Source organism: Providencia vermicola, from assembly GCF_020381325.1.
GTDB classification, from domain to species: Bacteria; Pseudomonadota; Gammaproteobacteria; order Enterobacterales; family Enterobacteriaceae; genus Providencia; species Providencia vermicola.
The window spans coordinates 57,672-173,014 of sequence record NZ_JAGSPI010000011.1 but is presented as its reverse complement, the minus strand read 5'-3'; the positions used below and the strand labels follow the sequence as shown (position 1 = coordinate 173,014).

Sequence of the window (115,343 nt, the reverse complement as noted above, 5' to 3'; positions counted from 1 at the left end):
ATGCTGGAAGATTTTGTCCCGCGTATTGACAGAGATGAGGATAACAACCCTGTTCGTGTTTGGGTTTCGGCGCAAACAGGTGAAGGTATCCCATTGCTGTTACAAGCATTGACGGAACGCCTTTCTGGTGAAATCGCACATTATGAATTGCGTTTACCACCAAACGAAGGTCGTTTGCGTAGCCGTTTTTATCAACTCCAGTCAATCGAACGTGAATGGTTGGAAGATGACGGTTCAATCGGCCTTGAGGTGCGTATGCCAATGGTGGATTGGCGACGTTTGTGTAAACAAGAGCAGCAATTACCTGACTACGTGGTTTAACAACGTCGTCGGGCAATGGAATTGATATTAAGAGACACACAAACTCAGCATACTTCCAGTGTATTGAGTGGAGCTCTTAGCCCTGAAAATCAATCATAAAGAATGGAGCTAAAACATGGCGTGGAATCAGCCCGGTAATGACGGACAAGACCGCGATCCGTGGGGAAGCGGCAATAAAGGCGGCAACTCTGGCGGGAACAAAGGTGGTCGAAAACGTGGGGCTTATGATCTCGACGATCTCTTTCGTAAAATAGGCAGCAAGCTAGGTGGGAACAAAGGCGGCAACGGTGGTGATGGCGATAACAAACAGCCTTCACAAATCAGTGGTCGTTTAGGGATGTTAGCACTTGCTGCTATTGTAGTTGTCTGGGCAGGTTCTGGCTTCTACACCATCAAAGAAAGTGACCGTGGCGTAGTGTTACGTTTTGGTGAATACAGTGGTGTTGTTGGGCCAGGTCTGAACTGGAAGCCAACATTCATTGATAGAGTCGTGCCTGTCAACGTAGAAACTGTACGTGAGCAAGCGACTAACGGCATGATGTTGACGTCAGATGAAAACGTGATCCGCGTTGAAATGAACGTTCAATACCGTGTGACTGACCCTGCGCAATATTTATTTAGCGTGACTAACCCAGACAACAGTCTGCGTCAGGCGTTAGACAGTGCTGTGCGTGGTGTTATTGGTCAATCTGCCATGGAGCAAGTATTGACTACGAATCGAGCCTTTATCCGTGATGTGACACAAAAAGAGCTTGAAGCGACAATTGCACCATACAAAATGGGTATCACACTGCTGGATGTCAACTTCCAGGCAGCGCGTCCACCTGAAGATGTTAAAGCAGCATTTGATGACGTAATCTCAGCAAGGGAAGAAGAACAAAAAACTATTCGTGAAGCGCACGCTTATCGAAATGAAGTTCTTCCACTGGCAAAAGGTAACGCACAACGCCTGATTGAAGAAGCCGAAGCGTATAAAGCGAGTGTGGTCTTCAAAGCAGAGGGTGAGGTCGCAAGCTTTGCTAAAATGTTACCTGAATACCGTGCAGCACCAGAAATCACTCGCGAGCGTCTTTACATCGATACGATGGAGCGTGTGTTAAGTAATACACGTAAAGTTATTGCGAATGATAAGAGCAACAGCATGTTAGTGCTGCCGCTTGACCAAATCATGCGTGGTACAAATTCAGATGCAGCTTCAACATCAAAAGTTAATCCGTCAGCAAGAATGGCGACGCCAAGCATTAATTCGTCATCATCTGCTGCAACGCCTGCACAGCCAAACAGTGCTGTTCGTGGTGATGCTGTTAGAGTAGGGAGACAATAATCATGCGTAAATCGCTAATTGTTATCGTTATTGCCATCTTGGCAGTTGCATACGCATCTATCTTTATTGTTCCTCAAACTGACCGCGGCATTGTATTGCGTTTTGGTAAGGTTCTGCGTGATTCTGAAAACAAACCGATCATTTATGAGCCGGGTCTGCATTTCAAAGTACCATTTATTGAAACTGTGAAAATGTTAGATGCACGTATTCAGACATTGGAAATCCAAGCTGACCGTTATTTGACAAGCGAAAACAAAGATTTAATGGTGGACTCCTACCTGAAATGGCGTGTTACTGATTTTAGTCGCTACTATGTAGCAACTGGCGGTGGTAACCCATATCAAGCAGAAACCCTGTTAAAACGTAAATTTAGTGACCGTTTACGTTCTGAGTTTGGTCGTTTAAGCGTTAAAGATATCATTACTGATTCACGTGGTCGTTTAACCGTTGATGTACGCGATGCCTTGAACAAAGGTACTGCAATTGATGATGCGACAAAAGAAGCAGATGCAGCGATTGCGGATGCCGCAGCACGTGTTGAAAAAGAAACTAACTTGAAGCCACTGGTTGTGAATGCAAACAGTATGGCGGCGTTAGGTATCGAAGTTGTCGACGTGCGTATTAAACGTATCGAACTGCCAAACGAAGTTTCTGAGGCTATCTATGCACGTATGCGTGCAGAGCGTGAAGCGGTTGCACGTCAGCACCGTTCACAAGGTCAAGAAGAAGCCACTAAGATTCGTGCGGTTGCAGATAAAACCGTAACTGAAACACTGGCAGAAGCAGAGCGTACTGCGCTGACCTACCGAGGTGAAGGCGATGCAATGGCAACAAAACTGTTTGCTGATGCATTCAACCAAGATCCAGAGTTCTATGCGTTTATTCGTAGCTTGCGTGCTTACGAGCAAAGCTTCAAGAGTGGTGAAGACGTGATGGTATTAAGTCCAGACACAGACTTCTTCCGCTTCATGAAAGCACCAACTAAGCTTCGTGCAACAGATTAATAAATAATCAGACTAAGTTGCGTGCAACCTAGCAAAATAACTGTTAATCTATTAAAGAAAAGCCCGCTTCGGTGGGCTTTTTTTCGCCTGTCGTTTTAAGTATAGGATTTTTCAGGGAAAATTTAAGCTGCTCAACTGGTTTCATTCATTTTGGGTTTACGGCAGAAATAAAAATACCATTTAACTTGCTTTCCAGAAAAAAATTTTAGTAATGCCAAAATATCACTGGAACAGTTCATTTTTGATGGTAGAATTCATTTTTAAGCAACCGAGTGTATTTCGAAATGGGTAAGAACGTTGTCGTACTGGGCACCCAATGGGGTGACGAAGGGAAGGGCAAGATCGTCGACTTGCTGACAGAGCGCGCTAAATATGTAGTTCGCTATCAGGGCGGCCATAATGCTGGCCATACGCTTGTTGTAAACGGTGAAAAAACCGTTCTCCACTTAATTCCATCCGGTATTCTTCGTGAAAATGTCATCAGTATTATTGCTAATGGCGTTGTTCTTGCGCCTGACGCATTAATGAAAGAGATGAAAGAATTGGAAGACCGCGGTGTTCCAGTTCGCGAACGTTTACGTCTTTCAGAAGCATGCCCACTGATCCTGCCTTATCATGTTGCATTAGATAACGCCCGTGAAAAAGCGCGTGGTTCCAAAGCGATTGGAACAACGGGTCGTGGTATTGGTCCTGCTTACGAAGATAAAGTTGCTCGTCGTGGTTTACGTGTTGGTGACTTATTCGATAAAGCAACTTTCGCAGAAAAATTAAAAGAAATCGTCGAATACCATAACTTCCAACTCGTTAATTACTATAAAGAACCAGCTGTTGATTACCAAAAAACACTGGACGATATCATGGCAGTAGCCGATATCCTGACAGGCATGGTAATCGATGTGTCTGATTTGCTGTACAAAGCGAGCCAGAACAACGAATTTGTGATGTTTGAAGGTGCACAAGGCACATTATTGGACATTGACCACGGTACTTATCCGTATGTAACCTCTTCAAATACCACCGCGGGTGGTGTTGCAACAGGTTCTGGTTTAGGTCCTCGTTATGTTAATTACGTACTGGGTATTATCAAAGCTTACTCAACACGTGTTGGTGCGGGTCCATTCCCAACCGAATTGTTTGACGAAGTGGGCGAATTCCTGCGTGAAAAAGGCCAAGAATTTGGCGCAACGACGGGTCGTAAACGTCGTACTGGTTGGTTAGATATCGTTGCAATCAACCGCGCGGTACAAATCAACTCACTGTCAGGTTTCTGCATGACTAAACTGGATGTTTTAGACGGTTTAGAAGAAGTAAAAATCTGCGTAGGCTACCGTCGTCCAGATGGCAAAGTGCTTGAAACAACGCCTTTAGCTGCGGATGAGTGGGATGGTTTAGAGCCAGTTTACGAATCCATGCCAGGCTGGAAAGAAACCACTTTTGGTGTGAAGCAAAGAGAATTACTGCCACAAGCAGCGCTGAACTACATCAAACGTGTTGAAGAATTAACCGGTATTCCAGTTGATATTATTTCAACCGGTCCAGATCGTTCTGAAACAATGATTTTGCGTGACCCGTTTGACGTTGAGTAATAACACTGACTGCGCCTAATTACAGGCGCAGTTTTTTTACTGCTTTACCTCCCTCCGCGATGCAACTTCTTTGATAAAACAGTCAAAATTCCCCATAATGATTGAACTAAGTCACTTTTGTGTGCAGATTCTGTGCAATTAGATGCATATTTGCGATACGTAATACGCTAAACTGTATTTATGAACACATAATTTATTTGCATGCTATATTTTGTGCATAACCGAGTGGGATTTAGGTTCAAATTAGGTTATTTGCAATTAAAATACGTGAGAAAATTTTCGACCAACCCATTTTGGTCGTATGAGTAAAAGCCAAAATTTTGAGGTGATTGTGCAACTGACGAGTTTTACCGACTATGGATTACGAGCGCTTATTTATCTGGCTTCTCTGGGGGAAGGGAAGATGACCAGTATTACAGAGGTGACGGACGTTTATGGCGTTTCGCGTAATCATATGGTTAAAATTATCAATCAGCTCAGTCATTTAGGTTATATAAAAGCCACTCGTGGCAAAAATGGCGGGATTACACTAGGGCAACCAGCAGAATCAATTCGTATAGGGGATGTTGTTAGAGCATTAGAACCCCTAACCCTTGTTAATTGTAGTGGCGAGTTTTGCCACATAACACCTGCGTGTCGTTTAAAAGGTGTGCTACACCAAGCAATACAGCAGTTTTTACAAGAACTTGATCAATATACGCTGGCGGACATGGTGAAAGATAACACCCCGCTCTATCAATTACTGCTTGATTAATATTCGCAGTAGTTATGAATTCTGATGACAACGGAGGTAACGATGTCACAAGATCCTTTTCAGGAAAGAGAAGCAGAAAAATACGAATCCCCAATTCCAAGCCGAGAATTCATCCTCGACTTAATCTCGAAGCGTACTGCCCCAGCCAATCGCGAAGAAATCGCTCAGTTACTCAATCTTTCTACAGAAGATGAATTAGAAGCTTTACGCCGCCGTTTAAGAGCAATGGAACGTGATGGTCAACTCGTGTTTACACGCCGCCAATGTTATGCATTGCCAGAGCGTTTAGATTTATTAAAAGGAAAGGTTATTGGCCATCGCGATGGCTACGGTTTCCTGCGTGTTGAGGGTAAAAAAGAAGATTATTATTTATCTCAAGATGAGATGAAACGTGCGCTGCACGGTGATGTGATTTTAGCACAGCCATATGGACAAGACCGTAAAGGCCGTACTGAAGTGCGCGTGGTTCGCGTATTAGAGCCAAGAAACAACCAAATTGTAGGCCGCTATTTTATTGAGTCGGGCATGGGGTTTGTAGTGCCAGATGATAGTCGTCTCAGTTTTGATATCTTGATCCCGAAAGACCGTATTTGTGGTGCTCGCATGGGTAACGTGGTGGTGGTTGAGTTAGTGACTCGTCCACAACGCCGTTCTCAAGCAGTTGGGAATATTATCGAAGTGCTTGGGGAAACCATGGGAACGGGTATGGCGGTTGAAATCGCGCTGCGTACCCACGAAATTCCCCATTCATGGCCACCACAAGTTGAAAAACAAGTCGCTGATTTAAGTGAACATGTGCCTGAGTCTGCAAAAAAAGGGCGCATGGATTTGCGTGATTTACCATTGGTCACTATCGATGGTGAAGATGCTCGCGATTTTGATGATGCTGTTCACTGTGCGCCGAAAAAAGGCGGTGGTTGGCGTTTATGGGTCGCCATTGCGGATGTTAGCTATTATGTGCGCCCGCAAACATCGTTAGATACTGAGGCACGTAGCCGTGGTAACTCAGTATATTTCCCATCTCAAGTCGTGCCGATGTTACCTGAAGTTCTTTCTAATGGCCTTTGCTCATTGAATCCAGGAGTCGATCGCCTGTGTATGGTATGCGAAATGACGGTATCGGCCTCAGGGAAGCTGTCTTCCTATAAATTCTATGAAGCAGTAATGAATTCCCACGCAAGGTTAACCTATACAAAAGTATGGAAAATCTTGGAAGGTGATGAAGAACTGCGTGAACATTACAAAGCATTGGTTCCACACATTGAACATTTACATCAGTTATACAAAGCATTAGATGCGGCACGAATTGAGCGTGGGGCGATATCTTTTGAATCGGAAGAGGCGAAATTTATTTTTAACGCAGAGCGCCGTATTGAAAGTATTGAACCTGTCGAGCGAAATGATGCACACAAATTAATTGAAGAATGCATGATTTTAGCTAACATTGCAGCGGCTAGATTTGTAGAGAAAAACGAAGAGCCTGCGTTATACCGTGTGCATGATCGTCCAAAAGAAGAGAGCGTAATGAATTTACGTTCAGTATTCAGCGAGTTAGGGCTCACATTGCCTGGTGGTATGAAGCCAGAGCCAAAAGATTATGCACAAGTGATGAATGAAGTGGCTGAGCGCCCTGATCACGAATTGCTGCAAACCATGATCTTGCGTTCAATGAAACAAGCGATTTATGACCCTGAAAACCGTGGTCATTTTGGTCTAGGGCTGAAATCTTATGCGCACTTCACCTCGCCAATTCGTCGTTATCCTGACTTAACGTTGCACCGTGGTATCAAATATTTGTTGGCAAAAGAATATGGCCATTCAGATAAGCGCTGGACAGAAACAGGCGGCTGGCACTCCGATATGGACAGCATGTTGCAACTGGGTGAACACTGTTCGATGACAGAGCGTCGTGCCGATGAAGCAACGCGCGATGTGGCTGACTGGTTGAAGTGTGACTTTATGCAAGACCAAGTGGGCCAAGTTTTCACGGGGTTAATTACCAGTGTGACAGGCTTTGGCTTCTTTGTTCGCCTCAATGACTTGTTTATTGACGGTTTAGTACATATTTCTACCCTTGATAACGATTACTACCGTTATGATGCTGTCGGCCAGCGCTTAATTGGTGAATCATCAGGCACGACCTATCGGCTTGGTGATGAAGTGGAAATTCGTGTTGAAGCGGTGCATATGGATGAACGCACCATTGATTTCGCATTAATTTCAACAACTCGTAAAGCGAAAGCCCCAGGCAAAACTGCACGGGATAAAATGAAGCAAGAAGTAAAAAATGCTACGCGTCCAGCTCGCCGTAAAGCGCAAGGGAGCAAAGATAAAAACTTCGAGCCTGATTCTGCATTTCGCCGTTCTGAGAAAAAAGGGAAGAAAAGCGAAGCACAAGCTGATGCAAAAGGGAAAGGAAAGGGAAAAAAACCTTCCGATAAAACTAAGAAAATTACAGCAAAACTAAAAGCAAAACGCGTTGCGAAGAAATCCTCAAAACAAGAGGGGTAATATTTTTGCTAGCGTAGTGCTTTGTTAATTAACGAAAGTGGCGTGTTTGCGCCACTTTCCTCATTTAGATTAAAACATAAGACTGTTATGAGCGAAATTATTTACGGCATTCACGCAGTGAAAGCCTTGCTTGAGCGTTCTCCGCAACGCATTAAAGAAGTGTATATCCTAAAAGGGCGTGAAGATCGCCGATTGATGCCTATCGTGCATGAAATTGAGGCACTAGGCGTTGTTGTCCAAGTTGCGAATCGCCAGTGGATGGATAGCCAAACTGAAGGGGCGGTTCACCAAGGGATCATTGCGAAAGTATTACCGGGTAAGCAATACCAAGAAGGTGATTTGCCCGATTTATTAGAAAGCACCCCGTCACCATTTTTACTGGTACTGGATGGCGTGACGGATCCGCACAATTTAGGCGCTTGTTTGCGTAGTGCAGATGCGGCAGGTGTGCATGCAGTGATTGTCCCGAAAGACAAATCGGCGCAATTGAATGCAACTGCAAAAAAAGTAGCTTGCGGTGCAGCAGAAAATGTTCCTCTTATTCGAGTGACGAATCTAGCAAGGACACTGCGCCTATTGCAAGAATACAACGTATGGATTGTGGGTACAGCGGGTGAAGCAGACCATAATTTATACCAAAGCAAACTGACAGGCTCTATAGCATTAGTAATGGGCGCGGAAGGTGAGGGCATGCGCCGTTTAACCCGTGAACATTGTGATGAATTAATCAGCATCCCGATGGCAGGTTCAGTCTCTTCCCTGAATGTGTCAGTGGCGACAGGGGTTTGCTTGTTTGAAGCCGTACGCCAGCGCTTGCCTGTTTCAGGCGAAAAATAATATTTGTGTAAAACTGCATCCATCTCTTGAGTTTTATCTCAGGGATGGGTATAGTTACGCGTCAATTTTTTAGCCGCACTCAACAAGTTCCTTGCCTCCGCGGGCCGCGGTTAACCCAGACAGGAGGCTAATAATCCGTAAGGAGCAACTACTAATGCGTCATTACGAAATCGTTTTTATGGTCCATCCTGACCAAAGCGAACAGGTTCCGGGCATGATCGAGCGTTACAGTGCAGTAATCACTAACGCACAAGGTCAGATTCACCGTCTGGAAGACTGGGGCCGCCGTCAACTGGCTTACCCAATCAACAAACTGCACAAAGCTCACTATGTTCTGCTGAACGTAGAAGCACCGCAGGAAGCGATTGATGAGCTGGAAACTAACTTCCGCTTCAACGATGCCGTTATCCGCAGCATGGTTATGCGCTTAAAACACGCAGTAACAGAAGCTTCTCCAATGGTTAAAGCTAAAGACGAACGTCGTGGCCGTGACCTTTCTGATGAATATCAGGATGAAGAAGTAGAAGAAACTGGGGATTCTGAAGAGTAATTGCGCAGGTGTCCACTAATCGTTTGGTGCTAACAGGCACAGTCTGTAAAGCATTGATTCGAAAAGTGAGTCCGTCAGGCATTCCACATTGTCAGTTTGTTTTAGAACATCGTTCACAACAACTGGAAGCGGGACTGTCAAGGCAAGCATGGTGCAGAATGCCCATTATTGTTAGCGGACAAACCTTACAAGCTCATACTCACAGTTTAACGGTCGGCAGTTGGATTACAGTTAGCGGTTTCATTAGTACCCATCAAGGGCGTAATGGAATTAGCAAGATAGTCCTCCATGCCGAGCAGATTGATTTGATAGATTCTGGAGACTAGCCATATGGCACGTTATTTCCGTCGTCGCAAGTTCTGCCGTTTCACAGCGGAAGGCGTTCAAGAGATCGACTATAAAGATATCGCAACGCTGAAAAACTATATCACTGAAAGTGGTAAAATTGTACCAAGCCGTATCACCGGTACTCGTGCAAAATATCAGCGTCAGCTCGCTCGTGCTATCAAGCGCGCTCGCTACCTGTCTCTGTTACCATATACTGATCGTCATCAGTAATTGGTACAGTCCATTAACGACTTAAGAGGATAAGGTAATGCAAGTTATTCTGCTTGATAAAGTAGCTAACCTAGGTAGCCTGGGTGATCAGGTTAACGTTAAATCGGGCTATGCTCGTAACTTCTTAGTTCCACAGGGCAAAGCTGTTCCTGCAACTAAGAAAAACATCGAATTCTTCGAAGCTCGCCGCGCTGAACTGGAAGCTAAATTAGCTGACGTTCTGGCAGCAGCACAGGCTCGTGCAGCAGCTGTTACTGCACTGGGTTCTGTTACTTTAGCTTCTAAAGCTGGTGACGAAGGTAAACTGTTCGGTTCAATCGGTACTCGTGACATCGCTGATGCAGTGACTGCAGCTGGCGTTAAAATCGCGAAAAGCGAAGTTCGCCTGCCAAACGGCGTTCTGCGTACTACTGGTGACCACGAAGTTCACTTCCAGTTACACAGCGATGTTTTCGCAGAGCTGAACGTTATCATCGTTGCTGAGTAATCAATAATGATGATAGGTATTGTCGGCTTATCGGCAATACCAATAAAAAAACACCGGCTAAGTCCGGTGTTTTTTGCTTTCTAGTATTTCATTTTAGCGATGATTAGCGCCTAAGGTGTACGGTAGTAGCTTCCATCACTAAGCCTTGCAAAACTATAGGTTTTTCCATCAGAAGCTGTAGTTTCCAGCAACTGAACTTCCCCTTTCTCATTTGCTTTTAAGCGAATTTTTTGCCCCTGACGTAAATTACTCAGCGGTTTTTCAGCCCCTTCAACGCGAGCCATGATAAAGGCATCGTTAGCCTGCAAATTATTATCACGGAATAATTGCGCCAGTGTTTTCCCTTTTTGAACGCGGTAATTTTGCCATTTACTTGCCGATGGGCTTGTGACCTGGGGCTCTTGTGTCTTTGTTGTTGTTGGTGGTGGCTCTGTTGGCTCAGGTTCTATGGGCTCAGGCACAATTTCAGGTTCTGTTGGTATTTCCTCTATATTACCTTCAGGTTCTTGACCAGATGGTGTCTGAATAGGATCAGGAACTATCTCAGGTGTTGTTGGTGGGGGAATGACAATAGGCTGATTTTGCGGCGTATTATTCAAAGGTTTATCGCCTGTTGGCCAAAACAGGGCAACCACAACAATCAGTGCTAATATGGCGATACCATAGCGATGAAATTTAGACAGTTTAACCATCACTCCTCCTTGATGAGGCAATGCATTAACTTGGGCGTATTTATACGCATACTAACACTGTTTTTGGGTAATTTAAGCGCTTGATACGATTTTTCGGAGAACACTGAGCAAATTTATACGCTATCGAGGGATTTTATTATTTAGATTGACGGTTTGGGTTTACCCATAGCAGGGGGGCTGCTATTCTTGGTTTTTATCAAAAACCATATGGGTATTTTAATGGCAAACCAAAATTTTGATTCAGTAGAAGCTCAAGCGAGTTATGGTATTGGTCTACAAGTTGGCCAACAATTATTAGAGTCAGGGCTAGAAGGCTTAGTACCAAACGCAATTTTAGCGGGTCTGGTTGATGCTTTAGAAGGCAACATGCCATCAGTGCCTGTTGAAACCCTGCACAAAGCATTACGTGAAGTTCATGAGCGTGCAGATGCCGTTCGTGTTGAGCGTCAAGCAGCAATGGCGGAAGAAGGCCAAAAATTCCTCGATGAAAACCAAAAACGTGATGGCGTTTCAACGACTGAATCTGGTTTGCAATTTTCTGTGATCAACCAAGGCGAAGGTGCAATCCCATCTCGCTCTGACCGTGTTCGCGTTCATTACACTGGCCGTTTAATTGATGGTTCTGTGTTTGATAGCTCGGTTCAACGTGGTCAGCCTGCTGAATTTCCAGTTAGCGGCGTGATCCCGGGTTGGATTGAAGCATTAACGCTGATGCCTGTTGGTTCGAAATGGGAGCTGTATATCCCTCATGAATTAGCTTATGGTGAGCGCGGTGCAGGTGCATCAATTCCACCATTTAGCACACTCGTTTTTGAAGTTGAGCTGTTAGAAATCTTATAAGAATAGCGGTTTTAATCACTATTTGAATTGATGCCTTAGTGTTTTTACTTACTAAGGCATTTTTTATGGCGTAAATTTTACACACTTGCTACTCTTGCTGTAAAGGTCAACGGGAGAGAGGTGAATAACATGCTACAACAAATTTGCGAGCTTGCTCAAGAAGCGGGTTATGCGATTATGGAAACCTACAATGCGCAAGAGCCGTTGCGGGTTGATCATAAAAGTGACAACTCCCCTGTCACGGAGGCGGATATTGCCGCACACCATATTATTGCTGCTGGTCTCACTCGCATTGCCCCTGATATTCCGCAACTTTCTGAAGAAGATCCTCCTGAGTGGTCAGTAAGACAGCACTGGCAACGCTATTGGTTGATTGATCCTCTTGATGGCACCAAAGAATTTATTAACCGCAATGGGGATTTTACCGTTAACATTGCGTTAATTGAAAATGGCGTACCCGTTATGGGGGTAGTGTATGCTCCTGCAAAAGGGTTGCTTTATTATGCAGAGGGAAACCAAGCGTGGAAAGAAGAAGGCGGTCATAAGCAGCAAATCCATGTGTATGATGGGAAACCTCCTGTCATTGTGATAAGCCGTTCTCACCAAGATAGCGAGTTAATGGATTACTTGGCGCAAATGGGGGAGCATACGACCGTAGAGATTGGCTCATCACTGAAATTCTGTCTTGTCGCGGACGGAAAAGCGCAGCTTTACCCACGTTTTGGACCGACGAATATTTGGGATACTGCTGCGGGTCATGCGATTGCGATTGGGGCAGGTGCGAAAGTAGTTGATTGGAAAGGAAAAACTTTAGACTACACACCGAGAGAGTCATTTTTGAACCCTGGCTTTCGAGTGATTTTATTCTAATAATCAATAAAGGTTGGGAAGTCATTTCCCAACCTTATCTGTAGCTAATTATCTAATTGCAGCACTTTAGCGGTTGCAGTACGAATATCTAAACACGCTTTTGCGTCCTGTTTTAAATCAATACCATAAGTTGGAATAATATCTTTTAGCTTAGCTTCCCAGCCATCCGCTTTAAGTTGATTGGCGAAACAATCTTTTAGGACATTTAGCGCAATGAAGGCGGCGGTTGATGCCCCTGGCGAGGCTCCCATCAATACAGTAAATGACTTATCTGCACTGGTAATCAGCTCGGTACCAAATTCCAAAATACCTTTTTTATCATGATCAGGTTTGATAATTTGTACACGCTGGCCAGCAACGACTTCTTTCCAATCCTCATGTTGTGCATCTGGGTAGAATTTTTGCAGTGTAGCAAATTGGTGTGCAGAGGTTTGCAGCACTTGCCCGACAAGGTATTCAGCTAACGACCAGTTATCTTTTGCGATAGCCAGCATCGGCTCAATATTATTGAGGCGAATGGATTCAAACAGGTCTAAATAAGAGCCGTGTTTTAAAAATTTACTGGAAAAGCCTGCATATGGGCCAAACAGTAAGGAGCGTTTACCGCCAATAATACGAGTATCTAAATGTGGAACTGACATCGGTGGAGAACCTTTGTCTGCTTTTCCATACACTTTTGCATGGTGCCTTGCAGCCACTTTTTCATCGTCACAACGTAGCCAAATCCCACTGACAGGGAAGCCACCATAGCCTTTTCCTTCAGGAATACCTGATTTTTGCAGTAATTCAATAGCACGCCCCCCTGCACCGACAAACACAAATTTTGCGGATGTGACGTGTTTTTCATGGGTCAATAAATTTTTGACTTCCACATTCCAGCGCCCATCGGGGGTTTGAGTGACATCAACAACTTCATGTTTATAGTGAAGAGTAAAACCAGATTGTTCGCTGAGTTGTGCCATTAATAAATGGGTCAATGCCCCATAATCGACGTCTGCCCCTGTAACTACGCGGGTGACAGCAATATTTTTGTCGTCTTCACGACCTTCCATCAACAACGGCGCCCAATCATTAATTTGTTTTGGATCATCACTGTATTCCATGTTGTGATAGCAGTGGTGAGCTGACATTTGCTTAAAGCGTTGTTGTAAGAATTTGACATTGTCAGCTCCCCAAACAAAGCTCATATGAGGGCAAGGGTGAATAAAATCGCGCGGATTTTTAATTTTTCCTTTCGTGACAAGGTATGACCATAACTGGCGAGATAAATCGAATTCTGTATTAACTTCAAGGGCTTTGCTGATATCGACCGTGCCATCAGGATTCGGCGGGGTGTAGTTCATTTCACAGTTTGCAGCGTGGCCTGTTCCTGCGTTATTCCACGGGTGTGAACTTTCTTGTGCACAATCATTTAAGCGTTCAAAAACCGTCACCGTCAGTGATGGGTCGAGTTCTTTTAATAAAGTACCGAGTGTCGCACTCATAATCCCTGCACCGATCAGTGCAATATCAACATTTTCTGCTATAGGTTTAGTCATAAAAAAGCCTCTATTTTTTGGTCGGTGTGAAGCACAGCTCAGTGCCTTCTTGATAGACAACATAAGCACGCCGCCATGGGTCGTCGCCGATCAACCGCCACTTATGGCCTGTTCCAGTATTATCCTGTGCGAGTAAAATATCACCTGGATTAATGATAAATTTTGAACCATCTTTGGTTTCAAATTCTAAGGTGCCAGTGAGGGTGATCACATAACGAGGGACAGGATCTTTATGCCAATCCCAAGACCCACCTGAGACCGTTTCACGGAAAGTCAGTTCGCTGACTGAAATGGCTGGGGTTTGACTATCTCCACGGGCAACACTATCCAGTTCCAGTGTGCCTTCTTCAAACAGGGAATTTCCATCTTCACCTGTCCACATACGAACACAACGTATCATCTTATTTAGCTCCTTAATGAAAATGGTATGACTTGAAATTAATTTAAATTCATTAGTGATAAAATTAGGGTTCGTAAAATGACAATATTAAAACGGCGAAAATATATAATGTTTTTAATCTAAGGTTTTTTAAGTGGCAGGTCAAAGCGAAAGTGTCTTTATTTACAGTAAAGACGATGCGTTTGTATTTGATTGAATTATAAGGTTTATTTTTATCTTGTTTTGACTGTCGTTTGTTGATTGGTGTAAGCCAAATACCTCTTTTAAAGAAGGAAATAAATAATTAGGTTATTAAAATAGAGAATATAAAATAAAACTCACTGTAATTTAGTTCAATTACAGCGAGTCGATAAAATAATTAGCTTTTAAGAATTGAATTTAAGGCGAGGTGCTGTATTAACATAATTGTCTTACCATCGACGATTTCTCCTGTTTTGATAGCTTCGAGTGCTTTAGGGAATGGCCACTCTAATACTTCAATATCTTCGCCTTCTTCTACCAGCCCACCGCCTGCATTACTACGGTTATTATCGTTATACTCGGCGATATAAAAATGCAGTTTTTCTGTGACAGAGCCTGGGCTCATAAAGGCTTCAAAGACTTTTTCCAGTTTATCAACTTTAAAGCCCGTTTCTTCTTCTGCTTCGGCAATAATACGAGCATCTGGAGAGGCATTTTCGAGTAAGCCTGCGGCAGCTTCGATTAAAAATTGTGGGTAGCCACTGACATACATCGGCATACGGAATTGGCGGATGAGAATAATGCTATTTTTAATTTTGTTGTATAACAAAATAACGGCGCCATTTCCTCTGTCATATACTTCGCGTTCTTGTTGTTGCCAACTTCCATCGCGTCTTTGTAATTCATAGGTGTATTTTTTTAAAATATACCAATTATCTGAAAGGAGCCTTTCTTGAATATTACGCAGTTTCGGTTGTTTAACAGTCATTGTATAGCCTTAGCGACAATTGTATTTAAGGCTAATTTAGCACTGTTAAAAATAGCAAGAAATAAGATTTTGAGGAAAGCCAGCTTTTGCTAAGGGCTGAAAGCTGGCGATATTACTGGTGAACTCAATTATTTGATTAACTGAATTTGTTTAACTTCAACTTCTCTTGAGTTCCAATCCTTATCTATTTTACCGCGAATTTCGATTTTATCTTTTGGCGTGACATTAATGCCATTCCAGCGTTTTTCACTAATCTCAAGATTAATGGTACCTGTACCGTCAGTGAATTCATAATGTTTATGATCAAGCTGTTTAACAATATTACCGCGTAGGATAACCCAGCTATCATCTGACATATCAAGTGCTTTTGCGACAGTCATTTCCCCGCTATTTGGGCCAATAAAGCCACCTGCTTGGGTATTTTGTGTAGTTGTATTGGCAACAGCACCTGGGCCATCAAAACCGCCATTAGCAGCAAAAACAGGTGCAGAAGCAAGAGCGGCAACTAAAGCAATTAAAGGTAATTTTTTCATCGTTGTTATCTCCAAATAAAGCATCAACTGGTTCGTATGGAGGGTATTAAAGCAGGTAAATCTTAACAGGATCTTAAGAAACTCGCATAATGCATTATATTTTTAATTTACTTAATAATAGCTAGTCATCTTATTGCGTATGGGATAAATATAATAATATTCCGATATGGGGGAATTATGCGTATTTTATTAATTGAAGATGACAGACTCATTGGTGACGGTCTAAAAGTCGGTTTAACGCAGCTTGGGTTTACGGTTGACTGGTTTATGGACGGTAAACAGGGGCAACTTGCGTTATTTGATGCGCCTTATGATGCAGTCGTTCTGGATTTATCCCTACCAAACATTGATGGTATGGATATTTTAAAGTACTGGCGTACAGAAGGGCGGGATGAACCCGTGTTAATTCTGACCGCGCGAGATGCCCTTGATCAACGAATTCAAGGCTTGCAACAAGGTGCAGATGATTACCTATGCAAACCTTTCGCATTGATGGAGGTGATGGCGCGTTTACAAGCATTGATCCGCCGTAGAAGTGGACAACTCACCCCCAAACTTAGTCATGGTGTGGTTGAAATGGACCCTGTTGCGATGACAGTGACGGTAAATGGCGAATCCGTTCAACTCAAAGGCAAGGAACTGGCGTTATTATCTCTCTTTTTACACAACCCAAACAAAGTGTTGTCCCGCGCGTTGATTGAAGAAAAGCTTTATAACTGGGATGAGGAAGTATCGAGTAATTCCGTCGAGGTACATATTCATCATTTAAGGCGCAAATTGGGGAATAAGTTTATTCGAACAATTCACGGTGTCGGTTATCGATTAGGTGATAATGAACAATGAAAACGTTTAGTTTGCGGCTAAAACTCACCTTAACATTATTATTTCTTGCGTTGCTGACGTGGGGGGTTGCCAGCTCGTTAGCATGGTACCAAACCTATAAAACAATCAATGAGTTATTTGATACGCAGCAGATGGCTTTTGCCAAGCGGTTATCGGTATTGCCTTCAGACCTTGAGTTAACGAAACCCTCACTAACCAAAACAAAAAAATTATTACGGAAGAACCGCGGGTCTCAAGACGATGATGCGCTGGCGTTTGCTGTGTTTACTCCTGAAGGGGAACAGGTGCTCAATGATGGTGATAATGGTCGTGACATTAGTTTTGAGTTTACACGAGAAGGTTTTTCAGATGGCATGATAAAGGGGAGTGATGACCCTTGGCGGTTTGTCTGGTTAAAATCTCAGGATGGACAATATGTGATTGCAGTAGGGCAAGAGTGGGAATATCGCCAAGAGATGGCGACAGACATTATGGTTGCCCAATTTATGCCATGGTTAGTGGCATTACCTGCGATGTTATTGATATTTTTATGGTTATTAACTCGTGCTTTGCGCCCGCTTAAAGATGTTGCCAACCAGTTGTATCGTCGAAAGCCCAATGAGCTAACACCAATACAAGTGACGCGGATCCCCAGTGAAGCGAGGCCTATTATCGACTCAGTAAATGGGTTGTTTGGTCGGATTAACCAAATGTTTATGCGCGAACGGCAATTTACGTCTGATGCTGCCCATGAGTTACGTAGCCCTCTTGCTGCGTTAAAAGTGCAGGCAGAAGTAGTTCAAATTGCAGGAGATAACCGTGAAATACGTCGTCATGCTGTTGAAAATTTAACGGAAGGTATTGATAGGGCCACTCGGCTTGTCGACCAATTGCTGACCTTATCTCGATTAGAATCTTCTGCGCAGCTAGAAGATTTCAGTGAACTTACGTGGGAAGCGTTAATTAACGCGGCAGTGAAAGAGATTGAGCCAGATGCAATGCGCCACGAAGCTCACATTATTCAAACAGTTGTTTCAACGCCAAAGCCTTTTCAAGGGCAAGCACTGCTCCTGAGCGTGTTATTACGCAATTTACTTCATAATGCTATTCGTTATGGTAAAGAAAAAGGCGAAGTTAAACTTTCATTATATGCGGATCGCCTTGAAATCCAAGATGATGGTGAGGGTGTAACTCCAGATGTGTTACAACGTTTAGGGGAGCGTTTTTATCGACCGCCAGGGCAAGAAAAAACAGGAAGCGGGCTGGGATTGTCTATTGTTAAACGCATTGCTGAGCTGCATAACCTGCACGTTATTTTTACCCATAATGAACAGGGCGGTTTCTGCGTCAAAATTCGTTGGGCACACTAAAATACCCTTAGTTAGAGTGATTGATTATTAGAAAAATAGAAATAATTATGCATATTTACTATAAGGGCATTTTAGAATAACTCACTATTTTTTAAAAATACCATGATAAGTTAATCCCTTCATTTATCTGCGCCAAGTGAAGGGATTCATTGCACGACTATTTTAAAGCGGAAATGAGTAAGCCAATGACTTTCTCAATTTCTTGCGAATTTAACTCACCATCTTTGAAAAATAGTACTTTTCCTTGGTTATCCAATAGGATAATCGCAGAACTTTCAGGTTTTAATCCCCATGCTGTTTTGACTACACCATCACTATCGACAATAAATTGAGAATAGGGGAACTCTTTTTTGCTGTCTTCAACACTATTTTTAACGAAAACGCCCGTTCCAAAAATTGCATCATCTGTATTAATAATCGTGGTGGTTTGATAGGTATCGTGCGGAAATCTCGCATTTTTAATGGCTTCGATGAGAGGTGCGTTGAGTTCTTTTGCGGATGAACGCCCCGCAATATGTTGAATAGTGCGCACTTTACCCACTAATTGAAGGCTTTTCCACGGCTGGTAATCGAGTTTGTTTTCTTTATTAAGAATCAGTTCGCCTTTATCTGTGACTGAAACGGCAGGAACAGATTGATTTATTTGAATATTAGCAGCTGCCGCTAGCGTGGATAAGCTGAGTAAGCAAATGGAAATGAAGATGTTTTTAAACATAAAAGCCCCTTGAATTGTAATGTGGTTTGAGCCCGAAGATTATTTTTCTTCGTGTATTTATAGCATAGCTCATCGGATGAGTTTCAAGGTGAAATTTAACAATTTTTTAAAATTCAGAATAAATACACCGTTTAAAGGGGATTTAACAGTTATTTGACAGTGTCATGTTATGTCAGCAAATTGAATAAAACTGCAATTTTAGAACCAAAGTCGAAATTTCTGGTCTATGATTATTGTACGGTATGCATTATGAGATACCGTACGTAAGAACAAAGGGGAGGAAAAGTTCTAATGAAAATTTTTAACCGTTATAACCCATCTAAAATTGCTCTTTATGTTAAAACACTTTTCAGTGGTCGGCTCTATATAAAGGATTTTGGGGCATTTGAGTTTAATTATGGGAAGATTTTACCACCAAAAGTTAGTGATAAACGCCATTACAGTGTGATGAGCGAGGTTAACAAACACGTTTTATTACTACAGGCTGAATTAGGATAGGTTAATCAATATTGTTTATTGATTAACAAAGCGCCACAGAAAGTGGCGCATTGAAAGAAACGGCTTCGCGAGTAAGCTCTAATGGTCAGTATTTTTTGTTTGTTGTTTTGCGTCAGCCGTTTCAATGGCACTTTTTCCTGGCTGTACAACGACGGGGGAAGGGGCAGAAGTAATCCGTGTGACAAGCAACTGGTCAATTTTGTAGTTGTCGATATCCACCACTTCAAACTTATAGCCTGCGTATTTCACGTAATCCGTACGTTTTGGCATTCTTCTCAAACGGTACATCATAAAACCAGCGATAGTCTCATAATTACTAAAGTCTGGAAAATCATCAATATCTAAAATACGTTGCACATCTTCGATAGGGGTTCCCCCATCGACTAGCCACGAGTTTTCATCACGAACGACGATTTGCTCTTCCTGCCCTGATCCGACTAAATCCCCCATTAGGGTAATCATAACGTCATTGATGGTAATGACCCCCATCACTAAGGCATATTCGTTGAGAATAACAGCAAAATCGACACCGTTATTTTTAAACGCTTCTAGTGTATCTGATAGTGAGAGTGTATCTGGCACCATCAGAGTGCTACGGATATGTACGCCATCATTTAAGTTTAAACTTTGCCCATTCAGTACACGATTAAGTAACTCTTTGGAATCGACATAACCAATAACATGGTCAATATCCCCTTCACAAACGAGGAACTTTGAATGTGGCTGAGTGGAAATTTTATGTTTAATACTGTCTTCAGTTTCGTTTTTATCGAAGTAAATAATGCTTTCACGTGGTGTCATTGCCGATGGTACGGTGCGCGATTCTAATTCGAACACATTTTCAATTAATTCATGCTCTTGTTTACGCAAAACACCTGCAACGGCACCCGCTTCTACCACCGCAAAAATATCATCAGAAGTAATATCTTCATTGCGTGCGATAGGTAGTTTGAATAGTTTAAAAAATAGGTTAGCTAGGCCATTAAAGAACCAAACAAGGGGGCTTAATACCACTAAACAAAAGCGCATTGGATTAACAATGCGGATTGCGATGGCTTCTGGTTTCACCATACCAACGCGTTTTGGGGTTAAATCAGCCACTAAGATAAATAGGCTAGTCACGATAGTAAATGAGAGGACAAAGGCAATTTTTTGTGCCCACTCAGGGGATAAAAACTGAATGAAAACATCATATAAAGCAGGGGAAAATGCAGACTCGCCAACAATACCTGCAAGGATGGCAACCGCATTTAAGCCGATTTGCACCACGGTAAAAAACATACCAGGCATTTCTTGTAATTTCAGAACACGAGCCGCATTAATGTTACCTTCATCAGCCATTAGCTTGAGTTTGATACGGCGGGAAGCAGCCAGTGAAATTTCTGACAAAGAGAAAAATGCGCTAATAGCACATAATAAAAGGACGATCAGTAAACTGTTGAGCATAAGTTATCCAGCCTTTCAAAGGGTGAATTTATAAAATTCAGAAATCTTTAAAGGCATAGTCTCGAATATTAAAATATATTGAGTAAGCAAATATACGGTGCGCGACATGCGCAAATTGTTGATATGTGTCGTTAGTATAGATGGGTGGCGAGATATTCGTCAATATTCTTCATTATTCTTCATTCTTCGCGCTGTAGGGGTGTTGGCTTCATAAAACTCCCCAAATCACATACTTATGTATGCTCATTGGGATAGTTTTCTTTGCCGCCTACCTACAACACGAATAATTTTGAATATGGAACCCTGTCATTAAATCGAGTTATTGGGGTGTTGGCTTCACTCAGCTACTCGGGTCACATACTTGTGTATGCTCCCCAAGATATCTTCGTTTGCCGCCTACCTATAGCACGAATAATTTTGAATATATTTATAACTAAAATAGTAATTAAAGAATAAATAAAAAATGAATTGGTTATGTACTAAATATTTAAAGACGGTGGCATACAAACACCAATACCGCCTAAACCACAATACCCATTTGGATTTTTATACAGATATTGCTGGTGGTAATCTTCAGCGAAATAAAACGTTTCCAATGGCGTGATTTCTGTGGTGATTGGGCGAATATCATTTTGTGCTTTCATGGCTTCTTGGTAGGCCTGCAATGTTTTCATTGCTTGTTGGTCTTGCTCATCTGTTAATGTATAAATTCCAGAACGATACTGGCTGCCGATATCACCGCCTTGGCGCATGCCTTGGGCAGGATCGTGATTTTCCCAAAATAGCGTCAATAGTTGAGCGTAACTAATAACTTTTGGGTCAAAAACAATCCGTACGGCTTCTGCGTGACCTGTTCGTCCAGAGCAGACTTCTTCATAGGTTGGGTTGGGAGTCACACCACCACAATATCCCGCAGAGGTAGTATAAACCCCTAACTGTTGCCAAAATAATCGTTCAACACCCCAAAAACAACCCATTGCAAAATAAGCCACTTCCATATTCTTAGGAATAATCTCAATCGAATGATGGCTAACAGCGTGATATGGTGAACAAGAAATTGCACTGGTTCTGCCAAAAAGAGGCTGTGAAATATTTGCAGAGTGAAATTTATTAAAAGGCATAATGATTCCTATTGGTCTTGACCACACAAATAATCTAAAAATTAGGATAAAAACTTGTGTCTCTTGTTAATTTTACCCAAAATAAATTGATATGAAGCCTTTAGTCAATCTTTCTACCACCTTAGGAGCAGGCGTGTCGAAATACCCTCTAATCTGTTTTCTCTGCTTAACTGCGGCTGTGCCAGTGGTGCATGCGGCTAATCTTCGTCTTAATATAGAAGGACTTGAAGGACAACTTAATCAAAACGTTCGAGTACAGCTTTCTAATATATCTCAAGATGAAGTCGTACCAAATGGCCGTTTTCGAGCCCGTGTGGAGAAAGCAATTCAAGAAGGTTTAAAACCGCTAGGTTATTACGAACCGACTGTTGAATTTAGCTACGAAGAAAAAACGCCACCCGCTCGTTCTATCTTAACTGCGAAGGTCAACCCTGGTGAACCCATCTTACTTAAAGGTGTGAAGGTTGAATTGCAAGGTGGAGCAAAAACGGACCCTGATTATAAAGAGATGGTGTGGAAATTTACGCCAAGACTCGATATCGTGCAAAACGATGGTCACTATGAAGATTTTAAAGGCCGCTTTAGTAGTTTAGCTATTCGTAAAGGCTATTTCGACGCAGTGATGGAAAAGAGCCAGCTAGGAATTTCCCTTGATCACCACGCTGCATATTGGGATTTTGATTTCAATAGTGGCGAACGTTATCGGTTTGGTTCTATTTCTTATCAAGGTTCGCAAATCCGCTCAGATTACCTCAATAACCTTGCCCCTTTTAAAGAAGGGGAATATTACACGTCAGAGCAACTTGCTGAGTTTAACCGTCGCTTAGCGGAAACAGGTTGGTTTTCTTCGGCGATTGTGACGCCAAATATTGCTAAAGCACGCGATGATGGTTCAGATGTATTGCCAATGGAAGGGGTCATGGTGCCTCGGGCGAGGAACTTTATCGAGCTTGGTGGCGGCTATGCAACGGATGTGGGGCCTCGCGTGAAAGCGACATGGAATAAACCGTGGGTTAATTCACGAGGCCAAAGTTTAACGTCAAGTATCAGCTTGTCCCAGCCTGAGCAATTGATTGATGCTAGCTATAAAATTCCCTTAAAAGCCAATCCACTTGAGCAATATTATGCAGTGCAGGGTGGCTTTAAACGTACGGATTTGAATGATACCCAAGCGAATACGACGACGCTGAATGTGTCTCGTAACTGGGAGTATTCATCAGGTTGGCAGTATGGCGTGAATATGCGCTGGATGCTGAGTAACTTTACCCAAGCTAACGTCACTAATACCACCATGCTGTTATATCCAGGCGCTTATGTTAGTCGTATTCGTCAGCGGGGTGGTGTTATGCCGACGTGGGGCGATAGCCAGCGTTATTCCATTGATTACTCAAATAAAATTTGGGGTTCTGATATCGACTTTGCGGTTTTACAAGCCAAAAATGTGTGGATCAGAACGCCGTGGGAGGGCCATCGTTTCGTTGTACGTGGCAATGTAGGTTGGATTGAAACCAATGACTTTGACAAAGTGCCACCTGACTTACGTTTCTTCGCAGGGGGGGATGGTAGTGTTCGTGGTTATGGTTACCAAAAAATCTCACCAGAGGATAGCCGCGGTAAGCTCACAGGGGCATCAAAGCTGGCCGTTGGGTCAATTGAATACCAATATAATTTTACGGGAAACTGGTGGGGGGCAACCTTCGTAGATAGCGGAGAAGCCGTTAATGACATTAAAACCAGTGACTTCAAAACGGGGGCTGGTGTTGGTGTGCGTTGGGTTTCTCCTGTTGGGCCGATTAAATTTGACCTCGCGACACCGATTGGCGATTCCAATAATGACAAAATACAGTTTTACATCGGCTTGGGGACAGAATTATGAGGTGGTTGAAGTGGTTAAAATGGGTCAGTCTTGCCATTTTATTCATTCTGGTGCTGGTGATTGGTGCGCTTAGCTGGGTAATTGGCACAAAATCAGGTTTTCACTTTGCCTTAAATTCGGTAACACGTTTTGTCCCTGAATTAACCATTGATGGCATTGATGGCGATATTCGTGACCTCACCTTAACGGGTGTGAAATACCAAATGCCGGGTATAGATGTGAATGCAGGGAAACTGCATTTGGCGCTGAAACTAGGGTGTTTAACCAGTCGTGAGTTGTGCATTAATGCATTAGGTACGGAAAATGTCACGGTTAACGTGGATACCTCACAGCTTCCGCCATCGGAAGAGACTCCGCCTTCTGAGCCGCTAACAGAGCTAAAAGCGCCTTTAACTATTCGTTTAAGTCAACTGTCATTTGTTGAAACACATGTCATTGTGGATGGCATGGCTATCGATTTAGCAAAATTTACCACTGGGGCAACATGGGAAGGGAAGGCGGTTACCCTCGCTCCAACGGATATTATTAATCTGGCAATTAATATTCCTGAAAGCTCGGATGTGAAGCCTGAAGAAGAAAAACAGCCAGACTTGCCACCAATCAATGAGCAAAAATCCCTTGCGGATGAGCTTAAGGCGTTATTTTCGAAGCCATTGCTAGCCGAATTACCCGAAGTCATTCTCCCTGTTGATTTAAATGTGGAAGGGATTAATGCCTCGAATTTCCAATTAACGGGCGGTACTGACGTTAAAATCAACCAATTGCACCTCAGTTTATCCAATCAAGGGCAGCAAGTATTGGTTAAACAGCTCAAAGTGGATGCGCCGCAAGGCAATGTGTCGTTATCGGGTACTGCAACGCTGCAAGATAAATGGCCTGTTTCATTGTCGGTGATTGGGGAAAGCCGTTTAGATGATTTGGATGGGCAGAAAGTTGATTTATCCCTTAAAGGTGGGTTGATTGATGAATTGAAATTGGCACTTAATTTACAAGGGCCAATTAATGCCACGCTTGATGCAGAAACTGACTTATCCCAAGCAGATTTGCCAATTTTACTCACCCTTGAAAGCGATAAACTTGCGTGGCCGTTAGTTGGGGATGCGCAATATCAATTAGATGGCACGCGCCTGCGTTTAAATGGTCGTCCATCAGCTTATGATTTGTCGCTGCGTTCGGCAATCACGGGGCAAGATTTACCTCCATCGACCTTGATGCTAGATGCAAAAGGTAACGAAGCGCAAATCAATTTAACGCGCTTACGCCTTGCCGCGTTACAAGGAAATGCGGATATCACGGGTGTTGCTGATTGGAGCAAAGCTATTAGCTGGAATGCGGTACTGACGTTGTCAGGGATCAATACAGCAAAACAGTATCCAGAATGGCCTGCAAAAGTGGACGGTAAGATTGCTACCCGTGGTAGTTTATACGGCGGTAGTTGGCAGTTAGATATCCCTGAAATTATGCTCGATGGTAACGTTAAAAATAACTTACTCAAAGCCCGTGGGCAGGCGAAAGGTAATGCTGCAGGCCAATGGGATATCCCACATTTTAATTTAGCTTTAGGCAAGAATAATGTGGATGTTAAGGGCTCTCTTGCGGAGAAATGGAACCTTGATGCCAAAATTAGTGCGCCCGCACTAAACGGGTTATTGCCAGGGCTTGGTGGTGTGATTGCCGGGGATGTGAAATTACGCGGCAATTTACAAACCCCAGAAGCGTTGGTTGACCTGACTGCTCGAGGCGTGAAATGGCAAAATGACCTTGCTATAGAAAATGTTGCTATCAAAGGCAATGTCGCGACAGGGGAACAAATCAAAGGGGATTTATCTGTTGTTTTACGTCAATTAAGACAAGGGGATTTAGTTGTTAGCAACCTGACATTAGATGCCAAAGGTAGTGAAAAACAGCATACTCTGAAATTAAATATGAAAGGCGAGCCTGTTTCTGGTCAATTGGCATTAGCGGGTGGGTTTGATCGCCAAACTGAGGTGTGGAAAGGCACGTTATCAAATACGTTATTTGATACGGTGGTTGGCGAATGGCGCTTAAACCAAGCTATGTCACTCAATTATGCAAACCAAACGCAAGAAGTGACGATTGGCAGCCATTGCTGGGTAAATCCAAATGCGCGTTTGTGTGTGCCAAAACCGATTAAAGCAGGAAAAAGTGGCAGTGCGGACATTGTGTTAGAACGCTTCGACTTAGCAATGATAAAACCGTTTATGCCGAAAGATACCCGTGTTAGCGGTGTGTTCAGTGGTAAAGCGAACGCGAGCTGGAAAGCGGATGGTAGCATGCCGCAAGTGCAGGTCGATCTACGTGGCAATGATGTTAAAGCGACCCAGTTTGTTGAAGGGACGCGTTTACCCATCGCATTCGATACGTTAACTCTCAGCGCTGCCTTGAAAAATGGTAAAGCAGACCTTAATTGGTTATTTGGCCTCGCCAATAACGGGCAGATGCGTGGAAACTTGCAAGTTTCAGATATTGAAAAACGTCGTTTGTTATCGGGAAATGTTGAAATCAACTCGATTACCTTGGATTTAATCAAGCCGTTACTTGGTCAAAAAGAAGTGGCGAATGGCCGTTTAAATGCAAACTTACGTTTAGGTGGTTCAGCGAATAACCCGCAGTTAAATGGGAACTTATCACTTTCTAGCTTAGAAATTAAATCTGCTATGATCCCGTTTGATATTAAAAGCGGTCATTTAGGCATTAATTTCAATGGCACGAGTTCGGTAATGAATGGGCAGATCAATACCCCTGAAGGGTATCTGAACATTGATGGTGATGCGGATTGGCGAAATATTAATGCGTGGCGTGCGAAAGTTATGGCGCGTGGGAACAACCTGCGTGTGTCCATGCCACCGATGATTAAAATTGATGTACAACCCGATATTGTGTTTGATGCTTCGCCATCACTCTTAACGTTAAGTGGTTCTGTGACTATTCCATGGGCAAGAATTACGGTTCAAGAGCTACCTGAGTCAGCCGTTAGTGCGTCTTCTGATGTGGTGATGTTGGATAACAACTTGCAGCCGATAGAAGAAAAAGCGCCTTCTATTCCGATTCAAACCAATTTAGATATTAAAATTGGTAATGATGTACAGCTAGATGCATTTGGTCTAAAAGCGCGGTTAACGGGCTTACTGAAGGTATTGCAGAATAAGCAAGGGCTCAGCTTGAATGGGCAGATTGACATTCCTGCGGGGCGTTTCCGTGCTTATGGTCAGGACTTAATTGTCCGTAAAGGGCTAATTCAGTTCTCGGGACCTGTGGATCAACCGTTCTTAAATTTAGAGGCGATTCGTAATCCAGAGAACACGGCAGATGATGTTATTGCGGGTGTTAAGGTCACAGGGCTTGCAGACAAACCGAAAGTCGAGATATTCTCTGAGCCAGCCAAGACACAACAAGAAGCGCTTTCCTATCTGCTAAGAGGGGAAGGCTTAGAAAGTGATGACGCAAATGGCTCCCAAATGACATCGATGATTATCGGCCTAGGTGTGGCTCAAAGCGGGCAACTGGTGGGTAAGATCGGTGAAACATTCGGGGTTTCTGATCTGGCACTCGATACTCAAGGTGTGGGCGATGGTTCCCAAGTTGTGGTGAGCGGTAAGATAACCAATGATTTACAAGTGAAGTATGGAGTTGGTATCTTTGACTCATTGGCAACCTTGACCTTACGTTATCGGTTAATGCCAAAATTGTATTTAGAAGCTGTGTCTGGTGTGAACCAGGCCTTGGATCTCCTTTACCAATTTGAGTTTTAGATTATGCGTGTAATTGTTTATGGCAGCTTAAGACAAAAGCAAGGAAATCATCACTGGATGACTTATGCTCAATTGTTAGGCGAGCACAAGCTAGAAGGCTATGAACTGTATGATCTTGGATTTTATCCCGCTGTGGTGAAAGGCGATGGAGCCATTGAGTGCGAAGTATACCGCATCAACCCATCGATTTTGACCGAGCTAGATGAGCTAAAGAAAAACTCCCTCGATTATGTAAGAGAGTTGATCCCAACGCCATATGGCAACGCTTGGATTTATCTGTATAAGCATTCGGTTGATGGCCTACGCCAAATTAAAAGCGGCGATTGGCTCAAACGTGATGAAGAAAAATAACCACACACTATTTTGTTGAGTGGACAATGTGCAAGTACGCCGGCAATATTGCCGGCGTTTTTATATTGAAAGGCATAAAAAAAGCTCTGGGGTTAGCCAGAGCCTTCAATAATATTTCCTGAAGGGGAAAATTATTTTTTCGCAGCGCGTTCGAAAGAGGCGATAATTTCCGCTTTAGCAGCTTCTGCGTTATCCCAACCATCAACTTTAACCCACTTACCTTTTTCTAAATCTTTGTAATGTTCAAAGAAGTGAGTGATTTGTGCTTTCAGTAACTCAGGGATATCGTTCACATCTTTAATGTGGTCGTATTCTTTGCTCAGTTTAGTGTGTGGAACAGCCACTAATTTCGCATCTTCACCTGATTCATCGGTCATTTTCAGGACGCCAACTGGGCGACAACGAATAACAGAACCTGGTTGTAATGGGTATGGTGTTGGGACTAACACGTCAACTGGGTCGCCATCTAAAGACAGTGTGTTGTTGATGTAACCGTAGTTGCACGGATAGAACATTGCTGTTGACATGAAACGGTCTACGAACAGCGCGCCAGATTCTTTATCAACTTCGTATTTGATAGGATCTGCGTTAGCTGGAATTTCGATGATAACGTAGATATCTTCTGGCAGATCTTTACCTGCCGGTACATTGTTCAGGCCCATTTAAATGTATCCTTTGTGTGAATAATGAATTTACCCGTTTACTATTAACGTACTGATTAAATAGTGTTAGTTATCGATTTTCAAGTCGTTCACATTTTCGGGTAGATAGCGTGGGGGACATTATAGCCGCAAAAAGGGGCAAAACTCACTAGTTGGCGAAAAAAAGGGACAAAAAAGGCGGGGGATCCCGCCTGAGCATTAGTGAATTAGATTATTCAGCGTCTGGGAATTCACGCATGAATGATTCAGCTTTTTCTACCATGGATTCAGTTCCGACGAAGAACGGAGCACGTTGGTGTAATTCACTTGGGATAATATCTAAAATACGGTTCGCACCATCGCTTGCTTTACCGCCAGCTTGTTCAGCCAAGAACGCAATTGGATTGCACTCATACAGTAGGCGCAGTTTTCCATTTGGGTGACTTGCTGTGCTTGGGTAGATATAGATACCCCCTTTGAGCAAATTACGGTGGAAGTCTGCCACTAAAGAGCCAATATAGCGTGTGGTATAAGGGCGGTTAGTTGCTTTATCTTCTTCTTGGCAGTATTTAATGTACTTTTTAACACCCATAGGGAACTTGATATAGTTACCTTCGTTAATGGAGTACATTTTGCCTTCCGATGGGAACATGACTTTCTCATGAGATAAGCAGAACACGCCTAATGATGGGTCGTAAGTAAACGCATGCACACCAACTCCCGTGGTATAAACCAACATGGTTGATGAACCGTAAACAACGTAACCCGCAGCAACTTGGCGGTTACCTGGTTGCAGGAAGTCTGCTTCAGTTACAGGTTGCCCAATTGGTGTAATACGGTGGTAAATTGAGAAAATTGTCCCGACGGAAACGTTTACATCGATATTCGAAGAACCATCAAGTGGGTCCATTAATACGACATATTTTGCGTTTTCTGCACGGTCTCCTTCGAAAATGACAATTTCGTCTTCTTCTTCAGAGGCGATACCAGCGACTTCTCCGCGTGCTTTTAGGGCCGCTTTCAGTTTTTCGTTTGCATACAGGTCAAGCTTCATCTGGACTTCACCTTGAATATTCGAAACACCATTAGTGCCAAGAATATCGACGAGTCCAGCTTTGTTAATATCACGGTGGATAATTTTAGCGCCCAGTTTAATTGCTGACAGCAGTGACGTCAGCTCACCTGTTGCATGAGGAAAATCTTGTTGCTTTTCGACGATGAATTCGCCTAATGTTTTCATGACGAAGGTCCTGAATAAAATTGACAAAGGTTTTGCGGGACGATTATACCCCGCGCGGGGGAGAGTTTAACTAAATAAAAAAAAGATTAATAGGTTAATGCATTTATAAACCTGTTATTGATGGGTAGAATAGTGACAAACCTCATGCTAATTGGATGAAAAAGAATGCACATACATATTTTAGGTATATGCGGTACCTTTATGGGAAGTTTAGCAATATTGGCGCGATCTTTAGGCCATAAAGTGACGGGATCAGATGCAAATGTTTATCCACCAATGAGCACATTGCTTGAAAATCAAGGCATTGAGCTTATTCAAGGTTATGATCCAGCTCAGCTCGAACCGATCCCAGATATGGTGGTGATTGGCAATGCCATGACGCGTGGTAACCCGTGTGTTGAAGCCGTATTAGAACGAGGTTTACCTTATACTTCAGGCCCTCAATGGTTACATGACCATGTATTACCTGAGCGTTGGGTACTTGCTGTGGCGGGAACTCATGGTAAAACCACGACAGCAGGAATGTTAGCGTGGATCTTAGAAGACTGCGGTTATAAGCCAGGTTTCTTAATTGGTGGTGTGCCAGGTAATTTTGATGTGTCCGCTAAACTTGGCGAAAGCCCATTTTTTGTGATTGAAGCCGATGAATATGATTGTGCTTTCTTCGATAAACGCTCAAAATTTGTGCATTACAGCCCAAAAACCTTGGTTTTGAATAACCTTGAGTTTGACCATGCGGATATTTTCGACAATCTCGAAGCGATCCAAAAACAATTTCATCACCTTGTTCGTATCGTCCCTGCCAGTGGAAAAATCTTTACTCCAGACAATGACAATCATTTAAAACAAGTGATTGGCATGGGGTGTTGGAGTGAGCAAGAGCTGGTGGGCGGTGAACATGGCGAATGGCAAGCGGTGAAGCTAAACCACGATGGTAGCCACTTTGAAGTGTATTTTCAGCAAGAAAAAGTGGGCGAAGTCTCTTGGTCACAAGTGGGTAACCACAATATCCAAAATGGTTTGATGGCAATTGCTGCGGCTCACCATGTTGGTGTACCTGCTAAAGAAGCTTGTATTGCATTGGGTAAATTTATCAATGCACGTCGCCGCCTTGAGTTGCGAGGTGTGGAAAATGGCGTAAGTGTTTATGACGACTTTGCGCATCATCCAACTGCGATTTTGGCAACACTCGAAGCGTTGCGTAGCAAGGTGGGGGGGACTTCACGCATTATTGCCGTGTTAGAACCACGCTCGAATACCATGAAAATGGGTGTGAATAAAAATGATATCGCTCCCGCTTTAGGTCGTGCTGATGAAGTCTTTTTATTTCAACCGACTAATATCCCGTGGATGGTGACGGACATTGCCGAAAAATGCGTACAACCTGCTCGTTGGAGTGCGGATATTGATGCACTGACAAATATGGTGATTGAGACAGCGCAGCCAGGTGACCATGTTCTCGTGATGAGCAACGGTGGCTTTGAAGGCATCCATGGAAAATTGCTAGCAGGTTTAAAAGCCAAAGCAGAAACTGAAGTCGATGAGTAATCAAGCCTACTGATAATGGGTTAGATAGACCCCAGTATTCATTATGATCGCTGGGGTTTTTTTATCTCTAATGTATCGATTGGACATTGGTTTATCACCGAGCTTAATGTTGCAGGGTTATTCATTTCTTTTTTTAGGTTGCCCATATAGCAATCGAGTGAATCGGTAAAAAGGTGGAACAAACACCCGACAGCCACGGCTTTCAGTTTCCATGATGGCATAAACAGTAAAACAATATAGGCAATAGCGGCCCAGAGGGAATGAAGAGGGTGAAAGCCAATACCACAGCGGTCAGGATCAAAAATAGGGTCTGCAAGTAGGTGGTCTAAGTCGATAGCCATTGTCGCAATCATAATTAATGCGGCTAACTTCCAATTTTTTCGCCAAAATAGGTAGGCGAACAAAATTGGCATCAAAAAATGAAAGCCGTAATGTACAATATTGCGAAAAATTTCGAATAGCACGGTAAAGCCCCTAATCTTTGGCTTAAATAAAAAAGGGAAAGTCGATACTTTCCCCCTTAGTTTGACATCAAACGATTGATGCCAATTAGAGCTCTTGCTCGAATAACGCTAAAATCGCTTCATATAGCTCTTTCGTCGTAAAGTTATTAGCAGGTGTAGAGAAAATCGTATCATCCCCTGCAATGCTACCTAAAATACCTTCGGCTTTACCTAATGAGTCTAGTAAGCGAGCAATTAATTGAGCGGCGCCTGGGCTAGTTCTAATTACCACAACTGATGGGTTGTAATCGATATCCAAAACGAGGTTTTTCAATGGACTGGTGGCGGTTGGCACACCAGGCTCACTTGGCAGGCAATACACCATTTCCATTTTCGCATTACGGGTGCGAACAGCGCCAAACTTGGTGAGCATTCTGGAAATTTTAGATTGATTAATGTTTTCGTAGCCTTCTTCCTGCAAAGCCGTGACAATTTCAGCCTGAGAGCTAAATTTTTCTTCTTTGAGTAGGGCTTTAAAAGCCTTAACTAAGTCTTCTTGTTTAGACGGAGTGCGCATAATTAACCCATTCATCGGCATTAAACTAAGTTGTATTATCCGTAAAAGTGCATTTTTATGCAACAAAATTGCGTTATGATGATTTAATAATCAATGATAATAGAACTCTTTGGGTTTTATGCTATTCCGTTTTCAGCGTGAATGGTTTATTTATCTTAAATAGTCAGTATTAAACATTAGCATAATAGAGCAATGAATTTAGCTTATAAAAGTTGTAATTTTATTGTTAATAAAATGGTTTTTGTTTGAATAGTGAGCAGTAAATACAACTTATTGTGCGAAAAGCAATAGTGAGAAAAACTATTTGTTAAAAAAGTGCCCGTTATCTCATTAACAGATAAGGAATTTGTTTAGAATGATGGCAATTAGTCAACAAATTCTCTAGCGTTAAACTCTCTCTCTATCTGTTAAGAAATTGTTTTTTATACGTAATGTGTTGAGTGTATAAACAAATAAAGTGATATCTTTTTAAAGTACAAATTAAGGAGTTTCAGAATGAAAGTTGCAGTCCTAGGTGCAGCAGGTGGTATCGGTCAGGCTCTCGCCCTTCTTCTCAAAAACCAGCTTCCAGCCGGTTCAGAACTCTCCCTCTACGACATCGCACCGGTCACTCCAGGTGTTGCTGCTGACTTAAGCCACATCCCAACAGACGTTAAAGTGTCTGGTTTTGCTGGTGAAGATGCGAAACCTGCACTGAAAGGTGCGGATATTGTTCTTATCTCTGCGGGTGTTGCACGTAAACCAGGCATGGACCGTTCAGACCTGTTTAACATCAACGCAGGCATCGTTCGTAACCTTGTTCAACAAATCGCAGAAACTTGCCCGAAAGCATTAATTGGTATTATCACTAACCCAGTGAATACCACCGTTGCAATCGCTGCCGAAGTTCTGAAAAAAGCAGGTGTATACGATAAAAACCGTTTATTCGGTGTGACAACATTAGATATCATCCGTTCTAATACTTTTGTTGCGGAATTAAAAGGTAAAAACGTCAACGATATCGAAGTTCCAGTTATCGGTGGTCACTCTGGTGTGACTATTTTGCCTCTGTTATCACAAATTGAAGGCGTAAGCTTCTCTGATGACGAAATCGCAGCATTAACTAAACGTATCCAAAATGCAGGTACTGAAGTAGTTGAAGCGAAAGCGGGTGGCGGATCAGCGACACTGTCTATGGGCCAAGCAGCAGCACGTTTAGGTTTATCTTTAATTCGTGGTCTGCAAGGTGAAAGCAACGTGGTTGAGTGTGTTTACACTGAAGGCGAAGGCCAACATGCACGTTTCTTCGCACAGCCTGTTGTTTTAGGTAAAAACGGTATCGAAAAACACCTGCCAATTGGCAAATTAAGCGCATTTGAAGAAAAAGCGCTGAAAGACATGTTAGATGTCCTGAAAGCGGATATCGAGTTAGGTGAAAAATTCATTAATGGCTAATGCTAATTAATTTTTCCTAATCGAAAAGGTTGAGTCTCTTTTTATAGAACTCAACCTTTTTAGTTTCTACGCGACGACTACGAGGCATGCTGTCGCATCCAATGATCCCAATGTGGATCGGACGGTATTTTTTCCACTAAAAAATCAATGAATGTTCTGATTTTCGGTGAGTGTGTATGAGCAGGGTGATATAACGCATACAGTGCAAATGGTGTCGATTTTGGGTCGTAATCCAGCAAGACAGGGATCAACTCGCCATTTTCAATATAATTGCCTAACATATATGTGGGTAAGCAAACAATGCCCTGGTGGCAACGTGCAGCTTCTAATAAACCTAAGCTGCTATTCACCTCAATCATATTATTAATTTCCAAAGGATAAGCGCTACCATCTTTATCCGTCATTCGCCATGTGTCAGGAATATTTGGATTAATTAAGCAATTATGTGATGCAATATCGGCGGGAGACTGAGGAATACCATAACGCTCAAAATACGTCCGACTACCACAATATACCCAATTAATGTTGCAAATTTTCCGTAGCGCAAAATTCTCAGGTGGGTGGCTAGTAATACGTAACGCAATATCAAAATCCACTTCATTTAAATTAATTAGCTCATCATTAAGGTCAACGGATAAACTGACTTTGGGATTCGTTTCGCGGTATTCACTGTAGATTTGCATTAAATGGCAGACACCAAATGCAATGGAACAAGTGATCTTTAATTGCCCTTGAGCATGTTGGTAGAAGCTTGCGGTGTTGATCAGTGAATCATCAAGATCAGCCAATAAGTTTTGCGATCGTTGCAATAAATAGCGCCCTGCATCGGTCAAAATAAAATTTCGGGTTGTTCGTTTTAGCAAGACTACACCCAATTGATCTTCTAACTGTTGTAGCCCTCGGCTGACGGATGATGGCGTTACATTCAGCTTCTTCGCCGCTAGGCTAAAGCTATTACATTCGACAATTTTGATAAATAATTCCAAATGTCGAAAAATCGCGTAGCTGTCAATTTTTGCTTTGAACGCAAAAGTGTTTTTATTTATTAGCATTGTCCCGCCCTATCAAACTCATTTATTCCAGCATACTATAATTGTGAATTTATCGCAGTTTGCTCGAGCCACACCAGTATTAAAAAGCGGCGATAGTGAAAAATTAACGCCTACAAATAATGTTGTTCCTAACTTTTTTAATAATTAAATCTATAACGTTGAGGAATAGACTATGTCTAATAGTATTCAGGCAAGTGCAGGTAATCCGATTGATACCAAAAAGATCCCTTTTACAAAATATGATGTAGGTTGGGTAATTTTATGCATCGGGATGGCGATTGGCTCAGGAATTGTATTTATGCCTGTGCAAATTGGTATTAAAGGCATTTGGGTGTTTATTGCGGCAACCATGCTTTCTTATCCAGCCATTTATTGGTTACAAAATTTATATCTTAGAACGCTATCTGAATCTGAAGAATGTAATGATTATGCAAGTGTTATTACGCAATATTTGGGTAAAAACTGGGGGATAGCATTAGGGATAGCTTACTTCTTAATGTTATTGCACGGCATGTTTTCTTATTCATTAGCTGTGACCTTCGACAGCGCCTCGTATATTAAAACCTTTGGATTAACCGAAGGGTTATTATCTGACTCTATCTGGTATGGGTTGATTATTATTTCCGTATTAGTCGCGATAGCGGCGCAAGGAGAGAGGCTACTGTTTAAAGTATCAGGCCCAATGGTTATTGTGAAATTTGGGATTATTGTACTGCTTGGTGTTGTCATGGTGCCATATTGGAACTTTGCGAATATCACGGCCTTTCCTGATTTTCTGCCATTTATGCGAGATGTTTTCTTAACATTGCCATTCACATTGTTTTCTATTTTATTTGTGCAAATTTTGAGCCCAATGAATATTGCTTATCGTAAGTTAGAAAGCGATAAACGCATTGCGACTTACCGTGCAATACGGGCTAACCGCGTTGCTTATATTATTTTAGCTGTCGCCGTATTATTCTTTGCATTTTCGTTTACCTTTTCAATTAGCCATGAACAAGCGGTATCCGCTTTCGAGCAAAATATTTCTGCATTAGCGATTGCCGCGCAGGTGATACCAGGTGCTGTGGTGAAAGTGATGACGGCATTATTGAATATTTTTGCAATCTTAACAGCATTCTTAGGGATTTACTTGGGCTTCCAAGAAGCGATAAAAGGCATAGTGGTGAATATTCTCACTCGATTTATGCCTGAAGAGCGCATTAACCAAACAGTATTGCACTATGGCGTATGCTTAGGCGTGATTATCGCACTGTGGTTCTGGGTTTCAACACGATTCTCAATCCTGTTTTTTATGCAGTTAGGTGGTCCATTGTTTGGTATCGTTTCTTGTTTGATCCCATGTTATCTGGTTTACAAAGTCCCAGCACTGCACAAATTTAAAGGCCCAACAGTATGGTTTATCATTTTCTTTGGTGTGCTGTTGTGTCTGTCACCATTCTTTAAGTTTTTCGAATAAATAATGATGTTGATGAGAGGATCTCATGAAGAAAAAAGCAGTTTCTGAGTTTCATGTTGATACACAAGTGACCCAGCTTGGAAGAGACCCAGCGAAGCAATCAGGGTTCGTGAATGCCCCTGTTTATCGTGGTTCGACGGTGGTATTCCCAACGGTTGATGCCTTAATCAACGATAGAGCCGAATTTAACTACGGTACAGCGGGCACGCCAACCATTAAGCAACTTGAACAGGCGTGGTCTGTTCTCGCAGGGGCTGAGGGGACGGTGTTGTCACCATCAGGGTTAGGAGCGATAGTCCTAGCCTTGTTAACGACACTGAAATCGGGCGATCACCTATTGATGCCAGACAGTGTTTATCGGCCAACTCGTAAGTTTTGCCACGGGTTATTGGATAAAATGGGAATTGAGACCACTTATTACGATCCGATGATCGGCGCAGAGATTGAAACACTTGTGCGGCCAAATACCAGCACCATTTTTTTAGAGTCTCCAGGTTCTCAAAGTTTTGAAATTCAAGATGTTCCTGCGATCGTTGATGTTGCGAAAAGGCATAATATTGCCACCATCATCGATAACACATGGGCAACACCTTTGTTTTTTAAAGCGCATGAGCTGGGCTGTGATATTTCACTCGAAGCAGGAACAAAATATTTAGGTGGTCACTCTGATTTGCTGATGGGGATTGTGTCTGCAAATCAAGCATGGTGGCCAAAACTACGTGAAACTTATGACTACATGGCGATGTTGCCTGGAGCGGAAGACTGTTTTCTGGCTTTACGTGGTATGAGAACGTTGCCTATTCGCTTAAAAGAAGCCCAAGAAAGAGCGCTAAATATTGCCCACTGGTTACAGCAACGCCCTGAAGTTATTCGAATTTTACACCCTGCATTTTCTGATTGTCCTGGCCATGAAATATGGAAAAGGGACTTTACAGGGTCATCGGGGTTATTTTCCATCGTGTTAGACCCGAAATACACCCAGACTGATATTGCGAATATGTTAGACGGGTTATCTATTTTTGGCATGGGCTATTCATGGGGTGGCTTTGAAAGCTTAATTATCCCGTTTAATTGCGCTGAATACCGTACAGTCACACATTGGGAGCCAGGTGGCCCAACACTGCGACTTCAGATTGGTTTAGAAAATCTGGATGATTTAAAGCAGGATCTGTCTGACGGTTTTGCGCGTATGAAATAATATTTTCTTTATTGAGTAATGATAAAAAGATAAAGCCGTGGATAAACAAAGTTATTATTCACGGCCTTATAATTATTTTCATTCGATTTTAATCTTCCGTTGGTATTTTTTCTCTTACTTTCCTTTCTAATAAATTACCTGTTATCGGGTCGTAATATCGGCTTGGCCAGATTTCAGATGGGTGAATTCCTAAAAAATTGGCAATAATCCATTCTCCTTTAGGCCATGGACGTGAAAGAGCATTTGCGAGGGTTGAAGAGCTCAGCCCTGCTTCACGTGAAATAGCAGCAAGTGTCGTTCCACGCTTACGTAATGCTGCGATGATGTCTGCTGGGTGCCAGTCTGACTTCCGTAAAATCATTTTTTAGTCCTTTTTTCATTCAGAATCATGTAGAGTTAATGGTACGAGTAACGGGATATTGTGATACATTCAATACAATCTCCCTGTTATTGGAAATAAAATAACAGAAATTTTCCAAAATAATTTCTGGTTTTTTCTAAAAATTCTATTTTATGAAACTATCGTGGTTTTTGTGAAATTAAATGGAAAGTCAGAATTAATAACTGTGAATTAAGATAAAACTTTGAAAATAAAACTAACTCTTTCGAGTTAGTATTGGGAATGGCGTATTTACTGCTACTCGTTACTTGTATCGGTAATATATCTAAATTACTCAACAAAATTACTTAAATTATTAGCGAGTAAATTATTTAATTATCTGTTATTAAAAGAAATTAGAATGCAAATAACATATATGGTTTGTATATTATTATTTCCCGTTATTAATAAAATGAATGAGTTAACTGTTTTTAAGAAAGTATAGATAGTTTTCAGCAACTGAAAGTGCATTGTCATCAGGACTAGGAGGGTCAGTATGTACAAGGAATGGCTAACAGCAAAAGAGTTAGTTGGGTTGCAAGGGCTTCCAATGACGACTCAGGGTATTAATGCCATGGCTAGGCGTGAAAATTGGATTTGTCGCAAGAGGAAAGGTATCCAAGGAAAAGCGTTGGAATACCACATTAGCTCGATATCGATAGATATTTTTGAAGGTCAATTTGTTAGCGAAGCCTTGCCAAGCTATCAGGTAAAACGAAATGACAATTCGTTTATTTGGCAAGAAGCTTATAACCAACTATCTAATGATGAGCGTGAGGTGATCTTGGCATTCATTATACGGGAAGGGGCTTTAGCACTAATTGATTTAATTAATAAAAAGTCGTTTACAAATACTTAAGTTGTAAATAATTAATTATATAAAAATAATATTATATTCAGTCTAAATCTTTTTTAACAGATGACGATTCGGTAAAGCTGCAATAGCAGGTTTCATAATATAAGCGTGAAAGTGAAGATATGAAAAAATTGTGGTTCACTGCGAAAGAGCTCGCAGGGCTAGAAGGACTGCCAACCTCGCCACAGGGTGTTAACCTGATGGCAAGAAGAGAGGGCTGGAAACATCGACGAAAGCGAGGTGTCCAAGGTAAAGCTGTTGAATATTATATTGAAAGCCTACCAGGAGAGATCCAAGGCCAATTAAGCTTATGCGAGCCGTCAGTGCCTTATCAAAGCCAAAGAACAGATGCATTACAGATCTGGTCAGAAGCCTATTATCAACTGACAGAGACAGAACGTAATAAAATCGTAAAATACATTTTGCGTTATGGTCTATCTTCACTACTTGCACAGATAGCTGAAGACGAAAAAGGGGAAAAATAATTTTCCCCTTTTCTTAAACAGCTTATAGCGAGTTTTAGGAATGACGTTGGATAGCGATGTGAGCAAGTCCAATTAAAGCTTCTTTATAAATAGAATCATCAATGACATTTAGCGCATTAATCGCTTTCTGTACTTCCTCTTGTGCACGAATATAAGTGTACTCAAGTGAGCCACAGCGCTTCATCGTTGCTAAAACGGTCTCTAACAAATGGCGGCCGTTACCTTGCTCTATCGCTTGGCGAATCAATGCTGATTCTTCTTCATTCCCATTTTGCATGGCGTGAAGAAGAGGAAGCGTGGGTTTACCTTCATCAAGGTCATCACCTGTATTTTTGCCTAACTGGGCGTTATTAGCATCGTAATCCAGTAAATCATCGATCAGCTGGAAGGCTGTGCCGATATAACGACCATAATCTTGTAATGCTTTTTCTTGCTCAGGTGTTGCATTCGCTAAAATAGCTGATGCATGAGCCGCCGCTTCAAACAAACGAGCAGTTTTACTGTAGATCACTTGCATATAGTTTTCTTCAGTAATATTCGGATCATTGCAGTTCATGAGTTGTAAAACTTCACCTTCTGCGATCACGTTAGTGGCTTCGGACATGAGTTTAAGGACTCGCATCGAGTCAAGATCCGTCATCATTTGGAAGGATCGTGTATAAATAAAGTCACCCACCAATACACTTGCAGCGTTACCAAACACGGCATTTGCGGTTTGTTTTCCACGACGCATGTCTGATTCATCAACAACATCATCATGTAATAATGTTGCAGTATGAATGAACTCGATCAATGCCGCGACTTGGGTATGTTTATGCCCCGCGTAGCCTAAGGATCTTCCTGCCAGTATCGCGATCATTGGGCGGATCCTTTTGCCTCCACCACTGACAATGTAATAACCAAGCTGGTTAATTAGTGCAACATCTGAATTCAATTGACTGAGAATGGCTTCGTTTACTGCTGACATATCCTCAGTTGTTAGTTCAATAATAGATTCTAAATTCATCGTAATTTATTCATATTATTAGTTTTTGGTTCATTCCCTGAATAACAAAATGGGAGACCGAATAGAACATTTATACCATTAGCATAACATTATTAATAATAAGATTATCAGGTGTGATGCAAAAAATGTTTAAATAAGTAACAATTTGAGTAATTAGTACCAAATCAGCACTAAAAAGAGGTTGTTGAGAAAAAAGTCGCATTTTTTGTCATCTAACCGCATTATTGGCTTGTGTTCTGATGCTTTTTTGCGTAGAATTCGCGCCCTATTGTGAATATTTTATAGCGTGCTCTGGAATTGAAATATTTAGCGAGTACGCGGAAAGCGGAGTTAATATGTACGCGGTTTTCCAAAGTGGTGGTAAACAACACCGAGTTAGCGAAGGTCAAACTGTCCGCCTAGAAAAGCTGGACATCGCAACAGGTGAAACTGTTGAATTTGATCAAGTTTTAATGGTTGCTAATGGCGATGAGATCCAAATCGGCGCTCCTGTCGTTGAAGGCGTTAAAGTGAAAGCGGAAGTGGTTGCACACGGTCGTGGCGAGAAAGTAAAAATCGTCAAATTCCGTCGTCGTAAACATAGCCGTAAACAACAGGGTCATCGTCAGTGGTTCACTGATGTTAAGATCACTGTCATCGCTTAAGATTTAGGAGAGCAGATTAATGGCACACAAAAAGGCTGGTGGTTCGACTCGTAACGGTCGTGACTCAGAAGCAAAACGTTTAGGTGTTAAGCGTTTTGGTGGTGAAGCTGTATTAGCAGGTAGCATCATCGTTCGTCAACGTGGTACTAAGTTCCACGCAGGTAACAACGTAGGTTGTGGCCGTGACCACACTCTGTTCGCATTAGCGGATGGTAAAGTGAAATTTGAAGTTAAAGGTCCTAACAATCGTAAATTTATCAGCATCGAAGCTGAATAAGTTTTCTGATCTTTAATTCAGACTTAAAGCCCTGCAAAACTTTTTGCGGGGCTTTTTATATTCAGATATTTGATCTTTAATGAACTACACACATATTAAAGATACACCATCTCTGAGTAGAACAGCCATCCAGCGTTATGCGGCTCAGAAGCGGAGAGAGAATTATGAAATTTGTAGATGAAGCCAAAATATTGGTCGTGGCAGGAGATGGTGGCAATGGTTGTGTCAGCTTCCGCCGTGAAAAATATATCCCGAAAGGGGGACCAGACGGTGGTGACGGTGGCGATGGTGGGGACGTTTACTTACAAGCAGACGAAAACCTCAACACGTTAATCGATTACCGGTTTGAAAAATCATTCCGTGCAGAGCGTGGTCAAAATGGCCAAAGCCGTGAATGTACAGGTAAACGTGGTCAAGATATCACAGTGAAGGTGCCCGTCGGTACGCGTGTACGCGATCTTGGCACTAATGAAATACTTTGTGATATGACGCGCCATGAACAGCGCCACATGGTCGCTAAGGGCGGTTTCCATGGTCTTGGGAATACTCGCTTTAAATCATCAGTAAACCGCGCTCCACGCCAACGTACTATGGGTACAAAAGGTGAGACTCGCGAAATACTGTTAGAATTGATGCTGTTAGCAGATGTTGGAATGTTGGGAATGCCTAATGCAGGTAAATCCACCTTCATTCGTTCTGTCTCCGCGGCAAAACCAAAAGTGGCAGACTATCCGTTTACCACATTAGTACCAAGCCTAGGCGTGGTGCGTATGGACAACGAACAAAGCTTCGTTGTGGCGGATATTCCTGGGTTGATCGAAGGTGCTGCGGAAGGTGCAGGTCTTGGGATCCAATTTCTAAAACATTTAGAACGTTGCCGCGTCTTGCTGCACCTGATCGACATTTGCCCGATCGATGAGTCTGATCCTGTTGAAAATGCGCAGATCATCATCAGCGAATTAGAAAAATATAGTGAAAAATTGGCAGCGAAGCCACGTTGGTTAGTCTTCAATAAGATTGATATCTTAGGCGAAGAAGAATCCGCAACGCGTGCAGCCGAAATTGCCAAAGCAATGGGCTGGGAAGATAAATTCTACATGATTTCAGCGGTTAACCATGAAGGTGTGAAAGCACTGTGCTGGGATATCATGGAGTTTATGAATACTCAGCCACGTGATATGGCAACGACTGAAGACGTACAGCAACCAGAAAAAGTTGAATTTATGTGGGATGATTACCACAAAGAGCAGCTTTCAGGTGCTGAAGACGTTGACGATGACTGGGATGATGATTGGGATGAAGATGACGACGAAGGTGTCGAAATCATTTACCAAAAATAATTTATCTTAGAAATACAAAAAGGCGCAAAAGCGCCTTTTTTAATGAATGAAACTTATCAATTAGTTGTTTTTATACAGGTCTTTATATAACCGACTTTCGAAACGAACTAAGGGTACTCGGCGGCTACGTTGTTGGCTTTGTGGAACCGCATAAGCAGAGATAAACTGTACAAATGCAACGCGTTGCCCGCTCGCGGTGGTAATAAAGCCTGCGAGGTTATACACCCCTTGTAATGCCCCTGTTTTCGCTGAAACTTTTCCATTTACGCCTGCTTCGTCGAAGCCACCGCGGTAGCGCAATGTGCCATCATGACCTGCAAGGGGAAGCATGGAAATGAAATCAAGCTGTTGATCATTTTTGGCTATAAACTGAAGGATCTCCATCATCGTTGCTGGCGTGATCAAGTTGTGGCGAGAAAGCCCGGATCCATCCACCATTACGGTATTACCAAGATCGATCCCCGCTTTTTGTTTCAGCACTTGCCGGACAGCATCGGATCCTGATCGCCATGTACCTGGAACGCCATAATATTCACGACCAATCGTCCGAAAAACAGTATCGGCGATCATATTGTCAGATTTTTTCAGCATCACCTTGAGCAAATCATGAAGTGGCTTAGATTCTGTTTTAACCAGCACTTGTGACTGCGTGGTTGGCTGCGTGCGTTTTTTCACATTACCAGTCAGTTCAATACCCGCAGTTTTTAATTCATTTTTGACAATCGCCCCTGAATAGCTCGCCCCATTTTGTACGGCAAAAGCAAGGGGAAGTGGTTCACTACGTTGAGTCAGGCAGCCTGTTAGTGTGTAGCGGTTTAACTCCCCAGGTACGACGTCCAACTCACAGTAGCGCGCCTCAGGTGAGCCTTTAGCGAGCGTTTTGACCTCACTAAACATATTCACAGGGTAAAAATTGGCCGTTTTGATAAATGCCATATCGCCAGCACGCTCAGCAGGGTAAAGGGAAACAGAAAAACAGTTTCGGTCAATAATTGCGGCTGCAGGAGGAGCACTAAAACACTGAGTCATATCATTCCACACCCAGCCAGGTGCTTTATCGTGGCTAGCGAATGCAGAAATATCGACAATTAAGTCCCCGTCAACGTTGTGGATCCCAATTTGTTTCAATGCATTCGCCATATTGCGAATTTGTTGGCGGGTCAGTGTTGGGTCGCCACTAAAGCGAATGATTAAATCCCCCGACAATGTATTATTATTCAATTTGGCGCTGGTTTCGAAATTGGTGACAAAACGGTAATCAGGCCCTAATTGCAATAAGGCAGCGAGGGCAGTAACCACTTTTTGTGTACTTGCAGGGAGCGCCATTTGTTGTGCATTATAATCAATTAATGGGGTATTACTTCCCACTTTCTGCGCAACCAGAGCGAGGTTAGTGCCGTCTGGCAGGTGTTGCTTGTACTCATCAATGGGGATAGCAAGAACTTGACTACTGGCTAAGGTAATCCCGAAAGTGAGTATCCATTTTCTGGTTAAGTTAAGTAATGACATAGATTTCACGCATTAAAGTGGACATACTGCACATACTAAAGTGTAATGCCTTATAAAGTAAACGATGACCCGTTATTAAGTCTCAGTTAAAATAACGTACATTATGATAAGATAAATGAGTACATGAGTCTGATTGAGTTATTTACTTGGAGCCCCCTGATTTTCAGAGGTGCTCGGTGTACTGTTGTTACAAAATCAGGAAGATACTTGTTTTTAGATAGGATTGAAACCGAGGTATTTATTAATGAAACAGATCCCGATGACGGTATTTGGTGCGGACAAACTAAGAGAGGAACTTGAGTTCCTGAAATCTGTCCGCCGCCCAGAAATCATTGCGTCAATCGCTGAAGCGCGTGAACATGGCGATTTAAAAGAAAATGCGGAATATCATGCAGCTCGTGAGCAGCAAGGCTTTTGTGAAGGCCGTATTCAAGAAATCGAAGGGAAACTTTCACACGCACAAGTCATTGATGTGACCAAAATGGTCAACAATGGTCGTGTAATTTTCGGTGCAACAGTAACGGTATTGAATGTTGATACTGATGAAGAGCTGACGTATCGTATTGTGGGTGATGACGAAGCGGATATCAAAGTGAATTTAATTTCTGTTAACTCACCAATAGCGCGTGGTTTGGTTGGGAAAGAAGTCGATGACGTGGTCTCAATCAAAACTCCAGGCGGAGACGTTGAGTTCGAAATTCTTAAAGTTGAGTATATCTGATTCCTATTTCCCTGAATTAGCTATATTATTTCCCTGATTTAACGAAAAAGGCCGCAGGCGGCCTTTTTCTTCATATAAAACGTGCTTTCAATGGCATTTTTATATAAATGATGGGTTATTATTTAGGTAAAATGATTTTGCGATCTGCCGACGGGCGATAGATGACAAGAATTTTACCGATAATTTGTACATTTACTGCACCAGTTTCGCGAACAATCGCATCAGCGATCAAATTTTTAGTATCACGATCTTCGCCTGCGATTTTGACTTTGATAAGCTCATGATGTGCTAGTGAGATTTCAATCTCAGCCAAGACACCTTCGGTTAATCCGTTGTTGCCAATCATAACAACAGGGTTTAAGTGGTGAGCGAGACTTTTAAGGTGCTGAATTTGTTTTTTATTAAGATTCATCGATTTTTTGCTTGGTTAGTATTGAAAATGGCTTATTCTACCGCCATCTGATATCTATCACCATCAATTATATCTGTTCGATGGTAAAGAAGCAGCAATATCGTTGTAGATCTTTTAGTATAGTTGGAAAGCACAATGGCCAATAAAAAACGTTCGGCAAGCTCAAGTCGCTGGTTGCAAGAGCATTTTAGTGATAAATATGTTCAGCAAGCACAAAAGAAAGGGTTACGCTCACGTGCATGGTTTAAACTGGAGGAAATCCAGCAAGGTGATAAAATTTTTAAACCAGGTATGACCGTTGTTGATTTAGGTGCCGCCCCAGGGGGCTGGTCACAATACGTTGTTAGTCAAATAGGTCATAATGGTCGAGTGATTGCATGTGACTTATTACCGATGGACCCAATCGTTGGCGTGGATTTCCTACAAGGGGATTTTCGTGACGAAGCAGTGCTCGCCGCTTTGCTCGAACGAGTTGGCGACAAAAAAGTACAGGTGGTCATGTCTGACATGGCGCCAAATATGAGTGGGACACCGGCTGTTGATATTCCTCGCTCTATGTATCTGGTTGAATTAGCATTGGATATGTGCCGTGCAGTATTGGCACCTGGGGGAAGTTTCATTGTTAAAGTGTTTCAGGGAGAAGGCTTTGACGACTACCTTAGGGATATCCGTTCCCTGTTTACGAAAGTAAAAGTTCGTAAACCTGAATCTTCGCGGGCTCGATCGCGTGAAGTATACATTGTAGCGACAGGACTAAAACTATAGTACCCTGAGCGTTATTTGTTAACACAGTTGTAATATGAGGTTAATCCCTTGAGTGACATGGCGAAAAACCTGATTCTCTGGTTAGTCATCGCAGTTGTTCTGATGTCCTTGTTCCAGAGTTTTGGCCCAAGCGATTCGAATAGTCGCAGAGTTGATTATTCTACGTTTATCAATGAGTTAGCCCAGGATCAGGTACGTGAAGTTCGTATCACAGGTCGTGAATTGAACGTCAGAAAGGCTGATAATAGCCGCTATACAACTTATCTTCCTATGCAGGACGAGAAGCTGTTAGACACCATGCTGAATAAGCATGTGACTGTCGTTGGTGAACCACCAGAAGAACCTAGCTTACTGACATCTATTTTCATTTCCTGGTTCCCAATGCTTCTGTTGATTGGTGTCTGGATTTTCTTTATGCGCCAAATGCAAGGCGGCGGCGGCAAAGGGGCAATGTCATTCGGCAAAAGTAAAGCCCGTATGCTGACAGAAGATCAGATCAAAACAACATTTGCAGACGTTGCTGGGTGTGACGAAGCCAAAGAAGAAGTGGGTGAGATAGTTGAGTTCCTGCGTGAACCTGCTCGCTTCCAAAAACTGGGTGGTAAAATTCCTAAAGGCGTCCTGATGGTAGGTCCTCCAGGTACAGGTAAAACCTTACTTGCGAAAGCTATCGCAGGCGAAGCAAAAGTGCCATTCTTCACTATTTCGGGGTCCGATTTCGTCGAAATGTTCGTGGGTGTGGGTGCTTCTCGTGTTCGTGATATGTTCGAACAAGCGAAAAAAGCAGCGCCTTGTATCATCTTTATTGATGAAATCGATGCCGTGGGTCGTCAACGTGGTGCCGGTTTAGGTGGTGGTCACGATGAGCGTGAGCAAACCCTGAACCAGATGCTGGTTGAGATGGATGGCTTCGAAGGTAACGAAGGGATCATTGTTATCGCGGCAACTAACCGTGCAGACGTTCTTGACCCTGCGTTATTACGTCCAGGTCGTTTTGACCGTCAAGTTGTGGTTGGTTTACCAGACGTACGTGGCCGTGAACAAATTCTGAAAGTGCATATGCGTCGTGTGCCTATCGACCCAAGCGTAGACACATTCATTCTTGCGCGTGCAACACCCGGTTTCTCTGGTGCTGAATTAGCAAACTTGGTTAACGAAGCAGCCCTGTTTGCGGCTCGTGCAAATATGCGTGTCGTTTCCATGGTTGAATTTGAAAAAGCGCGTGACAAAATTTGGATGGGTGCAGAGCGTCGTTCTCTGATGATGACCGAAGAGCAAAAAGAATCAACGGCTTACCACGAAGGTGGCCATATGATTATCGGTCATTTGATGCCAGAACATGACCCTGTTCATAAAGTGACTATCGTTCCACGTGGTCAAGCGTTAGGTGTGGCATTCTTCTTACCAGAAGGTGATGAAGTTAGCCGTAGCCGCTTGAAACTCGAAGGTATGATTGCAACAGCTTATGCAGGTCGTATTGCAGAAGAACTGATTTACGGTCGTGAAAAAGTCACCACAGGTGCTTCTTCCGATATTCAGTTTGCCACCAATACAGCACGTAACATGGTCACGCAGTGGGGCTTCTCAGACCGTTTAGGCCCAATGCAATACTCGAAAGAAGAAGGTCCTGCATTCTTAGGTCGTTCTTCTGGTAATGGTTCAGGAATTTCTGATGAAACAGCGCGTATTGTCGATGAAGAAATCAAGAAAATTTTAGACCACTGTTACCAATTGGCATACAAAACATTGGAAGACAATATTGATATTCTGCATGCAACGAAAGATGCATTACTGAAATATGAAACTATCGATATGCCAATGATTGATGATTTAATGAATCGTCGTCCAGTACGTGAACCTGCGGGTTGGGATGAGGACAAAAAAGTCAGCAATGTGACGGGAACATTTGGTAAAGGTCCATCAAATGTTGAGAAAACAGCTGAAAAACCTCAATCTGAAGAACCACAGAACAGTGCTGAAGAGCCAAGCAATAGTTCTGGTGAATCAAACCCATCAGATAATAACGATAACAAGCCACAATAAGCTGTCGTTAAAATAAATCATAAAGCCCCAGTTCGCTGGGGTTTTTTTCGTTAAGGAAAAATAAATATGCATATCAAAGCCAGAGGCCGCCTCCTTGACTTATCTACCCCGCAAGTGATGGGGATTTTGAATGTTACTCCTGATTCGTTTTCAGATGGTGGCAATCATAATCTTTATCATGATGCGCTAGAGCATGTTGCTAAAATGGTACAAGAAGGTGCAACGATTATTGATATCGGTGGCGAATCAACACGCCCAGGTGCCGCTGAGGTATCAGTGAATGAAGAATTAGACCGTGTTGTTCCTGTTGTGGAAGCCATCGCTAAGCAGTTTGATGTGTGGATTTCGGTTGATACTTCAAAAGCGCAAGTCATGGCTGAAGCAGCAAAAGCAGGTATGCATATCATTAATGATATTCGTTCACTTCATGAACCAGACGCATTGCGCGTGGCGGCGCAAACGGGGCTGCCCGTGTGCATTATGCATATGCAAGGTCAGCCAAGAACGATGCAAGAAGCACCTAATTATGAAAATGTGGTACATGAAGTGCAAACCTATCTCGAAGGCGAAATTGCCCGTTGTATGGCCGCGGGAATTGAGCGGCAGCAAATAATCCTTGATCCAGGCTTTGGATTTGGGAAGAACTTGTCGCATAATTACCAATTATTGGCAAACTTAGAACAATTTCATAATTTCGGACTACCGCTATTGGCAGGGATGTCACGTAAATCTATGATTGGACAATTATTGAATGTTCCACCGCAAGAACGCCTCGCGGGTAGTCTTTCTTGTGCAGTGATTGCAGCAATGCAAGGCGCTCATATCATTCGTGTTCATGATGTGAAAGAAACCGTACAAGCGATGCAAGTGGTACAGATGACTCTGTCAGAAAAGGAAAAATAAGCGTATGAGCTCTCGTAAATATTTTGGTACTGATGGTATTCGTGGCAAAGTGGGTGACAGCCCAATTACCCCTGATTTTGTTTTAAAATTAGGTTGGGCTGCAGGAAAAGTGTTAGCTCGTCACGGTTCACGTAAGATTATCATCGGTAAAGATACGCGTATTTCTGGCTATATGTTGGAGTCTTCCTTAGAAGCAGGTTTAGCTGCTGCGGGTTTATCGGCCTCTTTTACGGGCCCAATGCCAACCCCTGCTGTTGCTTATTTGACTCGTACTTTCCGCGCTGAAGCGGGGATTGTTATTTCGGCTTCTCATAACCCTTATTATGATAATGGTATTAAATTTTTCTCTATTGATGGGACAAAACTTCCTGATGAAGTAGAGGAAGCTATTGAAGCTGAAATGGAAAAACCGATTACTTGTGTTGAATCCGCCGAATTAGGCCGTGCAAACCGTATTGTGGATGCGGCGGGGCGTTACATCGAATTCTGTAAAGGGACGTTCCCGAACGAACAAAGTCTCTCTAGCTTAAAAATTGTCATCGACTGCGCAAATGGGGCGACTTACCATATTGCACCAAACGTATTTCGCGAATTAGGTGCCGAAGTTATCACGATTGGTTGCGATCCAAACGGTATCAATATCAACGAAGAATGTGGTGCAACGGATGTTCGCCAGTTACAGCAAAAAGTATTAGAAGAAAAAGCCCATGTTGGCTTAGCATTTGATGGTGATGGTGACCGTATCATCATGGTCGATCATCTTGGCGAAAAAGTCGATGGCGACCAAATTCTGTATATTATTGCACGTGAAGCACTGCGCCAAGGTCAATTAAAAGGCGGTGTTGTTGGTACATTGATGAGTAATATGGGGTTAGAAATCGCCCTGAAACAGCTTGGCATTCCATTTGAACGTGCAAAAGTGGGTGACCGCTATGTACTGGAAAAATTACAGGAAAAAGGCTGGCGCATGGGGGCTGAAAACTCAGGCCACGTGATTTTGCTGGATAAAACGACCACCGGTGACGGGATCGTTGCGGGTTTACAGGTGCTGAGCGCCATGGTTCGCAACCATATGAGCCTTCACGATTTGTGCAGCGGTATGAAATTATTGCCACAGGTGTTAGTCAACGTACGCTTTAAAGGTAAGCACGATCCTTTGCAAAGTGATGTCGTGGTTGCTGCTAACGAAGAAGTTGAAAAACAATTGGCAGGCAAAGGCCGTGTATTGCTGAGAAAGTCAGGAACTGAGCCGTTAATTCGCGTCATGGTTGAAGGCGAAAATGAAGCTGATGTCACTGCGATGGCAAATCGTATTGCTGATGCGGTAAAAGCGGCAGGTTAATTGCGGTTAAGTTGGGCTGAGCAATATTTCACTGATTTGTTGTTTTTTTCTGCAAATAAGCAAATGAGCTCAAAATAGACTTGCTTGTCGGCTCAGCTTTGGTTAGTATTCGCACCTGCTCAATCCTGTAAGGGCTTTCCTTTATCGCAGTGAATGAGTAGGTGTGCAGTAATAGAGGTCATAGCAAAGGCTATGCACCGCAACTGAATAGGTAACTCAAATGTACGTAGCTCTTTTAATTATCCTCTTGATAGCAGCTATCAGCCTGATTAGTCTGATTATGTTACAGCAAGGTAAAGGTGCTGACATGGGTGCATCATTCGGTGCGGGCGCTTCTGCAACACTGTTTGGTTCATCGGGTTCAGGTAACTTCATGACCCGTATGACTGGAATCTTGGCTGCTGTGTTTTTCATCATCAGTTTAATACTTGGCAACATGACTGCGAATAAGTATGGAACTGGTAGTGGTAGTAAGTGGGAAAACATTAGTGAACCTACAAAAGTCGAGCAACCAACAGACGTTCCGGCAGCACCAGCTACACCAACGAGCGACATTCCTCGTTAAGTGTTAAAGATTCCGAATGAAGGCGGTTATGCCATCATTAAGCAGTAAACTCAGAAATGAGTAAGAAGTTAAAAATTTGAGGTTATTGATGTCCCATTGGTAACCTCGCCTCAGTGCCGAGGTGGTGAAATTGGTATACACGCTACCTTGAGGTGGTAGTGCCTACAAAACGGGCGTACGGGTTCAAGTCCCGTCCTCGGCACCATTATTTTAGATAGCTTGTGATTTACAGGTTATCTGTGTAGAATATGTCACGTTTTCGAACGCGGGATGGAGCAGCTTGGTAGCTCGTCGGGCTCATAACCCGAAGGTCGTTGGTTCAAATCCAGCTCCCGCAACCATTTCTTATTTAACATACCTTGTTAGTATCATAGTCAATAACAGTTATCCGATGTGGTCATCATGCAGTAATCAGGTTTATTATCAAACCTAGCGCTCAAATTTCTCATCGATTTCTCTAGACTTTAAAGGTATAATAAGAACATGGTGAACCCGTGCACTACAGGGTCCAGTTACAAAAGCCCCGAATTTCGGGGTTTTTTGTTATTTGACAATCGAATTAACTGGGCTATATGCCCTTTTTTTATGTCTGGGGGTGGGCTTGTCCACATTAGAACAGAAATTAACAGAGATGATTTCAGCACCGGTGGAGGCACTAGGCTTTGAATTTGTTGGCTTAGAGTTTGTCCGTGGTCGCACATCGACACTGCGTGTCTTCATCGATAGTGAAGAAGGCATCACTGTTGATGATTGTGCTGATGTCAGCCATCAGGTGAGCGCGGTATTGGACGTCGAAGACCCAATTTCCGTGATTTATAACCTGGAAATATCGTCACCAGGGCTTGAACGCCCATTATTCACCGTTGCTCACTATGAGCGCTTTATCGGTGAAGAGGTTGCTCTGGCTTTACGTATAGCGATGCAGAACCGCCGTAGATGGCAAGGTATTATCAAATCCGTAGACGGTGAAATGATTACGGTTACTGTAGATGGTAAGGATGAGGTGTTCGCCCTCGGCAACATCCAGAAAGCTAACTTGGTACCCCACTTTTAATAAAGTTCAATGAGGCAACTAGGATGAATAAAGAAATTCTGGCTGTTGTAGAAGCGGTTTCTAACGAAAAATCCCTCCCTCGTGAAAAAATCTTCGAGGCTCTGGAAACTGCATTAGCGACGGCGACCAAAAAGAAATACGAGCAAGAAATCGATGTCCGTGTTGAAATTGACCGTAAATCAGGTGATTTCGACACTTTCCGTCGTTGGTTAATTGTTGAAGAAGTGACAATGCCAACGCGCGAAATCACGTTAGAAGCAGCACAATTTGAAGATCCAGAACTGCAATTAGGCGGTTATGTTGAAGATCAAATTGAATCTGTTGTGTTCGACCGTATTACGACGCAAACAGCAAAACAAGTTATCGTACAGAAAGTACGTGAAGCAGAACGTGCGATGGTTGTTGACCAATTCCGTGAGCATCAAGGTGAAATCATTACTGCTCAAGTGAAAAAAGTTAACCGTGAAAACATCACATTAGACTTAGGTAACAATGCTGAAGCGGTTATTTTGCGTGAAGATATGTTGCCACGTGAAAACTTCCGTCCAGGTGACCGCATCCGCGGAGTCCTGTATGATGTACGTCCTGAAGCTCGTGGCGCACAACTTTTCGTTACGCGTTCTCGCCCTGAAATGCTGGTTGAATTATTCCGTATTGAAGTGCCAGAAATTGGCGAAGAAATTATTGAAATTAAAGCTGCCGCGCGTGATCCAGGTTCTCGTGCCAAAATCGCAGTAAAAACCAACGATAAGCGTATTGACCCAGTGGGTGCTTGTGTTGGTATGCGTGGTGCGCGAGTTCAAGCCGTTTCAAGTGAATTAGGCGGCGAGAGAATTGATATTGTGTTATGGGACGATAACCCAGCTCAATTCGTTATTAATGCAATGGCTCCGGCTGATGTTGCATCTATCGTAGTCGATGAAGACAAATGTACGATGGATGTTGCCGTAGAAAGCAGCAACTTAGCTCAAGCAATCGGACGTAACGGACAAAACGTACGTTTAGCCGCTCAGTTACTGAAAAAACACCGTGGTGATGACAAATGGGAACTCAACGTCATGACCGCAGAAGAGCTGCAAGCAAAACATCAGGCAGAAGCACACGCTTCTATTGACACATTCACCAAGCATCTTGATATTGATGAAGAGTTCGCCACTGCACTTGTTGAAGAAGGCTTCTCGACGTTAGAAGAACTGGCTTACGTGCCTATTAATGAACTTCTGGAAATTGACGGTCTTGATGAAGATACCGTTGAAGTTCTACGTGAAAGAGCGAAAGCGGCCCTCACCACCATTGAATTGGCTCAAAAAGAGAGCCTCGGTGATAATCAGCCAGCAGAAGAATTGTTGAATCTTGAAGGTATGGATCGTACTCTGGCCTATAATTTGGCAACTCGTGGTATCTGTACACTGGAAGATCTTGCTGAGCAGGGCATCGACGACCTGATTGATATTGAAGGTCTGGATAATGAGAAAGCAGGTACGCTCATTATGGCCGCACGTAATATTTGCTGGTTCGGTAACGATGCGTAAACACTGTAGCAGGAAGGAACGGCATGACAGAAACTGTAAAATCATTGGCAACGGAAATTCAAACTACTGCTGATCGCCTGGTACAGCAATTTGCTGAAGCAGGGATCACAAAAAGTGAGAATGACTCTGTTAGTCAGTCTGAAAAAGAAGCTTTACTGAACCACTTAAACCGTGAACAAGGCGGAGCAGCGGGTCAGCCAAGCAAATTGACACTACAGCGTAAAACTCGTAGTACGCTGAGCGTCCCCGTCACCGGTGGCAAAAGCAAATCGGTAAATGTTGAAGTCCGCAAAAAACGCACTTATGTGAACCGTGATGCTGAAGAAGCTAAAGCGGAAGAACAGGCGCAGCGTGAAGCGGAAGAGCAGGCACAGCGCGAAGCTGAAGAACTGGCACAACGTGAAGCACAAGCTAAACGTTTAGCAGAAGAAACTGCAAAACGTGAAGCGGATGAATTGGCAAAACGTGACGCCCAAGAGAAAGCAAAACGTGAAGCAGCAGATAAAGCGACGCGCGAAGTAGCGGAAAGAGAAAAAGTGAAACCAAGCGAAAATCAACAAAAAGCAGGCAAAGCACCAGAAAGCAATGCCGACAAACAACGCCGTGAAGCCGAAGCTGCGGAATTAAAACGCAAAGCGGAAGAAGAAACTCAGCGCAAAGTTGAAGCAGAAGCGCGCCGCGTTGCTGAAGAAGCTCGTAAAATGGCTGAAGAAAACGGCGAAAAATGGACGGCTGAAACGAAAACTGAAGAAGACAGCGATTATCACACAACCACTTCTACGCACGCTCGTGCCGCAGAAGATGAAAGTGATGAGAAAGAAGAAGGCCGTCGTTCACGTAACCGTACAGCGAAAGCACCTCGTCAGAAAAAAGGTAACAAACTTTCTGAGAAAGCTGATCGTGAAGAAGAGCGTGCAGCAGGTCGTTCTGGTCGTACGAAAGGTAAACAGCGTAAAGGGAGTTCTTTACAGCAAAGCTTTACTAAACCAGCCGCTGCTGTAAACCGCGATGTCATTATCGGTGAAACCATTACTGTTGGCGAATTGGCTAACAAAATGGCGGTTAAAGGTTCTCAAGTCATCAAAACGATGATGAAGATGGGCGCAATGGCAACCATCAACCAAGTTATTGACCAAGAAACTGCACAATTAGTGGCAGAAGAAATGGGTCATAAAGTTATTCTGCGTCGTGAGAACGAGTTAGAAGAATCGGTAATGAATGACCGTGACACTGGCTCTGCGGCGCAAGAACCACGTGCACCGGTTGTGACCATCATGGGTCACGTTGACCACGGTAAAACCTCTTTACTTGACTACATTCGTTCAACGAAAGTGGCATCAGGTGAAGCGGGTGGTATTACTCAGCACATTGGTGCTTACCACGTTCAAACTGACAAAGGTATGATTACCTTCCTAGACACCCCAGGTCACGCCGCGTTTACATCTATGCGTGCTCGTGGTGCTCAGGCAACAGATATCGTTGTTCTGGTTGTTGCAGCGGACGATGGCGTCATGCCACAAACTATCGAAGCTATCCAACACGCGAAAGCAGCGGGTGTGCCGATCGTTGTTGCTGTGAACAAAATTGATAAGCCAGAAGCTGATATTGACCGTGTAAGAAATGAACTGTCTCAGTACGGTGTTATTTCTGAAGAGTGGGGCGGCGATACCCAATTTATCGGTGTATCTGCGAAAGTGGGTACTGGTATTGACGATTTACTTGATGCGCTGTTACTGCAAGCTGAAGTTTTAGAGCTGAAAGCGGTTTATACAGGCATGGCAAGCGGTGTGGTTGTTGAGTCATACTTAGACAAAGGTCGTGGCCCAGTGGCAACAATCCTTGTTCAAGAAGGGACTCTGAATAAAGGCGACATCGTACTTTGTGGATTTGAATATGGCCGTATTCGTGCAATGCGCAACGAACTCGGTAAAGATGTTCAATCTGCAGGTCCATCAATGCCTGTTGAAATTTTAGGTCTGTCTAGCGTTCCTTCTGCAGGTGACGAAGCGACTGTTGTTCGTGACGAGAAAAAAGCGCGTGAAGTTGCTCTGTATCGTCAAGGTAAATTCCGTGATGTTAAATTAGCGCGTCAGCAGAAATCTAAACTGGAAAACATGTTTGCTAACATGGAAGATGGTAAAGTTTCTGAATTGAATATCGTACTGAAAACGGATGTTCAAGGTACGTGTGAAGCGATCACTGACTCTCTGATGAAACTGTCAACAGATGAAGTTAAAGTGAAAATCATCGGTTCTGGTGTTGGTGGTATCACCGAAACAGATGCAACACTGGCTGCGGCATCTAACGCAATTATTCTTGGCTTTAACGTTCGTGCAGATGCATCAGCTCGTCGCGTCATCGAAAGTGAAAGCGTTGATTTACGTTACTACTCCGTTATCTATAGTCTGATTGATGAAATCAAACAAGCGATGAGCGGTATGCTGGCACCTGAATACAAACAGCAAATTATTGGACTTGCAGAAGTTCGTGATGTGTTTAAATCACCGAAGTTTGGTGCAGTTGCTGGTTGTATGGTTACAGAAGGTACCATTAAACGTAACAACCCGATCCGTGTCCTGCGTGATAACGTGGTTATCTACGAAGGTGAGTTAGAATCTCTGCGTCGCTTTAAAGATGATGTCAGTGAGGTTCGTAACGGTATGGAATGTGGTATCGGCGTTAAGAACTACAACGACGTTCGCGTCGGCGATATGATCGAAGTCTTCGAAGTCATTGAAGTTAAACGTTCTATCGACGGTTAATTTTGTGAGAGCCCACGAAGTATCGTGACTACAAAATAGTGTTAATAAGGGGGCGATTGCCCCCTTTATTGTCAGGAGACATAACGATGGCAAAAGAATTCAGTCGTTCTCAGCGCGTTGCGCAAGAGATGCAAAAAGAAATTGCGATCATTTTACAACGTGAGATTAAAGACCCACGTATTGGCATGGCGACCGTTTCAGGTGTCGAATTATCTCGCGACCTTGCATACGGTAAAGTCTTTGTCACTTTCTTCAATATCGCTAATGATAAGAGCGAAGAGGAAATGGTGGCAGATGGTATTAAAGCATTAAATGAAGCCGCTGGTTTTATTCGTTCGTTAATTGGGAAAGCAATGCGCTTACGTATTATTCCTGAATTAACGTTTGAATATGACAACTCCCTTGTTGATGGCATGCGGATGTCTAATTTAGTGTCAAACGTGATCCGTGATGATGAAAAACGTCGTGCGGATGTTAGTGATAAAGAGGAAAAATAATGGGGCGTCGTCGTAGCGGCCGTAATATTGACGGCGTAGTGCTGCTGGATAAACCCACGGATATTTCTTCAAATGATGCGCTGCAAAAAGTGCGGCGCTTTTTTAATGCTAACAAGGCTGGGCATACGGGGGCACTAGACCCACTTGCGACAGGTATGCTGCCTGTTTGCCTTGGCGAAGCAACGAAATTTTCCCAATTTTTACTCGATTCAGATAAGCGTTATCGTGTGATTGCTCGTCTTGGGCAACGGACTGACACGTCGGATTCACACGGCGAAATTATCAGTGAGCGTAACGTAGAGTTTACACAGCAGCAGCTGGATGATGCCTTAGAATTTTTCCGTGGTGATACATTGCAAGTTCCTTCAATGTATTCAGCGTTGAAACACCAAGGTCGTCCATTATATGAATATGCACGTAAAGGCATTACTGTCGAACGTGAAGCGCGTCCAATCACCGTCTATGAATTACTGTTTATTCGTTTAGAAAATAATGAGTTAGAACTTGAAGTTCATTGCTCGAAAGGCACGTATATTCGCACTATCATTGATGACTTAGGTGAGATGTTAGGTTGTGGTGCGCATGTCACTTATTTGCGTCGATTACAAGTGGCAAACTACCCTTACGAACGCATGGTGACATTAGAACAATTAGCGGCATTGAGAGCGAAAGTGGATGCAGAAGAAGGGTCATTTGAATCCTTGCTGGATGCCTTATTGCTACCGATGGATACCGCAGTTGTTCATTTTCCGGCGGTGAATATTACAGAGGATACAGCGGCTTACTTCAAGCAGGGGCAACCCGTGCGAGCGGCAGTTCAAGGCCTTGAAACGGGTTGCATGGTTCGTGTCACCTTCGGTGAAGAGCAACGGTTTATCGGTATTGCGCTTATCAGCGAAGATGGCCGCCTTGCACCGAAGCGTTTGGTCGTGGAAAATGAACAATCCGCATAGTGGCTCTTATTGCTTTGCGGCGTTAAGCAGCGTAGAATAGCGGCGCTTAATCTTGAGATGCTAAATTAGAGATTGGCTCTCACCACTTACATTAATTTTTTTGGAGTTTATTATGTCTCTAAGTAATGAAGCGAAAGCTAAGATCGTTGCTGAGTTCGGTCGCGGTGAAAATGACACTGGTTCAAGCGAAGTTCAAATCGCTCTTCTGACTGCACAAATCAACCATCTGCAAAGCCACTTTTCAGAGCACAAAAAAGATCACCACAGCCGTCGTGGTCTGCTGCGTATGGTTGCACAACGCCGTCGCTTACAAGCTTACTTGAAAGGTAAAGATATCGCACGCTACACAGCTCTGATCGAGCGTTTAGGCCTGCGTCGCTAGTCTTACTCTAAATAATTCGAGGTGCAGCTAGGCGACAAATGAGTGAGATACTAGGGGCATGCATAAGTATGTGACTAGTGCGAGTGAGTGTAGTCAACAACGCTGCAACTTGAAGTATGACGAGTATAGTCAGTTTCAGTGAAAAGGGGCCCTGGCCCCTTTTCTGCTAAAAGTTATTTTGAAAGTTGAAGTAATACTCGAATTGTACTTAACTTAAATGTTAAGCTATAAGTCGTAATTAACTGTTTTAGTATGCCTCTTCGCTGCATCCGATTCGCGCGGCTAATGAGAACGTTGATGACTGGAATATCAATCTTCTCATTAGTCGCGAGGCTGTAGGAAGAATAAGCCAATGCTACCCGAAATGCTCAGGTAGCCTTACAAAAAGGGTATTATTGTGTTAAATCCTATTGTTCGTAAATTCCAGTACGGTCAACATACCGTCTCGATTGAAACAGGCATGATTGCTCGTCAAGCATCAGCCGCAGTTATGGTTAACATGGATGACACCGCAGTATTTGTGACTGCTGTGGCACAGAAAAAAGTTAAAGAAGGCCAAGATTTCTTCCCTTTAACGGTTAACTATCAAGAGCGTACTTACGCTGCAGGCCGTATCCCAGGAAGTTTCTTCCGCCGTGAAGGTCGTCCTGGTGAAGGTGAAACGTTAATCGCTCGTTTGATTGACCGTCCACTGCGCCCTCTGTTCCCAGAAGGTTTCTTGAACGAAATCCAAATTATTGCAACTGTTGTGTCTGTTAATCCACAAGTTAACCCAGATATCGTTGCGATGATCGGTGCATCTGCAGTATTAGCACTGTCAGGTGTTCCATTCAATGGCCCAATCGGTGCTGCACGTGTTGGTTTTATCGATGACCAATATGTTCTGAACCCAACGGCTGATGAACTGAAAAAAAGCCGCTTAGATTTAGTCGTTGCAGGTACTGACAACGCAGTATTGATGGTTGAATCTGAAGCTGAGCTGTTAAGTGAAGAGCAAATGTTAGGTGCGGTGGTATTTGGCCATGACCAACAGCAAGTTGTTATTCAGAACATCAATGAATTAGTTAAAGAAGCGGGCAAAGAGAAATGGGATTGGCAGCCAGAGCCAGTTAACCAAGCCCTGCATGATCGCGTGGCTGCATTAGCAGAAAGCCGCATGGGTGATGCTTACCGTATCACTGAGAAACAAGAACGTTACGCACAAGTTGATTTAATCAAAGAAGAAGTCACTGCGGTATTAGTTGCGGAAGACGAAAACGTTGATGTATCTGAAGTGTCAGATATTTTAGCTAACTTAGAAAAGCAAGTTGTTCGTACTCGTGTTATCCGTGGTGAGCCGCGTATCGATGGCCGTGAGAAAGACATGGTTCGTGCACTGGACGTTCGTACGGGTGTTTTACCGCGTACTCACGGTTCTGCACTGTTTACGCGTGGTGAAACTCAGGCGCTGGTAACGGCAACTCTGGGTACTGAACGTGATGCGCAAGTTATCGACCAATTAATGGGCGAATACACTGATCGCTTCTTGTTCCATTACAACTTCCCTCCATACTCTGTTGGTGAAACAGGCATGGTAGGTTCACCTAAACGTCGTGAAATCGGTCATGGTCGTTTGGCGAAGCGTGGTGTGTTAGCGGTGATGCCAGATCACGCTGATTTCCCATACACAGTCCGTGTTGTTTCTGAAATTACTGAATCTAATGGTTCATCATCAATGGCGTCTGTTTGTGGTGCATCATTAGCACTGATGGATGCAGGTGTACCAATCAAAGCCGCTGTTGCTGGTATTGCAATGGGGCTGGTGAAAGAAGGTGACGATTTCGTTGTTCTGTCTGATATCTTAGGTGACGAAGACCACTTAGGTGATATGGACTTTAAAGTTGCAGGTAGCCGTGAAGGTATCAGTGCACTGCAAATGGACATCAAAATCGAAGGTATCACACGTGAAATCATGCAAGTTGCTCTGAACCAAGCAAAAGGTGCGCGTCTGCACATTCTTGGTACAATGGAACAAGCGATTAATGGTCCACGTGAAGAAATCTCTGAATTTGCACCACGCATTTATACAATCAAAATTAATGCAGACAAAATCAAAGATGTCATCGGTAAAGGTGGTTCGGTGATCCGTGCATTAACGGAAGAAACTGGCACAACGATTGAAATCGAAGATGATGGTACTGTGAAGATTGCAGCAACTGATGGCCTGAAAGCGAAAGAAGCAATTCGTCGTATTGAAGACATCACGGCTGAAGTTGAAGTCGGTCGCATTTACCCAGGTAAAGTGACGCGTATCGTTGATTTCGGTGCATTTGTTGCAATCGGTGGCGGTAAAGAAGGTTTGGTACACATTTCTCAAATCGCGGATAAACGCGTAGAGAAAGTGACTGATTACCTGCAAATGGGTCAAGAAGTTCCTGTTAAGGTATTAGAAATCGACCGTCAAGGCCGTATTCGCCTGAGCATGAAAGAAGCCGTTGCACCAACTGAAGAATCAGGTGCACAGCCACAGGACTCAGCAGAGTAAGTTGACCTAAAAAACAGCACCCTACATTGTAGGGTGCTATCGGCCAATTGGCTGAAACCATAATTTGTAAAGCGTGGTAATGTAAGGACGGAGTATGCTGAACAGTATCTGTCTTCGGGTGAGAGATTATCGCACGCTCCCGCGTGTGCTCTTGGCGCTTATCTTTTTTGTTATTATTGGATGTAGTAGCAAAGATTGGCGAAAGAACGAGGTATTTGCCGTTCCTCTTCAACCTTCATTACAGCAAGAAGTGATATTGGCTCGTATGGAACAAATCCTTGCGAGCCGATCTTTAACCGATGATGAGTACGCACAGCTTTTATATGAGCGCGGTGTGTTGTATGATAGTCTCGGTTTAAGGGCGCTGGCACGTAACGATTTTTCGACTGCGTTAGCCATACGTCCTGATATTCCTGAAGTTTTTAATTTTTTAGGGATATATTTTACGCAGGCAGGCAATTATGATGCTGCCTATGAAGCGTTTGATTCTGTTTTAGAGCTTGATCCAACTTACAATTTCGCGCGGATGAATCGTGGCATCGCATTATATTACGGTGAACGGTACAAACTAGCGCAGGATGATCTGCTGGCGTATTATCAGATAGATCCAAATGATCCTTTTCGTACTCTGTGGCTTTATCTCGTCGAGAAAAACATAGACCCGCGTATGGCGCAAGATAATCTTGCTGCCCGCTACAACCAAGCGGAGAAAGGGCAATGGGGCTGGAATATCGTAGAATTCTATCTTGGCAATATCAATGAAAATGCATTGATGGAGCGTTTGAAAGAAACATCTACGGATAACACTTCGCTCGCTGAGCATCTCAGTGAAACTAACTTCTATTTAGGTAAACATTACCTAAGTCTGGGGGATAAGGATAGCGCAATTGCGTTATTCAAACTGACGGTAGCTAACAACGCTCACAGCTTTGTTGAACACCGCTATGCATTGTTGGAATTGGCGCTGTTAGGCCAAGAACAAGACGACCTTTTAGAATCGGGCCAGCAATAGCTGACGAACATTTCATTGAAAAAATTTTAAGTCATCATCCCTCGGGGTGAAGGCCTATTTGTTCGTTTAATAAACACAATTTGAGCCAGTTCACATTTTAAATGAAAATGACCGAAATGATTTTCCGATGGTTATGTAAACTGGCTGCCACTATGTATGAGGCACCTTTACATGACTACTGAGACCGATATTTCTTTTGCTGAGTTAGGTTTATCAGCATCTATTTTGACAGCACTGAACGACCTGGGATACGAAAAACCCTCTCCAATCCAGCAACAATGTATTCCATTGTTAATGGATGGCAACGATGTATTAGGTATGGCACAAACAGGTAGCGGTAAAACTGCTGCGTTCAGTTTGCCATTACTGCACAACATCGATGCTGATTTGAAAGCACCACAAATTTTAGTACTTGCGCCAACGCGTGAGTTAGCTGTGCAAGTTGCGGAAGCAATGAGCGATTTCTCTAAACATATGAACCGCGTGAACGTTGTTGCCCTGTACGGTGGTCAACGTTATGACGTGCAATTACGTGCATTACGCCAAGGGCCACAAATTGTTGTGGGTACGCCAGGTCGTCTGCTTGACCACCTGAAACGTGGCACGTTAGATTTATCTAAATTAAAAGGCTTAGTCTTAGACGAAGCTGATGAAATGCTGCGTATGGGCTTCATTGAAGATGTTGAAAACATCATGAGCCAAATTCCAGCAGAACACCAAACTGCGCTGTTCTCTGCAACAATGCCTGAACCAATTCGTCGTATTACACGTCGTTTTATGAAAGACCCGAAAGAAATTCGTATTCAGGCTAGCATTACAACTCGTCCAGATATTGCTCAAAGCTATTGGACTGTGTACGGCATGCGTAAAAATGAAGCGTTAGTACGTTTCTTAGAGGCAGAAGACTTTGACGCAGCGATTATTTTCGTGCGTACCAAAAATGCAACATTAGAAGTGGCTGAAGCGTTAGAACGCAATGGCTACAACAGTGCGGCACTAAACGGTGACATGAACCAAGCACTGCGTGAACAAACGTTAGAACGCTTAAAAGATGGCCGTTTGGATATCTTGATCGCGACTGATGTTGCAGCGCGTGGTCTGGACGTTGAGCGTATTAGCCTAGTGGTTAACTACGACATTCCAATGGATGCAGAGTCTTACGTTCACCGCATCGGTCGTACTGGCCGTGCAGGTCGTGCAGGCCGTGCATTACTGTTCGTTGAGAACCGTGAGCGCCGTTTGCTGCGTAACGTTGAACGCACCATGAAGCTGACTATTCCTGAGGTTGAGCTGCCAGATGCTGATCTGCTGAGCCAACGTCGTCAGGCGAAATTCGCTGAGAAAATTCAACAGCAATTAGAAAGCAGCGATTTAGACCAATACCGTTCACTGTTAGCGAAAATGTCCCCATCTGAAGATGTCGACATGGAAACCTTAGCAGCGGCATTGTTAAAAATGGCACAAGGTGAGCGTGCGTTGATTCTGCCACCAGATGCACCACGTCGTCCGCGTCGTGAATTCAACGACCGTGATGATCGTCGTGGTGACCGTCGTGACCGTAATAGCAACGGCAACGGTTTTGACCGTGCAGAACGTGGTGAGCGTGGCGGCCGTCGTGAGCGTCGTGATGTTGGTGACATGGAAATGTACCGTATCGAAGTTGGTCGTGATGATGGTGTGGAAGTTCGTCACATTGTTGGTGCGATTGCTAACGAAGCAGATATCAGCAGCCGTTATATCGGTAACATCAAATTGTACGGAACTCACTCGACAATTGAATTACCAAAAGGTATGCCAACTGACGTGTTAACTCACTTAAGCCGTGCGCGTATTTTGAATAAACCAACGCAAATGCAACTGATCGGTGATGCACAACCATTTGAACGCCGTGGTGGCGGTGAGCGTCGTGGTGGCCCACGCCGTGAAGGTGGTAGCGAAGGTGGTTTCGGTGCAGGTCGTCGTAATGACCGTGGCGGCGAGCGTCGTGGTGGTGGTGAACGTCGTGGCGGTGGTAACCGTGACCGTGGTAATTCTGCGCCACGCCAAGAAGGCAATAATGCAGCTCCACGTCGTCGTAGCAGCAGTCATAACGCATAATAGTTTGGTTTTATAGGGATTAATTTCTCCCTAAAATCACAAAACCCGCATTTTTATTGAAGTGCGGGTTTTTTTATTTAAGTACGTAATAACGGTATAGCGTTTTTTCTAAATCCTGTTGTGTGCTCACAAAAAGTAGAATAATGGCGCTTTTTGTTTGCTCATCAAATTCATACAAGCATCGATACTGGCTATCTATATCAATGCGCTCTCGAATGAGTACGCCTTTATCTGCTAACATTTGATTCGGACGATAGCGTTCAGGATCTTCGGATATTGCTTTTAGGGATGATAAAAGTAGATTATCAATGAACTTTGCAGCTTGTTTACTATTCATGTAATTGATTTTAAATGATTCTATGTCCTGCAGTGACCATAATGCAGTTTCTGCAAGGGTGATGGTATAACTGTGAGCCATTAAAGATCCCTTTCATTATTTTCTTGCTGCGCGTAGCTTTTCAAGTGCTTCTTCTGGTGTTAGTGTTCTTTGATGCTTAACATCATCTTTTGCAGCCATAACTAATTTTAAAAGTGCGTTTGATTGGCGCTCTCTTTCTCTTTCTTGCAACTCGATTTCACGTTCAGCACTGGTTTGGATAAACAGTTCGGATTGCCCGTTTTTTGTAACAAAAACCCCCCCACGAAAGAGCTCTGGGTTACCAAGCCCTTCACGAGCTGATTTTTGAGACATCGTATTAGACATGTTTTGCTCCTGTATTTATTGTGGGTATTTGGAAATAAACATTAAGAGTTTAGCGTCTATTTACAGAATCCATGATTTTATTATAGAGAAGATGAATTAGGAGTACAAATTTATCATTAATTTATACACCTTGTTAATGAGTTGCTGTTGTTTGATAAATTTAAACCAACCCCAGTGCTTCTTTTAGCGGCTTTAGGTAGCGGCGGCTGACAGGAATATGTTCACCAGAGCTGAGCACCAACTCGGCTTGCCCGCTATCACCAAACAAAATTTCATTCAGTTGGGTCATATTCACCAAATATTGTCGGTGGCAGCGCACCAGCGGGGTACGCATCTCTAATGTGCGTAGTGTTAGTTCAGTAAAACCTTCTTGTCCTTGTGTACTCATTACATAGACACCGCTCATACGCGATGTGACATACAAAACTTCATCGAGCTTCATCAAGTAAATACGGCTATGACCTGTACATGGGATAAATTTCAGAGGCTCATTGTTGCCGAGAAGTTCAAGGTTTTGCTTTTGCTTACCTTGGCGTAAGCGATTTAAGGTTTTTTCGAGTCGTTCAGGTTCAAGGGGTTTTAACAGGTAATCAAACGCATGTTCTTCGAATGCTTGGATGGCAAATTCATTGAAGGCGGTCAGAAATACAATATAAGGGCGGTCTTCGGGATCTAACATGCGCACCATTTCTAAGCCCGTTAGGCGCGGCATTTGGATATCAAGAAAGACCACATCAGGCTTTTTTTTATGAATGATGCCTATTGCCTCGATGGCGTTCGCGCATTCACCAATAATGTCAATATCATCGTGTTCTTCGAGTAAGCAACGGACGTTTTCCCGCGCAAGGGGTTCATCATCAACAATTAATACATTCATAGGGTTACATTATCATTATTAGGGTGCCGCCAAGTACGGCAGACGGATTTTCATTCGGGTAAATTTTTCTGGCTCATGTTCTACGCTAATGCCATATTGTTCGCCATATTTTAAGCGCAGGCGTTTATCGACCAAGCCCATCCCAAGGCCATCACTTTGTTTTGCTGGTTTATATAACCCTGCATTGTCCTCTATTTCGATATACACATGTTCACTGCCGATATAGCTGCGTATTGTAATATATCCTGTCTCTAATAACTGTGAGGTGCCGTGTTTAATTGCATTCTCAACAAGGGGTTGTAAGGTAAATGCGGGTAGTTCGACGTGTTTGGCTTCTTCAGGAATTTCAATATGGATTTGCAAGCTATCTTGAAAACGCGCTTTTTCTATCTGCAAATAAGCATTGATATGTTCGATTTCCTCACCCAAAGTAGCGCTTTGTTCTGGACGTTTGAGGTTATTACGGAAAAAGGTCGAAATATATTGAACCAACTGCCCCGCTTGTTGGCTGTCTTTGCGGATCACGGCCTGCAACGTATTGAGTACATTAAACAAAAAGTGAGGATTTACTTGGGCATGGAGTAGTTTCACTTCCGATTGCAGTAGTGACTGTTTATTGCGTTCGTATTGACCCGCTAAGATTTGCGCAGAAAATAAGCTGGCAATACCTTCACCTAATGTACGGTTAATTGAGCTAAATAAGCTATTTTTGGCCTCATAAAGCTTTATGGTGCCAATGACTCGGTCATTTTCACCTCGTAAGGGGATGACGAGGGCAGAGCCGAGTTTACATGTTGGACACAGAGAACACTTATAGGGCGTCTCATTGCCATCAGCATAAACAACTTCATTATTATCAATTGCTTGCCTAGATTGATTAGATGAGATTGGTGTGCCTGGTCGGTGATGGTCTGCACCGATACCAATAAAGGCGAGTATTTTTTCTCGATCCGTAATCGCAACCGCGCCAATTTCGAGTTCTTGATAAATAATTTTGGCGACCTTCATACTGTTATCTGCATTGAAGCCTTTACGTAAAATCCCTTCAGTGGTTAAGGCGATTTTAAGGGCTTGTGCAGAAAAGGCAGTGGTGTATTTTTCCACAATCGCACGTCTATCGAGCAGAATACGAATAAACATGGCTGCGCCGATGGTATTCGCGACCAGCATCGGTGCAACAATACTTCTCACCAGTTCAACTGCTTCATCGAAGGGGCGAGCCAATAACAGGATAATGAGCATCTGAAGGACTTCAGCCACAAACGTGGCACAACTGGCGGTAACAGGGTTAAAAATTTTATTAATTTCACCGCGTTTCATATAGTAACGATGAACCAATCCACCAATCAGCCCTTCTACAATGGTCGAAACCATACAGGCAAATGCACTCATTCCTCCTAATGAATAGCGGTGGATCCCACCTGTAAAACCGACAGCAAATCCAACAGCAGGGCCACCCAGTAAGCCGCCTAATACCGCACCAATAGCGCGAGTGTTAGCGATAGAGTCATTGATATGCAAACCGAAATACGTCCCGATAATACAAAATACAGAGAAAATCAGGTAACACATCACCTTATGGGGTAAGCGGATGGTGACCTTTAATAATGGAATGACGAGTGGGGTGCGGCTGAGGGCCCAAGCAATAACGAGGTAGACGCACATTTGTTGGAGTAATAGTAAAATTAAATCAAATTCGTACATGCTTGTCATATGCTCGTCATATTTCACATTGTGGGGGTGTTGACTGCGTTCGGCTACTTGGGTCTATCTATTTTTAGTATTTATTTTCTTCGTAATTATACCGTAAGTCATTGGTTAAGTAATCGACATTTGAATTAGGGTATTTCATCATTATTTGACATAAGAAAAAAATCGATTCAATATTAGACAAAGACCTGCCTTTTCGTGATCTTGCGCACGAATTTATTAACGCTATATCTAATTTTCTTGTCATACTCTAGGGAAAATAGTTTCCCCCGTTATTATTTAAGGTTCGCATAAATAATGAAAAAAAGAACAATAGTACTGATTTTGCTGATGCTTATCTTAATTGCAGCAGCGGCGTTGTTTCATTCCCATAATCAATATTTATTGTTACAGGGAGAAGTGGATGCGCCTGAAGTGATTGTGACTTCAAAAGCCAAAGGACGTGTGATGGAACGGCATGTAGAGCGTGGCGATGATGTTAAACAGGGGCAATTATTGTTAACCCTTGAAAGCCCTGAACTGCAAGCACAATATGAAGCTGCGAAAGCAGCAAGAAACCAAGCCAAAGCACAACTTGACCAATCTCTAAATGGGACACGAGCAGAAACTATTCGCGATTTACAAGCATCGTTAGCTCAAGCCAATTCGCAATACCAAAACGCATCCCGGGAATATGCACGTTTAAGTAATTTAAAAAGCAAAGGCTATGTTTCAGCGAATGAGCTAGATAATGCACGTAAAGCCAAAGAGGTTGCTTTCTCACAAGTACAAGGGGCAAAAGCCCGTTTAGATGAAGGGCAACATGGGGATCGTATTGAGCAGCGCCACCAATATGAGGCGGCTTTACAGCAAGCAGAGCAAAAATTGGCTGAGATCCAAGTGCAAATTGATGATTTACAGGTTAAAGCCCCTGTCGATGGTGAAGTTGGCCCCATTCCTGCCGAAATTGGTGAGTTATTCAATGCGGGTAGCCCGCTGGTATCACTGATCCGCTTACCGCAAGCATATTTTATTTATAATCTGCGCGAAGATATTTTAGTGGGTGTGAAAAAAGGCGATAAAGTTCAGCTTGATATCCCCGCTTTAGGTAACAAAATGGTTGAGGCAGAAATTCGTTATATTGCACCAAAAGGGGATTATGCGACGAAACGAGCGACGCGAGCAACTGGGGATTTTGACTTAAAAACCTTTGAAATTCGTTTATATCCTGTTGAGCCTATCGATGGATTAAGACCTGGTATGAGTGTGTTATGGCACTGGGATAAGTAAAGGTGTTGCCATGAAATTAAAGTTCGCTTGGCACGGCTTTGAACATGCTTTTAGCCGCGAAACACAAATGGCTATCCGTAGCCCTGTTTTTCATTGGTTGAGCTGGTTGTTCCCGCTGATGTTGTTTACCTTAGTTAGCGCTAACTTTTCTGAGGGAACGTTGATGGATCTGCCTGTTTCGGTGGTGGATGACAACCATAGCCCAGTGTCTCGGCAAATTATTCGCGATCTGAATGCGGGCCCTCACGCTGATGTGAAAACGGTGGACGATAACCTCAGTACCTCACTTAAAAGACTGGGGAGCTCAAAAGACTACGCATTATTGTATATTCCCCATAATTTCGAAGAGGATGTTCTTCGCGGGCGTCAGCCCGAATTACGGATGTATTACAATGCACTATTTTACGCATCAGGAAGTTACGCCATTCAGGACTTTAGTGGGCTGGTGGCAGAACTTAATGCGAAATACCGTCAAGAAATGGCAAAGTCGATGGGAAAAGCCTTGCCGCCGTTAGCGCAAGTGACACTTTCCTATGACAGCTTGTTCAATCCAAGTGGCAGTTATATTTATTATCAACAGTTTGCCGCGACAATCCATATGCTTCAACTGTTTGTGGTAACGGCGACAATTTACACGATGTCGCGCGGTACGACTTTGCAGAGCGTCAAGCCTTTTGCTACTGCTTTGTTAGGCAAAATGGCACCTTATACGCTATTTTTCAGTACATTATTAGCCATTGAACTGGCAGCATTAGTCACAATTTTTGACGCCAAAGTGATAGGGAACCCACTGTATATGATTGTGGTTGGTTTCTTCTATGTGATAGCGGCGCAAAGTGTCGGTTTATTGCTCTTTAGCTTTACCTCGAGCGCCATCATGGCTTACAGCTTAATCGGGATGCTAGTGAGTATCGCATTAGCTTTCTCAGGGATGGCTGTGCCTGAATTAGCGATGATTTTGCCTGCGCAGATTATTTCGAATATCGAGCCGTTAACTCATACGCTTAATGCAATGTTTGATATTTTCTTACGAGAAATTTCGTTTGGTCGGATAGTCGAAGTCTGTTTATTTTTACTGATTTACCCTGTTGTTACCGCTTTTTTAGTGCGTAAGCGTTTGGTGAAACGATTGGAAACTCAAGGAGGCGCTGCATAATGACTGTGTATTTTGCGACCTTCCGTAAAGTGTTGCTTGGGATGCTAGAAAAACCCATGTGGCTGCTCCTTTTGGTATCACTTTGTGTGATGAGTTTGGTGTATGCGAGACCCGTATTATGGGACTTACCCGTTGCGGTGATTGATATGGATCACAGCACAGCAAGCCGCGAACTGATCCGTGATTTGGATGCGACCCCTAAAGTGCAGTTGCACGGTTATGATAATCTTGCGCAAGCTCGCCAAGATATGATTGCGCGAAAACTATTTGCGATAATTATCATTCCAACAGATTTTCAACAGCATTTATTAAGCGGCAAAAATATTACCGTGCCTGTGTATGGGGATGCAACAAACCGCTTGGCGAGTGGGCAAATTCAGCAGGAGCTTTCTAAGGCGTACCAAACATTACTTAATGCCTATAACACGGAATTATTAACCAAAGCGGGTTATAGCCAAGAACAAGCCAAGGTCATTATTACCCCTGTACGTAGTGAAACAGAGCCCTTGTATAACCCAGGTGTTAGCTTTGCGGCGATTGTTTTCCCAGGCTTGTTGGTTATGCTGTTACAGCACTCCTTGTTGATTGCCTGCGTGCGAGTCAGTATTGCCGTTCGTTCTACACCTAAGGGGAAACCGCCGTTAGCTGTTTATTTAGGGGCATTATCGGCGTTGATCCCGATTTGGCTGTTTTTATCGACAGTATTTTTTGCCCTTTGGCCATGGGTGCTGGGGTTCCGACAAGAAGCGCCACTGTATGTGATTTGGTTGTTTACTTTCCCATTCTTGTTAGCTGTGCTTGGCCTTGGCAAGTTGGTCACGGAATGCTTACGCAGCGTGGAAATGATTTACTTAACATTGGCGTTTATCACTACACCTGTGTTTTATATGTCAGGTACGATTTGGCCGTTACAAGCCATGCCCGATTGGGTGCGAATGATTGCCTCTGCGCTGCCGTCTACATGGGCAACAAATGCCATGGCTGGCCTTAACCAAATGGGCTTACCGTTTAGTGATGTCCTTATGGATATTGTGATGATGCTAACGCTAGGCGTGATTTATACCGTCATCGGGGTCTTTATTGGTATGCTGCGCGATGGGGAACTGCGCCATTTAACCCACGTATTCAATCGCTGGCGTCGGCACCACCGCTAGGTTTTTAAACTACTTTCCTATTATATAATCGACGATAACTTAACCAAGTAATGACTAAGTTATCGTCTAATGCTATACTCATTAAGAATGTAGCCACAATGTAGCTACATTTTGATATTAGGAGAGATAACATGTCTACTTTATTAAAAACGGCAGATGTTCGTAGCCGTATCGATGAACAATTAAAAACAGAAGCAACGAGTGTATTACAAGATTGTGGCTTAACTATCAGTGCTGCAATACGTTTATTTCTAGAGCAAGTGGTGCAGGAACAAAAAGTTCCTTTCGAAATTAAACGTAAACAACCCTCGCGAAAAACAGGGCTAGCATTAGAAGAAGCTAACGTTATTGAACAACAATATGCTTCTGTTGACGAAATGATGGTGGAGTTAAGCAAAGTTGACTCAAAAGTTAAATAATAAGAGAGCGAAGCAACCAAGGCAGGTTGCTTATACACCAACGTTTAAAAAGTCTTGGGAACGTTATAACAAAGCTGGTCGTAGGGATATGAATAGTGCGGTTATTATCATGGAGATTCTTTTTTCTCAAAAAGTGATTCCTAAAGAATACTTAGATCATGAACTTGAAGGCAGTGAATGGCAGGGAGCGAGAGAACTTCATATCGGTGGTGATTTTCTATTGATCTATCGACTATCAGATAAGGGTAATTTAATTACATTTGTTGATATTGGTTCTCACAGTGAGCTCTTTGGTTAAGGTAATGAATTTATGTTTGGATTCATTACCTTATTCATTTTTTAAGACACCATCGACAAGCCCGCAATTTGTCGCCAATAGCCGTTACAGCTCTGGTTTTCAATACATAATGGCATCATGCCATCTTCATTGGCCTTAAACTGCGCAAGTACATCTAAGGAATCAATGCTTTCAGGGGAAATGCGCACAATATCCACTAAACCTTTCATCGATGCCAGCTCATTCCCGAGGTTATAACAGTCACCACTGAGTGTTTGGATACCATTTAATGTAAATACTTGTTGTTGCTCTTGGGAAAGCACCTTACGCCCTTGAGGGTAATTAATGCAGCAGGTTTCGCAATCATCTTTTTGCTTGTTTTCTGAACGTGCAGTAAAGCAGCGTGCTGAATAGGCAAGGGGAAGATGGCCATAACTCATGACCTCCACCTCGAATTTATGGCGAATACCGATTTCCTCACATTGATTGAGCAAGTTAATCAGCCAATCACGGGAGAGCTCAACAGGCATACACCAACGAGTCATTCCTTGGCGCAATAAAATATTCAGCGCTTGGGCGTTGTAGCAATTGAGACCATGGCCTGCCACAAATGGCAGTTTTCTATCCACTAACATGTTAATCACGCCAAAGTCGTGTGCTTCAAGTAAAAACTCGCCGTTATCGACTAATTTGGTGATTTCTTTTAGTTCTGAAGGTGCTTGCAGTAGTGCAAGGGAGCTCAATACAATCTGCTTGCCACTTTTGGTTAATTGCTGGGCAAGCTCTATCCAATCATTGGGTTTCATTTCACGGCGCTTGCTACACACCATTTCACCGAGATAGATAATATCAGCTTCACTTTGCATAGCGAGTTGATAAAAGTCGTTTAATGTCTGTTTTGGCCAGTAATAAAGCACTGATCCTAAAGAGTACTGCATGATAGTTTTACCTTTTAATTATTGCCATTTTCGATGATAAGCACCCAATGTGGTTTGACTTCCTTCAGAAAGCTTTCCAAGTGCTTTCATCCATTTAGGATCGGTGACAAAGTTATCTGGATTGGCTTTATAACGATCAATGGCTTGGCGCCAAATACGTGCCACTTCAGAAACATAAGCGGGGCTACGTTGACGACCTTCAATTTTCACAGAGGCAATGTTCGCCGCCATTAGTTCAGGCAATAATTCGATCGTATTCAAGCTGGTGGGCTCTTCGAGAACATGGTATTTCTGCTCATCCACCAAATAGCGCCCTTTACACAAAGTGGGGTAACCTGCGTTTTCATCGGCTTTATAGCGGTCGATAAGTACATTATTTAGGCGTGATTCCATGCCATCAGCCGTTTGTTGCCAACGCACAAAGCGGGCAGGGGAACAGGCTCCAACGGTATTTGGGGACTCTCCCGTTAGATAAGAGGATAAATAACAGCGCCCTTCAGCCATAATACACAGGCTGCCAAATGCAAACACTTCAAGGGGAACAGGGCTATTTTTTGCCAGCTGTTTAACTTGATGAATCGAAAGTACGCGAGGCAGTACCACACGGTGAACATCAAAGTTGCGTTGGTAAAAGCGGATCGCTTCGGTATTGGTGGCAGAGGCTTGAACAGAAACATGTCTTTCAATGTGTGGATATTTAGTGGCGGCGTACTCTAGCATCGCGATATCGGCGATAATCAGGGCATCAGCACCAAGGTCAGCGGCAAGATCTACCGAATCTTGCCATCTTTGGTAGCCATCTGGGTGAGCAAATGTATTGATGGCGATATGTAGTTTACGATTACGGCTGTGAATATAACGTTCTGCTTCATGCAGTTTTTTTTGCGTAAAATTTAAACCTGCAAAATGGCGTGCGTTAGTATCATTTTTTAGCCCGATATACACCGCATCAGCCCCATTATCCACGGCAGCTTTTAAAGCAGGTAAGTTTCCTGCTGGGCAGAGTAATTCCATTGACCTATCCCTGTATAAATTTTGATAGCGGCTATTTTAGTCAAGGGAACTGTTATAGATTTTGATTTAGAGCAGAGAAATTGTTAATGGATGTTTGTATTCGTTAAGCAAATAGCAAAACAGGTAGATAAAAAATAAATATTGGCGAGATGGGCAAAAATTGATATAGGATCAGACCTATGAGCCTATTTTTTGGCAAGATGCTTATCATAACCCAAATAACGCATCAATAATATCAATGAATGTGATTATTGATTGTTGGATTTTTTTAAATTATGTGTATAGACAACATGTTACCCTAATTACTTCGAGCTGCTACTCTGATTAAGTAGTTACACGAAAACGGGCAAACAATGAATACGGGAGTCAGTATTGTGTTAGGTAAAATTCGTTCTCAACTCATCACAAAAGGCCCTTCACTTTTGAAATTGCCTTTAAAAGTGACCCCATTTGCTGTGCAACGTCAGGTACTTGAACAACTGTTAAGTTGGCAGTTTCGTGAGTCAGTAAAAGAAGGGGAGCTTGATTTTCTAGAAGGTAAATGGCTCAAAGTCGAGATCTACGATTTAGCATTGGTGTGGTTTATCAGCTTGCAAGACGGCCAACTTGTGGTTAAGAAACATGCAGAAGAAGATGTCAGCGTCAGCGGTAATGCCAATGATTTAGTGCTGATAGCAGCTCGCAAAGAAGACCCAGATACATTGTTTTTTCAACGTCGTTTGGTCATTGAAGGGGATACCGAGTTAGGGTTATACGTGAAAAACTTGATGGATGCTTTTGAGCTCGAAAATATGCCAGCGCCATTGCGGTTTGCATTATTGCAACTCGCTGAAGTGATTAAAACGGTACAAGACAACGAGGACGCAGAGCATAAAGTCCCTGCGTTGACCTCATGCTAATTCGGGTAGAGATCCCTGTTGATGCCATGGGTATTGATAGGTTACTGCGGGAAACCTTCCCAACGGAAGCGGAAGCTAACCTTGTTCAGCATCTACGTGAAGATGGTTTGCTGACATTGGGGGTTGTTGCGACCAATGATAATGGCGAAGTGATAGGCTATGTCGGTTTCACCCCTGTTGACCTAAATGGTGAAGACGTGCAATGGGTGGGGTTAGCACCTTTAGCTGTTAATAAAGCCCACCAAGGACAAGGTATTGCTGAGAAACTGGTTTATGAGGGGTTAGATAGCCTGAATGAATTTGGTTATGGTGCAGTGGTTGTGCTGGGTGATGAGCAATATTACTCGCGCTTTGGGTTTGCACAAGCGTCTAAACATAACATTCGTTGCCAGTGGCCAGAACTACAAGCTCACTTTTTAATTTGCGGATTAGAAAATGGTGGGATAGGCGAACAACAAGGTGATGTGGTTTATTCATCACATTTTGACAATTTAGCTTGAGCTAAATAAGCCGCCAAATCGCTAGGCTGGTCGGTGACCAGCCTTTCTTTTGTCTTTTTACTCAGTTGCTTAACTTTATATTCCATTTGGGATGCGGCTGAACGCGAACCGATCAGACATGAAAATGCTAATGTTAATGGCATTTTCCCCCTCAATGCTTTTGCCCCCGTTCCCGCTTTGTGTTGCTCAAACCGGCGCTGTACATCCGTCGTGATCCCACAATAAAGCGCGTTATTTTTCTCTCTAACTAAGTAGATATACCAGCTATTTTCTTTTAACTCGCTTTTTTCTGAGGTGATATTTGTCATTTTGTGCTGCTTTCTTAGTTAAAAACAATGGGTTAAAGACGAATATATTCGTTAAGGGAGTTATTTATAACACATTAATATATAAATAAAAAAGGCAATAAAGTTGTCACAAAGCTGTAACCTCAATATAGGTTATCATTCAATTTATTTGAATGACTATAGCAAAATATGCTAATTTTCATTCCAATTTAAAGCGCATAATATGATCCATATCACAGGGGGACAGTAAAAACCCCGATTAAAAATCAAGTTTACAAAAAGGAACATACGATGAAAAAATCAACATTATTTGCTGCTGCTTTAGCTTTAGGTGCTGCATCATTTGGTTCAATGGCAGCTGATGAAGTTCAACATTCTAGCCAACCTGCTGCAGGTTATGTCTCAGTGACTGGTGCAGTTAGCGTAAATGACCTGACCGCACAATTAGCCAAAAAAGCTGATGAAGCTGGTGCAACTTCTTTCCGTGTGATTTCTGCAAGCGGTGAGAATTCAATGAGCGGAACTGCGGCTATCTATAAATAAACTTATTCATCATATTTACTCGTCATACTTCGAGCCGTAGCGTTGTTGGCCGTGTTAATTCACTTGCCGCCTAGCTACAACTCGAATTATTTAGAGTAAAGACTTAGGTGAGATAGTCTAAAAAGCCAAGTTAATTAGAACCATTTTTAATTAGTTAGGCTATAGTAATAGCGAATTTTACGCCTACGTTCAGAACTGTTTTAACGAGCTCACGGAGTTATCTCCAAGAGCTTGTTCTGAACGGGTTTATATGGAAACCGCTATGACGCCTGAACAAACCTTAAAACACATCCAGCGCTATATTTCCCGCCAACACGTTTTTTCCCTATTCACTCATCATCACAATGATATCTGGCCTGCCAGTTGTTATTATGCATTTGATGCGAAAACGATGAGTCTGATTTTAATGACAGACCCGAATTCAAAGCATGGGCAATTGATAGCGGCTAATCCGCAAGTTGCTGGCACAATATCAGCGCAGACCAAAGCCGTTAATGCAATACAAGGTATTCAATTTATTGGTGAAATTGAAAAGCTTGAAGGGGAATTAGAACAGCAAGCTAGAAATATCTATTGCCGACGATTCCCCGTTGCCCTCTCGGCGAAGCTACCTGTGTGGCAGCTTCATTTAGTGAAGGTCAAAATGGTGGATAATAAATTGGGATTTGGCACCAAATTGCATTGGACCCGAGAAGCTTAGCGCAAATGGTGGATCACTTGATTCGAACTACCGCGCCAAATTAAGCGCGGGTCATGTAAATCTTGCTCAAACTTGCCGTCAACTAAGGTATTGACTAAGCTGACAACCTTTTGTTGTTCAAGCGTCAAATCACTCAATATGTATCCTGTCCATAACCAAATGTCTTTATCTGGGCAGACCGCTTTCACTCGCTTCACTAACTTGAGTACCGCTGGCAAATTAGCTGGGTGCAGAGGGTCTCCGCCAGAGAGGGAGAGCCCTTGTCGGCGGATACGCGTATCTTGCAAATCTTGAATAATTTGGTCTTCCATTTCTTGAGTGAATGGCACGCCTGAATCCACTCGCCACGTACTTTGGTTATAACAACCGCGGCACTGGTGGACACACCCCGCGACAAATAGTGTGCAGCGTGTACCTGGGCCATTAACCACATCAACAGGATAATATTGGTGATAATTCATACCATTAACCTATTTGACCATTACTTAGGTGTTTGATGCGTCGCTTCACTTCTTCTTGTTTACCTGCATTAAACGGGCGCGCATCTGGGCTACCTAAATAACCACATACGCGGCGGATCACTGAAACACGGTTGGTGTCATGGTTACCGCAAGCTGGGCAGGTAAACCCTTTGCTGGTACAAGAAAACTCGCCAGAAAAGCCACATTCATAACATTCGTCTATCGGTGTGTTGGTACCATAATAAGGAACGTGTTGATAGCTATAATCCCACACGTCTTCCAGCGCTCTGACATTATGTTGCAAGTTCGGGTATTCGCCGTAACAGATAAAACCGCCATTCGCGATTGCAGGGTACGGTGCTTCAAAGTCGATTTTGTCGTAAGGATTAACTTGTTTTTCAACATCTAAATGGAAGCTATTGGTGTAGTAGCCTTTATCTGTGACGCCGTTAATGACGCCGAATTCTGCGGTATCGATGCGGCAAAAACGGTCACACAAGTTTTCGCTCGGCGTGCTATATAAGCTGAAGCCGTAGCCTGTTTGTGCTTTCCACTCGTCGGTAGCTTGGCGTAAGCGAGCGACAATAGCGACTGCTTTTTCACGTAATTTTTCGTTGTCATACACGTGGGTTTCTGAACCGAATAGTGCATTGATCGTTTCATGTAGCCCAATGTAGCCTAAGGAAATTGATGCGCGGCCATTTTTGAAAATCTCAGCGACATTATCGTCTGCTTTTAGTCGCACGCCACAGGCACCCTCCATATATAGGATAGGCGCAACGCGGGCTTTTACGGTTTCTAAGCGGGCAATGCGCGTCATTAAGGCTTTTTTCGCGATAGCGAGGCGCTCATCTAAGAGTGCCCAGAATGCATCTTCACTCCCTTGCGCTTCAATAGCGATACGCGGTAAGTTTAGGCTAATGACACCTAAATTGTTGCGGCCATCATGAATTTGTTCGCCATTTTCTTCATAAATCCCTAAAAAGCTACGGCAACCCATTGGTGTTTTAAATGAGCCAGTGACATCAACAACACGATCATAATTGAGAATATCGGGGTACATGCGCTTGCTGGCGCACTCTAATGCTAATTGCTTGATATCGTAATTTGGGTCGCTAAGTTTGTGGTTTAGGCCATCTTTGATAGCGAAAACCAGTTTCGGGAACACAGCGGTTTTGCGGTTTTTGCCCAGGCCCGCAATGCGGTTTTTTAGAATAGATTGCTGAATTAAACGCGCTTCTTTTGATGTACCCAACCCAAAACCAAATGTAACGAATGGCGTTTGGCCATTAGCAGTATGTAGCGTATTCACTTCATACTCTAAAGATTGGAACGCATCATAACATTCTTTATCGGTACGGCTTTGCGCGTAACCTTCTGCATCTGCAATTCCCCACTCTTGTGCAACTTCTAAGTGTTTTTGGTAACTGATCGCCACATAAGGGGCTAAAATTTCATCAATTCGGTTGATGGTTGTACCGCCATAAATATGGCTAGCGACTTGAGCAATAATTTGTGCTGTTACCGCTGTTGCAGTTGAAATAGATTTAGGGGGCTCAATTTCTGCATTTCCCATCTTAAATCCATCAGTTAACATACCTTTTAGATCAATAAGCATACAGTTAAACATGGGGAAAAATGGCGCATAATCGAGGTCATGGTAGTGAATTTCACCTCTTTCATGAGCTAGAACGACATCGCGAGGTAAAATATGCTGTTTGGCGTAATGCTTTGCCACAATCCCTGCGAGTAAGTCTCGTTGAGTTGGGATCACTTTACTGTCTTTATTGGCATTTTCGTTGAGTAAGGAAACATTACTTTGTTCAATCAATCCGCGAATATCATGGGTTAGTTGACTGCGTTTTTCACGCTCACTGTCCCTATCATGGCGATATTCGATATAGGCACGGGCTAAATCTTTGTATGGCCCTGCCATCAGTTGGTTTTCGACAGCGTCTTGGATCTCACCAATATCCACTTGGCTACGGTTGCAAAGTTGCTCAGTGACGATAGAGGCAACTTGAAGACAATAATCGTCATCCTTAACATCCACCGCAGCGGCAGCGCGCTTTACGGCTTCTTGAATCCTCGGAAGGTCAAAATTGACCTGACAACCATCTCTTTTAATGACAACCGTTCCCACTGTCTCTCTCCTTTTTAAGTTATCCACAGTGCTAACGGCGTTATCCGTTATCTTCCTACTGAGCGTCTTTCTGTGGATAAAATGTGAATAAATACTACATATTGTGTCTTTGGTGGTAATTAAAGCACAATATATAGGTTATTGCTTTTTTTTAGCTGACATTAGTTTGATCCAAAACAAAGAAAATAATTAAGTGCCTGAATATCCAAAGCGGGGCGCCGAAAATAAATGTTCTTGCGGGTAATAAAAAAGTTTAACTTAAGTTTCGACTCGGTTAATGGATGTGACGCAGTATTTGAGAGAGGTAATAAGCAGGAACAAGGGGATTGGAGAGAACAACACCCCACCGATATCATGGGGTGTCTATATTGAATTAAGCGTTATTTGCGAACGGCAATGGCTTCAATTTCAATTTTCACGTCTTTTGGCAGACGAGCAACTTCAACACAAGAACGTGCTGGGAATGGTGCGTTGTGTTGTTTGAAGAATTCTTCATAGGTTGCATTGACTGTTCCAAAGTCATTTAAGTCTTTAACGAATACAGTGGTTTTAACGATATCTGCTGCGGTTAAGCCTGCTTTTTCTAAAATTGCTTTGACGTTAGCCAGTGATTGGCGAGTCTGTGCAGCGATATCTTCAGGCACTTCCCCTGTTTTTGGATCAACAGGGATTTGGCCTGAAGTGATAACCATGCTACCCAAATCAACGCCTTGAACGTATGGGCCAATGGCTGCGGGTGCGTTTTCTGTATTGATTTCGTATGACATAATTACTCCGTTTCATCACGTAAGAGAAGCGACTCACCTAATATAACCTAGGCTGAGCCACATTTTTATGGCTATTAGGCGCTATTAAAACACGGATTGCGCCCAGACAACACCGAAGTCTACGCTGAAATAACCTATTGATTATTGATCACGGCGTCTCTATCGAACTCTTTTTCACAGAAACGGCAAGTCAGAGCGACTTCTTTGCCCACTTTTTTCACACGGAAACTGCTTGAAACGGGTTCATTGTGGCTAATGCAGTTGCTATTTGGGCATACCAGTACATTATCGATATGCTCTGGCAAGGTTAATTCTAATTTTTCAACAACTTGGTAATCTTCAATACGGTTTACGGTCGCTTCAGGCGCGTACATCGCCAGTTGGTTGGCTTGTTCAGGGGTTAAAAAGGTATTCTCAATTTTGATAATGTCTTTTTTACCCAGATTACTAGAGGGTAAATTTAGCCCAATAGTTATGCGCTCATCTGTTTTGGTCAATTTAAATAATTTCAGTAGCTTAAAGCCAATTTGAGCAGGAATATGGTCGATAACCGTACCGTGGCTAATGGCTTCAACTTGTAGTTTATGGTCGTGTGTCATGGTGTTGTCCTCCTCAGATAGCCAATTCTTTATTTAAAACCAGTGATAGCAACGCTTGGCGCGCATAGATGCCGTTACCTGCTTGCTGGAAGTAATACGCATAAGGGGTGCTATCAACATCGACTGTGATTTCATCGATACGTGGTAGTGGGTGCAAGACTTTTAGATTCGATTTTGCCGAGTGTAGGTCTTCAGCACGCAAGATAAATTGCGCTTTTACATTGGCATATTCAGATGGGTCGAGGCGCTCTTTTTGGACGCGAGTCATATACAGAATATCCAGCTCAGGCATGACTTCATCAATGTTATTATGTAGGCTGTAAGTCGCCCCTTTTTCTTCCAAAATATGCAAGATATGGTTTGGCATGGATAGCGCTTCTGGTGCGATAAAGTAGAAGTGATTGCCTTCAAACTTAGATAAAGCCTGCGTCAGTGAGTGTACTGTTCTGCCATATTTTAGGTCACCGACCATTGCCACTTGTAAGTTCTCTAAGCGGCCTTGTGTTTCTTGGATGGTAAACAAATCCAGTAGCGTTTGTGTGGGGTGCTGGTTAGAACCATCGCCCGCATTGATAACAGGGATTTTTCCCGCAAACTGGCTGGCTAAACGTGCCGCACCTTCTTGAGGATGACGCATCACGATTGCATCAACATATTGGCTGATAACCGAAATTGTATCTGCTAACGTTTCGCCTTTTTTCCCCAACGATGTATTCGTGCTATCAGAAAACCCTACGACAGAAGCGCCTAAGCGGTGGATCGCCGTTTCGAATGATAAACGGGTTCTAGTTGATGCTTCAAAGAAACAACTCGCAACGACTTTATGTTTTAGAAATTCAGGTTGTGGCTGTTTTTTTAATGACGCAGCCACATTGAGCACAAGCTCAAGGTCTGAGCGGTCTAAATCGTTAATCGAAATAATATCGCGAAGATATAAAGGATTCGGCATGGTTGTTCTCCTTTGTCAGCAAGACATGTTAGGTCTATAGGCCAAAAAAAAGCCCCTCAATGAGGGGCTTTTTTATGAATACGGAGGGGAAAAACAGGCTGTCCAGACCGCTCGAAGGCAGTGCGTTGGAGGTGTTCTGTGTAAAAAATACAGCAGCAGCGTTCATGGTTTCTCCCGACAAATTGTGGCGCATTATACGCATGTCTCCCGCTGACGCAAGCGTTTGCATAAAGAAAAATAAATTTTTTTTATTTTTTGTTTTTAGATTGAAAATTAAGCAAGAAGATAAAAAATTAAAAATCAGCAAGATGGAAAAATTTCCGCCGTCGTTATAGTCAGGGAATTACTTATGGGTAATCTATCGCCAAATTTCCTGCGATGTTAAACGAGTGTTCGCCATAATCTCCAACAGTATTTGGAGCGATTCTCACGAGTGCTGCATCGAGATAATAAATTTTTTGGTTTTGAGTCATCGTAATAGCAACACTTTTATTTGGTAGGATTGCCGCTCCCTGCCAACTCAGTTTGACGGCGTACGCTTTACTCGAAGTTTGGAATAACTGACTAGAATGGACACTTGCAGGGGCTGTAAATGATAACTGGGCATTCACTGTTGTTCTGCAGTCAATCGAAAGCGGAATTTTGTGTGTTCCAGTTTCTTGCCCCATTTTTTTAGAGGAAATAGGCCCATGAGTAAAATTTGAAAAAGAAGAGTTATCGGTGATTTGACATAATAATGGGGCATTTGAAAATGTTCCATTAATACGGATAGGCATATTTTGTGTTGCAGATAAAGAGTAAGGTGTAATACCGAATAATAATATCGATGGAATAAATATTTTTAGGTTAATGACATGCATTATAAATATCTCAAATAAAATAAGCGTTATTACTCATTTATTAGTATCAAACATTTTGAACTGAGTGATAATGCTACTCAGTTCAAAATGTAGGGATGATATATTACTGGTAAGTAATAGCTAAATTACCGATGATATCAAAAGTATGGTTACCAAAATCGTTTGGACTATTGGCGGATAAGCGTTTCATACTTGTTTGGAAAGTAATATGGTTAGTACCTTGAGCAATTTTAATATCATTAGACTGACCAGGTTTTACTTCGGTACTGTTGTATTTTAATTTAACGCCAAAAGCATCACTCGATGTTTTAAATACATCAGGTGCATTTGGTGCATTATTGGCACTGAACGTTAACTTTGCGTTGGCAGGAAATTCGCAGGTAAAGTTTAAATATCCTGAGCTTCTGTAGGATGTTTCATCACCCACTTTTTCTAGCGTGTTAATCGCGCCGAAAGCCGTAGTACTTTCAAGCTTAGCATCAGTACAAGGTTGGGTAACATTAGAGAATGTGCCTTTAATATTAATTGGCATATTTTGAACAGCGGATAGAGCAGGTAAAGAGACACAGACTAGTAATGCTAAACCACTTTTTTTTAGCAAATTCATGAAAAAATTCCTTTTAATTAATATTAAGATTAAATATTTTAGTCAATATATTATTTTTATTGAATAGAGATGGTGTAAATAAAGATATAATTTTTGGTTTAATGAACAATGCAAGGTTAAATTCTATTTTTAAACTGTGGTGGATTAATTGATTTAAATTTTTAGCATAAATACTTAATGATATTTTTTAATTTAATAATTTAATTTTAAATTGCACGTTTAATTACGTAAGTATTATTTTTATCTTTTATGGTTAATTTTGATGAGTTATTTAAAATAAGTTAAATGTGTTAAATTAATAAAACTGAATACAATATTAAAATAAAAGACAAAAACCTTATCGTTTTTTGGGGGGAATTTTTGACTCAATGTCGTTATCCCCTCAATCCAATAGCTGGCATTGAGGGGGGGTGAAGCTTAGAAAATATTATTAGGTAACTTAGGCGCCAATGTTGCTACCATTACGGCTTTAATGGTGTGTAAACGGTTTTCTGCTTGGTCAAAAACAATGCTATAAGGGGATTCAAACACGTCCTCGGTAACTTCTAAACCGCCGTACATATTGAATTCCTTGGCTAATTGCGCACCGAGCTTGGTGTCTTCATTGTGAAATGCAGGTAAGCAATGTAGGAATTTGACATTCGGGTTACCTGTTAACTTAATCACATCCATATTGACCTGATACGGTTTTAACAGGTTAATTCTTTGCGCCCAAACTTCCTTGGCTTCACCCATCGACACCCACACATCTGTATAAATAAAGTCTGCGCCTTTAACCCCTTCGGCAACATCTTCTGTGAGCGTGATTTTTGCCCCTGTGGTTTTGGCAACGTCTAGGCAAGTATCAATCAACGCTTGCTCAGGCCAGCAGCTTTTAGGCGCCACTAAACGTAAATCTAACCCCGTCAGTGCGGCGGCTTCTAACATAGAGTTACCCATGTTATTGCGCGCATCGCCTAAGTATGCAAATTTAATGTCAGAAAACGGGGTGTTTGGTCGGTGTTCTTGCACGGTAAGTAGATCGGCTAATAACTGTGTGGGATGGAATTCGTTAGTTAGTCCATTCCATACAGGCACTCCCGAGTGTGCGGCTAGTACGTCAACGGTGCTTTGTGCGAAGCCCCGATATTGGATACCGTCATACATTCTACCGAGGACTCTCGCAGTATCTTTCATGGTTTCTTTGTGGCCAATTTGGCTGCCTGAAGGCCCTAAATAGGTAACTCTAGCCCCTTGATCAAAGGCACCAACTTCAAAAGCACAACGGGTACGAGTGGAGTCTTTTTCAAAGATTAGGGCAAAATTTTTCCCCGCAAGCAGAGGTTGCTCTGTACCTGCTTTTTTTTCTGATTTTAACCATGCAGAAAGCTTTAACAGTGAATGAATTTCGTTAGAGGTGAAATCTAATAACCTTAGAAAATGCTTATTATAGAGGGGATTCATAAAATGCAGCCTTTTTTGATTGAATTAATATTCAATTTATATTCATAAAAATTCAAAATCAACCCCCAATGAAAAAGAATTATTCTGAAAAGTATGGTTTCACTGTTAACCCTATGGGAGAATGGCGCAGAGAATAGCGATAATGGAATAAGGGGTGTGGATATGGTTGATAAAGCGGAACTCGACGCGCAGTACGAAGAAACTCGTCTAATTATCGAAGAATTACTGGAAGATGGCAGCGATCCTGATGCACTGTATGCCATTGAGCATCACTTTTCGGCGGATAACTTTGCGTTATTAGAAAAAGCTGCGGTTGAAGCGTTCAAACTGGGCTATGAAGTGACAGATGCAGAAGAGCTCGAAATCGAAACGGGTGAAACATTAATGTGCTGTGATGTAATCAGTGAAAGTGCATTAAATGCAGAATTAATTGATGCACAAGTTGAGCAATTAATGAAATTGGCTGAAAAAATGGGTGTCAACTACGATGGTTGGGGCACTTATTTTGAAGATCCGGATGCCGAATATGATGATGAAGACGGTGACGATATCGAACCGGAAGACCGCGTTCATTAATTATTAGTCACATCATTCAAATACTTAAAAGGATAGCTAAAAACTATCCTTTTTTGTTTATGACAGAACTATAACGCCTTCAGCATCCGAATTTCACAGTCGCTATGGCCTGTGCTTCCGAGAGCTTCAGCAATAAATTCAAAGCCTAACTTTTCATACAGCTTAATGGCTGCTTGTAGTTCTTTTGTGGTTTCCAAATAGCAGCGAGTATAGCCTTGTGCTTTCGCAAACTCTAACGACATCAACACAATTTGCTTCGCTAAGCCTTTGCCACGTAGAACCGAAGACAAATACATTTTTTGTAGCTCAGCCGTTTTGTCATCACCACCTGCCAGTTGTGACACGCCGCCACCCCCGACAATCTCCCCATCCATTTCCACCACCCAGTAAGCGCTACGTGGTTGGCTATAAACTTCAAATAAGGTGTCTAAAATAGGATCAGCCACTGCGAAGCCTTTGTCCGCGGTTAAGCCATGCTCTGCAGAAACCTCACGGATTACTGCGGCAATCCCTGCATTGTCTTGTTGCTCGATAAGACGAACTTTGTAGTTTTGTGTTGTCATGTGAAACTCTTGATTATTATTGTGTACAACTCAGTGTAGAGAGAACCTGAAGGGCACTTCAATCTGAGAACTGCGAACGCAGTCTTTTAATGATACGCGAATTAGTCAGCAAGAAAAAGCCCTTATCCGCGAGCGAATAAGGGCTTTCAAACTCATTGATTAATCAATGATTATAAAGAGGCGATCGTCACTTTCTGTGCTTCAATTTTCGCTTTCGCTTCAATATTGGCAGCGAGGCGCTCACGTTCTTTTTCGACAACCGCTGCAGGTGCGCGGCTAACAAAACCGTCATTGGCCAGTTTGCTTTCGATAGTGTCGATTTCTTTCGTGACTTTTTCCAGTTCTTTATCTAAGCGCGCTAACTCTGCGTCTTTATCGACTAAGCCCGCCATTGGGATCAACAGCTCAGCACCGTTAACCAGTTTGGTCACAGAAACAGGGGCCTCTTCACCGTCCGCTAAGACACGGATTGTTGCAAGGCGAGCCATCGATTTAATAAAGTTTTGGTTCTCTTCAACGCGACGTTGTGCATCTGCTGAAGCGCCACGCAGCATGACATCCAGTGGTTTACCTGGGGAGATATTCATTTCAGCACGAATATTACGTACTGCAATAATCGCTTCTTTGATCCACTCAAGGTCGTTGAGCGCTAACTCATCCACTTTCGCCGTATCAAATTCAGGGAACGCTTGTAACATAATGGTATCGGCTTCGATGCCTTTAACCACTTTCACCCGCTGCCAGATAGTTTCAGTGATAAACGGAATAATAGGGTGTGCAAGGCGCAGTAAGCCTTCAAGTACTTCAATCAGCGTGAAACGTGCTGCACGAACTTGGGCTTCGTTACCTTTATGAACCGCAGGTTTAGATAGCTCTAAGTACCAGTCACAGAATTCGTTCCATGTGAAATCGTACAGGATATTCGCTGCGATATCATAACGATAGGTATCCAATGCTTCACGGTAGGCTTTAACCGTTTGGTTAAACTCTGCCATGATCCAGCGATCGGCTAGTGAGAAACTCATTTCGCCACCATTTTGCCCGCAATCTTGGTTTTCTGTGTTCATCAGCACGAAACGGCTTGCGTTCCAAAGCTTATTACAGAAGTTACGGTAGCCAGATAAACGCTTCATATCCCAGTTGATGTCACGACCCGTTGAAGCCAGTGCCGCTAAGGTGAAGCGCAGGGCGTCAGTACCGTGAGCTTCGATACCTTCTGGGTATTCTTTGCGAGTACGTTTAGCAATTTTTTCAGCCAGTTGTGGCTGCATCATGTTGCCCGTACGTTTTTCCAGCAGGTCTTCCAGTGAAATCCCGTCAATCATATCCAATGGGTCAATCACGTTCCCTTTGGATTTCGACATTTTTTGGCCTTCTTCATCACGAATAAGACCTGTCATGTAGACGGTTTTAAATGGCACTTGTGGCTCGCCGTTTTCATCTTTGATGAAATGCATGGTCATCATGATCATACGGGCAATCCAGAAGAAAATGATATCGAATCCGCTGACTAATACATCTGTTGGATGGAATGTTTTCAGGGCATCGGTATTTTCTGGCCAGCCGAGTGTTGAGAACGTCCAAAGGCCTGATGAGAACCAGGTGTCCAGCACGTCTTCGTCTTGGCGTAGTGCAACATCTGCCGCTAAATTATTTTCACGGCGAACTTCGTCTTCATCGCGACCGACGTAAACGTTGCCTTTTTCATCATACCATGCAGGAATGCGGTGACCCCACCATAATTGGCGAGAAATACACCAGTCTTGGATATCGCGCATCCAAGAAAAATACATGTTTTCGTATTGGCGTGGGACGAATTGAATTCGGCCATCTTCAACGGCTTTGATAGCGTCTTTCGCTAAAGGTGCTGTACGCACGTACCATTGGTCAGTTAGCATTGGTTCGATAACAACACCACCGCGGTCGCCATAAGGTACGGTTAAATCGTGAGGTTTAACTTCAACTAATAAGCCAAGTGAATCGAATTCAGCAACGATGGCTTTACGTGCAGCAAAACGTTCCATTCCACGGTAGTTTTCAGGAATTTCACAGCTATAGGCGGTAGAAGGGTGTCCGTTAGTATCAAAAACTTCCGCTTCGTGACGAACGTTACCGTCTAAGTCCATCATGTTAATCATGGTTAACTGATGGCGTTTACCTACTTCATAGTCATTAAAGTCATGAGCTGGGGTGATTTTTACGCAGCCTGTGCCTTTTTCCATATCTGCGTGTTCGTCACCCACAATTGGAATACGGCGATTAATAATTGGTAGAATAATTTCTTTACCAATTAAATCTTTATAACGTGGATCTTCGGGGTTAACTGCAACACCGGTATCCCCTAACATGGTTTCAGGGCGAGTGGTTGCAACCACTAAATAATCTTTGCCTTCAGCCGTTTTTGCGCCGTCAGCCAGAGGGTAGCGCAGGTGCCACATGGAACCTTTGATTTCACGGTTTTCGACTTCAAGGTCAGAAATCGCGGTATGCAGTTTTGGATCCCAGTTAACTAGGCGTTTGCCACGGTAAATCAGGTTTTCTTTGTACATGCGAACGAAAGCTTCTTTGACCGCTTTGGACAGACCTTCGTCCATGGTGAAGCGCTCGCGATCCCAATCAACAGAGTCACCTAAACGGCGCATTTGTTGGGAAATTGTGCCGCCTGATTCTGCTTTCCACTGCCAAATTTTGTCGATGAACGGCTCACGACCGTAATCGTAGCGAGTTTTACCTTCTTCTGCCGCGATTTTACGTTCAACCACCATTTGGGTTGCGATACCCGCATGGTCAGTACCCGTTTGCCATAAGGTATTTTTACCTTGCATACGTTGGTAACGGATCATGGTGTCCATGATAGTTTGTTGGAAAGCGTGCCCCATATGCAGGCTACCCGTGACATTCGGTGGTGGAATGACGACACAGAAACTGTCCTGGGTGGTATCCCCATTAGGTTTAAAATAACCGCTTTTCTCCCAATGAGCATACAAGTTTTGCTCAATCTCTGCGGGGTTATAGGTTTTATCGAGCGAAGGCTCATTCATTGGGCTATCTGGTTTCTTTTCCATCGTCTTTATATTCAGTAAGTTGGCGGCGTCGCCATAGTCAAATTGAAGCCGACGCTACGGTATGTTTTATACCGTTCACGCGCCAACTGTTTTAAAGTTTCATCAATAGGTACGAAGTCTATCACTTCATGGAAAGCAGTTGCAAAATCTGCGAACTGCGATTGCAAATTAATCAAAATATCCCGCGGTGTATTACCACGCTTTGTTGGCCAACAAATTTCAATCGGTGCACCATAACGAGGGCCTTCTCCAGCCAAATTATGCGGCACAAATTGATGAGGATCGCGTTGCCACAAAGCCTCATCAATCTTTTCGGCTTGCTGCTGTGTTTCACAAGCAATCAAAACCCGTTTCCCATGACGCCACATTTGTGCCGCAAGCTCACACGCTAACCATTCGTGGGCTTCAAGTTCAGATGATGGTGAAGGGTGTTCAAGTTGATAGAATATTGCTCTTTTCATTATGACCATCATTTGCTGCCTAGGCGCAACAACCTTATTGATAATACTCAATGCGCTAAATTATAACCTTTTTTGAATAGGCAGCAAAATAGCGTGTTTAGCGGTTAAATTAATCTAAAAATTAATCGAATAAAAAACAATATCCCGAATCGCTATTGCTCATCGGGATATTTTTACTAACGAGGTACAGCTCTGTCACTAAACGGGATTATTCATCACCATTTAAGCCAGCACGGTTCAGTAAGAACTGCGCTAACATGGATACAGGACGGCCAGTTGCCCCTTTTGCTGCGCCTGAACGCCATGCTGTCCCTGCGATATCGAGGTGCGCCCAGTTATATTTGGTCGCAAAACGAGACAGGAAGCAGCCTGCAGTGATAGCCCCAGCAGGACGACCACCGGTATTCGCTAAATCCGCAAAGTTTGGCGTGATTTGGTCAAAATACTCATCCGCTAACGGTAAACGCCATGCACGGTCACCCGCTTGCTCAGAGGCATTTAGCAGTTCATGTGCCAGAGGATTATGATTCGACATCAAACCTGTGTAGTGGCTACCTAAAGCAATCACACACGCACCTGTTAGGGTTGCGATATCGATAACCAATTCTGGGTCAAAACGCTCAACGTAGGTTAGCGCATCACATAACACCAAACGACCTTCTGCATCGGTATTTAACACCTCAACCGTTTGGCCTGACATGGTTGTGAGAATATCACCAGGGCGGTAAGCACGGCCACCTGGCATGTTTTCACAGCCAGCGAGTACCCCAATCACGTTAATTGGCAACTGCAACTCAGTGATAAAACGCATAACACCATAAACAGACGCAGCACCACACATATCGTATTTCATTTCATCCATGCCATCGGCAGGCTTGATAGAAATACCGCCTGAGTCAAAGGTTAACCCTTTGCCTAACAGAACAATTGGTTTGCTGTCTGGGTCTGGATTGCCTTTATACTCCATGATGGACATCAGTGATTCGTTCTGTGAACCTTGACCCACTGCGAGATAGGCATTCATACCCAATTCTTTCATTTGCTCTTCACCGATCACGCGAGTGGTCAGTTTGCTGTCTGAAAGGTCTGCTAATTGGCGTGCTTGAGACGCTAAATAACCTGCATTACAGATATTTGGCGGCATATTGCTCAAGTCTTTAGCGGCTTTAACACCCGAGGCGATAGCCAGACCATGAGAAATTGCGCGCTCACCGCTGGTCAGTTCACGACGAGTTGGTACATTAAAGACTAATTTACGCAGTGGACGGCGATGTTCTGTTTTATTACTTTTCAGTTGATCAAACACATACAGCGATTCTTTTGCTGTTTCGACGGCTTGACGGACTTTCCAGTAGTTATTGCGGCCTTTTACATGTAATTCAGTTAGGAAGCATACAGCTTCCATTGAGCCTGTTTCATTCAGGGTACTAATTGTTTTCTGAATAATTTGTTTAAATTGGCGCTCGTCTAACTCGCGTTCTTTACCGCAACCGATAAGTAGAATGCGTTCAGACAGAACGTTAGGTACATGATGGAGTAGCAGGGATTGACCTACTTTACCTTCAAGTTCGCCACGGCGCAGCAGGGCGCTGATATATCCGTCACTGATTTTGTCCAACTGTTCAGCAATTGGGGACAGACGGCGTGGTTCAAAGACACCGACAACGATACATGCGCTGCGTTGTTTCTCCGGGCTACCACTTTTTACACTAAACTCCATGCGTTCTCCTGAATCTTAAAGACAAAGGCCGATGCTCCCGCTAAAATTAGCGTTTCGCATGATCTACCTCATAGAGAATAAACTCTTTATGTTAAACTAACCATCTATACGCGAAATAACTCACGTTGTATGCTGTTTATCGCGAAACAACGTGAAGTATGGCAAGTATATCTGGTTTCACGAATATTAAGCATGTTCTGATATTTCAATCAGTATAGAGAATGCTTTTATATCATTCTAGCCATACAATAAACCAGAGTATATGTTAGTAAATGGCAGACATTGAACGAACTTAGCCATTTTCTTCCCAAAAGACAAGTTTTCACAGGCGTAATAAGCGTGATCATTATTAGATATTTGGTACGGGAAACCCTGAAAAGTCAGTTAGCCATACTTTTTGTATTGATGCTAATCTTTTTTAGCCAGAAGTCGATAGACATTCTGGGCGCAGCTGTTCAGGGCAATATTCCCTCAAACTTAGTACTTCCTTTGTTGGGGTTAGGTGTGCCCGAAATGGCACAGCTTATCTTGCCTTTAAGCCTATTTCTTGGGCTATTGATGACATACAGTAAACTTTACACTGAAAGCGAAATTACGGTGATGCATGCCTGTGGCTTGGGCAAAAGTGTGTTAGTTAAAGCCGCGTTGGTTCTTGCCGCGATCACCGCCATGGTCGCGGTTGCCAATATTACATGGATGCTGCCATGGTCATCGCAATATCAAGAACAAGTGCTTGCGGATGCAAAAGCAAACCCAGGGCTTGCGGCAATGGTGGAAGGGCAATTTAAAACCACAAAAGATGGCAACTATGTGCTGTATATTGGTGATGTTAAAGGAAGCAACTTTAAAAATGTTTTCCTCGCCCAGTTACGTGCGGCGAACGAACAGCGCCCTTCAGTTGTCGTAGCAGATAGCGGCTATATGAAAGAAGACCCAGATGGTCGCCAAGTGGTTGTGCTTAATGAAGGAACTCGCTACGAAGGAACGGCATTGCTGCGCGATTTTCGCATTACAGATTTTGTGAATTATCAAGCAATTGTCGATCATCAATCAGGTGAAACACGTAATGACCGTGTCGAGCAAAAAAATATGCTGCAGCTGTGGGAGGAAAATACCCCAGAGGTCAATGCTGAGTTTCACTGGCGTTTAACGATTGTATTCTCTGTGGTGGTCATGGCCTTGATGGTTGTGCCATTAAGTGAAGTGAACCCGCGTCAAGGGCGCGTGCTCAGTATGTTGCCTGCAATGTTGCTGTATTTAATTTTCTTCTTGCTGCAAAGTACCTTGCGTAATAGTGCAGATAAGGGGGATATTGACCCGCGTTATACCATGTGGGCGGTGAATTTAGGCTACTTGGTCTTGGCGGTGATCCTTAATGCGTGGAACACCGTTCCAATGCGCCGCATGCGTCTTAAATTGAGTAAAGGGGCGGCTTGATGTTTGGTGTTTTAGATAGATATATCGGGCGAACCATCTTAAATTCTATTTTGGTGACGCTATTTTTATTGGTTTCGCTATCTGGGATCATTAAATTTGTCGAGCAGCTTCGCAAAGTCGGTGATGGTGATTACACTGCGTTAAGTGCAGGGGTGTTCACCTTATTGACCGTACCAAAAGATATCGACATTTTCTTTCCGATGGCAGCGTTATTAGGTGCTTTAATGGGGCTTGGCGCGTTGGCCTCACGTAGTGAGTTAGTGGTCATGCAAGCCTCGGGTTTTACACGTTTGCAAATCGCCTTGTCTGTCATGAAAACGGCTATTCCTCTGGTGATTGTCGCGATGTTTATTGGCGAATGGGTTGCGCCTGCGGGTGAGCAATGGGCGCGAAATTACCGTGCAGAAAAAATTGTCGGTAACTCGCTAGTCGTGACAGATGAAGGAATGTGGGCGAAAGACGGTCGTGACTTCATCCATATTCAGCGCATTAACAATTCAACATCAATCCAAGACATTTCTGTTTATCGCTTTGATGAACAACAAAAATTAAAATCGGTGATGTTTGCTTCAAGTGGTGAGTATGATACCGCTAATCAGCAGTGGGTGTTATCACAAGTGGATGAGTCGATTTTAAGTAGTGAGAAAAAAATCACAGGTTCACAACGACTTAGTGTTGATTGGAAAACGAATCTGACCCCTGAAAAACTGGGAATTGTCTCTCTGAATGCGGATTCGTTATCAATCCGCGGACTGTATCAATACGTCTCATACCTTAAAGAAAGCGGCCAAGTGGCGGCGGTATATGAGCTAAGTTTGTGGAAAAAAATCTTAGCTCCGTTATCTGCGGCGGTCATGATGTTAATGGCGGTTTCCTTTATTTTTGGGCCATTACGTACCGTACCCATGGGTGTGCGAGTCGTATCGGGGATCGTCGGCGGTTTCTTATTTTACGTGCTAAACCAAGGGTTTGGTAACTGGAGCCTTGTCTATTCGGTTCCACCCATTATTGCTGCTATCTTGCCAAGTTTACTGTTCTTAATTGTCAGTATTGTCTTATTAGTCAAACGAAAATAATCGTTTTATTGTTGATAAAAGGCTGTGGATCTTCGGATTTCACAGCCTTTTTCCTTTATTAGCATTTACTCAGAAAATAGTTACCTAAGTTACTGATGAGTTCGAGTAATTTGGGTTGTGGCCGAAATAAGAGATATTGCTGCTTATTTCTTTCCGTTGCACTGATATATTCCCCTTTAACACCAATAACGTTCGAGCCGCTTCTATTGGCTAATTGTTGTGCATAAGAGAAAAATCCGCCATTGGCAGTATAGGATTTTTGTATAGAATAGGCACTTTCCCACTCTTTTCTTGTGAATTCTTTTTGCACTTGTTGGCGTGTATCACTGACCAGTTGCTTATATTCTTTTGTGTTTTCCAGCTTAATTTTATTTGTTTTTAATTGATGACAATTTAATTGGTTAAGGTCTATTTCGATACTTGCGGGTTTTTTAGGGGCAGGAAAAGCATTTTGGTGATTGTAAATATTTCTAAGCTGCTGCACTAATTCAGAGACGTTCCCTTGCTTAGTGGCTCTGGGGCGGAGTACATGAGGTAATAAAATAGAAGCGATTTTCATCTTAATTCCTGTCTTTGTCGTCGAAGAGGTTTTAAGAATATCGTTTAGATTGGACGAGGTATTACACAAAGCGCTGAAAGGAAAAACAGCCTGAACGAGTCAGGCTGTTGAGGTTGTTGACAAAGCAGGATAAAAGCGTGGTTTTTCCTACTTTGTGTTATCAGCCGAAAATCAATAAATTGATTTTCCTAATTTATTTTCAAAACCTGTTCAAACTGCAGTCAAACCTAATCGGTTTGTCAGCAGTTTGAACAGCCTGAATGGATCAGGCTGTTGTTGCAATTAACGTAAGAACTCGGGTAAATCCGCGTTTTAGGGTAGGGGTATAGCTCGCCATTGCCTGTAAAGCGTCGACGGTACCCTTTCAATGTTTTCCATACGCATGGTTAGATGAGAGGGATGCGACCAGATCATTGACGCCAACAGTTAACTTACTAAATTTGCTGCTATCCTTGCGTGTCATCACCACAAAGACCCCAATATTTTGTTGTGGGATCATCGCCATATAGGTATTAAACCCACCACCGCCACCTGTTTTTTGGTAAATGCCAGGAATGCCATTTTTCGGTTTCATATACACCCAACCAAGGCCTAACCCATCAGCATGACCTGCAACATCCATTCCTTTAATTTCTAACAGTTTTTCGCGTGGAAAATAAATACCCTGTTCTCGCGCAGCTGTAGCTTTACGCAGATTAGTATCGGTTGATAAAAACTGTTGCATCCACTTTTGCATATCCGCAGGGGTTGAGTACACACCGCCACTGCCAGCTGCCGCAAGGGTGTTATGACAAGGACTTGGTTTAGTCCCTTCCATTAAACGGGCGCATTGCGCATTACTTGGGGTATAGGTGGTTTCTGTCATTTTTGCAGGTGAGGTGACATAGTGGCTAAATAATTGCGGATATGGCTGTCCAGTGGCTTTTATCATCGCATCAGCCAATAAGTCATAAGCAAGGTTGGAATAGGCCGCTTCTGTCCCTGGAGTTGCATCTAACTTACCTGTTTTTAACCACGTCCAGCGGTTATCTTGTGTTGGCCAAATAAACACAGGGCGTCCCCATTTTCCGCCGGGCTGTTCACGCGGCAAACCACTTGTGTGGCTAGCAAGGTGATATAAACGAATAGGCTGCCCACTGGCGTTATCAGGTACTGTAACGCCTTGATAAGCGTACTGCTGCAGTGGATCAGTAATCAGCAGTTTTTTGTCTTGCTCAAGTTTAATTAATATTTCACTTGTCATTAATTTGGTAATTGATGCTATACGAATTAATGAATTTGGGCCTGGTTTCTTCCCATTCCCTGGTGCGGTTTCCCCATAATAACGGGATAACGTTTGGTTATTATCGATAACAATAATCGCCATACCTCGTGCATCACTTTCATTAAAAATACGATTAGCATATAAATCGACAATCTTAGCGACGCGCTCGTAAGTCCTTCTATCTCCCTCAAAAACCTGCCAATCTGAGGATTCAACATCATTACCTTGTAAAAACTTAGGTGTTTTTTCTGTCTTGGTTGAGCATGCCATTAAAGCAAGGGACAACGCAGATACAGACAGAATTTTTAGAAATGATTTCTTCATGTTTGGAGCCAGCCGATATGATTGTTTGTAAGTGGCTTTTCAGCCAATCTTATTTTTTCTTAGCGAAAATTCGCATTATTGCACCAATTAAGATGCCAATAACGACCCCTGTCGCTATCCATCCAACAAAACCCATAATAAAGCCTTTCAACATTGCACTTGATTGCGGTTAAACTAACAAAAATAATAGGCTATCGCTAGCCACCCAAGCATGGATACGATAAAAATAATTAGCAAAAAACTAACATACTCATAAATGAATATATAAACAAAAGAAGCTTTCCCACTCGCACACGATATTATTGTTCAATATGCTTTATTTTTAATCGAACAATCGTTCCTTGCACGAATAAGTGTTGCCAGTAGACACAAGGCAAGTATAATGGCAGCGTTTTCCAAGAAACACATCACTTCAGTGCCGGAGTGGCGGAATTGGTAGACGCAGTTGATTCAAAATCAACCGCCTTCGGGTGTGCCGGTTCGAGTCCGGCCTTCGGCACCATAAGAACATCAAGAGACGTCAACGGACGTCTTTTTTTGTATCTGAAATCCCAGTTTTACAAGGCTTTTCCCCACTTTTCAGTCTTCCCAAGTATACTAAGATCACCCTCCTTATTTTTGTCATACATAGTTGATCGCGCACAATACCCATCTATATGCCCGCTATAAAATAACTATTGAAATCAGAGAAGTGAAAAATACCAAAAATAAATTTCAAAAAAATTATTTATAACGTTAAGAAGCAATGTTAAGTGAGGCAGATATGGATAAAGCATTATCTGATGGATTACTCCAATCGGAGATCAGCCGTCGAAAACTAATGCAAACCGGTACGGTGGGCGGGCTCGCGCTTGCTAGTGGTGCATTAAGTTTACCTTTTAGCAATGTCGCCAATGCCAATGAAGCGACGCCAACCCCTGAAGAAAAAATTGTCTGGAGTGCGTGTACGGTTAACTGCGGAAGCCGTTGTCCGCTGCGTATGCATGTGGTGGATGGAGAAATTAAATACGTTGAAACCGATAACACGGGTGATGACGTGTATGGCGATAAACACCAAGTGAAAGCCTGCCTGCGTGGTCGCTCTATGCGCCGCCGTGTATATAACCCTGATCGTTTAAAATACCCAATGTTGCGTGTGGGCGCACGAGGGGAAGGAAAATTTAAGCAAATCACTTGGGAAGAAGCTTACGACCTAATTAGTGGTAACCTTAAGCGCATTATTAAAGATTACGGTAATGAAGCGGTCTATTTAAACTACGGTACAGGTACTTTAGGGGGGACAGTTGCGCGTTCATGGCCGCCAGCGAACTCGCCAATTGCGCGTTTAATGAACTGTACGGGGGGGTATTTAAACCATTACGGTACATACAGCACAGCACAAATTAGTTGTGCAATGCCATATACCTATGGCAGTGGTGCGGGTAATAGCGTGTCCGATATCGAAAATTCAAAATTGGTGGTGTTGTTCGGAAATAACCCTGCGGAAACACGGATGAGCGGTGGGGGGATTACTTACCAATTAGAGCAAGCCCGTGAACGTTCTAACGCACGAATGATTGTTATCGACCCTCGTTATACTGACACTGCCGCAGGGCGTGAAGATGAGTGGATCCCTATTCGTCCAGGTACTGATGCCGCATTAGTGGCAGGGCTTGCCTATGTGTTGATCACTGAAGATTTGGTTGATCAGCCATTCTTAGACAAATATTGTGTTGGATACGATGAAAAAACGCTCCCCGCGAATGCGCCGAAAAATAGCCATTATAAAGCGTATATTTTAGGGCTAGGGGATGACGGCATTGAAAAAACGCCTCAGTGGGCAGCAAAAATTACGGGTATTCCAGCCGATAAAATCATCAAATTAGCACGAGAAATCGGCAGTGCGAAACCTGCTTATATTAGCCAAGGCTGGGGGCCACAACGCCATTCTAACGGTGAACAAACTGCACGCGCGATCGCTATGTTGCCGATTCTAACGGGGAACGTAGGGATCAGTGGAGGAAATACAGGAGCGCGTGAAGGAAATTACGATATCCCATTTGAGCGGATGCCAACGCTTGAAAACCCCGTTAAAACCAGTATTTCCGTATTTTTATGGACGGATGCCATTGAGCGTGGCCCTGAAATGACCGCAACTCACGATGGTGTGCGTGGTAAAGATAAGCTGGACGTACCGATTAAATTTATTTGGAACTACGCTAGTAACAGCTTGATTAATCAGCATTCCGATATCAATAAGACTCACGATATTCTTCAGGATGATAAAAAATGCGAAATGATTGTGGTCATTGATAACCACATGACCGCATCGGCAAAATACGCGGATATCCTTCTGCCCGATTGCACGGCTTCTGAACAAATGGATTTCTGTCTCGATGGCGCAGCGAGTAACATGGGCTATGTGATTTTTGCTAGCCAAGCGATTGAGCCACGTTTTGAAAGTAAAACCGTGTATGAGATGTGTACGCAAATCGCACGTCGTATGGGGGTTGAAGAAAAGTTCACCGAAGGGCGTACACAGGAAGAATGGCTGCGCCATTTATATGAAATTTCAAGAGAAAAACTGCCAGAGTTACCAGATTTTGAGACCTTCCAGCAGCAAGGGATCTACAAAAAAATGAACCCGCAGGGGCATGTAGTGGCACATAAAGCGTTCCGCGAAGACCCGATTGCGAACCCATTAAATACCCCATCAGGTAAAATTGAGATCTACTCCGACCGTCTCGCCGATATCGCTAAAACGTGGACGCTTGAAGAAGGGGATCTTATTTCGGCTATCCCGATGTATTCCCCTGGCTTTGAAAGTCATGAGGATAAACTGACCGAGCAATACCCACTGCAGCTGAGTGGCTTCCATTATAAATCCCGTGTTCACTCCACCTATGGCAACGTTGATGTGATTAAAGCTGCTTGCCTACAGGAAATGTGGATCAACCCGATTGATGCTGCGCGCCGTAATATTAAAAATGGCGATATGGTGCGTATTTTCAATGACCGTGGTGAAGTGCATATCAATGCGAAAGTGACGCCACGGATTATTCCGGGTGTTGTCGCAATGGGGGAAGGCGCGTGGTATGCGCCAGATGAAAACAAGATAGACCACGGGGGAAGCCTTAATGTCCTGACCACGCAGCGTCCGTCGCCGCTGGCAAAAGGTAACCCGCAGCACAGCAATCTTGTTGAAGTGGCTCGGGTATAGGGAGGAGATAAATTATGACAACACAATATGGTTTTTATATTGATTCAGCCCGTTGTACGGGGTGTAAAACGTGCGAATTAGCGTGCAAAGACTACAAAAATTTATCTCCAGAAGTGAATTTTCGGCGTATTTATGAATATACAGGCGGCGACTGGCAAGAAGATAACGGCGTCTGGCACCAAAATGTTTTCAGTTATTACCTGTCAATTTCGTGCAATCACTGTGAAGACCCTGCGTGCGTCAAAGTATGCCCAAGCGGGGCGATGCACAAGCGTGAAGACGGCTTTGTGGTGGTGGATGAAAGTGTCTGTATCGGTTGCCGTTACTGCCATATGGCTTGTCCATATGGTGCACCACAGTTTAATGCTGAAAAAGGGCATATGACAAAATGCGATGGCTGTTATGAACGTGTGGCCGAAGGGAAAAAACCGATTTGTGCTGAATCTTGCCCGTTGCGTGCATTGGATTTTGGCCCAATCGAGGAGCTGCGCAAAACGTATGGCACCTTGGCGGAGATAGCGCCATTGCCTGAAGCGCATTACACCAAGCCAAATATTGTCATTAAGCCGAATGCGAATAGCCGTCCTGTGAACGACACCACGGGTCACTTAGCTAACCCAAGGGAGGTATAAGATGGGCAACGGATTACATGAATGGCCGCTGATCCTGTTTACGGTATTAGGGCAAAGTATTGCAGGTGCATTGATTGTGACTGGCCTTGCGTGGTTATCGACAGATGATAAACAGCAAAAACAGCGTATTGTGAATGCGATGCTGGCTTTGTGGGTGCTGATGGGCTTAGGTTTCTTGGCATCCATGATGCATATGGGGTCGCCGTTACGTGCATTTAACTCAATGAACCGTGTTTTTTCATCATCACTGAGTAATGAAGTGCTATTTGGCTCGCTCTTTTTTGCACTGGGGGGATTATGGTGGCTGCTGGCTGTGCTGAAGAAAATGCCTGAAGGGCTCGGTAAAATTTGGTTGCTTCTCACCATGGCGATGGGGCTGTTATTCGTCTGGGCGATGACTCGTGTCTATATGATAAGCACAGTACCGACATGGAATACGCCACACACCACGATTGGTTTCTTTATGACTGCCTTTGTGGTCGGGCCGATTTTAGGTACGTTGTTATTACGTATTGCTAAATTTCCGTGCCATAGTGGGCGGCTCGCATTGATCAGCATTGTGGCGTATGTGATTACGATTGCCTCTGTGCTGGTGCAAAGTGGTGAAATCGCACTGATAGCATCATCGGTACAACGTGCGAGTGCTTTAGTTCCTGATTTTGGTTCGCTGCAAATGGTGCGTTTAGTGGCAACAAGCCTTGGTTTGATTTTATGGATTTTACCGCTAATGAAACAAAACCAGCCATCCGTTATCAGTTTGTTTATTGGCACATTATTGGTATTGTTCGGTGAATTAATTGGACGCGGGCTATTCTATGGTCTACATATGACAGTAGGAATGGCAGTTGCCTAATCAGTAAAACACCTCGACGTAGGGAGCAAAGTTCCCTACGTTGAAAACGCAGAGACAACGAATATGCATGATGCGCAATTTCTTGAACACGTTGCTGTAACGGGGCGGGTTTTGGGTTCTTTATTTTACTTTGCTCCAGACAGTGAGAATAACGCGGAGCTGATTGCGATTTTGCGAGAGCCGACGTGGCATGAAGAGTGGCCATTTGCGTTGGTATCACTCAGTGAAATTAACACATTATTTGCAGATTCCACCAAGCAAAATGAACCACTTGATGAAGCGTGGCAACGGTTGTTTATTGGCCCTTATGCCTTACCCGCACCGCCTTGGGGCTCTGTGTGGTTAGATAAAGAAAATATTATTTTTGGGGATTCCACTGTTGAACTGCGCCAATGGATGCGTTCAAAAGGGATAGAGCCTGTTACAACGCAAAAAGAGCCTGAAGACCACATTGGTTTGATTTTGATGTTAGCCGCCTGGCTGGCAGAACAAGATAGGCGAAATGACCTTGAAGAACTGTTAGCGTGGCACTTGTTACCTTGGTCAGCACATTTTCTTGATGTTTTTGCTATACAAGCCAACAGTCATTTTTACCGCGGGCTTGCCATGCTAACGCAAGAAACGCTATCTGGAATTCAAAAACAATTATCTTTACCGGTTACGCAAAAAGCAGTGTATTACAAAGGGAATATGCCTGAGTAATCAGTTAAAGTGATTGGGTTTGATTGTCTGCACTAAATTTACGGATAATGATATGATTGATTATTGGAGTAATTTCTAGGTGACAGACCCAATATGAACGATGCGCATTTATCACTGATCCAGCAACTTTGCACTCGCCTTGCAGAAGCGGATAATACACCATTATATGTGAAATTTACTGAGGCAATTAAGTTTGCTGTTCGCACAGGAATTTTACATCAAGGGAGTATGTTACCGAGTGAAAGAGAGCTTAGCCAACAAACTGGTGTATCTCGAATTACTGTACGTAAAGCGATGGAACAGCTTGAGCAAGACGGCGTAATTATTCGCACACAGGGTTATGGCACTCGAATTAGTGATAAATTTGAATATTCATTAAAAGAAGCGAAGGGTTTTTCTCAACAAGTTGTGTTATTGGGTAAAAAACCGGACACGCTGTGGATTAATAAAAGCATTGTCCAATGTTCACAAGAGGTTGCTGAGTTTTTATCTCTTCCCATCAATACCGATGTATTTATGTTAAAGCGTATTCGCTATGTAGATGAGCAGCCAGTATCGATTGAAGAGTCATATGTTCCAATGGGACTAATCGCTGATGTTGACGATATCGGTTTATCGCTGTATGACTATTTTCGCGGGCAGAATATTTTCCCAGTTAGGACAAAAAGTAAGGTGAGTGCACGAATGCCTGACGCTGATTTTCAAGCGCACATTAAATTGGAAAATACCGTACCCGTCTTAGTGATCAAACAGGTTGCTTTTGATCATCAAAACATTCCAATTGAGTACAGTTTTAATCAGTGTCGCGGCGATATGTATGTCTTTGTTTCTGAAGAATAAAGAGAAAGATTAATGTCTTTCTCTTTTGGGCGTTAATATTGCTGTAAATAAGTTCTCAGTTGTGCTGTAAATGGAGCGCAGTCACCACCTCGGTGGCTGACAACATAGGAAGCCACTGCATTGCCCAATAGCACTGCATCCCGCATTGACCAACCCGAAGCAAGAGCTGCAATAACACCACCAGCATGGCTATCACCAGCGCCAATTGTATCAACAACAGTGGTTTCAAATGGGAGAACCCAGCCTGATGATTGGTTATCCTGATAAAATGCACCTTCTTTATCAACTCTTACTATCAATGAACATCCATATTGTTTAAACCAGATATCAGCCAATTCTTCTATATTCATTTTATTGTGAGCTATTTCGGGGAATAATATAGAAATATGCTCTACTTCTTGGCGATTTAGCGAAATGATCGGTGATAAAGCCATTAATCGTGCGAGTTGCGTACTTGAAAGATCAGCAATTCTCGGGCCAAAGTCGATAAATAAGGTGATTTTATCTGAGATTGATTCTGCCCATGAAAGCAATACCTCTCCACATTTAGCAGCTAGTTGATATCCAGAAAGATACACAATAGTGTTGTTTTGAATTGATAAATTATCTAATAGGGATCGATCCCAGTGATTTTCTACCCCACTAATGGAGAGAAAAGTTCTTTCTCCATCGGGTTCCACTAAAGCTAAACACCAGCCATTATCCCCCTCATCTGTTTCAATAACTGAGCTAACGCCATTTTTACTGAGATTATTACGGATAATATCTGCCCAGATCCCTTGACCAATGGGGAGTGCGTTTATTGAATTAATCCCCAATCGGTGTAATGCAAAAGCGATATTGAGTGCACAACCGCCAATATTGACACTTTGCTGATGTAATTCAATATCACTACCCCGATAAGGTAGTGAGTAAGCATCGGCAATAACATCAATCACAGCAGCACCGACCACACAAACAGAGCGTTGATTGGTTAGATTAGGAATATAATCAATTAATTCAACAGGTTTCATGTGTATTCTCTCTTTGGGCTCGAAAAGCTAAGAAGGCTTGACTGTATTGCGTGAAATCAAGTTGGTTCACATCATCTAATTGTTGTTTTAACTGGGGGTCTATTCCATCGATACCCTGAAGTGCCCCACAAATTGCGGTTGCCATAGCACCAATAGTGTCAGTATCTCCTCCTAAATTCGCACAAAGTATGGCGCAACGGTTAGGGTCAGTTGCTGATAACTCTACCATGGCAATTGCGGCTGGAACGGATTCAATAGTACTCGTGCCTGCACCAACCAATTGATATATTTGCTCCATACCGTGCTCTACACCCATTGCATTTCTGGCAATTTGCAGTGCGAACTCAATGCGAGCAGCCATTGATGGGCTAAAAGTTGTGATATTTTTTTCTTGTGCAGCTTTGGCAATAGCGGGTAGTTGGTCACAAATTTGCTGCCAACTTGTACCATCAATCGCTTTCGAAATGGCCCAAGCAATAGCAACAGCTCCTGCAATCGCAACATCAGATTTATGAGTAGGTGAAGATGCAAGAGCAACATTATGAATAAAATCATCAATTGAATGGGGGGGTAATAAGCAACCTAAAGGGGAAACGCGCATGGCTGCGCCATTTGTCATGCCATTATTGTCTAATTGGTTAATCGGTGTGCCTTGCTTGATAGCATTTAGCGCAATTTTAGAGGTCGGCCCCAGAACATTTTTATTAAATGCATCGAAAGATTCAGCCCATGAAAGGATATTGCGACCAATGTGTTCAGGAGAAATTTGTCCATCACACTCAATTATTGCATCAGCTAAAGCGAGTGCCATTGATGTATCGTCAGTAAATTCTGCCGTATTAAAATAGCAAGCCGCATTATTCTCTTTTGGTCCAGGTAAAAAATGGTCAATCCAGCCAAAATGGGATTTCACTCGTGAACGAGGCCATAATTCAGAGGGCATTCCCATTGCATCACCTAATGCTTGGCCATAAAACGTACCTAAAATACGGTTCTCTTTGTTCATTATAAATCCTTCAATTTTCACTGATACTAAGCCTTTACTGGTTTCGTTTGTCCAATAAAGGCGTAAACTGATTTTGTTATTAATAAGATGTCGGCTTAGCGTTATCTTCGTGAATATTAATTTGCTGAATATCACGATCGGATTCTTTAAACATCAACATGAAGATGATCGTAATTACAACGATCATTACAGCGCCGAAGCCCCACATTCCTGCCCAGTTAAAAGTTTGACCGTTAACGGGTTCCCCATAGGAAAATAATTTCTCCATCATTTGTCCGCCAAGGCTATAACCCAATAAGCTACCAAAGCCTTGGCAACATAATGTAATCAGGCCTTGTGCGGCAGTACGCATATGGATAGGTGTTTTTTTATCAACATAGATGTAGGCAGTCACATAGTAGAAATCATAGCTGACGCCGTGTAATAGAATGCCTAAAAATAATAAGCCGTAAGTAAAGAGATGATCAGCATCACCATAGATAAAGAAAGCATAGCGGATAGCTGCTGTAATTAACCCTAATAATAGTACCTTTTTAATACCAAAGCGTTTGGTGAAAAAGGGTAGGGCTAACATGAAGAAAATTTCGGAGAACTGGCCTAGGGTCATCCAACCTGTCGCATTTTTCATTCCGACTTCAGTGAGATAGCCATTAGCGAAGATATAATAAAAGGCCAGAGGCATAGCAAATAAGAACGAGCAAATAAAGAAGACGAGGAAGTTGCGGTCTCTTAATAACACGATAGCATCTAAACCAAGCATCACCTTAATGCTCATTTTACCTGTTCCTTTTGGTGGCGTATCAGGTAAAAAGAAAGTGAAAATCCCCAGTAGCGCTGAGCTAGCGGCAGTGACTAATAACGGTACATTGGTTGCTGAAATATCTCCATATCCTAGCATCGTTGGCAGAAAACCACATACAATTCCTGATGCGATCCAACCGATAGTCCCCATTACCCGTATACGAGGGTAATCACGCTCAACATCTTCGACATTGGAAAACGCAATGCTATTAGTGAGTGCAATGGTTGGCATGTAGGTCAGCGCGTATGCTAATAAAAGAGGGAAAAAGCTCGAAAACTCCGTTTGTTGTGCAGCAAGAAACATGAGAATAGCACCAACAAACATTAAAACAGCGAGTACTTTTTGTGCAGCAAAAAAGCGGTCTGTAATCGATCCGACAAGAATTGGGGAAATAATCGCAGCTATTGCAGTACAAGCATAAGACCAAGCTATTTGTGACGGTGTAAAGCCACTTTTGTTTAAAAATAGCCATAAAGGGACGAACCAGGCTCCCCATATAAACCATTCAATGAACATCATGAATGAGAGTTTTGCTGTTGTTTTTTTCATCTTTCATTCCTTTAGAGGACTAATTATAGGTATCGTAGAGTATGAAAAACACAATACCATTTAATAATACCTTTTAAATACCATTGGGCGAAAAGTATGAGCGAGTTAACATTGTTTGTTATAGGCACTCGAGATAGGAATGAGTTAAATGATGTCGTTATCGATGTTTTTATAGGGGAATAATAACGTCAGGTATTTCATTTTTCTTGAAGCTAAACATAGCTAATCAATGGGATGATGATAATCCTTTATTAAGATCCCATTTTTACTTTTTAATAATCACCCAATGTTATGCCAAACCAATTCTTGCCTGTTATCTATCGCCCAATGTGATTTTTTTCCTGAAAAACTCACTCCGCCAACCCATCGTGTTTCTTCAATGTAATTGAGTGCATAGGCATGACCATTAAGCACTTTTTCGCCTATCTCACTAAGGAATAATGGTTGTTTTTCAAAAGGTAACTGTTGGTCGTTTGATGTTAATAGTGGTGTGGCACCGATTAAACAAGGTTTGAGTAGGCAATAAAACATCAAATCCCCTAAAAATGGCAAAGGTTCCAGATGCTCAATAAGGGCTTTAAACGTATCTTCAAGGGTCGCACCAGAGTTATCTCGGAGATAATGCAGTGTGAGGGATTCTGTGAGTGACAGCCCTGTTTGGTTGTTGGGGTACTCTTGCAGCATTCTGAATAATGCAGGCGCAAGCAGTGGTAGAGAGGGATAATGCTGCCGCGCGGCTTTGGCAAAATTTATTGGGTTCTCATCGGTAAATGCTGCCCAGACGTGCTTGGCAATCTCAATTTCTATCCGTCCGATAGTTCTTCGTTGTGCCCATAACCAAGGTAAAATCTCAGGCGAAAGTTGGCCGAAGCCGACAAAGCGTTTTATGCCAGGAATGCTAGCTATATCAATCAGTTCAAGTGAAGGATAAGTCGGTTTGAGACTTGCCAGAACACGAATTAAAAACAGTTGATCATATGGGTCCGCTTCACACCAGAAAATGACCTTTTCGCTCTCCGCTAGCTGAGACAGAGAATGGTATTCCTGATCAAATTGCTGGGTAATTTTCTTAAGTGGGATAGAAAAATATTGGCTAAGTGTATGAGTTCGCAACGAACGATACTGATCAAAAGGCAGAGAAGGGACGGGACCAAGGCAAAAGGGGTCAGTAAATGGGATAAAAGCGCCAGTAAAACCTGCCACTCGCAGTTTATGTTCAATATCATGACCGCAGCGCCAATGCGTTGTTTGGCTTTCATTATCGGCGCTAAAGTTTGGGTTATTTGCGGCAAATAAAACCGTATCGACATGGGCTTTTAGTTTTGGCCAGCTTGAAAAGCCAAGTTCATTGGCAACCAACCATTGTGCAGACGCTAAAGTGATATCAGCGTGAGGATTGGTTTGCTCAAGCAATAAACGTTGCTCTGAAGCTTGCCCCGCTTTCATTTGTTGCAGTAGCTTTTTGGCTTTTTTACGAAAAAAATTTAGGTTGATTAACCCGTTATCAACAGGAAATTTTGGCATACGAGCTCCTTGATTACCGATATCCGCATTCAGGTAGGGCCGTAAGATAGATGAACCAGTGAGTTAGCCTGAGCAGGGCTCTTTCCGCGGATGGGGGCATGGCAGATGCACAGCTCGAAATATAGTAAAAATAGCGGGGGGAGGCAAATAAAATAGCACCGCAGCCTAAGGCTAACGGTGCTATTGAGATACAATTCAATCAATACTTATTGCGCTTCGTTTTGTGGGGCATACGGTGTGTAAACACCCGTTAGGCTCTTCAAGAAAGCAACAATATCGTCGACATCTTTTTGTGGTAGCTCTTTACCCACTTGATAACGCAGCATCAATTTAACGGCTTCATCTAAGGTTGCTACGTCACCACGGTGGAAATACGGCGCGGTTAACTCAACATTACGCAGTGTTGGGACTTTTTGACGCAGCTTATCACGCTCCTCAGAGGTGACATTCATACGGCCAATATCTTGTGCGGTGACTTCACCGAATTCATAGTCTTTCTTCAAGCCTAACGGTTCGAAAGAACGGCCACCGAGGATCACGCCGCCGTGGCAGGTCGCACATTTATTCTCTTTAAATAATTGGTAACCATGCAGTTGTTGCGCAGTGAGTGCAGTGCTATCACCACGTAACCAATTATCAAACGGCGAATCAGGGGTGATTAAGGTTTTTTCGAATTCTGCGATGGCATCAGTGATGTTGTCGCCTGTGAATCCTTCAGGGTAAACCGCATTGAAATCCTGTTTTAATACCGGGTCTTTATCCAGTTTTACAATGATTTCATCCCATGATTTGGACGCCATTTCAATTGGATTTAATGGTGGACCACCTGCTTGTGCTTGTAAGTCAGGGGCACGACCATCCCAGAATTGTTCGACGTTAAACACAGAGTTAAATACGGTTGGTGCGTTGATTGGACCTACCGCCCCGCCAACACCGATAGAGGTTTTACGACCATCAACCCCACCTGCGTTTAGCGCATGGCAGTGAGCACAAGAAATGGTGCTGTCTCCCGATAAGCGAGCGTCATGGTACAGGCGAAAGCCTAATGCGACTTTTTTATCATCCACTTCCATCGATTTTGGAATTGGTTGGATTGGCTCATTGCGGTGCTCCGCAGCAGTGTCTTCAGTGGCATAATGCTCAGCACGTTGCTTCGCAATCCAACCGAGTAACTTAGAGCGTTCTTCATCACTCACGCTACTTGCCCAGTGTAGTGCAACATAACGTGTTGGTGGCATGGTGTGGTTCTGCATCACCCACTCAATTTTATTCAATTCACTCTGAGGAACGGGTTCTCCCGCAATTAACGCAGCCCGAGCGGCTTCGAGGTTAAAGGATTTATAACCCAGCTGGATATCGTATTCCATCAGTTGTTTAGCGATTGGAAATGAGGCATAAGCAGGTAAGTCAGTTGACGGCGTGTGACAGTAATCGCATCCTTTTTCGGCAAAGAATTGGAGGACTTGATTATTTTCTGCAATTTTAGATGTCTGAATGTCATTATTTTGTCTTCGTTGATCATCGTGGTACCACACATATCCCGATAACCCAAAATAACCGAGTAAAAGCAAAAATATGACAGCGACCGTAATGCGAGTAAGTTTTTTCATTACACTATCCTTGGAAGATTGCGGTCAAATATAATTAAATATTTTTAGTTAATATAATTCTATAGCTGGACTATGATGGATAAATAAATCGCAATGGTTCTTGATTTTTATCAATGATAACCATTGGTTTAATCGATTGCTGAAATAAGATTTGCCTATCAATAAGAATAAAATATATTTTTATCGCTTTTAAGTTGATATAACTAACTGATTTAATTTTGTTATTTTTATTTGTTTGATTTTGTTTTTATTTGAAATTATTAATTATCACTGACTGGTCATTAATGATGACTTTACTACTAATTCAAATAATTTAAGTAAATTTAACCAATTTCAATATAATTTAAGTCAGGTTTTAGGTTTATTGTAAATTAAATGCATATTTAAAATGAATCAAATAAAGAAATAAATAAAACGTAAATTAAAAATAATGAGGTAAAAATAGTGAATTATTTTTATCTTATTATCGCAAAATCGTTAAAAATGATTCATTCAGTGAATCCCCCTCTAAAATTCATTTCCTTCGAAAATCTTTGCGATTGCAGATGCGTGTCGATAATGGCCATTTACCACCCTAACTTCATCGTCATTAGTGTCGAACCCTTTATGTTTTTTATTTAATTATTTGATAAATAACAAAAATAATCATGGCATGAAATATGCTAATACCATCCTATCAATATTAATAATTCGACCAATTTGATTGGAGGGTAAGGCGAATGAATCGCTTTGTGATTGCCGACCCGCAACTCTGTATCGGATGTAATACCTGTATGGCAGCGTGCTCAGAAACACATAAAGCACAGGGATTACAGTCACATCCGAGACTGAGTGTGGTGAAAGTAGGAGAGCTAACCGCCCCGATGCTGTGCCGTCAGTGTGACGATGCACCGTGTGCGCGGGTGTGCCCAGTGAATGCGATTACACATGAAAATGACATGATCGTGTTGAATGAGAGCCTGTGCATCGGGTGTAAGCTCTGTGGTTTAGTGTGCCCGTTTGGGGCGATTACGCCATCAGGCAGTAAACCTGTCGATATGCCTGATTTCTTTGAGCAGTATGTGCCAAAAGAAATGCTGCTCGATGTGCCAGACAGTTTACCGACCATGAACCCATTCTTAGCGTGGAATGCGGGTATTCGCAATATCGCCGTGAAATGCGATTTATGTGACTTTAGCGAAGATGGCCCTGCATGTGTGAAGGTTTGCCCAACCGATGCCCTCCATCTGGTTGAGGAAAACCAATTGGAACACGAAAGTGCGAAACGCCGCAATGCGTCTGTCGATGCGATGCCGCCAGAGTTCGACATTTTTGTCTCACGGCAGGAGAACCTCTAACATGACAGCGCTTCAATTACTTTTGTGGTCAATTGCCTTATATACCGTCGGTGGGTTTGCTTCACTGCTGTTTAAGCGCCAAGAAAAAATCGCTATTTATGTGGCGGGGATTTCGGCAATCATTGGTGGATTATTGGGGCTATGCAGCGCCATCCCCGTCTTAATGAACGGTGAGGTTCTGACGTATATGGCGCAAGGGCCATTCCCGTTTGCTCATTTTGTGGTGCGGATGGATAGCTTAGCCGCCTTTATGGTGATGGTGATTTCGCTGCTGGTTACCGTTAGTGCCCTGTATTCATTGAACTATGTTCAAGAATATTGCGGACGTGGGGCGTGGAGCATGGGGTTTTTCCTCAATCTGTTTATCGCCTCGATGGTGGCTTTAGTGGTGATGGATAATGCGTTTTATTTCATTATCTTATTTGAGATGATGTCACTCGCATCTTGGTTTCTCGTCATTGCTGACCAAGACGACAAATCGATTCGTGCCGGCCTGCTGTATTTCTTTATCGCCCACGCAGGGTCGATTTTGATCATGATAGCGTTCTTCTTAATGTGGCGACAAAGTGGCAGCTTAGATTTCGATTCCTTCCGCCAACTCACTCTTTCGCCAACCATGGCATCCGTCGTGTTTTTATTGGGATTTTTTGGCTTTGGCGCCAAGGCAGGGATGCTCCCATTACACAGTTGGTTACCGCAAGCTCACCCCGCAGCCCCGTCACACGCCTCCGCTTTGATGTCAGGGGTGATGGTGAAAATCGGTATCTTTGGGATCATCAAAGTGGGTATCGACCTATTAGGTGCAACCCAAGGCTGGTGGGGTATTGTGGTGTTGGCCTTTGGTGCCGTGTCTTCTGTCCTTGGCGTCATGTACGCACTGGCAGAGCACGATATTAAGCGCTTACTCGCTTGGCATACCGTTGAAAACATCGGGATCATCTTGATGGGGGTTGGTGTTGGCATGGTCGGTATGGCAAATAATATGCCTGTATTGGCGACCATTGGCTTGCTCGGTGCGGTTTACCACTTGCTCAACCACGCAGTATTTAAAGGGCTGTTATTCCTTGGGGCTGGGGCGGTGATTTACCGCATTCATACCCGTGATATGGAGAAAATGGGTGGATTAGCGAAACTCATGCCACTAACGGCAACGGCCTTTTTAATCGGCTGTATGGCGATTTCAGCGTTACCACCCTTAAACGGTTTTGTCAGTGAGTGGTACACCTATCAATCCCTTTTCTCAATGAGCCATGAAGGCACATTCATCATGCGTATCAGTGGCCCTATCGCCATTGTGATGTTAGCTATCACAGGGGCGTTGGCAGCGATGTGTTTTGTGAAAGTGTACGGGGTGAGTTTTTGTGGCGGCGCGCGCAGCGAACAAGCCACTAAAGCGCGGGAAGTGCCTTGGACAATGACTGCGGCGATGCTGATTTTAGCTGCTATCTGCGTGATCTTAGGCGTGGGTGCCAGCGTGATTGCCCCAGTATTGGCAAATGTGGCGATGTCATTAACTAGCGCAACGGATATTACCGTCGCCCAAGGGGCGATGTTAATGCCTGATAGCGCGGCACAAGCGATGATCTCTCCAGCGATGACCTTCGTTCTATTACTCGCCTTACCGCTTATTCCGTTCATTATTTACTTGGCATTCAAAGGCAAACAAATGGGCTTTCGCCGCAAAGGCGATGCGTGGGCATGTGGTTACGCATGGGAAAAAGACATGTCTGTGTCTGCGGGGGGCTTCACTCAACCGTTGCGTTCTATGTTTGCGCCACTATATCGCATGCGTGAACAACTCGACCCATCGGCACGGTTAGCGCAAACCTTGGAAGTGACGAAAGCAGGGGCGGGGCAAGTCGAGCCTTTCTGGGATGAAAAAATTATTTACCCATTCGTCCGTTGTATCAATCGAATTGCGAAGCGCATGCAGTGCTTACAAGGTGGGGACTTCAGACTGTATTGCCTGTATGTCGTTGCTGCGTTGGTGGTGTTGCTCGTCGTGATCGCGGCGTAAGGGGAGAAATCATGACAATTCAAGAAACACCGACATTGATGATGGGCTTCTTTGCCGTAATTCAAGCCGTTATTTTGCTGCTGTTAACCCCGTTATTCACGGGTATTTCACGGCAAATTCGCGCCAAAATGCACTCGCGCCAAGGTCCTGGTATTTGGCAGGATTACCGCGATATTACCAAACTGCTAAAACGCCAATCTGTTGCGCCACGTGACTCAGGGGCTATCTTTCGCATCATGCCGTATGTGCTGCTTGGCAGTATGCTGCTGTTAGCGATGGCTTTGCCCGTTTTCACATTGAATTCCCTGTTTAGTGGGGCAGGCGACTTAATTATCGTGCTGTACATTTTTGCCCTTTTCCGCTTTTTCTTTTCACTTTCAGGTTTGGACACAGGTAGCCCGTTTGCAGGGATTGGGGCAAGTCGTGAGCTCACGCTTGGGGTATTAGTCGAACCGATTTTATTCCTTGGCTTATTGGTGGTGGCGCTGATCGCTGGCTCAACCAATATCGGCACCATTAGTTCGGTGATGAGCGAAGGCTGGATTTCGCCCACCGCCACTTTTTTAGCACTGTTAGCGTGTGGTTTTGCCACCTTTATTGAAATGGGGAAAATCCCGTTTGATGTGGCAGAAGCAGAGCAAGAGTTACAAGAAGGGCCGTTAACGGAGTATTCAGGTTCAGGTTTAGCGTTAGTGAAATGGGGTATTGGCCTCAAACAAGTGATTGTGGCGGTGCTGTTTTTATCCATCTTTTTCCCATTTGGTAATGCCAGTGTGTTGACAGTGGGAAGCTTGTTGATTGCGTTAGTGCTGTTGCTGGTGAAATTACTGGTGATTTTTGTGCTGGCGTCATTGGTGGAAAACAGTTTGGCGCGTGGGCGTTTCTTACTGACACACCATGTGACTTGGCTAGGATTCGGTGTTGCGGCACTCGGATTCGTTTTTTACCTCACTGGCCTATAAGGAGCGACATAGCATGTTAGAAAATATTGCACTCGCCACGCTACTTATTCCATTTATTGGCGCGTTACTGGTGAGTAGCTTACCCACTCGCATGGCACCGTGGCTGAGCACCATTGTTGCATTGATTGCTTCAATCGGCACAGGAATACTCGGCTGGTTGTATTTATCGGGTGGTAAAGTCGCCACCTCACTGACGCTAATTCAAGCAGGGGAGGTCGAACTATTTGGCTTCACGATTGATGGTGTCAGTACCTTGATTGCTTTTGCCGTCGTGTTCTTGGGTTTTTTAATCTGTTTATATTCAACGGGTTATTTGACTGAGGGGAACCGTGAACACGCCCATGGGCCAACCCGCCGTTATTATGCGTTCTTGCTGATATTTATCGGAGCAATGGCTGGCGTGGTGTTATCGTCCACTATTTTAGGTCAGTTGGTCTTCTTCGAAATTACAGGGGGATGCTCTTGGGCATTGATTGGTTATTATCAAACCGAAAAATCCCAACGCAGTGCGATGAAAGCACTGCTTATCACCCACATTGGTTCGTTAGGGCTGTACTTGGCTGCTGCCACCTTATTTATCAACACAGGGACATTCGCGTTAAGTGCCATTGGCCAGCTCAATGAGTCTGCAAGTTTGATTGTGTTTGGCGGAATTTTGTTTGCGGCATGGGGGAAATCAGCCCAACTGCCTCTGCAAGCATGGCTGCCTGATGCCATGGAGGCACCGACCCCCGTCAGTGCTTACTTACATGCGGCATCGATGGTAAAAGTTGGGGTGTATATTTTCGCCCGCAGCTTGATGTCTTCGGATCATGTGCCTGAAATTATTGGTTGGGTAGGCGTGGTGATGGCAGTCATCACTCTGGTGTATGGTTTTATGATGTACCTGCCACAAAAAGACATGAAACGTCTGCTTGCATGGTCAACCATCACTCAACTGGCTTATATCTTCCTTGCCTTGTCGTTATCTGTTTTTGGCTCGAAGGAGGCCTTCCAAGGGGGCATCGCCTATATCTTTAACCACGCATTTGCCAAAAGCTTGTTTTTCTTGGTTGCAGGCGCGCTGAGTTATAGCTGTGGAACACGGATGTTGCCACGTTTACGTGGCTTAGCAAAACGTTACCCATTGTTGGGCGTGGGGTTCTGCGTTGCCGCACTGGCAATTGCTGGGGTACCACCACTTAACGGCTTCTTCAGTAAATTCCCTATCTTCGCAGCAGGCTTCGCCCTTTCTGAACACTTCTGGATACTCACACCAATCATGGTGCTGGTATTGATTGAATCGGTTGCGAGCTTTGCGTGGCTGTTGTACTGGTTCGGTAAAGTGGTGCCTGGTGAGCCAAGTGAGGAAGTGGCGAATGGTAGCGCGGTTCCATGGGCAATGCAGTGGGTGATTGGTTTGCTGATCGTGATGTCCTTCTGTTCGAGTGTCATCGCCGTCATCTGGCTCAATTAAGGGAGAGAAAGTATGACTGGTTCCATGATTGTGAATAATTTAGCGGGATTGATGATGATCACCTCGCTACTGGTTATCGGGGCGAAGCGCCCTGTGGCCTCGTGCTGGTTCTATGCCTTGCAATCGCTGGTGTTAGTGGCGATTTTTGGCACCTTGTCCCAGACCCTCAACGCGCCTGAATTAGCCATGTGGGCAGGTTCGGCTTTTATCACCAAGGTCATTTTAGTTCCTGTGATTTTAGGTTATGCATTTTGCAAGCTGTCTGACCCGTCAGCCAACGGTGGAGTGATCAGCCCTGCGTGGTTAATGTTAGCGGCGGCAGTGATTGTGGTGTTGTGCTGGTTTGTGGTCGAGCCTATCAAATTGCCGATTGCCACAGAGCTTAAACCTGCGCTGGCAGTCTCCCTCGGCCACTTTATGTTAGGCCTACTGTGCATCGTGACGCAGCGCAATATCCTCAAACAGGCGTTTGGTTACTGCTTGATGGAAAACGGCTCTCACCTAACCTTGGCCTTACTTGCTTATAAAGCGCCTGAGCTAGTGGAAATCGGTATTGCTACTGATGCGATTTTCGCTGTGATTATCATGGCGGTACTGGCGCGTAAAATCTATCGCACGCTCAACACACTGAACGTGGATCAACTGACCGCGCTGAAGGGGTGATGAGATGAGTCAAAGTATGTTGTTAACGCTATTAATGGCAACACCATTGGTGATTTCACTGTTGGCTTTTGCGTGCCGATTGCTGGGCAGCGGTGCAAAGCCAGCTGTCACACTGGTGCATGCCGTTGGTATTGTCGCGCTGTTGGTTTTGTCATTGTGGATGGTCAATACCATCAGTGAGGTTGGTGATTTACTGATGGCAGGGAATTGGATCCATTTGGATAGCCTTGCAGGGTTATTTCTCGCCATCTTAGGTATTGTCGGCTTCTTAACGGGTTTGTATTCCATCGGTTATATGAATCATGAAGTGGCAGACGGTGAAATTAGTGTAGGAACATTATGTAATTACTATGGTTTCTTCCACTTATTCTTATTTACCATGCTGTTAGTGATCACCAGTAATAACTTGATTTTAATGTGGGCAGCGGTGGAGGCAACCACACTGAGTTCGGCGTTCTTAGTGGGTATTTACGGGCAGCGTTCTTCACTGGAAGCGGCGTGGAAATACATCATTATTTGTAGTGTGGGTGTGGCATTTGGTCTGTTCGGGACAATTCTAGTGTATGCGAATGCGGTCAATGTGATGCCAAACCCTGAACTGGCCATTTTCTGGACCGAAGTGTTGAAATACACTGAATTACTCGACCCAACCTTGATGCACCTAGCCTTTGTTTTCGTACTAATTGGCTTTGGTACCAAAACGGGCCTATTCCCAATGCATGCTTGGTTACCCGATGCGCACAGTGAAGCGCCAAGTCCAACGTCTGCATTACTGTCTGCGGTACTGCTTAACTGCTCGCTGCTGATCATCATTCGCTATTACATCATTGTAACCTCGGCGATCGGCGGCGAATTCACTCAAACGCTGTTGCTGGTATTTGGCTTGCTCTCAGTGGCTGTTGCGGCATTTTTTATCTTAGTGCAAAAAGATATGAAACGCCTGCTGGCCTATTCCAGCGTGGAAAACATGGGGCTGATTGCGGTGGCGTTAGGTATTGGTGGCCCACTCGGCGTGTTAGCAGCGCTGCTGCATACCTTGAACCATAGCTTGGGTAAAACCTTGCTGTTCTGTGGTTCTGGGAATGTTCTATTGAAATACGGTACGCGAGATATCACCGTGGTGAAAGGCCTACTGCGTACCATGCCATTTACAGCAGTGGTATTTGCTGGAGGCGCATTAGCCCTTGGCGGGATGCCACCATTCAATATTTTTCTCAGTGAATTCATGATTGTGGTTGCGGGGATCGCGGCTGACCATTTTTGGTTAACACTGTTGGTTTTAGTATTGATCACTATCGTGTTAGGCGGGTTGGTGCGCATGATTTCGAAAACCTTATTTGGCGCGCAACCTGATTGCGTGTCCCGTGGTGAACTGGGCATTTTAACCACATTGCCAATGGCTATTCTCATCGTATTGATGTTAGTGATGGGAACGCATATTCCACAGCCTGTAAGCCGCTTACTTGAAAATGCTGCCACC

Annotated in this window: 110 protein-coding genes and 3 tRNA genes (2 of these 113 cut by a window edge); 70 read left to right on the top strand and 43 right to left on the bottom strand. The window is 43.3% G+C overall.

Annotation, left to right across the window (positions count from 1 at the left end; genetic code table 11):
• The 11 genes from hflX to rplI form a co-directional block, all read left to right on the top strand.
• A protein-coding gene (gene hflX / locus KDJ85_RS16665) for a ribosome rescue GTPase HflX (RefSeq protein WP_225820592.1) crosses the window boundary here: on the top strand, nt 1-321 show its 3' portion. It extends 960 nt beyond the left edge of the window; only the last 321 of its 1,281 coding nucleotides appear in the window; its start codon lies off the left edge, out of view; it ends in the stop codon at nt 319-321.
• A 115-nt stretch (nt 322-436) separates the two neighbouring features.
• Nucleotides 437-1,645: an FtsH protease activity modulator HflK gene (gene hflK, locus KDJ85_RS16660; protein WP_047756188.1), complete on the top strand. Its 1,209-nt coding sequence runs from the start codon at nt 437-439 to the stop codon at nt 1,643-1,645.
• Between the two features lie 2 nt (nt 1,646-1,647).
• Nucleotides 1,648-2,649, top strand: coding sequence for a protease modulator HflC (gene hflC, locus KDJ85_RS16655; RefSeq protein ID WP_225820591.1), 1,002 nt, complete (start codon nt 1,648-1,650; stop codon nt 2,647-2,649).
• A 284-nt stretch (nt 2,650-2,933) separates the two neighbouring features.
• Nucleotides 2,934-4,235, top strand: coding sequence for an adenylosuccinate synthase (locus KDJ85_RS16650; protein ID WP_206083163.1), 1,302 nt, complete (start codon nt 2,934-2,936; stop codon nt 4,233-4,235).
• 331 nt (nt 4,236-4,566) lie between these two features.
• On the top strand, nt 4,567-4,989 hold the full coding sequence (nsrR, locus tag KDJ85_RS16645) for a nitric oxide-sensing transcriptional repressor NsrR (RefSeq protein ID WP_206083165.1): 423 nt from the start codon (nt 4,567-4,569) through the stop codon (nt 4,987-4,989).
• Nucleotides 4,990-5,031: 42 nt separating this feature from the next.
• Nucleotides 5,032-7,500 (top strand): ribonuclease R, encoded by a 2,469-nt coding sequence (gene rnr / locus KDJ85_RS16640; protein WP_225820590.1) that lies wholly within the window; start codon nt 5,032-5,034, stop codon nt 7,498-7,500.
• 87 nt (nt 7,501-7,587) lie between these two features.
• On the top strand, nt 7,588-8,337 hold the full coding sequence (gene rlmB, locus KDJ85_RS16635; RefSeq protein WP_206083169.1) for a 23S rRNA (guanosine(2251)-2'-O)-methyltransferase RlmB: 750 nt from the start codon (nt 7,588-7,590) through the stop codon (nt 8,335-8,337).
• Nucleotides 8,338-8,491: 154 nt separating this feature from the next.
• Nucleotides 8,492-8,887: a 30S ribosomal protein S6 gene (rpsF, locus tag KDJ85_RS16630; protein WP_206083778.1), complete on the top strand. Its 396-nt coding sequence runs from the start codon at nt 8,492-8,494 to the stop codon at nt 8,885-8,887.
• Nucleotides 8,888-8,895: 8 nt separating this feature from the next.
• A complete protein-coding gene (gene priB, locus KDJ85_RS16625; protein WP_206083171.1) occupies nt 8,896-9,213 on the top strand; it encodes a primosomal replication protein N in 318 nt (105 codons plus the stop codon).
• A 4-nt stretch (nt 9,214-9,217) separates the two neighbouring features.
• Nucleotides 9,218-9,445: a 30S ribosomal protein S18 gene (gene rpsR, locus KDJ85_RS16620; RefSeq protein ID WP_000135199.1), complete on the top strand. Its 228-nt coding sequence runs from the start codon at nt 9,218-9,220 to the stop codon at nt 9,443-9,445.
• Nucleotides 9,446-9,482: 37 nt separating this feature from the next.
• Nucleotides 9,483-9,932, top strand: coding sequence for a 50S ribosomal protein L9 (rplI, locus tag KDJ85_RS16615; RefSeq protein ID WP_206083173.1), 450 nt, complete (start codon nt 9,483-9,485; stop codon nt 9,930-9,932).
• 110 nt (nt 9,933-10,042) lie between these two features.
• Here rplI and KDJ85_RS16610 read toward each other — a convergent pair whose 3' ends face one another.
• Entirely contained in the window at nt 10,043-10,624 is a 582-nt protein-coding gene (locus KDJ85_RS16610; RefSeq protein ID WP_225820589.1) for a LysM-like peptidoglycan-binding domain-containing protein, read from the bottom strand.
• A gap of 219 nt (nt 10,625-10,843) precedes the next feature.
• Between KDJ85_RS16610 and KDJ85_RS16605 the strand changes: the two genes are divergently transcribed.
• Nucleotides 10,844-11,464, top strand: a complete 621-nt coding sequence (locus tag KDJ85_RS16605) for a BamJ family beta-barrel-assembly machinery protein (RefSeq protein WP_225820588.1) — start codon at nt 10,844-10,846, stop codon at nt 11,462-11,464.
• A 129-nt stretch (nt 11,465-11,593) separates the two neighbouring features.
• On the top strand, nt 11,594-12,334 hold the full coding sequence (cysQ, locus tag KDJ85_RS16600; RefSeq protein ID WP_225820587.1) for a 3'(2'),5'-bisphosphate nucleotidase CysQ: 741 nt from the start codon (nt 11,594-11,596) through the stop codon (nt 12,332-12,334).
• A gap of 44 nt (nt 12,335-12,378) precedes the next feature.
• Here cysQ and mqo read toward each other — a convergent pair whose 3' ends face one another.
• The 4 genes from mqo to KDJ85_RS16580 form a co-directional block, all read right to left on the bottom strand.
• Nucleotides 12,379-13,872, bottom strand: a complete 1,494-nt coding sequence (gene mqo, locus KDJ85_RS16595; RefSeq protein WP_225820586.1) for a malate dehydrogenase (quinone) — start codon at nt 13,870-13,872, stop codon at nt 12,379-12,381.
• A 10-nt stretch (nt 13,873-13,882) separates the two neighbouring features.
• A complete protein-coding gene (locus KDJ85_RS16590) occupies nt 13,883-14,272 on the bottom strand; it encodes a cupin domain-containing protein (protein WP_225820585.1) in 390 nt (129 codons plus the stop codon).
• A gap of 358 nt (nt 14,273-14,630) precedes the next feature.
• Nucleotides 14,631-15,221, bottom strand: a complete 591-nt coding sequence (locus tag KDJ85_RS16585; RefSeq protein ID WP_225820584.1) for an NUDIX hydrolase — start codon at nt 15,219-15,221, stop codon at nt 14,631-14,633.
• Between the two features lie 128 nt (nt 15,222-15,349).
• Nucleotides 15,350-15,754 (bottom strand): YgiW/YdeI family stress tolerance OB fold protein, encoded by a 405-nt coding sequence (locus KDJ85_RS16580; RefSeq protein WP_225820583.1) that lies wholly within the window; start codon nt 15,752-15,754, stop codon nt 15,350-15,352.
• A gap of 177 nt (nt 15,755-15,931) precedes the next feature.
• Here KDJ85_RS16580 and qseB point away from each other — a divergent pair, with 177 nt between their 5' ends.
• Together qseB and qseC are read left to right on the top strand one after the other, a co-directional pair.
• The gene (gene qseB / locus KDJ85_RS16575) at nt 15,932-16,597 is read left to right on the top strand and encodes a quorum sensing response regulator transcription factor QseB (RefSeq protein ID WP_206083189.1); all 666 of its coding nucleotides are present in this window, start codon (nt 15,932-15,934) and stop codon (nt 16,595-16,597) included.
• On the top strand, nt 16,594-17,946 hold the full coding sequence (gene qseC / locus KDJ85_RS16570; RefSeq protein ID WP_225820582.1) for a quorum sensing histidine kinase QseC: 1,353 nt from the start codon (nt 16,594-16,596) through the stop codon (nt 17,944-17,946). The genes qseB and qseC overlap by 4 nt, the downstream gene beginning before the upstream one ends.
• 157 nt (nt 17,947-18,103) lie before the next feature.
• Here qseC and KDJ85_RS16565 read toward each other — a convergent pair whose 3' ends face one another.
• Nucleotides 18,104-18,661, bottom strand: a complete 558-nt coding sequence (locus KDJ85_RS16565) for a YtfJ family protein (protein ID WP_225820581.1) — start codon at nt 18,659-18,661, stop codon at nt 18,104-18,106.
• A gap of 291 nt (nt 18,662-18,952) precedes the next feature.
• Here KDJ85_RS16565 and KDJ85_RS16560 point away from each other — a divergent pair, with 291 nt between their 5' ends.
• Nucleotides 18,953-19,159, top strand: coding sequence for a DUF1107 domain-containing protein (locus KDJ85_RS16560; RefSeq protein ID WP_047756348.1), 207 nt, complete (start codon nt 18,953-18,955; stop codon nt 19,157-19,159).
• A 78-nt stretch (nt 19,160-19,237) separates the two neighbouring features.
• Here the strand turns inward: KDJ85_RS16560 and paeA are convergent, their stop codons facing one another.
• Together paeA and msrA are read right to left on the bottom strand one after the other, a co-directional pair.
• Nucleotides 19,238-20,605: a polyamine export protein PaeA gene (gene paeA, locus KDJ85_RS16555; RefSeq protein WP_225820580.1), complete on the bottom strand. Its 1,368-nt coding sequence runs from the start codon at nt 20,603-20,605 to the stop codon at nt 19,238-19,240.
• A gap of 479 nt (nt 20,606-21,084) precedes the next feature.
• Complete coding sequence (gene msrA / locus KDJ85_RS16550) at nt 21,085-21,726, bottom strand: peptide-methionine (S)-S-oxide reductase MsrA (RefSeq protein WP_225820579.1); 642 nt, start codon at nt 21,724-21,726, stop codon at nt 21,085-21,087.
• Between the two features lie 133 nt (nt 21,727-21,859).
• On the opposite strand from msrA, the gene tamA reads away from it, so the two are divergent.
• From tamA to KDJ85_RS16535, 3 genes are read left to right on the top strand one after another with little or no spacing between them, the layout of a single operon-like run.
• The gene (gene tamA, locus KDJ85_RS16545) at nt 21,860-23,602 is read left to right on the top strand and encodes an autotransporter assembly complex protein TamA (RefSeq protein ID WP_225820578.1); all 1,743 of its coding nucleotides are present in this window, start codon (nt 21,860-21,862) and stop codon (nt 23,600-23,602) included.
• Nucleotides 23,599-27,375 carry an autotransporter assembly complex protein TamB gene (gene tamB / locus KDJ85_RS16540; RefSeq protein ID WP_225820577.1) on the top strand — a complete coding sequence of 1,259 codons (3,777 nt, stop codon included), beginning with the start codon at nt 23,599-23,601 and terminating at the stop codon, nt 27,373-27,375. The genes tamA and tamB overlap by 4 nt, the downstream gene beginning before the upstream one ends.
• A gap of 3 nt (nt 27,376-27,378) precedes the next feature.
• On the top strand, nt 27,379-27,726 hold the full coding sequence (locus KDJ85_RS16535) for a gamma-glutamylcyclotransferase family protein (RefSeq protein ID WP_225820576.1): 348 nt from the start codon (nt 27,379-27,381) through the stop codon (nt 27,724-27,726).
• A 131-nt stretch (nt 27,727-27,857) separates the two neighbouring features.
• Here the strand turns inward: KDJ85_RS16535 and ppa are convergent, their stop codons facing one another.
• The gene (gene ppa / locus KDJ85_RS16530) at nt 27,858-28,388 is read right to left on the bottom strand and encodes an inorganic diphosphatase (RefSeq protein ID WP_206083201.1); all 531 of its coding nucleotides are present in this window, start codon (nt 28,386-28,388) and stop codon (nt 27,858-27,860) included.
• Nucleotides 28,389-28,599: 211 nt separating this feature from the next.
• On the bottom strand, nt 28,600-29,607 hold the full coding sequence (gene fbp, locus KDJ85_RS16525) for a class 1 fructose-bisphosphatase (protein WP_047756321.1): 1,008 nt from the start codon (nt 29,605-29,607) through the stop codon (nt 28,600-28,602).
• A 165-nt stretch (nt 29,608-29,772) separates the two neighbouring features.
• Between fbp and mpl the strand changes: the two genes are divergently transcribed.
• The gene (gene mpl, locus KDJ85_RS16520; RefSeq protein WP_225820575.1) at nt 29,773-31,155 is read left to right on the top strand and encodes a UDP-N-acetylmuramate:L-alanyl-gamma-D-glutamyl-meso-diaminopimelate ligase; all 1,383 of its coding nucleotides are present in this window, start codon (nt 29,773-29,775) and stop codon (nt 31,153-31,155) included.
• Nucleotides 31,156-31,196: 41 nt separating this feature from the next.
• Here mpl and KDJ85_RS16515 read toward each other — a convergent pair whose 3' ends face one another.
• Nucleotides 31,197-31,619 carry a DUF6122 family protein gene (locus KDJ85_RS16515; protein WP_225820574.1) on the bottom strand — a complete coding sequence of 141 codons (423 nt, stop codon included), beginning with the start codon at nt 31,617-31,619 and terminating at the stop codon, nt 31,197-31,199.
• A gap of 85 nt (nt 31,620-31,704) precedes the next feature.
• On the bottom strand, nt 31,705-32,175 hold the full coding sequence (gene argR / locus KDJ85_RS16510) for a transcriptional regulator ArgR (protein WP_225820573.1): 471 nt from the start codon (nt 32,173-32,175) through the stop codon (nt 31,705-31,707).
• A gap of 495 nt (nt 32,176-32,670) precedes the next feature.
• Between argR and mdh the strand changes: the two genes are divergently transcribed.
• On the top strand, nt 32,671-33,609 hold the full coding sequence (gene mdh, locus KDJ85_RS16505; protein ID WP_225820572.1) for a malate dehydrogenase: 939 nt from the start codon (nt 32,671-32,673) through the stop codon (nt 33,607-33,609).
• 77 nt (nt 33,610-33,686) lie between these two features.
• Here mdh and KDJ85_RS16500 read toward each other — a convergent pair whose 3' ends face one another.
• Nucleotides 33,687-34,661: a LysR family transcriptional regulator gene (locus tag KDJ85_RS16500; RefSeq protein ID WP_225820571.1), complete on the bottom strand. Its 975-nt coding sequence runs from the start codon at nt 34,659-34,661 to the stop codon at nt 33,687-33,689.
• A gap of 172 nt (nt 34,662-34,833) precedes the next feature.
• On the opposite strand from KDJ85_RS16500, the gene KDJ85_RS16495 reads away from it, so the two are divergent.
• Complete coding sequence (locus tag KDJ85_RS16495) at nt 34,834-36,120, top strand: amino acid permease (protein ID WP_206083209.1); 1,287 nt, start codon at nt 34,834-34,836, stop codon at nt 36,118-36,120.
• A gap of 25 nt (nt 36,121-36,145) precedes the next feature.
• Nucleotides 36,146-37,318, top strand: coding sequence for a cystathionine beta-lyase (metC, locus tag KDJ85_RS16490; protein WP_225820570.1), 1,173 nt, complete (start codon nt 36,146-36,148; stop codon nt 37,316-37,318).
• Nucleotides 37,319-37,406: 88 nt separating this feature from the next.
• Here the strand turns inward: metC and KDJ85_RS16485 are convergent, their stop codons facing one another.
• The gene (locus KDJ85_RS16485) at nt 37,407-37,679 is read right to left on the bottom strand and encodes a helix-turn-helix domain-containing protein (protein ID WP_225820569.1); all 273 of its coding nucleotides are present in this window, start codon (nt 37,677-37,679) and stop codon (nt 37,407-37,409) included.
• Between the two features lie 514 nt (nt 37,680-38,193).
• On the opposite strand from KDJ85_RS16485, the gene KDJ85_RS16480 reads away from it, so the two are divergent.
• Together KDJ85_RS16480 and KDJ85_RS16475 are read left to right on the top strand one after the other, a co-directional pair.
• A complete protein-coding gene (locus KDJ85_RS16480; RefSeq protein WP_225820568.1) occupies nt 38,194-38,556 on the top strand; it encodes a DNA-binding protein in 363 nt (120 codons plus the stop codon).
• 119 nt (nt 38,557-38,675) lie between these two features.
• Nucleotides 38,676-39,038 carry a DNA-binding protein gene (locus KDJ85_RS16475; RefSeq protein ID WP_206083217.1) on the top strand — a complete coding sequence of 121 codons (363 nt, stop codon included), beginning with the start codon at nt 38,676-38,678 and terminating at the stop codon, nt 39,036-39,038.
• Nucleotides 39,039-39,072: 34 nt separating this feature from the next.
• On the opposite strand, the gene ispB is transcribed toward KDJ85_RS16475, so the two are convergent.
• Nucleotides 39,073-40,044: an octaprenyl diphosphate synthase gene (ispB, locus tag KDJ85_RS16470; protein WP_225820567.1), complete on the bottom strand. Its 972-nt coding sequence runs from the start codon at nt 40,042-40,044 to the stop codon at nt 39,073-39,075.
• A 335-nt stretch (nt 40,045-40,379) separates the two neighbouring features.
• Between ispB and rplU the strand changes: the two genes are divergently transcribed.
• The 3 genes from rplU (at nt 40,380) to cgtA (ending at nt 42,305) form a co-directional block, all read left to right on the top strand.
• A complete protein-coding gene (gene rplU / locus KDJ85_RS16465; RefSeq protein WP_004905925.1) occupies nt 40,380-40,688 on the top strand; it encodes a 50S ribosomal protein L21 in 309 nt (102 codons plus the stop codon).
• Nucleotides 40,689-40,707: 19 nt separating this feature from the next.
• Entirely contained in the window at nt 40,708-40,965 is a 258-nt protein-coding gene (gene rpmA, locus KDJ85_RS16460; protein ID WP_004905922.1) for a 50S ribosomal protein L27, read from the top strand.
• A 164-nt stretch (nt 40,966-41,129) separates the two neighbouring features.
• Entirely contained in the window at nt 41,130-42,305 is a 1,176-nt protein-coding gene (cgtA, locus tag KDJ85_RS16455) for an Obg family GTPase CgtA (protein WP_225820566.1), read from the top strand.
• A gap of 60 nt (nt 42,306-42,365) precedes the next feature.
• On the opposite strand, the gene dacB is transcribed toward cgtA, so the two are convergent.
• Complete coding sequence (dacB, locus tag KDJ85_RS16450; RefSeq protein WP_225820565.1) at nt 42,366-43,814, bottom strand: serine-type D-Ala-D-Ala carboxypeptidase; 1,449 nt, start codon at nt 43,812-43,814, stop codon at nt 42,366-42,368.
• A 244-nt stretch (nt 43,815-44,058) separates the two neighbouring features.
• Between dacB and greA the strand changes: the two genes are divergently transcribed.
• Nucleotides 44,059-44,535, top strand: coding sequence for a transcription elongation factor GreA (gene greA / locus KDJ85_RS16445; protein WP_206083224.1), 477 nt, complete (start codon nt 44,059-44,061; stop codon nt 44,533-44,535).
• 118 nt (nt 44,536-44,653) lie between these two features.
• On the opposite strand, the gene yhbY is transcribed toward greA, so the two are convergent.
• Entirely contained in the window at nt 44,654-44,947 is a 294-nt protein-coding gene (gene yhbY, locus KDJ85_RS16440) for a ribosome assembly RNA-binding protein YhbY (RefSeq protein ID WP_047755891.1), read from the bottom strand.
• Between the two features lie 135 nt (nt 44,948-45,082).
• Here yhbY and rlmE point away from each other — a divergent pair, with 135 nt between their 5' ends.
• The 16 genes from rlmE (at nt 45,083) to KDJ85_RS16360 (ending at nt 63,378) form a co-directional block, all read left to right on the top strand.
• Nucleotides 45,083-45,712 (top strand): 23S rRNA (uridine(2552)-2'-O)-methyltransferase RlmE, encoded by a 630-nt coding sequence (rlmE, locus tag KDJ85_RS16435; protein ID WP_004905912.1) that lies wholly within the window; start codon nt 45,083-45,085, stop codon nt 45,710-45,712.
• 57 nt (nt 45,713-45,769) lie between these two features.
• Nucleotides 45,770-47,755, top strand: a complete 1,986-nt coding sequence (gene ftsH / locus KDJ85_RS16430) for an ATP-dependent zinc metalloprotease FtsH (RefSeq protein WP_225820624.1) — start codon at nt 45,770-45,772, stop codon at nt 47,753-47,755.
• Nucleotides 47,756-47,821: 66 nt separating this feature from the next.
• Nucleotides 47,822-48,658 carry a dihydropteroate synthase gene (folP, locus tag KDJ85_RS16425; protein ID WP_225820564.1) on the top strand — a complete coding sequence of 279 codons (837 nt, stop codon included), beginning with the start codon at nt 47,822-47,824 and terminating at the stop codon, nt 48,656-48,658.
• A gap of 4 nt (nt 48,659-48,662) precedes the next feature.
• Entirely contained in the window at nt 48,663-50,000 is a 1,338-nt protein-coding gene (gene glmM / locus KDJ85_RS16420) for a phosphoglucosamine mutase (protein WP_225820563.1), read from the top strand.
• 220 nt (nt 50,001-50,220) lie between these two features.
• Nucleotides 50,221-50,565, top strand: a complete 345-nt coding sequence (gene secG / locus KDJ85_RS16415; protein ID WP_047755886.1) for a preprotein translocase subunit SecG — start codon at nt 50,221-50,223, stop codon at nt 50,563-50,565.
• A gap of 115 nt (nt 50,566-50,680) precedes the next feature.
• Nucleotides 50,681-50,770: transfer RNA gene (locus KDJ85_RS16410), tRNA-Leu, on the top strand.
• 59 nt (nt 50,771-50,829) lie between these two features.
• Nucleotides 50,830-50,906 (top strand) — tRNA-Met (locus KDJ85_RS16405).
• Between the two features lie 260 nt (nt 50,907-51,166).
• Nucleotides 51,167-51,619 carry a ribosome maturation factor RimP gene (rimP, locus tag KDJ85_RS16400; protein WP_206083228.1) on the top strand — a complete coding sequence of 151 codons (453 nt, stop codon included), beginning with the start codon at nt 51,167-51,169 and terminating at the stop codon, nt 51,617-51,619.
• Nucleotides 51,620-51,642: 23 nt separating this feature from the next.
• Complete coding sequence (gene nusA, locus KDJ85_RS16395; RefSeq protein ID WP_225820562.1) at nt 51,643-53,151, top strand: transcription termination factor NusA; 1,509 nt, start codon at nt 51,643-51,645, stop codon at nt 53,149-53,151.
• A 23-nt stretch (nt 53,152-53,174) separates the two neighbouring features.
• A complete protein-coding gene (gene infB / locus KDJ85_RS16390; RefSeq protein WP_206083231.1) occupies nt 53,175-55,913 on the top strand; it encodes a translation initiation factor IF-2 in 2,739 nt (912 codons plus the stop codon).
• A gap of 86 nt (nt 55,914-55,999) precedes the next feature.
• Complete coding sequence (gene rbfA, locus KDJ85_RS16385) at nt 56,000-56,410, top strand: 30S ribosome-binding factor RbfA (RefSeq protein ID WP_047755882.1); 411 nt, start codon at nt 56,000-56,002, stop codon at nt 56,408-56,410.
• Nucleotides 56,410-57,363, top strand: a complete 954-nt coding sequence (gene truB, locus KDJ85_RS16380; protein ID WP_225820561.1) for a tRNA pseudouridine(55) synthase TruB — start codon at nt 56,410-56,412, stop codon at nt 57,361-57,363. Before rbfA ends, truB begins: the two co-directional genes overlap by 1 nt.
• Nucleotides 57,364-57,475: 112 nt before the next feature.
• Entirely contained in the window at nt 57,476-57,745 is a 270-nt protein-coding gene (gene rpsO, locus KDJ85_RS16375; RefSeq protein ID WP_047755880.1) for a 30S ribosomal protein S15, read from the top strand.
• 397 nt (nt 57,746-58,142) lie between these two features.
• Nucleotides 58,143-60,269: a polyribonucleotide nucleotidyltransferase gene (gene pnp / locus KDJ85_RS16370; RefSeq protein ID WP_206083235.1), complete on the top strand. Its 2,127-nt coding sequence runs from the start codon at nt 58,143-58,145 to the stop codon at nt 60,267-60,269.
• Nucleotides 60,270-60,363: 94 nt separating this feature from the next.
• Nucleotides 60,364-61,281: a lipoprotein NlpI gene (gene nlpI, locus KDJ85_RS16365; protein WP_225820560.1), complete on the top strand. Its 918-nt coding sequence runs from the start codon at nt 60,364-60,366 to the stop codon at nt 61,279-61,281.
• Nucleotides 61,282-61,452: 171 nt separating this feature from the next.
• A complete protein-coding gene (locus KDJ85_RS16360) occupies nt 61,453-63,378 on the top strand; it encodes a DEAD/DEAH family ATP-dependent RNA helicase (RefSeq protein ID WP_225820559.1) in 1,926 nt (641 codons plus the stop codon).
• A gap of 73 nt (nt 63,379-63,451) precedes the next feature.
• On the opposite strand, the gene KDJ85_RS16355 is transcribed toward KDJ85_RS16360, so the two are convergent.
• The 4 genes from KDJ85_RS16355 to KDJ85_RS16340 all read right to left on the bottom strand — a co-directional run bounded on the left by KDJ85_RS16355 (nt 63,452) and on the right by KDJ85_RS16340 (nt 66,662).
• Nucleotides 63,452-63,796: a type II toxin-antitoxin system RelE/ParE family toxin gene (locus KDJ85_RS16355; RefSeq protein ID WP_225820558.1), complete on the bottom strand. Its 345-nt coding sequence runs from the start codon at nt 63,794-63,796 to the stop codon at nt 63,452-63,454.
• Between the two features lie 15 nt (nt 63,797-63,811).
• Nucleotides 63,812-64,081, bottom strand: a complete 270-nt coding sequence (locus KDJ85_RS16350; RefSeq protein WP_225820557.1) for a hypothetical protein — start codon at nt 64,079-64,081, stop codon at nt 63,812-63,814.
• A 160-nt stretch (nt 64,082-64,241) separates the two neighbouring features.
• Entirely contained in the window at nt 64,242-64,958 is a 717-nt protein-coding gene (btsR, locus tag KDJ85_RS16345) for a two-component system response regulator BtsR (RefSeq protein ID WP_206083240.1), read from the bottom strand.
• An 18-nt stretch (nt 64,959-64,976) separates the two neighbouring features.
• Nucleotides 64,977-66,662: a sensor histidine kinase gene (locus KDJ85_RS16340; RefSeq protein ID WP_225820623.1), complete on the bottom strand. Its 1,686-nt coding sequence runs from the start codon at nt 66,660-66,662 to the stop codon at nt 64,977-64,979.
• 303 nt (nt 66,663-66,965) lie between these two features.
• On the opposite strand from KDJ85_RS16340, the gene KDJ85_RS16335 reads away from it, so the two are divergent.
• The 5 genes from KDJ85_RS16335 (at nt 66,966) to KDJ85_RS16315 (ending at nt 70,964) form a co-directional block, all read left to right on the top strand.
• Nucleotides 66,966-67,937 (top strand): HlyD family secretion protein, encoded by a 972-nt coding sequence (locus KDJ85_RS16335; RefSeq protein WP_225820556.1) that lies wholly within the window; start codon nt 66,966-66,968, stop codon nt 67,935-67,937.
• 10 nt (nt 67,938-67,947) lie between these two features.
• Complete coding sequence (locus KDJ85_RS16330; protein WP_225820555.1) at nt 67,948-69,093, top strand: ABC transporter permease; 1,146 nt, start codon at nt 67,948-67,950, stop codon at nt 69,091-69,093.
• Nucleotides 69,093-70,247 carry an ABC transporter permease gene (locus KDJ85_RS16325; RefSeq protein ID WP_225820554.1) on the top strand — a complete coding sequence of 385 codons (1,155 nt, stop codon included), beginning with the start codon at nt 69,093-69,095 and terminating at the stop codon, nt 70,245-70,247. The genes KDJ85_RS16330 and KDJ85_RS16325 overlap by 1 nt, the downstream gene beginning before the upstream one ends.
• Before the next feature lie 131 nt (nt 70,248-70,378).
• Nucleotides 70,379-70,666: a type II toxin-antitoxin system RelB/DinJ family antitoxin gene (locus KDJ85_RS16320; protein ID WP_225820553.1), complete on the top strand. Its 288-nt coding sequence runs from the start codon at nt 70,379-70,381 to the stop codon at nt 70,664-70,666.
• Entirely contained in the window at nt 70,647-70,964 is a 318-nt protein-coding gene (locus KDJ85_RS16315; RefSeq protein WP_225820552.1) for a type II toxin-antitoxin system YafQ family toxin, read from the top strand. The genes KDJ85_RS16320 and KDJ85_RS16315 overlap by 20 nt, the downstream gene beginning before the upstream one ends.
• 41 nt (nt 70,965-71,005) lie before the next feature.
• On the opposite strand, the gene KDJ85_RS16310 is transcribed toward KDJ85_RS16315, so the two are convergent.
• Together KDJ85_RS16310 and ubiU are read right to left on the bottom strand one after the other, a co-directional pair.
• The gene (locus tag KDJ85_RS16310; protein ID WP_225820551.1) at nt 71,006-71,881 is read right to left on the bottom strand and encodes a U32 family peptidase; all 876 of its coding nucleotides are present in this window, start codon (nt 71,879-71,881) and stop codon (nt 71,006-71,008) included.
• A gap of 18 nt (nt 71,882-71,899) precedes the next feature.
• A complete protein-coding gene (ubiU, locus tag KDJ85_RS16305) occupies nt 71,900-72,895 on the bottom strand; it encodes a ubiquinone anaerobic biosynthesis protein UbiU (RefSeq protein WP_206083254.1) in 996 nt (331 codons plus the stop codon).
• 374 nt (nt 72,896-73,269) lie between these two features.
• Here ubiU and ubiT point away from each other — a divergent pair, with 374 nt between their 5' ends.
• Both ubiT and KDJ85_RS16295 read left to right on the top strand, forming a co-directional pair.
• Nucleotides 73,270-73,794: a ubiquinone anaerobic biosynthesis accessory factor UbiT gene (ubiT, locus tag KDJ85_RS16300; RefSeq protein WP_225820622.1), complete on the top strand. Its 525-nt coding sequence runs from the start codon at nt 73,270-73,272 to the stop codon at nt 73,792-73,794.
• A complete protein-coding gene (locus KDJ85_RS16295) occupies nt 73,788-74,294 on the top strand; it encodes a GNAT family N-acetyltransferase (protein ID WP_225820550.1) in 507 nt (168 codons plus the stop codon). The genes ubiT and KDJ85_RS16295 overlap by 7 nt, the downstream gene beginning before the upstream one ends.
• Here the strand turns inward: KDJ85_RS16295 and KDJ85_RS16290 are convergent.
• Nucleotides 74,264-74,602 (bottom strand): GIY-YIG nuclease family protein, encoded by a 339-nt coding sequence (locus KDJ85_RS16290; protein WP_225820549.1) that lies wholly within the window; start codon nt 74,600-74,602, stop codon nt 74,264-74,266. The genes KDJ85_RS16295 and KDJ85_RS16290 overlap by 31 nt on opposite strands.
• Before the next feature lie 270 nt (nt 74,603-74,872).
• Between KDJ85_RS16290 and KDJ85_RS16285 the strand changes: the two genes are divergently transcribed.
• Both KDJ85_RS16285 and KDJ85_RS16280 read left to right on the top strand, forming a co-directional pair.
• Nucleotides 74,873-75,124, top strand: coding sequence for a YdgH/BhsA/McbA family protein (locus KDJ85_RS16285; RefSeq protein WP_225820548.1), 252 nt, complete (start codon nt 74,873-74,875; stop codon nt 75,122-75,124).
• Between the two features lie 262 nt (nt 75,125-75,386).
• Nucleotides 75,387-75,824 (top strand): YhbP family protein, encoded by a 438-nt coding sequence (locus KDJ85_RS16280; RefSeq protein ID WP_225820547.1) that lies wholly within the window; start codon nt 75,387-75,389, stop codon nt 75,822-75,824.
• Here the strand turns inward: KDJ85_RS16280 and nrdG are convergent.
• From nrdG to pyrB, 5 genes are all read right to left on the bottom strand, one after another.
• On the bottom strand, nt 75,821-76,285 hold the full coding sequence (gene nrdG / locus KDJ85_RS16275; RefSeq protein ID WP_225820546.1) for an anaerobic ribonucleoside-triphosphate reductase-activating protein: 465 nt from the start codon (nt 76,283-76,285) through the stop codon (nt 75,821-75,823). The two genes, KDJ85_RS16280 and nrdG, sit on opposite strands and share 4 nt — an antisense overlap.
• Before the next feature lie 4 nt (nt 76,286-76,289).
• Nucleotides 76,290-78,428 carry an anaerobic ribonucleoside-triphosphate reductase gene (gene nrdD / locus KDJ85_RS16270; protein ID WP_225820545.1) on the bottom strand — a complete coding sequence of 713 codons (2,139 nt, stop codon included), beginning with the start codon at nt 78,426-78,428 and terminating at the stop codon, nt 76,290-76,292.
• Between the two features lie 380 nt (nt 78,429-78,808).
• On the bottom strand, nt 78,809-79,195 hold the full coding sequence (ridA, locus tag KDJ85_RS16265) for a 2-iminobutanoate/2-iminopropanoate deaminase (RefSeq protein ID WP_225820544.1): 387 nt from the start codon (nt 79,193-79,195) through the stop codon (nt 78,809-78,811).
• Nucleotides 79,196-79,329: 134 nt separating this feature from the next.
• Nucleotides 79,330-79,794: an aspartate carbamoyltransferase regulatory subunit gene (gene pyrI / locus KDJ85_RS16260; protein ID WP_206083263.1), complete on the bottom strand. Its 465-nt coding sequence runs from the start codon at nt 79,792-79,794 to the stop codon at nt 79,330-79,332.
• Between the two features lie 13 nt (nt 79,795-79,807).
• On the bottom strand, nt 79,808-80,743 hold the full coding sequence (gene pyrB / locus KDJ85_RS16255) for an aspartate carbamoyltransferase (RefSeq protein WP_206083264.1): 936 nt from the start codon (nt 80,741-80,743) through the stop codon (nt 79,808-79,810).
• A 74-nt stretch (nt 80,744-80,817) separates the two neighbouring features.
• Here pyrB and KDJ85_RS16250 point away from each other — a divergent pair, with 74 nt between their 5' ends.
• Nucleotides 80,818-81,078 (top strand): hypothetical protein, encoded by a 261-nt coding sequence (locus KDJ85_RS16250; RefSeq protein ID WP_225820543.1) that lies wholly within the window; start codon nt 80,818-80,820, stop codon nt 81,076-81,078.
• 12 nt (nt 81,079-81,090) lie between these two features.
• Here the strand turns inward: KDJ85_RS16250 and KDJ85_RS16245 are convergent, their stop codons facing one another.
• From KDJ85_RS16245 to argF, 3 genes are all read right to left on the bottom strand, one after another.
• On the bottom strand, nt 81,091-81,603 hold the full coding sequence (locus KDJ85_RS16245) for a hypothetical protein (protein WP_225820542.1): 513 nt from the start codon (nt 81,601-81,603) through the stop codon (nt 81,091-81,093).
• 103 nt (nt 81,604-81,706) lie between these two features.
• A complete protein-coding gene (locus KDJ85_RS16240) occupies nt 81,707-82,210 on the bottom strand; it encodes a fimbrial protein (protein WP_225820541.1) in 504 nt (167 codons plus the stop codon).
• Between the two features lie 417 nt (nt 82,211-82,627).
• Complete coding sequence (gene argF, locus KDJ85_RS16235; RefSeq protein ID WP_225820540.1) at nt 82,628-83,653, bottom strand: ornithine carbamoyltransferase; 1,026 nt, start codon at nt 83,651-83,653, stop codon at nt 82,628-82,630.
• Nucleotides 83,654-83,815: 162 nt separating this feature from the next.
• Here argF and rraB point away from each other — a divergent pair, with 162 nt between their 5' ends.
• The gene (rraB, locus tag KDJ85_RS16230; RefSeq protein ID WP_042845698.1) at nt 83,816-84,229 is read left to right on the top strand and encodes a ribonuclease E inhibitor RraB; all 414 of its coding nucleotides are present in this window, start codon (nt 83,816-83,818) and stop codon (nt 84,227-84,229) included.
• A gap of 68 nt (nt 84,230-84,297) precedes the next feature.
• Here rraB and KDJ85_RS16225 read toward each other — a convergent pair whose 3' ends face one another.
• The 4 genes from KDJ85_RS16225 to pepA form a co-directional block, all read right to left on the bottom strand.
• Nucleotides 84,298-84,792 carry a GNAT family N-acetyltransferase gene (locus tag KDJ85_RS16225; RefSeq protein WP_225820539.1) on the bottom strand — a complete coding sequence of 165 codons (495 nt, stop codon included), beginning with the start codon at nt 84,790-84,792 and terminating at the stop codon, nt 84,298-84,300.
• Nucleotides 84,793-84,962: 170 nt separating this feature from the next.
• Nucleotides 84,963-87,833: a valine--tRNA ligase gene (locus KDJ85_RS16220; protein ID WP_225820621.1), complete on the bottom strand. Its 2,871-nt coding sequence runs from the start codon at nt 87,831-87,833 to the stop codon at nt 84,963-84,965.
• Nucleotides 87,834-87,868: 35 nt separating this feature from the next.
• Complete coding sequence (locus KDJ85_RS16215; RefSeq protein WP_225820538.1) at nt 87,869-88,318, bottom strand: DNA polymerase III subunit chi; 450 nt, start codon at nt 88,316-88,318, stop codon at nt 87,869-87,871.
• A 208-nt stretch (nt 88,319-88,526) separates the two neighbouring features.
• A complete protein-coding gene (pepA, locus tag KDJ85_RS16210; protein WP_219244848.1) occupies nt 88,527-90,038 on the bottom strand; it encodes a leucyl aminopeptidase in 1,512 nt (503 codons plus the stop codon).
• A gap of 339 nt (nt 90,039-90,377) precedes the next feature.
• On the opposite strand from pepA, the gene lptF reads away from it, so the two are divergent.
• Nucleotides 90,378-91,475: an LPS export ABC transporter permease LptF gene (gene lptF / locus KDJ85_RS16205; RefSeq protein WP_225820537.1), complete on the top strand. Its 1,098-nt coding sequence runs from the start codon at nt 90,378-90,380 to the stop codon at nt 91,473-91,475.
• On the top strand, nt 91,475-92,551 hold the full coding sequence (gene lptG / locus KDJ85_RS16200; protein WP_206083281.1) for an LPS export ABC transporter permease LptG: 1,077 nt from the start codon (nt 91,475-91,477) through the stop codon (nt 92,549-92,551). Before lptF ends, lptG begins: the two co-directional genes overlap by 1 nt.
• Nucleotides 92,552-92,609: 58 nt before the next feature.
• Here the strand turns inward: lptG and KDJ85_RS16195 are convergent, their stop codons facing one another.
• Both KDJ85_RS16195 and ampH read right to left on the bottom strand, forming a co-directional pair.
• Nucleotides 92,610-93,110, bottom strand: a complete 501-nt coding sequence (locus KDJ85_RS16195) for a hypothetical protein (protein WP_225820534.1) — start codon at nt 93,108-93,110, stop codon at nt 92,610-92,612.
• Between the two features lie 364 nt (nt 93,111-93,474).
• Nucleotides 93,475-94,698: a D-alanyl-D-alanine-carboxypeptidase/endopeptidase AmpH gene (ampH, locus tag KDJ85_RS16190; RefSeq protein ID WP_225820532.1), complete on the bottom strand. Its 1,224-nt coding sequence runs from the start codon at nt 94,696-94,698 to the stop codon at nt 93,475-93,477.
• Nucleotides 94,699-95,115: 417 nt separating this feature from the next.
• On the opposite strand from ampH, the gene KDJ85_RS16185 reads away from it, so the two are divergent.
• The 6 genes from KDJ85_RS16185 to KDJ85_RS16160 all read left to right on the top strand — a co-directional run bounded on the left by KDJ85_RS16185 (nt 95,116) and on the right by KDJ85_RS16160 (nt 100,924).
• Nucleotides 95,116-95,200 (top strand) — tRNA-Leu (locus KDJ85_RS16185).
• 261 nt (nt 95,201-95,461) lie between these two features.
• Nucleotides 95,462-97,897, top strand: a complete 2,436-nt coding sequence (locus KDJ85_RS16180; RefSeq protein ID WP_225820531.1) for a DMSO/selenate family reductase complex A subunit — start codon at nt 95,462-95,464, stop codon at nt 97,895-97,897.
• Nucleotides 97,898-97,911: 14 nt separating this feature from the next.
• A complete protein-coding gene (locus KDJ85_RS16175) occupies nt 97,912-98,529 on the top strand; it encodes a DMSO/selenate family reductase complex B subunit (protein WP_206083314.1) in 618 nt (205 codons plus the stop codon).
• A 1-nt stretch (nt 98,530) separates the two neighbouring features.
• Entirely contained in the window at nt 98,531-99,382 is an 852-nt protein-coding gene (locus KDJ85_RS16170) for a DmsC/YnfH family molybdoenzyme membrane anchor subunit (protein WP_225820527.1), read from the top strand.
• A gap of 63 nt (nt 99,383-99,445) precedes the next feature.
• Complete coding sequence (dmsD, locus tag KDJ85_RS16165; RefSeq protein ID WP_225820526.1) at nt 99,446-100,084, top strand: Tat proofreading chaperone DmsD; 639 nt, start codon at nt 99,446-99,448, stop codon at nt 100,082-100,084.
• 93 nt (nt 100,085-100,177) lie between these two features.
• Nucleotides 100,178-100,924 carry a GntR family transcriptional regulator gene (locus KDJ85_RS16160; RefSeq protein ID WP_225820525.1) on the top strand — a complete coding sequence of 249 codons (747 nt, stop codon included), beginning with the start codon at nt 100,178-100,180 and terminating at the stop codon, nt 100,922-100,924.
• Nucleotides 100,925-100,956: 32 nt separating this feature from the next.
• On the opposite strand, the gene KDJ85_RS16155 is transcribed toward KDJ85_RS16160, so the two are convergent.
• The 5 genes from KDJ85_RS16155 to KDJ85_RS16135 all read right to left on the bottom strand — a co-directional run bounded on the left by KDJ85_RS16155 (nt 100,957) and on the right by KDJ85_RS16135 (nt 107,428).
• The gene (locus KDJ85_RS16155) at nt 100,957-101,937 is read right to left on the bottom strand and encodes a PfkB family carbohydrate kinase (protein ID WP_225820524.1); all 981 of its coding nucleotides are present in this window, start codon (nt 101,935-101,937) and stop codon (nt 100,957-100,959) included.
• Nucleotides 101,924-102,943, bottom strand: a complete 1,020-nt coding sequence (locus KDJ85_RS16150; RefSeq protein ID WP_225820523.1) for an ADP-ribosylglycohydrolase family protein — start codon at nt 102,941-102,943, stop codon at nt 101,924-101,926. The genes KDJ85_RS16155 and KDJ85_RS16150 overlap by 14 nt, the downstream gene beginning before the upstream one ends.
• Nucleotides 102,944-103,022: 79 nt before the next feature.
• Nucleotides 103,023-104,294 (bottom strand): nucleoside permease, encoded by a 1,272-nt coding sequence (locus KDJ85_RS16145; protein ID WP_225820522.1) that lies wholly within the window; start codon nt 104,292-104,294, stop codon nt 103,023-103,025.
• A gap of 279 nt (nt 104,295-104,573) precedes the next feature.
• Nucleotides 104,574-105,818, bottom strand: a complete 1,245-nt coding sequence (locus KDJ85_RS16140) for a DUF1835 domain-containing protein (protein ID WP_225820521.1) — start codon at nt 105,816-105,818, stop codon at nt 104,574-104,576.
• 206 nt (nt 105,819-106,024) lie between these two features.
• Complete coding sequence (locus KDJ85_RS16135; protein ID WP_225820520.1) at nt 106,025-107,428, bottom strand: cytochrome c peroxidase; 1,404 nt, start codon at nt 107,426-107,428, stop codon at nt 106,025-106,027.
• Nucleotides 107,429-108,147: 719 nt separating this feature from the next.
• On the opposite strand from KDJ85_RS16135, the gene KDJ85_RS16130 reads away from it, so the two are divergent.
• The 6 genes in view from KDJ85_RS16130 to KDJ85_RS16105 are tightly spaced (at most 13 nt apart) and all read left to right on the top strand, a layout consistent with a single transcriptional unit that may run on beyond the window.
• Nucleotides 108,148-108,765 carry a 4Fe-4S dicluster domain-containing protein gene (locus tag KDJ85_RS16130; RefSeq protein ID WP_206083319.1) on the top strand — a complete coding sequence of 206 codons (618 nt, stop codon included), beginning with the start codon at nt 108,148-108,150 and terminating at the stop codon, nt 108,763-108,765.
• A 1-nt stretch (nt 108,766) separates the two neighbouring features.
• A complete protein-coding gene (hyfB, locus tag KDJ85_RS16125) occupies nt 108,767-110,782 on the top strand; it encodes a hydrogenase 4 subunit B (RefSeq protein ID WP_225820519.1) in 2,016 nt (671 codons plus the stop codon).
• An 11-nt stretch (nt 110,783-110,793) separates the two neighbouring features.
• On the top strand, nt 110,794-111,744 hold the full coding sequence (locus KDJ85_RS16120; RefSeq protein WP_272516206.1) for a respiratory chain complex I subunit 1 family protein: 951 nt from the start codon (nt 110,794-110,796) through the stop codon (nt 111,742-111,744).
• A gap of 13 nt (nt 111,745-111,757) precedes the next feature.
• Complete coding sequence (locus tag KDJ85_RS16115; RefSeq protein WP_225820518.1) at nt 111,758-113,200, top strand: hydrogenase 4 subunit D; 1,443 nt, start codon at nt 111,758-111,760, stop codon at nt 113,198-113,200.
• A 12-nt stretch (nt 113,201-113,212) separates the two neighbouring features.
• A complete protein-coding gene (hyfE, locus tag KDJ85_RS16110) occupies nt 113,213-113,863 on the top strand; it encodes a hydrogenase 4 membrane subunit (protein ID WP_225820517.1) in 651 nt (216 codons plus the stop codon).
• 4 nt (nt 113,864-113,867) lie between these two features.
• Nucleotides 113,868-115,343: the 5' portion of a hydrogenase 4 subunit F gene (locus KDJ85_RS16105; RefSeq protein WP_225820516.1), read on the top strand. 102 nt of this gene lie beyond the right edge of the window; the window shows 1,476 of its 1,578 coding nt (coding positions 1-1,476); the start codon lies at nt 113,868-113,870; its stop codon lies beyond the right edge, outside the window.

What these genes read in the sequence shown, in the direction of transcription:
- hflK (WP_047756188.1), top strand. Translation starts at nt 437, where the DNA reads ATGGCGTGGAATCAGCCCGGTAATGACGGACAAGACCGCGATCCGTGG.
- hflC (WP_225820591.1), top strand. Translation starts at nt 1,648, where the DNA reads ATGCGTAAATCGCTAATTGTTATCGTTATTGCCATCTTGGCAGTTGCA.
- KDJ85_RS16650 (WP_206083163.1), top strand. Translation starts at nt 2,934, where the DNA reads ATGGGTAAGAACGTTGTCGTACTGGGCACCCAATGGGGTGACGAAGGG.
- rnr (WP_225820590.1), top strand. Translation starts at nt 5,032, where the DNA reads ATGTCACAAGATCCTTTTCAGGAAAGAGAAGCAGAAAAATACGAATCC.
- rlmB (WP_206083169.1), top strand. Translation starts at nt 7,588, where the DNA reads ATGAGCGAAATTATTTACGGCATTCACGCAGTGAAAGCCTTGCTTGAG.
- rpsF (WP_206083778.1), top strand. Translation starts at nt 8,492, where the DNA reads ATGCGTCATTACGAAATCGTTTTTATGGTCCATCCTGACCAAAGCGAA.
- rpsR (WP_000135199.1), top strand. Translation starts at nt 9,218, where the DNA reads ATGGCACGTTATTTCCGTCGTCGCAAGTTCTGCCGTTTCACAGCGGAA.
- rplI (WP_206083173.1), top strand. Translation starts at nt 9,483, where the DNA reads ATGCAAGTTATTCTGCTTGATAAAGTAGCTAACCTAGGTAGCCTGGGT.
- KDJ85_RS16610 (WP_225820589.1), bottom strand. Translation starts at nt 10,624, where the DNA reads ATGGTTAAACTGTCTAAATTTCATCGCTATGGTATCGCCATATTAGCA.
- KDJ85_RS16605 (WP_225820588.1), top strand. Translation starts at nt 10,844, where the DNA reads ATGGCAAACCAAAATTTTGATTCAGTAGAAGCTCAAGCGAGTTATGGT.
- cysQ (WP_225820587.1), top strand. Translation starts at nt 11,594, where the DNA reads ATGCTACAACAAATTTGCGAGCTTGCTCAAGAAGCGGGTTATGCGATT.
- mqo (WP_225820586.1), bottom strand. Translation starts at nt 13,872, where the DNA reads ATGACTAAACCTATAGCAGAAAATGTTGATATTGCACTGATCGGTGCA.
- KDJ85_RS16590 (WP_225820585.1), bottom strand. Translation starts at nt 14,272, where the DNA reads ATGATACGTTGTGTTCGTATGTGGACAGGTGAAGATGGAAATTCCCTG.
- KDJ85_RS16585 (WP_225820584.1), bottom strand. Translation starts at nt 15,221, where the DNA reads ATGACTGTTAAACAACCGAAACTGCGTAATATTCAAGAAAGGCTCCTT.
- KDJ85_RS16580 (WP_225820583.1), bottom strand. Translation starts at nt 15,754, where the DNA reads ATGAAAAAATTACCTTTAATTGCTTTAGTTGCCGCTCTTGCTTCTGCA.
- qseB (WP_206083189.1), top strand. Translation starts at nt 15,932, where the DNA reads ATGCGTATTTTATTAATTGAAGATGACAGACTCATTGGTGACGGTCTA.
- qseC (WP_225820582.1), top strand. Translation starts at nt 16,594, where the DNA reads ATGAAAACGTTTAGTTTGCGGCTAAAACTCACCTTAACATTATTATTT.
- KDJ85_RS16565 (WP_225820581.1), bottom strand. Translation starts at nt 18,661, where the DNA reads ATGTTTAAAAACATCTTCATTTCCATTTGCTTACTCAGCTTATCCACG.
- KDJ85_RS16560 (WP_047756348.1), top strand. Translation starts at nt 18,953, where the DNA reads ATGAAAATTTTTAACCGTTATAACCCATCTAAAATTGCTCTTTATGTT.
- paeA (WP_225820580.1), bottom strand. Translation starts at nt 20,605, where the DNA reads ATGCTCAACAGTTTACTGATCGTCCTTTTATTATGTGCTATTAGCGCA.
- msrA (WP_225820579.1), bottom strand. Translation starts at nt 21,726, where the DNA reads ATGCCTTTTAATAAATTTCACTCTGCAAATATTTCACAGCCTCTTTTT.
- tamB (WP_225820577.1), top strand. Translation starts at nt 23,599, where the DNA reads ATGAGGTGGTTGAAGTGGTTAAAATGGGTCAGTCTTGCCATTTTATTC.
- KDJ85_RS16535 (WP_225820576.1), top strand. Translation starts at nt 27,379, where the DNA reads ATGCGTGTAATTGTTTATGGCAGCTTAAGACAAAAGCAAGGAAATCAT.
- ppa (WP_206083201.1), bottom strand. Translation starts at nt 28,388, where the DNA reads ATGGGCCTGAACAATGTACCGGCAGGTAAAGATCTGCCAGAAGATATC.
- fbp (WP_047756321.1), bottom strand. Translation starts at nt 29,607, where the DNA reads ATGAAAACATTAGGCGAATTCATCGTCGAAAAGCAACAAGATTTTCCT.
- mpl (WP_225820575.1), top strand. Translation starts at nt 29,773, where the DNA reads ATGCACATACATATTTTAGGTATATGCGGTACCTTTATGGGAAGTTTA.
- argR (WP_225820573.1), bottom strand. Translation starts at nt 32,175, where the DNA reads ATGCGCACTCCGTCTAAACAAGAAGACTTAGTTAAGGCTTTTAAAGCC.
- mdh (WP_225820572.1), top strand. Translation starts at nt 32,671, where the DNA reads ATGAAAGTTGCAGTCCTAGGTGCAGCAGGTGGTATCGGTCAGGCTCTC.
- KDJ85_RS16500 (WP_225820571.1), bottom strand. Translation starts at nt 34,661, where the DNA reads ATGCTAATAAATAAAAACACTTTTGCGTTCAAAGCAAAAATTGACAGC.
- KDJ85_RS16495 (WP_206083209.1), top strand. Translation starts at nt 34,834, where the DNA reads ATGTCTAATAGTATTCAGGCAAGTGCAGGTAATCCGATTGATACCAAA.
- metC (WP_225820570.1), top strand. Translation starts at nt 36,146, where the DNA reads ATGAAGAAAAAAGCAGTTTCTGAGTTTCATGTTGATACACAAGTGACC.
- KDJ85_RS16485 (WP_225820569.1), bottom strand. Translation starts at nt 37,679, where the DNA reads ATGATTTTACGGAAGTCAGACTGGCACCCAGCAGACATCATCGCAGCA.
- KDJ85_RS16480 (WP_225820568.1), top strand. Translation starts at nt 38,194, where the DNA reads ATGTACAAGGAATGGCTAACAGCAAAAGAGTTAGTTGGGTTGCAAGGG.
- KDJ85_RS16475 (WP_206083217.1), top strand. Translation starts at nt 38,676, where the DNA reads ATGAAAAAATTGTGGTTCACTGCGAAAGAGCTCGCAGGGCTAGAAGGA.
- ispB (WP_225820567.1), bottom strand. Translation starts at nt 40,044, where the DNA reads ATGAATTTAGAATCTATTATTGAACTAACAACTGAGGATATGTCAGCA.
- rplU (WP_004905925.1), top strand. Translation starts at nt 40,380, where the DNA reads ATGTACGCGGTTTTCCAAAGTGGTGGTAAACAACACCGAGTTAGCGAA.
- rpmA (WP_004905922.1), top strand. Translation starts at nt 40,708, where the DNA reads ATGGCACACAAAAAGGCTGGTGGTTCGACTCGTAACGGTCGTGACTCA.
- cgtA (WP_225820566.1), top strand. Translation starts at nt 41,130, where the DNA reads ATGAAATTTGTAGATGAAGCCAAAATATTGGTCGTGGCAGGAGATGGT.
- dacB (WP_225820565.1), bottom strand. Translation starts at nt 43,814, where the DNA reads ATGTCATTACTTAACTTAACCAGAAAATGGATACTCACTTTCGGGATT.
- greA (WP_206083224.1), top strand. Translation starts at nt 44,059, where the DNA reads ATGAAACAGATCCCGATGACGGTATTTGGTGCGGACAAACTAAGAGAG.
- yhbY (WP_047755891.1), bottom strand. Translation starts at nt 44,947, where the DNA reads ATGAATCTTAATAAAAAACAAATTCAGCACCTTAAAAGTCTCGCTCAC.
- rlmE (WP_004905912.1), top strand. Translation starts at nt 45,083, where the DNA reads ATGGCCAATAAAAAACGTTCGGCAAGCTCAAGTCGCTGGTTGCAAGAG.
- ftsH (WP_225820624.1), top strand. Translation starts at nt 45,770, where the DNA reads ATGGCGAAAAACCTGATTCTCTGGTTAGTCATCGCAGTTGTTCTGATG.
- folP (WP_225820564.1), top strand. Translation starts at nt 47,822, where the DNA reads ATGCATATCAAAGCCAGAGGCCGCCTCCTTGACTTATCTACCCCGCAA.
- glmM (WP_225820563.1), top strand. Translation starts at nt 48,663, where the DNA reads ATGAGCTCTCGTAAATATTTTGGTACTGATGGTATTCGTGGCAAAGTG.
- secG (WP_047755886.1), top strand. Translation starts at nt 50,221, where the DNA reads ATGTACGTAGCTCTTTTAATTATCCTCTTGATAGCAGCTATCAGCCTG.
- nusA (WP_225820562.1), top strand. Translation starts at nt 51,643, where the DNA reads ATGAATAAAGAAATTCTGGCTGTTGTAGAAGCGGTTTCTAACGAAAAA.
- infB (WP_206083231.1), top strand. Translation starts at nt 53,175, where the DNA reads ATGACAGAAACTGTAAAATCATTGGCAACGGAAATTCAAACTACTGCT.
- rbfA (WP_047755882.1), top strand. Translation starts at nt 56,000, where the DNA reads ATGGCAAAAGAATTCAGTCGTTCTCAGCGCGTTGCGCAAGAGATGCAA.
- truB (WP_225820561.1), top strand. Translation starts at nt 56,410, where the DNA reads ATGGGGCGTCGTCGTAGCGGCCGTAATATTGACGGCGTAGTGCTGCTG.
- rpsO (WP_047755880.1), top strand. Translation starts at nt 57,476, where the DNA reads ATGTCTCTAAGTAATGAAGCGAAAGCTAAGATCGTTGCTGAGTTCGGT.
- nlpI (WP_225820560.1), top strand. Translation starts at nt 60,364, where the DNA reads ATGCTGAACAGTATCTGTCTTCGGGTGAGAGATTATCGCACGCTCCCG.
- KDJ85_RS16360 (WP_225820559.1), top strand. Translation starts at nt 61,453, where the DNA reads ATGACTACTGAGACCGATATTTCTTTTGCTGAGTTAGGTTTATCAGCA.
- KDJ85_RS16355 (WP_225820558.1), bottom strand. Translation starts at nt 63,796, where the DNA reads ATGGCTCACAGTTATACCATCACCCTTGCAGAAACTGCATTATGGTCA.
- KDJ85_RS16350 (WP_225820557.1), bottom strand. Translation starts at nt 64,081, where the DNA reads ATGTCTAATACGATGTCTCAAAAATCAGCTCGTGAAGGGCTTGGTAAC.
- btsR (WP_206083240.1), bottom strand. Translation starts at nt 64,958, where the DNA reads ATGAATGTATTAATTGTTGATGATGAACCCCTTGCGCGGGAAAACGTC.
- KDJ85_RS16340 (WP_225820623.1), bottom strand. Translation starts at nt 66,662, where the DNA reads ATGTACGAATTTGATTTAATTTTACTATTACTCCAACAAATGTGCGTC.
- KDJ85_RS16335 (WP_225820556.1), top strand. Translation starts at nt 66,966, where the DNA reads ATGAAAAAAAGAACAATAGTACTGATTTTGCTGATGCTTATCTTAATT.
- KDJ85_RS16330 (WP_225820555.1), top strand. Translation starts at nt 67,948, where the DNA reads ATGAAATTAAAGTTCGCTTGGCACGGCTTTGAACATGCTTTTAGCCGC.
- KDJ85_RS16325 (WP_225820554.1), top strand. Translation starts at nt 69,093, where the DNA reads ATGACTGTGTATTTTGCGACCTTCCGTAAAGTGTTGCTTGGGATGCTA.
- KDJ85_RS16320 (WP_225820553.1), top strand. Translation starts at nt 70,379, where the DNA reads ATGTCTACTTTATTAAAAACGGCAGATGTTCGTAGCCGTATCGATGAA.
- KDJ85_RS16310 (WP_225820551.1), bottom strand. Translation starts at nt 71,881, where the DNA reads ATGCAGTACTCTTTAGGATCAGTGCTTTATTACTGGCCAAAACAGACA.
- ubiU (WP_206083254.1), bottom strand. Translation starts at nt 72,895, where the DNA reads ATGGAATTACTCTGCCCAGCAGGAAACTTACCTGCTTTAAAAGCTGCC.
- KDJ85_RS16295 (WP_225820550.1), top strand. Translation starts at nt 73,788, where the DNA reads ATGCTAATTCGGGTAGAGATCCCTGTTGATGCCATGGGTATTGATAGG.
- KDJ85_RS16290 (WP_225820549.1), bottom strand. Translation starts at nt 74,602, where the DNA reads ATGACAAATATCACCTCAGAAAAAAGCGAGTTAAAAGAAAATAGCTGG.
- KDJ85_RS16285 (WP_225820548.1), top strand. Translation starts at nt 74,873, where the DNA reads ATGAAAAAATCAACATTATTTGCTGCTGCTTTAGCTTTAGGTGCTGCA.
- KDJ85_RS16280 (WP_225820547.1), top strand. Translation starts at nt 75,387, where the DNA reads ATGACGCCTGAACAAACCTTAAAACACATCCAGCGCTATATTTCCCGC.
- nrdG (WP_225820546.1), bottom strand. Translation starts at nt 76,285, where the DNA reads ATGAATTATCACCAATATTATCCTGTTGATGTGGTTAATGGCCCAGGT.
- ridA (WP_225820544.1), bottom strand. Translation starts at nt 79,195, where the DNA reads ATGTCATACGAAATCAATACAGAAAACGCACCCGCAGCCATTGGCCCA.
- pyrI (WP_206083263.1), bottom strand. Translation starts at nt 79,794, where the DNA reads ATGACACACGACCATAAACTACAAGTTGAAGCCATTAGCCACGGTACG.
- pyrB (WP_206083264.1), bottom strand. Translation starts at nt 80,743, where the DNA reads ATGCCGAATCCTTTATATCTTCGCGATATTATTTCGATTAACGATTTA.
- KDJ85_RS16250 (WP_225820543.1), top strand. Translation starts at nt 80,818, where the DNA reads ATGAATACGGAGGGGAAAAACAGGCTGTCCAGACCGCTCGAAGGCAGT.
- KDJ85_RS16245 (WP_225820542.1), bottom strand. Translation starts at nt 81,603, where the DNA reads ATGCATGTCATTAACCTAAAAATATTTATTCCATCGATATTATTATTC.
- KDJ85_RS16240 (WP_225820541.1), bottom strand. Translation starts at nt 82,210, where the DNA reads ATGAATTTGCTAAAAAAAAGTGGTTTAGCATTACTAGTCTGTGTCTCT.
- argF (WP_225820540.1), bottom strand. Translation starts at nt 83,653, where the DNA reads ATGAATCCCCTCTATAATAAGCATTTTCTAAGGTTATTAGATTTCACC.
- rraB (WP_042845698.1), top strand. Translation starts at nt 83,816, where the DNA reads ATGGTTGATAAAGCGGAACTCGACGCGCAGTACGAAGAAACTCGTCTA.
- KDJ85_RS16225 (WP_225820539.1), bottom strand. Translation starts at nt 84,792, where the DNA reads ATGACAACACAAAACTACAAAGTTCGTCTTATCGAGCAACAAGACAAT.
- KDJ85_RS16220 (WP_225820621.1), bottom strand. Translation starts at nt 87,833, where the DNA reads ATGAATGAGCCTTCGCTCGATAAAACCTATAACCCCGCAGAGATTGAG.
- KDJ85_RS16215 (WP_225820538.1), bottom strand. Translation starts at nt 88,318, where the DNA reads ATGAAAAGAGCAATATTCTATCAACTTGAACACCCTTCACCATCATCT.
- pepA (WP_219244848.1), bottom strand. Translation starts at nt 90,038, where the DNA reads ATGGAGTTTAGTGTAAAAAGTGGTAGCCCGGAGAAACAACGCAGCGCA.
- lptG (WP_206083281.1), top strand. Translation starts at nt 91,475, where the DNA reads ATGTTTGGTGTTTTAGATAGATATATCGGGCGAACCATCTTAAATTCT.
- KDJ85_RS16195 (WP_225820534.1), bottom strand. Translation starts at nt 93,110, where the DNA reads ATGAAAATCGCTTCTATTTTATTACCTCATGTACTCCGCCCCAGAGCC.
- ampH (WP_225820532.1), bottom strand. Translation starts at nt 94,698, where the DNA reads ATGAAGAAATCATTTCTAAAAATTCTGTCTGTATCTGCGTTGTCCCTT.
- KDJ85_RS16180 (WP_225820531.1), top strand. Translation starts at nt 95,462, where the DNA reads ATGGATAAAGCATTATCTGATGGATTACTCCAATCGGAGATCAGCCGT.
- KDJ85_RS16175 (WP_206083314.1), top strand. Translation starts at nt 97,912, where the DNA reads ATGACAACACAATATGGTTTTTATATTGATTCAGCCCGTTGTACGGGG.
- KDJ85_RS16170 (WP_225820527.1), top strand. Translation starts at nt 98,531, where the DNA reads ATGGGCAACGGATTACATGAATGGCCGCTGATCCTGTTTACGGTATTA.
- dmsD (WP_225820526.1), top strand. Translation starts at nt 99,446, where the DNA reads ATGCATGATGCGCAATTTCTTGAACACGTTGCTGTAACGGGGCGGGTT.
- KDJ85_RS16160 (WP_225820525.1), top strand. Translation starts at nt 100,178, where the DNA reads ATGAACGATGCGCATTTATCACTGATCCAGCAACTTTGCACTCGCCTT.
- KDJ85_RS16155 (WP_225820524.1), bottom strand. Translation starts at nt 101,937, where the DNA reads ATGAAACCTGTTGAATTAATTGATTATATTCCTAATCTAACCAATCAA.
- KDJ85_RS16150 (WP_225820523.1), bottom strand. Translation starts at nt 102,943, where the DNA reads ATGAACAAAGAGAACCGTATTTTAGGTACGTTTTATGGCCAAGCATTA.
- KDJ85_RS16145 (WP_225820522.1), bottom strand. Translation starts at nt 104,294, where the DNA reads ATGAAAAAAACAACAGCAAAACTCTCATTCATGATGTTCATTGAATGG.
- KDJ85_RS16140 (WP_225820521.1), bottom strand. Translation starts at nt 105,818, where the DNA reads ATGCCAAAATTTCCTGTTGATAACGGGTTAATCAACCTAAATTTTTTT.
- KDJ85_RS16135 (WP_225820520.1), bottom strand. Translation starts at nt 107,428, where the DNA reads ATGAAAAAACTTACTCGCATTACGGTCGCTGTCATATTTTTGCTTTTA.
- KDJ85_RS16130 (WP_206083319.1), top strand. Translation starts at nt 108,148, where the DNA reads ATGAATCGCTTTGTGATTGCCGACCCGCAACTCTGTATCGGATGTAAT.
- hyfB (WP_225820519.1), top strand. Translation starts at nt 108,767, where the DNA reads ATGACAGCGCTTCAATTACTTTTGTGGTCAATTGCCTTATATACCGTC.
- KDJ85_RS16120 (WP_272516206.1), top strand. Translation starts at nt 110,794, where the DNA reads ATGACAATTCAAGAAACACCGACATTGATGATGGGCTTCTTTGCCGTA.
- KDJ85_RS16115 (WP_225820518.1), top strand. Translation starts at nt 111,758, where the DNA reads ATGTTAGAAAATATTGCACTCGCCACGCTACTTATTCCATTTATTGGC.
- hyfE (WP_225820517.1), top strand. Translation starts at nt 113,213, where the DNA reads ATGACTGGTTCCATGATTGTGAATAATTTAGCGGGATTGATGATGATC.